The sequence below is a fragment of the Vibrio harveyi NBRC 15634 = ATCC 14126 = KCTC 12724 genome (assembly GCF_001591145.1).
Classification (GTDB): domain Bacteria; phylum Pseudomonadota; class Gammaproteobacteria; order Enterobacterales; family Vibrionaceae; genus Vibrio; species Vibrio harveyi.
On record NZ_BCUF01000009.1, the window covers coordinates 57,360 to 141,841 of the forward strand.

The 84,482-nt window shown below is 44.9% G+C and carries 76 protein-coding genes and 1 tRNA gene; 26 read left to right on the top strand and 51 right to left on the bottom strand.

The window, feature by feature from the left end; genetic code table 11:
- Positions 1-9 precede the first annotated feature (9 nt).
- Entirely contained in the window at positions 10-327 is a 318-nt protein-coding gene (locus VHA02S_RS06985) for a DnaJ family domain-containing protein (RefSeq protein ID WP_009696887.1), read from the bottom strand.
- A 23-nt stretch (positions 328-350) separates the two neighbouring features.
- Positions 351-995: a TetR/AcrR family transcriptional regulator gene (locus VHA02S_RS06990; RefSeq protein ID WP_080640359.1), complete on the bottom strand. Its 645-nt coding sequence runs from the start codon at positions 993-995 to the stop codon at positions 351-353.
- A gap of 158 nt (positions 996-1,153) precedes the next feature.
- Between VHA02S_RS06990 and VHA02S_RS06995 the strand changes: the two genes are divergently transcribed.
- Positions 1,154-1,336 (top strand): hypothetical protein, encoded by a 183-nt coding sequence (locus VHA02S_RS06995; RefSeq protein ID WP_005445428.1) that lies wholly within the window; start codon positions 1,154-1,156, stop codon positions 1,334-1,336.
- Between the two features lie 69 nt (positions 1,337-1,405).
- Here the strand turns inward: VHA02S_RS06995 and VHA02S_RS07000 are convergent, their stop codons facing one another.
- From VHA02S_RS07000 to VHA02S_RS07025, 6 genes are all read right to left on the bottom strand, one after another.
- The gene (locus tag VHA02S_RS07000; RefSeq protein ID WP_038898183.1) at positions 1,406-5,527 is read right to left on the bottom strand and encodes a zinc-dependent metalloprotease; all 4,122 of its coding nucleotides are present in this window, start codon (positions 5,525-5,527) and stop codon (positions 1,406-1,408) included.
- Positions 5,528-5,558: 31 nt separating this feature from the next.
- On the bottom strand, positions 5,559-6,425 hold the full coding sequence (locus VHA02S_RS07005; RefSeq protein WP_038898182.1) for a membrane protein: 867 nt from the start codon (positions 6,423-6,425) through the stop codon (positions 5,559-5,561).
- A 1,037-nt stretch (positions 6,426-7,462) separates the two neighbouring features.
- Entirely contained in the window at positions 7,463-7,696 is a 234-nt protein-coding gene (locus VHA02S_RS07010; protein WP_005445432.1) for a hypothetical protein, read from the bottom strand.
- A gap of 39 nt (positions 7,697-7,735) precedes the next feature.
- A complete protein-coding gene (locus VHA02S_RS07015) occupies positions 7,736-8,554 on the bottom strand; it encodes a hypothetical protein (protein ID WP_038898180.1) in 819 nt (272 codons plus the stop codon).
- 121 nt (positions 8,555-8,675) lie between these two features.
- Complete coding sequence (locus VHA02S_RS07020; RefSeq protein ID WP_005445435.1) at positions 8,676-9,230, bottom strand: sugar O-acetyltransferase; 555 nt, start codon at positions 9,228-9,230, stop codon at positions 8,676-8,678.
- A 113-nt stretch (positions 9,231-9,343) separates the two neighbouring features.
- Positions 9,344-9,742 carry an OsmC family protein gene (locus tag VHA02S_RS07025; protein ID WP_009696881.1) on the bottom strand — a complete coding sequence of 133 codons (399 nt, stop codon included), beginning with the start codon at positions 9,740-9,742 and terminating at the stop codon, positions 9,344-9,346.
- Positions 9,743-9,927: 185 nt separating this feature from the next.
- Here VHA02S_RS07025 and msrB point away from each other — a divergent pair, with 185 nt between their 5' ends.
- Together msrB and VHA02S_RS25230 are read left to right on the top strand one after the other, a co-directional pair.
- Positions 9,928-11,070 (top strand): peptide-methionine (R)-S-oxide reductase MsrB, encoded by a 1,143-nt coding sequence (msrB, locus tag VHA02S_RS07030; protein WP_009696880.1) that lies wholly within the window; start codon positions 9,928-9,930, stop codon positions 11,068-11,070.
- Between the two features lie 41 nt (positions 11,071-11,111).
- On the top strand, positions 11,112-11,258 hold the full coding sequence (locus tag VHA02S_RS25230) for a DUF2256 domain-containing protein (RefSeq protein WP_005453360.1): 147 nt from the start codon (positions 11,112-11,114) through the stop codon (positions 11,256-11,258).
- Positions 11,259-11,307: 49 nt separating this feature from the next.
- Here VHA02S_RS25230 and VHA02S_RS07035 read toward each other — a convergent pair whose 3' ends face one another.
- Genes VHA02S_RS07035 through VHA02S_RS07045 form a run of 3 tightly spaced genes read right to left on the bottom strand, consistent with a single transcriptional unit; the run spans position 11,308 to position 14,911 of the window.
- The gene (locus VHA02S_RS07035) at positions 11,308-12,015 is read right to left on the bottom strand and encodes an SDR family oxidoreductase (protein ID WP_029789591.1); all 708 of its coding nucleotides are present in this window, start codon (positions 12,013-12,015) and stop codon (positions 11,308-11,310) included.
- Positions 12,015-13,559, bottom strand: coding sequence for a cryptochrome/photolyase family protein (locus VHA02S_RS07040; protein ID WP_038898218.1), 1,545 nt, complete (start codon positions 13,557-13,559; stop codon positions 12,015-12,017). The genes VHA02S_RS07035 and VHA02S_RS07040 overlap by 1 nt, the downstream gene beginning before the upstream one ends.
- Positions 13,559-14,911 carry a DASH family cryptochrome gene (locus tag VHA02S_RS07045; RefSeq protein ID WP_038898179.1) on the bottom strand — a complete coding sequence of 451 codons (1,353 nt, stop codon included), beginning with the start codon at positions 14,909-14,911 and terminating at the stop codon, positions 13,559-13,561. The genes VHA02S_RS07040 and VHA02S_RS07045 overlap by 1 nt, the downstream gene beginning before the upstream one ends.
- Positions 14,912-15,209: 298 nt before the next feature.
- Between VHA02S_RS07045 and gefA the strand changes: the two genes are divergently transcribed.
- Entirely contained in the window at positions 15,210-16,223 is a 1,014-nt protein-coding gene (gene gefA / locus VHA02S_RS07050) for a diguanylate cyclase GefA (protein ID WP_005453351.1), read from the top strand.
- Between the two features lie 124 nt (positions 16,224-16,347).
- Here gefA and VHA02S_RS07055 read toward each other — a convergent pair whose 3' ends face one another.
- Positions 16,348-16,926: an aldolase/citrate lyase/malate synthase family protein gene (locus tag VHA02S_RS07055; protein ID WP_009696876.1), complete on the bottom strand. Its 579-nt coding sequence runs from the start codon at positions 16,924-16,926 to the stop codon at positions 16,348-16,350.
- 174 nt (positions 16,927-17,100) lie between these two features.
- Between VHA02S_RS07055 and VHA02S_RS07060 the strand changes: the two genes are divergently transcribed.
- The gene (locus VHA02S_RS07060) at positions 17,101-18,657 is read left to right on the top strand and encodes a DUF3612 domain-containing protein (RefSeq protein ID WP_009696875.1); all 1,557 of its coding nucleotides are present in this window, start codon (positions 17,101-17,103) and stop codon (positions 18,655-18,657) included.
- 378 nt (positions 18,658-19,035) lie between these two features.
- On the opposite strand, the gene VHA02S_RS07065 is transcribed toward VHA02S_RS07060, so the two are convergent.
- Entirely contained in the window at positions 19,036-20,394 is a 1,359-nt protein-coding gene (locus VHA02S_RS07065) for a diguanylate cyclase (protein ID WP_005453344.1), read from the bottom strand.
- A gap of 139 nt (positions 20,395-20,533) precedes the next feature.
- On the opposite strand from VHA02S_RS07065, the gene VHA02S_RS07070 reads away from it, so the two are divergent.
- Positions 20,534-21,142: an alpha-ketoglutarate-dependent dioxygenase AlkB family protein gene (locus tag VHA02S_RS07070; RefSeq protein ID WP_029789595.1), complete on the top strand. Its 609-nt coding sequence runs from the start codon at positions 20,534-20,536 to the stop codon at positions 21,140-21,142.
- Positions 21,143-21,211: 69 nt separating this feature from the next.
- Positions 21,212-22,297, top strand: coding sequence for a DUF3541 domain-containing protein (locus tag VHA02S_RS07075; protein ID WP_038898178.1), 1,086 nt, complete (start codon positions 21,212-21,214; stop codon positions 22,295-22,297).
- A gap of 39 nt (positions 22,298-22,336) precedes the next feature.
- Here the strand turns inward: VHA02S_RS07075 and VHA02S_RS07080 are convergent, their stop codons facing one another.
- From VHA02S_RS07080 to VHA02S_RS07090, 3 genes are all read right to left on the bottom strand, one after another.
- The gene (locus VHA02S_RS07080; RefSeq protein ID WP_029789597.1) at positions 22,337-23,134 is read right to left on the bottom strand and encodes a helix-turn-helix domain-containing protein; all 798 of its coding nucleotides are present in this window, start codon (positions 23,132-23,134) and stop codon (positions 22,337-22,339) included.
- A gap of 101 nt (positions 23,135-23,235) precedes the next feature.
- Complete coding sequence (locus VHA02S_RS07085; RefSeq protein WP_038898177.1) at positions 23,236-24,510, bottom strand: GlgC family sugar phosphate nucleotidyltransferase; 1,275 nt, start codon at positions 24,508-24,510, stop codon at positions 23,236-23,238.
- 208 nt (positions 24,511-24,718) lie between these two features.
- A complete protein-coding gene (locus VHA02S_RS07090) occupies positions 24,719-25,927 on the bottom strand; it encodes a NupC/NupG family nucleoside CNT transporter (protein WP_005432553.1) in 1,209 nt (402 codons plus the stop codon).
- Positions 25,928-26,488: 561 nt separating this feature from the next.
- On the opposite strand from VHA02S_RS07090, the gene VHA02S_RS07095 reads away from it, so the two are divergent.
- Positions 26,489-26,572: transfer RNA gene (locus tag VHA02S_RS07095), tRNA-Leu, on the top strand.
- A gap of 29 nt (positions 26,573-26,601) precedes the next feature.
- The gene (locus VHA02S_RS07100; protein ID WP_009703776.1) at positions 26,602-27,213 is read left to right on the top strand and encodes a DUF2913 family protein; all 612 of its coding nucleotides are present in this window, start codon (positions 26,602-26,604) and stop codon (positions 27,211-27,213) included.
- A 97-nt stretch (positions 27,214-27,310) separates the two neighbouring features.
- Here VHA02S_RS07100 and VHA02S_RS07105 read toward each other — a convergent pair whose 3' ends face one another.
- Together VHA02S_RS07105 and VHA02S_RS07110 are read right to left on the bottom strand one after the other, a co-directional pair.
- On the bottom strand, positions 27,311-28,711 hold the full coding sequence (locus VHA02S_RS07105; protein ID WP_038899449.1) for a tryptophanase: 1,401 nt from the start codon (positions 28,709-28,711) through the stop codon (positions 27,311-27,313).
- A gap of 296 nt (positions 28,712-29,007) precedes the next feature.
- Entirely contained in the window at positions 29,008-30,252 is a 1,245-nt protein-coding gene (locus VHA02S_RS07110) for an NADH:ubiquinone reductase (Na(+)-transporting) subunit B (RefSeq protein WP_038899450.1), read from the bottom strand.
- A 169-nt stretch (positions 30,253-30,421) separates the two neighbouring features.
- Between VHA02S_RS07110 and VHA02S_RS07115 the strand changes: the two genes are divergently transcribed.
- Positions 30,422-30,829 (top strand): cystatin, encoded by a 408-nt coding sequence (locus VHA02S_RS07115; RefSeq protein ID WP_038899451.1) that lies wholly within the window; start codon positions 30,422-30,424, stop codon positions 30,827-30,829.
- A 30-nt stretch (positions 30,830-30,859) separates the two neighbouring features.
- On the opposite strand, the gene VHA02S_RS07120 is transcribed toward VHA02S_RS07115, so the two are convergent.
- The 5 genes from VHA02S_RS07120 to VHA02S_RS07140 all read right to left on the bottom strand — a co-directional run bounded on the left by VHA02S_RS07120 (position 30,860) and on the right by VHA02S_RS07140 (position 36,485).
- On the bottom strand, positions 30,860-31,342 hold the full coding sequence (locus VHA02S_RS07120) for a hypothetical protein (protein ID WP_038899452.1): 483 nt from the start codon (positions 31,340-31,342) through the stop codon (positions 30,860-30,862).
- Entirely contained in the window at positions 31,339-31,872 is a 534-nt protein-coding gene (locus tag VHA02S_RS07125; RefSeq protein ID WP_038899453.1) for a GrpB family protein, read from the bottom strand. The genes VHA02S_RS07120 and VHA02S_RS07125 overlap by 4 nt, the downstream gene beginning before the upstream one ends.
- 149 nt (positions 31,873-32,021) lie before the next feature.
- Positions 32,022-33,254 carry an L-2-hydroxyglutarate dehydrogenase gene (gene lhgD / locus VHA02S_RS07130; protein ID WP_038899454.1) on the bottom strand — a complete coding sequence of 411 codons (1,233 nt, stop codon included), beginning with the start codon at positions 33,252-33,254 and terminating at the stop codon, positions 32,022-32,024.
- Positions 33,255-33,262: 8 nt separating this feature from the next.
- Entirely contained in the window at positions 33,263-35,386 is a 2,124-nt protein-coding gene (locus VHA02S_RS07135) for a TRAP transporter permease (protein WP_038899455.1), read from the bottom strand.
- A gap of 88 nt (positions 35,387-35,474) precedes the next feature.
- Entirely contained in the window at positions 35,475-36,485 is a 1,011-nt protein-coding gene (locus tag VHA02S_RS07140) for a TAXI family TRAP transporter solute-binding subunit (protein ID WP_038899456.1), read from the bottom strand.
- 836 nt (positions 36,486-37,321) lie between these two features.
- Between VHA02S_RS07140 and brnQ the strand changes: the two genes are divergently transcribed.
- Positions 37,322-38,632: a branched-chain amino acid transport system II carrier protein gene (gene brnQ / locus VHA02S_RS07150; RefSeq protein WP_005453319.1), complete on the top strand. Its 1,311-nt coding sequence runs from the start codon at positions 37,322-37,324 to the stop codon at positions 38,630-38,632.
- A 64-nt stretch (positions 38,633-38,696) separates the two neighbouring features.
- Here the strand turns inward: brnQ and VHA02S_RS07155 are convergent, their stop codons facing one another.
- Positions 38,697-40,046 (bottom strand): sigma-54-dependent transcriptional regulator, encoded by a 1,350-nt coding sequence (locus tag VHA02S_RS07155; RefSeq protein ID WP_038899457.1) that lies wholly within the window; start codon positions 40,044-40,046, stop codon positions 38,697-38,699.
- 172 nt (positions 40,047-40,218) lie between these two features.
- On the opposite strand from VHA02S_RS07155, the gene VHA02S_RS07160 reads away from it, so the two are divergent.
- Both VHA02S_RS07160 and VHA02S_RS07165 read left to right on the top strand, forming a co-directional pair.
- Complete coding sequence (locus tag VHA02S_RS07160) at positions 40,219-42,279, top strand: sensor histidine kinase (protein ID WP_038899458.1); 2,061 nt, start codon at positions 40,219-40,221, stop codon at positions 42,277-42,279.
- 146 nt (positions 42,280-42,425) lie between these two features.
- A complete protein-coding gene (locus tag VHA02S_RS07165) occupies positions 42,426-43,817 on the top strand; it encodes a glycoside hydrolase family 1 protein (RefSeq protein WP_038899459.1) in 1,392 nt (463 codons plus the stop codon).
- Positions 43,818-43,920: 103 nt separating this feature from the next.
- Here the strand turns inward: VHA02S_RS07165 and VHA02S_RS07170 are convergent, their stop codons facing one another.
- Positions 43,921-45,957 carry a PhoX family protein gene (locus VHA02S_RS07170; protein WP_038899460.1) on the bottom strand — a complete coding sequence of 679 codons (2,037 nt, stop codon included), beginning with the start codon at positions 45,955-45,957 and terminating at the stop codon, positions 43,921-43,923.
- Between the two features lie 255 nt (positions 45,958-46,212).
- Between VHA02S_RS07170 and VHA02S_RS07175 the strand changes: the two genes are divergently transcribed.
- Positions 46,213-46,551 (top strand): YggL 50S ribosome-binding family protein, encoded by a 339-nt coding sequence (locus VHA02S_RS07175; protein ID WP_005453308.1) that lies wholly within the window; start codon positions 46,213-46,215, stop codon positions 46,549-46,551.
- Between the two features lie 706 nt (positions 46,552-47,257).
- On the opposite strand, the gene VHA02S_RS07180 is transcribed toward VHA02S_RS07175, so the two are convergent.
- Positions 47,258-48,124, bottom strand: coding sequence for an AraC family transcriptional regulator (locus VHA02S_RS07180; RefSeq protein ID WP_009703629.1), 867 nt, complete (start codon positions 48,122-48,124; stop codon positions 47,258-47,260).
- Between the two features lie 166 nt (positions 48,125-48,290).
- On the opposite strand from VHA02S_RS07180, the gene VHA02S_RS07185 reads away from it, so the two are divergent.
- Together VHA02S_RS07185 and VHA02S_RS07190 are read left to right on the top strand one after the other, a co-directional pair.
- Entirely contained in the window at positions 48,291-48,536 is a 246-nt protein-coding gene (locus VHA02S_RS07185) for a hypothetical protein (RefSeq protein WP_005453301.1), read from the top strand.
- Positions 48,537-49,079: 543 nt separating this feature from the next.
- On the top strand, positions 49,080-49,982 hold the full coding sequence (locus VHA02S_RS07190) for a LysR family transcriptional regulator (RefSeq protein ID WP_009696858.1): 903 nt from the start codon (positions 49,080-49,082) through the stop codon (positions 49,980-49,982).
- Here VHA02S_RS07190 and VHA02S_RS07195 read toward each other — a convergent pair.
- The gene (locus tag VHA02S_RS07195; RefSeq protein ID WP_172461348.1) at positions 49,947-50,294 is read right to left on the bottom strand and encodes a DUF5329 family protein; all 348 of its coding nucleotides are present in this window, start codon (positions 50,292-50,294) and stop codon (positions 49,947-49,949) included. The genes VHA02S_RS07190 and VHA02S_RS07195 overlap by 36 nt on opposite strands.
- Positions 50,295-50,404: 110 nt before the next feature.
- Positions 50,405-51,418, bottom strand: coding sequence for an MBL fold metallo-hydrolase (locus VHA02S_RS07200; RefSeq protein WP_038899461.1), 1,014 nt, complete (start codon positions 51,416-51,418; stop codon positions 50,405-50,407).
- A gap of 155 nt (positions 51,419-51,573) precedes the next feature.
- On the opposite strand from VHA02S_RS07200, the gene VHA02S_RS07205 reads away from it, so the two are divergent.
- From VHA02S_RS07205 to VHA02S_RS07220, 3 genes are all read left to right on the top strand, one after another.
- Positions 51,574-52,188 carry a TetR/AcrR family transcriptional regulator gene (locus VHA02S_RS07205; RefSeq protein ID WP_005453294.1) on the top strand — a complete coding sequence of 205 codons (615 nt, stop codon included), beginning with the start codon at positions 51,574-51,576 and terminating at the stop codon, positions 52,186-52,188.
- Between the two features lie 323 nt (positions 52,189-52,511).
- The gene (gene rimK / locus VHA02S_RS07215; RefSeq protein WP_005453290.1) at positions 52,512-53,417 is read left to right on the top strand and encodes a 30S ribosomal protein S6--L-glutamate ligase; all 906 of its coding nucleotides are present in this window, start codon (positions 52,512-52,514) and stop codon (positions 53,415-53,417) included.
- 63 nt (positions 53,418-53,480) lie between these two features.
- Positions 53,481-53,909, top strand: a complete 429-nt coding sequence (locus VHA02S_RS07220; RefSeq protein WP_005432588.1) for an ATP-dependent zinc protease family protein — start codon at positions 53,481-53,483, stop codon at positions 53,907-53,909.
- A gap of 59 nt (positions 53,910-53,968) precedes the next feature.
- Here the strand turns inward: VHA02S_RS07220 and VHA02S_RS07225 are convergent, their stop codons facing one another.
- Entirely contained in the window at positions 53,969-54,727 is a 759-nt protein-coding gene (locus VHA02S_RS07225; RefSeq protein WP_005453288.1) for an MBL fold metallo-hydrolase, read from the bottom strand.
- A gap of 336 nt (positions 54,728-55,063) precedes the next feature.
- Here VHA02S_RS07225 and speA point away from each other — a divergent pair, with 336 nt between their 5' ends.
- From speA to VHA02S_RS07245, 4 genes are all read left to right on the top strand, one after another.
- Positions 55,064-56,974: an arginine decarboxylase gene (gene speA, locus VHA02S_RS07230; RefSeq protein ID WP_009696853.1), complete on the top strand. Its 1,911-nt coding sequence runs from the start codon at positions 55,064-55,066 to the stop codon at positions 56,972-56,974.
- Position 56,975: 1 nt separating this feature from the next.
- Positions 56,976-57,896: an agmatinase gene (speB, locus tag VHA02S_RS07235; RefSeq protein WP_038899462.1), complete on the top strand. Its 921-nt coding sequence runs from the start codon at positions 56,976-56,978 to the stop codon at positions 57,894-57,896.
- Positions 57,897-58,158: 262 nt separating this feature from the next.
- Entirely contained in the window at positions 58,159-59,364 is a 1,206-nt protein-coding gene (gene emrD / locus VHA02S_RS07240) for a multidrug efflux MFS transporter EmrD (RefSeq protein WP_009705122.1), read from the top strand.
- A gap of 253 nt (positions 59,365-59,617) precedes the next feature.
- The gene (locus tag VHA02S_RS07245; RefSeq protein WP_029789610.1) at positions 59,618-61,783 is read left to right on the top strand and encodes a S9 family peptidase; all 2,166 of its coding nucleotides are present in this window, start codon (positions 59,618-59,620) and stop codon (positions 61,781-61,783) included.
- 178 nt (positions 61,784-61,961) lie between these two features.
- On the opposite strand, the gene VHA02S_RS07250 is transcribed toward VHA02S_RS07245, so the two are convergent.
- The 21 genes from VHA02S_RS07250 to VHA02S_RS07350 form a co-directional block, all read right to left on the bottom strand.
- On the bottom strand, positions 61,962-62,972 hold the full coding sequence (locus VHA02S_RS07250; RefSeq protein WP_005453282.1) for a porin: 1,011 nt from the start codon (positions 62,970-62,972) through the stop codon (positions 61,962-61,964).
- A 213-nt stretch (positions 62,973-63,185) separates the two neighbouring features.
- Complete coding sequence (locus VHA02S_RS07255) at positions 63,186-64,055, bottom strand: metal ABC transporter solute-binding protein, Zn/Mn family (RefSeq protein WP_017817369.1); 870 nt, start codon at positions 64,053-64,055, stop codon at positions 63,186-63,188.
- A 16-nt stretch (positions 64,056-64,071) separates the two neighbouring features.
- Complete coding sequence (locus VHA02S_RS07260) at positions 64,072-64,947, bottom strand: metal ABC transporter permease (protein WP_005453280.1); 876 nt, start codon at positions 64,945-64,947, stop codon at positions 64,072-64,074.
- Positions 64,947-65,672: a metal ABC transporter ATP-binding protein gene (locus VHA02S_RS07265; protein WP_029789612.1), complete on the bottom strand. Its 726-nt coding sequence runs from the start codon at positions 65,670-65,672 to the stop codon at positions 64,947-64,949. Before VHA02S_RS07265 ends, VHA02S_RS07260 begins: the two co-directional genes overlap by 1 nt.
- Complete coding sequence (locus VHA02S_RS07270; protein WP_005453278.1) at positions 65,672-66,595, bottom strand: metal ABC transporter solute-binding protein, Zn/Mn family; 924 nt, start codon at positions 66,593-66,595, stop codon at positions 65,672-65,674. The genes VHA02S_RS07265 and VHA02S_RS07270 overlap by 1 nt, the downstream gene beginning before the upstream one ends.
- A 24-nt stretch (positions 66,596-66,619) precedes the next feature.
- Positions 66,620-67,171 carry a DUF6162 family protein gene (locus VHA02S_RS07275; RefSeq protein ID WP_038899463.1) on the bottom strand — a complete coding sequence of 184 codons (552 nt, stop codon included), beginning with the start codon at positions 67,169-67,171 and terminating at the stop codon, positions 66,620-66,622.
- Positions 67,168-67,488: a hypothetical protein gene (locus tag VHA02S_RS07280; RefSeq protein WP_005453276.1), complete on the bottom strand. Its 321-nt coding sequence runs from the start codon at positions 67,486-67,488 to the stop codon at positions 67,168-67,170. Before VHA02S_RS07280 ends, VHA02S_RS07275 begins: the two co-directional genes overlap by 4 nt.
- A gap of 44 nt (positions 67,489-67,532) precedes the next feature.
- Positions 67,533-68,363, bottom strand: a complete 831-nt coding sequence (locus VHA02S_RS07285; protein WP_005453274.1) for a DUF4198 domain-containing protein — start codon at positions 68,361-68,363, stop codon at positions 67,533-67,535.
- A 16-nt stretch (positions 68,364-68,379) separates the two neighbouring features.
- Complete coding sequence (locus tag VHA02S_RS07290) at positions 68,380-68,919, bottom strand: DUF2271 domain-containing protein (RefSeq protein ID WP_009696846.1); 540 nt, start codon at positions 68,917-68,919, stop codon at positions 68,380-68,382.
- Between the two features lie 25 nt (positions 68,920-68,944).
- A complete protein-coding gene (locus tag VHA02S_RS07295; RefSeq protein ID WP_038899464.1) occupies positions 68,945-69,574 on the bottom strand; it encodes a PepSY-associated TM helix domain-containing protein in 630 nt (209 codons plus the stop codon).
- A gap of 135 nt (positions 69,575-69,709) precedes the next feature.
- Positions 69,710-70,555, bottom strand: coding sequence for a CPBP family intramembrane glutamic endopeptidase (locus VHA02S_RS07300; protein ID WP_005453268.1), 846 nt, complete (start codon positions 70,553-70,555; stop codon positions 69,710-69,712).
- Between the two features lie 212 nt (positions 70,556-70,767).
- Positions 70,768-71,940: a tetratricopeptide repeat protein gene (locus tag VHA02S_RS07305; protein ID WP_038899465.1), complete on the bottom strand. Its 1,173-nt coding sequence runs from the start codon at positions 71,938-71,940 to the stop codon at positions 70,768-70,770.
- Positions 71,937-72,557, bottom strand: a complete 621-nt coding sequence (locus VHA02S_RS07310) for an energy transducer TonB (RefSeq protein WP_005453264.1) — start codon at positions 72,555-72,557, stop codon at positions 71,937-71,939. Before VHA02S_RS07310 ends, VHA02S_RS07305 begins: the two co-directional genes overlap by 4 nt.
- Positions 72,557-72,961, bottom strand: a complete 405-nt coding sequence (locus VHA02S_RS07315) for an ExbD/TolR family protein (RefSeq protein ID WP_005453262.1) — start codon at positions 72,959-72,961, stop codon at positions 72,557-72,559. The genes VHA02S_RS07310 and VHA02S_RS07315 overlap by 1 nt, the downstream gene beginning before the upstream one ends.
- Positions 72,958-73,512 carry a MotA/TolQ/ExbB proton channel family protein gene (locus tag VHA02S_RS07320; protein ID WP_038899466.1) on the bottom strand — a complete coding sequence of 185 codons (555 nt, stop codon included), beginning with the start codon at positions 73,510-73,512 and terminating at the stop codon, positions 72,958-72,960. Before VHA02S_RS07320 ends, VHA02S_RS07315 begins: the two co-directional genes overlap by 4 nt.
- A complete protein-coding gene (locus VHA02S_RS07325; protein ID WP_009696843.1) occupies positions 73,512-74,879 on the bottom strand; it encodes a MotA/TolQ/ExbB proton channel family protein in 1,368 nt (455 codons plus the stop codon). The genes VHA02S_RS07320 and VHA02S_RS07325 overlap by 1 nt, the downstream gene beginning before the upstream one ends.
- On the bottom strand, positions 74,880-75,647 hold the full coding sequence (locus VHA02S_RS07330; RefSeq protein ID WP_038899467.1) for a DUF3450 domain-containing protein: 768 nt from the start codon (positions 75,645-75,647) through the stop codon (positions 74,880-74,882).
- A 75-nt stretch (positions 75,648-75,722) separates the two neighbouring features.
- Positions 75,723-77,807 carry a TonB-dependent siderophore receptor gene (locus VHA02S_RS07335; RefSeq protein WP_038899468.1) on the bottom strand — a complete coding sequence of 695 codons (2,085 nt, stop codon included), beginning with the start codon at positions 77,805-77,807 and terminating at the stop codon, positions 75,723-75,725.
- A gap of 196 nt (positions 77,808-78,003) precedes the next feature.
- Positions 78,004-79,377 carry a sensor histidine kinase gene (locus tag VHA02S_RS07340; protein WP_038899469.1) on the bottom strand — a complete coding sequence of 458 codons (1,374 nt, stop codon included), beginning with the start codon at positions 79,375-79,377 and terminating at the stop codon, positions 78,004-78,006.
- The gene (locus VHA02S_RS07345) at positions 79,377-80,042 is read right to left on the bottom strand and encodes a response regulator transcription factor (protein ID WP_005453247.1); all 666 of its coding nucleotides are present in this window, start codon (positions 80,040-80,042) and stop codon (positions 79,377-79,379) included. The genes VHA02S_RS07340 and VHA02S_RS07345 overlap by 1 nt, the downstream gene beginning before the upstream one ends.
- A 161-nt stretch (positions 80,043-80,203) precedes the next feature.
- Entirely contained in the window at positions 80,204-81,157 is a 954-nt protein-coding gene (locus VHA02S_RS07350; protein ID WP_038899470.1) for a lactate/malate family dehydrogenase, read from the bottom strand.
- Between the two features lie 271 nt (positions 81,158-81,428).
- Here VHA02S_RS07350 and VHA02S_RS07355 point away from each other — a divergent pair, with 271 nt between their 5' ends.
- Positions 81,429-82,145, top strand: coding sequence for a glycerophosphodiester phosphodiesterase family protein (locus VHA02S_RS07355; protein ID WP_038899471.1), 717 nt, complete (start codon positions 81,429-81,431; stop codon positions 82,143-82,145).
- 20 nt (positions 82,146-82,165) lie between these two features.
- Here VHA02S_RS07355 and VHA02S_RS07360 read toward each other — a convergent pair whose 3' ends face one another.
- Positions 82,166-82,648, bottom strand: coding sequence for a L,D-transpeptidase family protein (locus VHA02S_RS07360; RefSeq protein ID WP_005453241.1), 483 nt, complete (start codon positions 82,646-82,648; stop codon positions 82,166-82,168).
- A gap of 176 nt (positions 82,649-82,824) precedes the next feature.
- Here VHA02S_RS07360 and VHA02S_RS07365 point away from each other — a divergent pair, with 176 nt between their 5' ends.
- Both VHA02S_RS07365 and VHA02S_RS07370 read left to right on the top strand, forming a co-directional pair.
- Positions 82,825-83,820: a 2-hydroxyacid dehydrogenase gene (locus VHA02S_RS07365; protein ID WP_017817374.1), complete on the top strand. Its 996-nt coding sequence runs from the start codon at positions 82,825-82,827 to the stop codon at positions 83,818-83,820.
- Positions 83,821-83,904: 84 nt separating this feature from the next.
- The gene (locus VHA02S_RS07370) at positions 83,905-84,261 is read left to right on the top strand and encodes a YibL family ribosome-associated protein (protein ID WP_005530256.1); all 357 of its coding nucleotides are present in this window, start codon (positions 83,905-83,907) and stop codon (positions 84,259-84,261) included.
- The last annotated feature ends 221 nt before the right edge of the window (positions 84,262-84,482 follow it).

The window sequence follows — 84,482 nt, forward strand, 5'->3', positions numbered from 1 at the left end:
TTGCTGAGATCAGTTATTAGCCTCAATCAGAAGATCTTTCTTCAACTTAAGCGCCATAATTTCCTTTCTCAGCACTTCTTTCGTTTCAGGATCTTCTGAGCTTTCGAATTCTTTCTGCTTCTTCTCGATAAGTTGCATCATTTGCACCGCTGGCGGTAGGCAGTTTGCGTCTTTAAGAATCTTCATACCCATTCGGTGCTCTGCGGGTGTTTTAAAATAGTCTTCAAGGTCGAGCTTTTTACCTCTGTAAGGGTTGTCTTTCAGCTCGCCTGTTTTTTCAGCATTGCGAATCCAACCACCGATCGCGTTATCAATGTATGACGACATATCCACCTCTCGAGTAATGCGTTCTATTTGTAAACAGCTTTGAGACCTTCGATCGTGATTCGAATACCATCATCGAAGTACTTGTCATAGTCCACGGGCTTAGCTTGACTCATTAACCACGCAAAATGAGGCAGTTGCTCGGCGTCCAATTCAGGAAAAGATTGAGGTTTATTGCGTGCAGCTTGTTCTTGATGCTCAACGATGTCCGTTACTCGCGTATAAACACTCGCAAACGCCATAAAACCAACTTCTGCTTCAAATTTGGCCTCTCTGAAGATACCTAAAATATCATTGACGATGATGCTTGAAGCCGGCGTGAAACTTTGGCTATGGCGAATAAACGCGACCGAACCCGGAATAGACATAAGTGCTTGTCTAAAGTTTTTCGCAAACGTGTAAAGGTATGCTTCCCAGTCTTTCTCTTGGGGCAATTCGACTTTCCCTAGTACATAGTCGCAACATAAATCGACCAACGCTTCTTTAGAGCCAACATGTCGGTACAGTGCCGTCGCGCTGACCCCCAATTGTTTGCCCAGCGCATGCATGCTTACATTTTCTAACCCTAGGTTTAAGGCACACTCAACCACGTCTTTTCTAGAAATTTGCGCAGGACGCCCTTTACTGCTTTTTTCGCTCATCATCGTCTCAAAATAAATAGTTAACACCATTAAGTTAATACCATTAACTTAAACTGTCAATACTGCGATTTATTCAAAACGACGTACCACCTTATTTGGTTAATCTAATGTTTCATTTTTAACAGGTGCGCAACCGCTGTAGGAGCGCTAACTTAAGTAGCACGTCAACCACACCGGAGCGTGAAGCTATGAAAGTACTGATTCAATACACCCAAGCGGGTAAATATCGTGACCAAGCGTGGGAATCACTGACGCTAAAAGCAAAAGGCGAGATTCAAGCCGTGACGCCTTCTTATGCCGCTCAGCTTATTGAGCAAAACAAAGCGACGCTTGTAATGACCGAAGACGAACAAGTGATCTTCCATTCTTAATCTAATAGCGACTGACACTAAAAAGGCCTGCGTTTCTGCAGGCCTTTGTTTTTATTAGTTGAGGTTTAATTACTCAAAATCACTCGCTTCTGGCAGACGATCTAGCATTTCATAGTACTCACCGGCTACCGTACCGATGTCACCACGAATGTACGCTTGGATTAGATTCAGATCTTTCAGCCATAGATCTTTGTCTGCATCCGCAGACGCGACATAGCCAGCATACACATTATCAACTGCAAACATCATGTCTTTTGTGTAGTTGTTATAAATCAGAGCCATTGCGTCAGTGTAAGCTTCAAATACTTTTGTCGTCTTATGTGCTTTGCCACCTTTATAACTTAATGTTCCTGCAACTGAATCCATCACAAGATCACCTGAAGTCAGGTTGGCTCTCACAAAGTTACCGAATGAAGTGCTAAACGTCAGCACACCTGCTGCAATGTCTGCATCAATGGTAGTTTTCATTGCATTTACCATTGGAGCATCCAGTAGCAATACCGCATCGTGGTATGCAGGAAGAATCGATGTACGGAATGGTCCCCATGCCTTTTCAATGTCCGAAGCAATCTTGCTTAGTTGTGCCGAATCGTAGTTATCCAAGTAGTTTTTCAGATCGTAGCCTTCGCTGGTAACTAGCTGATTTGCGTAATCATAAGCCAGTTTGTTGGCTTTCGTTGCCACAAACTTCTTACCATCAATTACAAACTCTACTTTGTCACCTGCAATAATACCGTAGCGATCTTGTTGTTTAGTGAATGCATCAAACTGCGCTTTACCACGAGCCTTAACTTTGTAATCGTCAGACTGCATTTGGCTAACGCCCATTTCAAGGATCACATCACCGATACGTTCACGACTGACTGCGTCAATGCCCAAGAATCGATAAATACCACGTGGCATTGGAGGTAAGGACTCCATTTGTTCAGTAAGGTGTAAGTTCACCGTGGTACCTTTTAGGTTGGTGTATGGCTTACCCTCTTTATCTACCAGCGCGACAGGCGTGCTTAACGCATCATTTGCCACAATGTTGCCCATGATATCTTCATATTCAGCTTGAACACCTGGTAGGTCCAACAACGAAGCAAAGCTCACTTCATCGGTGTAGCGGTTAGAGAATCGACGTGCCAAGAAATAGCTCGCAAGCGCTTTGTCTGGCCAGTAACCCAACACTGACACGGCATTTGACCAAGGGTAATCAGGGTCAAAGCTGCCAATAGAGTTCAAGAAGCGTCCGTTTTGTGTCTCTGCAACCGCCTTGTAACCTTCATCGGCATCTTCAATGAAACGCGCCGCTAACTCATCAAAACAATTTGCTGCCGACAAATCGTAATCCGCCGGAATTTGGTGTGAGTTATTATCCAGCAATTTACCAAACGAAATCACTTTTTGATTGCCTGACGCATTTTCAATCACACATTGGTGCTCTGGTGTACGCAAAACATCAAGGAAGAACGCTGCTGATTTCTTCGCACCATTAGCGTAGTCACAGAACCATGAGTTATCTGCTTTGCCTTCACTACAGTATTGAGGGTTTGATGCTAGGCGCAGCAAGAAATCGCCCGGCTTATCTGTACTAGCGGTATAACCTAAGTTGGTGTACAAGTTATCGATGCGTTCTAGATCTTCCACCTTGTCACGAATCGAGTTCATCTCAGAATAACGGCGTAATAGGTAACCTATGTAATCTGTGGAGTACAACCCTGTCGTTCCGTAAAGCTGCAAATTGCGGCGGTCATAACTATCAAGGTAGTTTTGCCATTCATAAGAGACAATTTCTTCTAAGTTTGTCCCTTCATCAAAACGGTTACAGTCGCTGTTTAGTGAGACGTTACCATCAGTACAGAAGTCATATGACTTACGCTCAATCTCATTGACTTTATCAAGATAATAGAGCACACCGTAACGCGTCTTCGCCTTAAGTTCCGAGTCATCAGACAGTGCTGCAGTGTCAAATCGGCTAAAGTCACAGTTGTACAGAGATTTGCCACTGTCTGTGCCCGTTAACTTCTTAACTTCAGAACACACCATGAGTGCATCATTCTCAGCGTTATCACCAAATCTGTAGGCGAAGCTTTGCTGATAGTCTTGCAGTTCTTTTAGGTAGCTGTTGTATGCTGCTTTCGCTTCATCGCCAGCGTCGTCTGCTGGCTTCGCTACAGGTGTTGGAGCTGAGCCCGAAGATGCTTGAACGGTTTCAACTTTACGACCATAACCGAACTTAAACGCTGCAATATCGTACAGACCCCATGTTGGTGTTTCATCCAACATACTCGGCGCGTAGTCCATGGTTGAGCTGTACGCAGGAATATTATTCAAGCCCAGTTGATGTGCTTGCTCTAGCGTGTAGTAGTTTGATTTGTCATTCGAACCTTTAAAGTTATGACGTAAACCTAAGTTATGACCAAGCTCATGAACCAGCGTATTACTGTAAGTCGCTACAGTAATCGCATCTGCCGTTTTAACCTGCAGATCTTTTGGTAGATGTTTCCAACGCTTAAGCTCTCGAGAGACTTCTTTGCCAGCATCATCTAGCTTGATTTCGAAGTAACGGTCGTCATCCAGTTTCAAGTTATCAAGCATGGCTTTGCTGGTTGAAGAAACCCACGATGCTTCGATTGGGTAAACATTGTGCTCCGCCCAGAAAGATAAACGGTTTTCTTCTGTTGCGACCACCTTTTCAAAATCTAACTCATCGCTGAAGGTTTTCTTTAGCTCCGTTGGCGCTTTAGTCGCTGCTTTGCTTGTGGTCATTTCTTCTTTTGACACAAGAGGCGCAGGAATACTTTCGTCCGCTTCCAGCTTCGCGATTGCCGCCATAGTTGAGAGCGACTCAATTCTCTCTGAAACTTCTGATGTTGTTGTCGCGGAGCTTGTCGTTGGTAACGGATCGAGACCGTCTAAGTCCAATTGATTACGGTTGTAGAATCGGGCTAGGTTATCCCAGTAATAAGGAACCCCAGTTCTTGCCACACCAGCGTATTGGTTTACGTGACCTTTGATGATCTCACCCGTCATTGGGTTAGCAACGGAAGGACCATAACCTAACAAGCCGTTCGCCAGCGGCTCATCCACCAAGTTGATCACGTTGTAACGCAAATCACCCGGGTGTATACCTGCACCTTTGGTTTTGTTTACGATTTCAATTTCTGGCTTGCCAGAATCCGCACCAAATAATTTAAGTGCTTGGTTCATCTTATCGATGGATTCAAGCGTCGCATCTAAGAAGATTTTGTTTTTCTCTTCAAAGAAGTTATCGGTCAGATAATACTTGATTGAATCTTGATCAGGGTTGAAACGGTTCAGGTACACCACATCACGATCATACTTGTTTGTGATAGGGTTAAGCTGCTTTGTCTCAGAGACAAAGAAACCAATGTCATTCTCGTCACCAATAGGATATAGAACCGGTTGGTAGTCTTTGGTTGCCACCACACTCTCGTGCATTAGAGAGTAATAAAAACGAGATTTAAACGCGCCATCGACCAGCATGTCGTCAAGACCCGCTTTGGTATCTTCGTTGATGTAGGCTGACATGTTATCCAAGTCAATGCGGAACGAGCGCTCAAGTTCGAAGTTTAACGTGCCCTTCTCTGGATCAAAATCCCATGAGATTACGCGCGGCGAACCAATTTCGGTTAGCCCATCCGTGATCCCATACAGATCTTCCATATTGAATTCGGCGATCTCAAGATCTTCCGGACGCGGAGTAAAGTGGGTCTTACTCTTGTAGTTTAGACTCGCATCCTCGTTAGTTTCTTCTTTGTTCGTACAGTCACCGTGACCATCTTCTTTACAGCGGTATGCTGCAAAGTCACCAGGAATAGTCAGAACATGTGCAAAGTTAACATCGTCATCATCGGCAACGAACTTCTCCTCGCCACAATAGTTGTTCGCGTCTTTGGTCAGATGTGCGTCTGGGTAGTTTTTGTCGTAATTACGAACTTCCAGACCTTCTTTACTGAAACACAGCTCAACATAACGAGGCGAACCTTGTAAAAATGGGAATTGGTTTAGCGCGAATCTTGGTGCTGCACCAGTTGTTGGTACGTAGAACCAACGACCGTCTTTTAGGTCTTTAACCGCGATTTCTTTTGCATCTCTTTCGACATAGTCATAAGCCTGATCGTCAGCACCACAACCGGCAAGTCCGGCAGTGATCGCTGACACCAGAGTTAATTTTTTAAACATGGTTTGGATATCCTTAATTTTTGTTATTTTCCTAGAAGGAGTAAGCAACAGAGGCGATGTATGACGCTTTCTCTTGGTCAAGCAGGTCGATATTGCCCAGCGTTCCTCGTTCCGCATCTTGATAGAAGCCGGTAGAGGATGCTGCCAACGTTAGTGACCAGTTCTTGTTGAATTTGTAGGTTCCGTATAAGGCACCTTCATACTGCCAACTGCTCCGTCGAGTCCCTTGATAACTGATGGTGTTACCACCTAAAGCCGTGATGCCCAGAGAGAACGAATCCCAAGACTTTTCAGCGACAGAAAACAGTGAATAGGTCCACTCTGTGAGTGAGCGACCGCCATTCGTTTTGTACTTGTGGAAGTTCTTTTTGAGTCGCGGCGCGATAGAAAAATCAACGCTCCACAAAGAAAAAGAGACCGGTACGGCTAAACGAAAAGCTGTTTGTAGCTCATCGTTTCGCGAGTCTTCTGAGGTAGGTATGGTGAACTGACCTGCAACAGCAATTTTTCCCGTTTCACCAAAGCGATACAGGTTCGAGTATTGCAAGCCCAGTACTGAATCCGTTGCGTAAGTTCCAACTTCATCTTCTAGAGCGCGGTAGCCACCGGCAGAAAAGAAAGCTTTGATGTCTTTTGAAATCGCGTAGTTGAGATCCCCGCCCCAAGAAAAGTTGCGAACGGAGCGATAGTCGTCTTTGTCGTAAATATTTGTATCGTAAGAGAGGTAAACGGACCCACTTAGTTTACAAACTATACATGACGACTCTCCTTCATTTTGGGTAGATTCGATCCCGCTGCTATCAGCTACGTTGGTTTCTTCTGCGAGTAACGGCATTGAAAACAGCGTACCTAACAGCATCGCAAGCGGGGTCATCGTCCACTTAGTTGTGTGCTGCATGTTTTTAAACTTCCATGAAAATTAAGTTCATTAGAACAAACTTAAAGACAAACAGATTATTGGAATGACATTCTAAATAAGTAACAATCAGACCAATAAACCTATCAACCATAAGATTTCTCGTATGGTTAAATCCTTATTCTATTTTTGATAGATCTATTTTTAGTTATTTGTGCTATTTGAAATTTATAACTCGCGATAAGTCAACGTTGTTACAATATAACGATTCCATTTTTTAAAATTGCACAATCATATAAAGCAATCGTTGTCGTCATTACTAAAAAGACAACAATACCGATCTTTATCAACAACTTACAAAAACAAGCTTTGAAAGAGACAGAAATGAGAAATACATGTTAATAGAACAGATACATTTATGAGAACATCATTCTGTTATAACAATCCTTGTTATGTCATTTTGGTAGGCTAATTATTTAATCTTATAACTGAAGAATACTAATAAGAGAAATCATCAAAACCATCCGTTGTTAATAATGAATTTCGCATTTAAAACAAAAGATGGAAATAATATCAAATTCGAGTTTTCTAATATATTGACGTAACCCAAGAGTAGTTTGAATAGAAAGTCACCCATTAAGGTCAATAAAAATTACACAAACATTCACAAAATGAATAATTAAAGGCAGAGAACTCTAATTACAACACAAATGGGCTGCATATCTGTGAATTTATATTCATTTAACGATTTTTTATAAATTTGCATTTTATGTGACAAAAATCACAACAATGTGAAACAAAAGACACAAATGTCAATAAACTTAAGCATCAATTATCTCATCAACTCTCAAAAATGAAGGGAAGCTTAAGGTTGTCTTTCTCTGTTCTTCTTACAATAAAGTTTGAATTATTTATCAACAATAGCAGTAGGTTAGCGCCGGCAGTCTCTCATAAAAAACTGAGTAGCAGGCATGGAAAGACGTTAAGAGTAAAAGCACTAACTCAATAAATTTCGGGTTTGAATATTCAGCGAATCAAAACGCACACTTATGCTCTGGGTAAGCTGCCAAGGCGACAGCTTAATCTTGAATGGTTTTGTTACCACAATTTTCACAGATCAAATGACGAGAAAAATCGTCCATCGAAGCTAAAAAAGCACCGAAGACAGCACTTTTGAGAAACCCAGTAATGAACTCTTTCTTCCCGCGGTTTTTATCACCCTCAAAAGCACTTTTCTTTCTAACTAAAACCACAACGTGGTGCGTTTCCACTCCACATTTAGGACACAGAAACACTTCTGTCTTTCTTGACATATTAGCCTCCTAGGTAGGTATTTCTTAGCAACGTAACGATTACCATGACCGTGCATCAACTTTGGCTCGCAATGCTCGAGCATACTCGGTTAACAGCCTTGCATTGTCTGCGCTTTCAGCGTCTCCACAAACTCGACCTTGATAGGTAATATTGGGGCTGGAATAGATAGGTACTATGTTCTTTTCGTAGCTCATGATGGTTCCAGAGTCACCACATAATGCAGCATGAGCATACCGCTTGATCTGTAACTGGTTATCCTCAGCTGTCATGGATTCAAGTGTTCTACCTTGAACTTGAGATGATAGCGTTTCTAAATCATGTTGTGCCCATGCTAAGTGCCCTAGTTCATGCTCCAAAGCTAGTGGACCAGCTCGTACATCGGAAACCACGAAGTTAGGAAATAAATCACCCCATGTTTCTGCTATTTTGTACTCAAAATCAAAGTAACTGCTGTCCTCACTTAACACCAACACGACATAAAAATTTGGTTCCTGATACGCACGTTCCAACAAACTGCTGTGTTGCAGGTTGAGTTCGTAATGTGAAGACAACATATCTTCAGGTTTAGCGTTGTGAGCATCAAAGAACTCATAACCAGCACTCTTACGAATCATAGGAACACATGAGTTTGCGAGAATAAGATTCGAAAGGGCTAAATCCTCGTCGATTCGCTCTTCCAAGGCTTCTATGCTGAAGTCATTGAGAATTGAATAGTCAAATACGAATTGAACCCAAGTCTCCACTTTTTCTTCGTCAGCGCATTGCGAAAGTACGAGCTTTTGAGAGTCAAAATAGAGCAAAGCACTTACGAACGCCGTCCCCACAATTAAGCAAATACTTACAACTTTCAGCTTCATACATTCTTCTTATGAATTTCATAGACAACAAAAATAAGTACATGAAATGTATAAATTAATGAAATTGATATGTAAATAAGCGCTTATTGATTATGAGAATAAGCACCATGAGTAAGTGTGGTTACTCGTCCTCGTTTAGACGACGAATCAATTTGGCTGGCGTTCCACCATATAAACAATCTGGCGGCACATCACAATTCACCACTGAGTTGGCAGCAATCACAGAACGAGCGCCAATGGTTACGCCTTGGTTGATGACTGAGTTCCCACCAATCCAAACGCTATCTTCAATCGTGATTGGTTTACAAAACGTTTCCCATTTTAGTCGGCTACGGTAATCCAGCGAGTGAGATGCAGTGTAAAGCTGAACACTTGGTCCAATAAGCACATGATTACCAATGGTGATTTTAGCGCCATCAAGCATCACGACATTCATATTGATAAAGGTCTCTTCACCGATTTCAATCGTTTTACCAAACTCACAATGGAACGGCGCACGGATGATGCTCATCCCAACCTTGCCAAATAGGTTCTTTTGCAGTGCATCACGTTGGGATTCATCGGTGTTGCCATTGAATGCCATCAACGCATGAGTTGCGTGGGTTCGAATCGCATCAATTTCTTTGTCTGCGCCATCGAATACTTGGCCTGACATCATTTTCTCTAGTTCGGTCACAGGATCTTTCCTACAGCTTTTAACGTAGCTAGGTTAATGCAAAAGAGGAATAAAAAAAGAGAAAAGCACGCGCTTTTCTCTTTCCTATTTTATTTAAGTGGCACTAGGGTCGGTTACACGATTTCCCAGCTGTGAGTCATCTCTACGCCCTTACCGAGCATCAGGCACACGGAACAGTATTTCTCTAACGAATCAGCAGCAACTTTCGCTACGATTTCTGGATCTAAGGCTTCACCCGACACTTCAAAATGAATGTTCACTTGAGTAAAAATACGCGGTGCCGTTTCACGACGTTCGGTTGTGAGCTTCGCATTAACAGAAGCCACTTTCTGACCTGCTGACTTCAATCCATCAACCACATCAACAGAACTACAACCACCAGCAGCCATCAATACCATCTCCATTGGGCTTGGTGCAGTCGCACCGCCATTGCCATCCATCACAACGGAGTGACCAGATTGAGACTGACCTAGGAATTTAAAGTCTTCGACCCATTTTACTTCTGCTTGCATGGTTTCCCTCATTATTACTTCTGTCTCATCGGCAACCTATCACCAATGAGCGTTTGTTTGGTGCCATTACTGTAGCCCTCCGGTATAAAAGGGCAAAGAATTTTTCACTATTGTTGCAATTTTTTAGCTCTAACTTCTGTCTCCTTACGTAACATTCATTGAGAAAAATGACGTTTGAGGAAGTTATGAAGAAAGTATCTAAGCTATTGGTGGGATTCTCATTCACACTCCCTGTACTGTTCATCTTATTAAGTAAAACAGGCACTGCCGATACCATGGATAAGGTGAACGCATCTGGCAAAACCGACATTGCTACTTTGGCTGGCGGCTGTTTCTGGTGTACTGAATCAGATTTAGAACAATTACCGGGTGTGTTGGACGTCGTATCTGGTTATTCAGGTGGTGATTTAGCAAATCCGACCTACCGACAAGTCTCTTCTGGCAAATCTGGTCATATAGAAGTGATTGAAGTGAAGTACGACCCAAGCATTGTTAACTACGAGCAAGTTTTGGATTACTTCTTCCGCCATATCGACCCGACTGACGACAAAGGCTCATTCGTCGACCGTGGTCCCCAATACCGTCCTGCGATCTTCTACCATAATGCGGAGCAAAAACAGATTGCTGAGCAATTTATGATGGAAATCGACAAGGCGATGATTTATCCGAAGCCACTTAAAACGGAGCTTATTGAGTTTGAAAAGTTCTACCCTGCGGAGTCTTACCATCAGGATTACTACAAAAAGAGTGCCCTGAAATACAAATATTACCGCTACGCGTCAGGTCGAGATAAATACCTAGATGAAGTGTTTGGTGAGGATCGTAAAGACAACCCAAAAACACTACGCGAGCTTATCAACGAAAAAGATCTGATGACAAAACTGAAGGTCTATGAAAAACCGTCTGATAAAGAGATCAAAGCGAAGTTGACTGATCTGCAGTACTACGTAACACAAGAAGAAGGCACAGAGCGTCCCTTTAACAACGAGTACTGGGATAACAAAGAAGCGGGCATCTATGTGGATATTGTCACTGGTGAGCCACTGTTTTCATCGACGGATAAATACAAATCAGGTACAGGTTGGCCAAGCTTTACTAGACCAATCAATCCAGGTTACATCGTTGAGAAGACCGACTTTAAATTGGTTTATCCACGAACAGAGATTCGCAGCAAGTTTGGCGATTCGCATATTGGTCATGTTTTCAAAGACGGACCAAAACCAACAGGGTTACGTTACTGCATGAACTCAGCAGCCATGAAGTTTGTACCAGTAAGCGAAATGGCAAACCTAGGTTACGACGATTATCTGTACCTATTTGATAACTAAACTCGCTTAAGACAACGAATTAGGAGTGAACATTCAGAACGATGAAAGGTTTTAAATCCAACCTTCCCATAAAAGTCTGTCCAGTCTGTGAGCGCCCATTTTCTTGGAGAAAGAAGTGGGCGCGAAATTGGGATGAAATCGTTTATTGCTCTGAGCGTTGCCGAAGAAGAAAATCAACGAAGACGTAGGTCACTCCGAACCTCTCTAGTGCGTATTTTGCCCCAGTAAGTACAATCTTTACCAAGGCAGTAATGCGCCATCATAAGCCCAAAATGCCCCGCTATCTTGCGGGGTTGCTTTTTCTATTAACCCCAACAAATCCTTTGCCACTCGCTCTGGCGTGAACAGTTTTCCTTCTGGCACATTGGTTTGAAAAGGCGCAGACAACGCCGTATCGGTGGTTCCCGGATGGAGCGCGAGTACCGTGCCATGCTTGAGCATTCTTTGCCACTCAATTGACATGGTTTTGAGGAACATATTCAACGCGGCTTTTGAGGCTCGATAGCTATACCAACCGCCCAATTGGTTATCGTTAATACTGCCAACTTTAGCAGAAACAGTCGCAAACTTAGGCTGTGTGCTGCGTTTGAGCTTAGGTGTAAAGTACTTCGCCAGCAGTAAACTGGGCAAGGTGTTTACCATTATCGTTTGCTGGAAAAAGTCTGCGTCGAGAGAACTCAAATTCTTCTCCGGACCTTTCTCTTGGGAGTGCAACATACCCACGCAGTTCACCAACCAATCAACATGCTCGATGTACTCACTGAGCGCTTTCACCTCCTCATCTTGTGTCACATCCACTTGATGCCAAATAACATTGGGATGATGCCAGTTGGGGTGTTGCCTACGATAGGTCGCGTGAACACGAGCTTGAGGAAAATGTTCCGCCGCGCACGCAACCATGGCAAATCCAATTCCGCCATTCCCACCTACGATCAATATTTCCATTACAAGGTCTCCAAATTTTCCATGTAGTGCTCCGCGGTTTCAAGGATAGCTTGTCGTTGCTGTGGTTCCATATTGTCCCAAGAGCGGAAAATCATCCCGATACGAGGATTGGTCGCCAATCGCTTGTCATGCTTGTTCATAAAACGCCAATACAAGCTGTTGAATGGGCATGAACCTTCACCACTGCGTGCTTTGTTGTCGTAATGGCAGCCCTTACAGTAGTCGCTCATTTTATTAATGTAAGAACCACTAGCTGCATAAGGTTTAGTGCCGACAATACCTCCATCAGCAAACAGCGCCATACCACGTGTGTTTGGCATCTCTACCCACTCGATCGCGTCAACGTATATACCGAGATACCATTCATCCACTTGGGATGGATCGATCTCAGTTAGCAAACAGAAATTACCAGTGACCATTAAACGTTGGATATGGTGCGCATAGGCGTAGTCAAGGGACTGACCAATCGCATTACGCATGCACGCCATTTTTGTTTCGCCATTCCAGAAGAAATCAGGCAGTTTTCTGCTCGCTTCCAGTTCGTTCTTTTTCGGGTAATGAGGCATGTTCGCCCAGTACACTCCGCGGATGTACTCTCGCCAACCTAAAATCTGGCGAATAAAACCCTCAACCTGAGAAATATTAATGTCTGGGTTTGAATGGAATGCCTTGAGTGACGCATCAATGACTTCTTGCGGGTGCAGTTGTTTGCTGTTGAGAGAAAACGAAATCCGACTGTGATACAAACTCCATTTAGCGTCGTGTTGCCCAGTCATCGCGTCTTGAAAACGACCAAAAAGAGGCAAGCAAACTTGGCAAAAATGAGCAAGTAGAGACAAGCTTTGAGCACGGTTAATCGGCCACAATAAATCCCCTTCAAAGTGCCCTATCGTTTTAATTCCATGACGTGTTAATCGCGCTTGTATTTCACTGACATCGGTACTAAACATTAAAGGTTGTGGCAACTGCTCAATATCTTTAGTTTTGAGTTTGTTGCGATTATTCGCATCATAGTTCCACTTCCCCCCAACAGGTTTGCCATCTTGCATTAAGATGTTGAAACGCTTGCGCATGCGGCGATAAAAGTGCTCCATCATGATGTGTTTGCCTTGCGGGAACTGCTCTTCGATCTCTTCAAACGGCAACAAAAAGTGCTCTGAATCAACGCAACGCGTTACTACGCCATTGAGCTTAAGTTTGGCAAGTTGTTCCAATAATCGGTATTCATCAGGGCGTTGATATTCAAACTTGCTTGCACCAACTTCGCTGACAAAATGCTGGAGAAGTTGCTCAAGATCCCCAAAAGATTGGGTATCATCCAACGTAAGATGCAAGACTTGATGGCCTTCGCTCTGACGCTCTTTCGCAAACTTTTCCATTGCAGAAAAGAACGCACATACTTTTTGAATGTGATGCGTCACATACGTGCTCTCTTGCTTTAACTCTGCAATCAAATAGAGAACGTGGTCATCAGGTTGCTGAAACCAAGTATGTTCGCAATTGAGTTGATCACCCAAGATCAACCGAACGGTATCAAACTGCATCATGATTTCTCCGTAGAAGACGCATTGCCATGACTTTCCATCGCAATCGGCCAATCAACCATGTCCACATTATCCAAACGTGAACCATCACAATGCCCATCCCACTTATCAATAAACTCATGGTTGGGGTCGTACATTTGCGTCTGCTTTTCAAGATTGAATTGCCTTGAACCACGAGGGTCCGCACCAACGCCTGCGAGGTATTGCCAATTTCCCCAATTTGAAGCCACATCGTAATCAATTAATTGAGACTCAAAATATGCAGCGCCATAGCGCCAATCTAGCCCTAGTTCATGTACAAGGCAGCTCGCGACCAGTTGTCTGCCACGATTCGACATGTACCCAGTTTCATTGAGTTGATGCATACACGCATTAACGAGCGAGAATGGCGTCTCGCCTTTTTTCCATTGTTGGAAACGATGGGCGTAAAAGCTGGTCAATGGCGTTTGATTGCGAATCCCACCAAAATGAAACAGCTGCCGACCATATTGTCGCGCATACCAATAAAAGTACTCACGCCACAGCAATTCAAAGTAAATCCAATACGTCGAATCATTAGCACCATAATCCGCTTCATAACGCTTTAACATGTCCACGATCCTTTTCGCCGAAACACAACCATGTGCTAACCACGGGGAGAATTTAGTGGAATAATCCATGCCATCTAAACCGTTGCGTGTCTGTTTGTATTCACTCGCAAGCGGCGAATCAAAATACCGACGACAATGCTCAAGCCCCGCATGCTCTCCCCCAGCAAATGGCATTGGCTTTAAGTCGCGAGTTAAGCTCAATGTTGGTAAAGAGAGACCTTTGGGTAGTGGTGGAAGTGTGGAGACTCTGCCGATAGGTTGCGAAATAGATAACTTTTCTACTTGCTTACGAAACTGGGTAAAGGTATCAGGTAGCGCATTGAGACTGAACGGGAGGTCAGCCAACCTAAATAAACTTCGCACTTCGTGCTGAACAACCGTTACGTGGCGTTCCTCCGCCTTAATTTCTTCGATGACATTTTGCTCGTCGCAACCCGGCATAGCATCAACGTAAAGCCTTGTAACACCAAGATTTTTGAAGGCATGTTTTAATGCTTGGTAAGGATGCAAGTCGACAACAAGCAAACGTTGTTCAAGTGCATTTAAAGACAGATTGAGGCAGTGTAATGACTCATCTAAAAACTGTCTTTTTGGCTGACCAAACTCGGATGTTTGAGCATAGTGCGCCAAAAATGGTGAAACCTTGGGGTAACAGTAAAGACAGATAAGAAAATCCACTTCTTCTGCAGCTTTGGTCAGATTTGGGTTGTCATGCAGTCGCAAATCATTGGTAAACCAATACAGTCCTATTGTTTTGTTCAAACGAAGCTCCTTTTGGCACTTTTCTGTTATGCGCATGCCAGATTCTACGAACCTTAGTTGGTCAAGATCAGCACTTCGTTTACATTGCTCAAAACTCCATCACTCAAACTTTTATGGTAAACAGAATGTTACGAAGGATTTTATGAAATTTTAAAATCAAGACTAATATTCATGAAACCATTTGATTATTTGCTCATATTTTTTAAGAAAACCAAGCAAAAATGACAAAAAATAAAGCGATATTGTTTTATATCCGTTACCCTTAGCTTAATTCCATTTTGCTTGTAACACTGCAGAAATGACCGACGAATTTAAGAAATCAACCGCGAACCTAAAAAAAGCGGTACCACTGATGATAAAAAACCACGTAGCGGCAACACCAGCCAACTACGCACTGTGGTACACCTACGTAGACAAAACTATCCCAGAGCTGAATCAAGAATTAGATATGGTTCTTGAGAACTATGACGTCTGCCCACCAGCAATGCATAAGCAGCTCTATAACAGCTATGTTGCGAGTAAAGCAGAAACCAGCTTAGAAGAACTCAAAACAAATGTAGAAGTGCTTTTGGGCGAAGTCTCTAGCTCGATGACTGACACGATTACCGACACCTCCTCCTTCTCCGACATGGTGGATAAGAGCTTTAACAAACTAGAAAAAGTTGAAGACAATAGCCTCAGCATCGAAGAAGTGATGAATGTAGTGCGTCAGCTTGTTGCTGAGTCTCGTGAAATACGCCACTCGACGAAGTTCCTAAATAGCCAACTCACAACGGCTAGCGAAGAGATCTCTCGCCTTAAGAATCAGCTAGCAGAAGTGCAGAAAGACGCCTTGTTCGATGGCTTATCCAACCTGTATAACCGTCGCGCTTTCGATAACGACCTGCAAATGCTGATCGATAACAACCAAGCAATGACGCTGATCATGTTGGATATTGACCACTTCAAAGCATTCAATGACAACTACGGTCACCTATTCGGAGATACCGTGATCAAAGCTATTGCTCGTCGACTGCAACAAAGTTGTCGTGACGGCATCAGTGCTTATCGCTTTGGTGGTGAAGAGTTTGCCCTTATCGTACCAAACAAGTCACTGCGAATCGGTCGACAATACGCTGATACGCTTCGTCGAATGATTGAAAAGCTGCGTGTTCGTGACAAACGTTCAGGGAGCCAAGTACAAAGCATCACCGCCTCTTTTGGTGTTGCAGAATTTGAAGTTGGTGACACGCTCGATAGCATCGTAAACAAAGCTGATAAACAATTGTATGAAGCGAAACAACTCGGTCGTAACCGCGTAATGCCGCTTTAACACAGTCAAAACGAACAGGCGAAAGCCATTCAAACTGGCTGAAAATATAAACAAAACCCCAAGCAAGTGCTTGGGGTTTTGTCTTTCTTGGGCTGGCTCGTTATTCTCTGTACTTCTTAGCTCATTAATCAATGCTATAGCAGTAGCTTAAGAAGTAATCGTCGCCATTTTTCGCGGTGTACTCTTTGTCTTCACTGCACGCCATTGGCTTTCCTTTCTTATCGCCTTTGATTAAGCTGATCCAATGACGCATCGCGGTCGGTGCATTACCAATTAGCTCAGGGCTAAAGGTCGTACGCGTTTCCAGTTGGATGTCGTCAATGTCCATCAACTCCACACAACCCGTGCCTTTGTGACAACCGAACATTACTTCAACGTGACTGCCTGATTCATCTTTGAATAGGATCGATTTTGGATCTTCTTTCTCTCCTGTGTACGCCACAAAATGCTTTGGACTTTTCAGACCACTGTGTGTGCCGTCCTTGAAGTACGCCATTACGTGTCTGTAGTCGATCACGTAGCTTGATACATCTTGGTGTGACCCACTCTCCAATGGGAACATACGGTCCAGTAGTTGCTTCGCCTTAACTTGCTTCTCGCTCTGCTGCTCAGCACTTACCGCCTCGACGGCAAATACGGCTTCAGCGATAAATGGGCGTTCTTGTTGTTGGATGTCTTTTTTATCGAAGTTCAGCATATTCATCGTCGTTTCCTCGCACTTAAACACTCTTCCTAGAGTAAAAACTTAAAACCTCTGTTTAAGTTTCAGGCAAATCTGTGAAGTTGATGGTTAATTTCCTTGCCTGCTCATTATGTAGACTAGCGAAATATTGACTACAATTTCACAACAAAAATTTTACAATGTGAATTTTACAAAATGTCTGTGTCAAAAAGTCTTATCCGCCAATCTCACTTCTTAGGAACGAAAATTCGTAACCTAAGGAAGAACAACCATTTAACGATGGAAGATTTGTCTGCGCGTTGCGTTAGGATTAATCCTGAATACGCTCCGTCAGTTTCTTACTTATCCATGATCGAACGTGGAAAACGCGTTCCGAGCATTGATATGTTGGAAGTGATTGCCGAAGTTTTCCAAAAAGAACCCGCTTGGTTTTTAGACGATGAACCAGAGCTAGAAGCCATTACCCCCAACAAAGGTAATCGTGGTGGCATCAACGGAATGGCGCTCGAACCAAGCTTTTTATTCTCTAACGACATCCTACAAATCGCGATACCGGAAATGCTCTCTCAAACCGGCATCACGGGGCGTCAGTTCGCTCATCTCTTGATTCGAGCGCATCAAGAGAACCACCAAAACCACTTCCCGGACTTAGAACGAGCGGCAGAAGAGGTTGGCTTAAAACGTCTTAATCTTTCGGTAGAGGATCTGATTGATATTGCGAAAAGCATGGGATTAGATATTCGCTGGGTAGACCGCGCGCCACAAGATGTGATTGATGAACTCGGTGTGAGTGCCAAGCAGTTGATCACCTCGTTTATGGAAGCACCAGGGACCATCTACCTCAACAAGCGCATGCGAGACTACCCGACTCGATTGAAGTACGACTTAGCGGTATACATTGGGCACCGAGTGCTGCACAGCAGTGACGGCATGAATAACGTGTTGTCGATTGGTCACCAGAACAACTGGGAACAAAGCGGTTCACAGGTTTCTAACTCTGAACTCAACTCACAAGATATTTTACAAGCGTGGCGCGATTTCGAGTCGAGTTTCTTTGCTGGGGCGTTGTTGTGTCCGAAAGTGCCATTTCGTCAGTTACTTGACCGCTCTGGCTATGAAATTGATGTTCACAAAAAAGCGGGCGTCTCGCCTTCTGTCGCGATGCGCCGCATGACGGTAGTGTCGCCATACCCACACTGGCATTACTTTGATGCCTATGGTCCGGGCAAACTGAAAGCCGTATATCGCGGTAATGGTATCCCTCTGCCTTGGGGAAACATGCGTAAAGTCAATGACCCTTGTCAGCACTGGGCGGTATTCCGCCGCTTATCACAACCGCTGGACACCAGCTCGGCGCAAATTTCGATTCTTAACGTCGGTAACGAACCTCGCATCTATTGCTGTGAATCGGTCAACGTATTTGACCCTGCAGGTAATAATCGCGTTCTGTGTGCAGGTATTGACCTCAATCCAGCGATTTCAGCCCAAGGTGGTGATGCGATTGCGATTGCTGAAGAGTTGAAATCACTGTGTGTGTCTTCCGGTGGTAGTACTGTGATTCCACAGCACATCAAGAAAGATCTCACAACGATTGCCAAAATTCTCAACATCAATTGGATCGAACGAGGGATTCAAACTCAAGCAAGATTGATTTGTTCAAGAGGAGCAGTGTGTCCAAGGCAACCAAGTTGTTATAACAAGTGTGGCGAATCAGATGATTCGGGCGATGAGAGGCAAATTATTGAACTCTAAAAAGAAAAAACGCCAATCACAATGAGGTGATTGGCGGTATATACTTGTGAACAATGTGTATTCACTAACAACGTCAGTTGGCTAGGTGACCCTCGGCTTAATAAGGGTCACTCTGTATAAAGCACGATGCGTGCCAACTTTTAAAACTGCGTTTTTTCTTCGATCTTGATGCATATTGATGATTTATTAACCACACATTTTGCAAATCGCATTTGCAAAATGCAAACAACTGCAAAATATGCCACAACATGCATTGCTACTAATCCCTTTGTCAGCAATGTCCTTTCTTAGTGATAAGAACGGCTTAAATGAAAAAGCCTCGCTAAGTGTGCGAGGCTTTCCGTTTAAATGTTTTAAGCGGGTGCTATACCATTCGTTTTAGCCGCCATAGTGTTTCTGTTGATACATTCGCTCGTCGGCGATTTTCATCATTTGCTGAGATGAAATCATTTCAGGGTCAAACATCGCGTAACCCATGCTGGTTCGCAGGTATATCAATTCTTCTTCATAGATCACCGGCGTTGAACACAAGGCAAACCTCAGTTTTTTCAACAACGCTTGAATGTTTTCTTCAGTCTTAGGGTTATGCACGATGATAAGAAACTCGTCGCCCCCCATTCGCGCCACAATATCTGATCGGCGCAATGTGCTTTTGATTCTTTCTGCACACGCCACCAACACCTTGTCCCCTGCGTCATGCCCATAGGTATCGTTAATATGCTTAAAATGATCGAGGTCGATGTTAACCAAGGCAAAGCTATAACGCTTTTTATAGCGCTTGGCGATCTCAAACTGCTGTTGATAAGACTTCATAAAGTAACGACGATTTGGCAGCTGAGTAAGCTCATCATGCAATGCACGGCTGTCCGCTACAATGTATAGGCGATAAATAACAATGAGCGCAATGCTCAAAGCAAGCACGATCGGATAGCCAACTAAACGCGCCATTTGTAATACATACCAAGGCACTTGTTGTTCTAACTCACCATTGGAGTACACCGCCAGACTCCAGCCACCATATGGGAAGAACACTTGCTCTTTGGCATAAATGTCCTCTTCTCTTCCCGGATTGCCAAAGATAACATCACCTAGCTCACCGCCACTGTCGTAGCCACGCATCGTCATTTGATATTGGTAAGAAAAATCAATGACACCCGTTTCTCTCAACAAACCATTGAAATCGATCACCGCACTAATAACGCCCCAATAGTCTTTATTAGTCGGAGGATCGCGGAACACAGGAACGCGCACAATCAACCCTTTACCGCCTTGTACAAGCTCGACAGGACCGGCGATAAATATCTCTTCAATGTCTTTGGCTTTTTGTACCTGAACCCATTGAGTAGGCACGCTACGATAATCAAGACCAATCACACGTTCATTGCCCTTTCGAGGGTATATATAACCGACGACATCATTTTCTGCGATGCCAATAACAGTAATGTGATTACTTTTGCTTAAGATACGATTTGCCGCCAAATTCAGCTTGTGTGTTTCGCTGTTCGGCAGCAATGTGATAAGCGTAGCGAGAGTACTGGCTTTATATATATCAGCCATCAGTTCCGCTTCCAAATTGGAACGGAGCATAGAAAGTTGTTCTTTGGCCTCAACTTGAACTCGCTCTCGGTGCAGACTGAGCTGATTTTGGTGTAATAGCTCAATAACTCCAACGCACAGGGCAAAAAAAGTGAGGAAGAACAATGCAAAGTAACCTTGCTTCTTCGGTGAGTACCGCATCTGTTCCCCACTAACTCATGGCAAACCAAGAGTTTTCTTTATTTATTGTTAAAATACTTATTTACTAAAAGAATAACCAATAGCCATCGTAAAGGTAATAAATATTTGTTCATTTTATAAAAGAGAAAGGTAAAGTGAGATGCAGGTACAAGGCGATTTATTCAAAAGCTCATTTTGGCAAGAAGTAGCACAAGGCAAGATCTACCATGATCCTCACTTTCTGAGTCATTCAGAAGCCGACCATTACTTTTCCCAATTGCGAACAACCCTACCTTGGCAACAAGAAAGCATCATGATGTTTGGTCGCTCAGTTCTACAACCTCGTTTGCAAGCATGGCACGGCGATGCAGCGTACACCTACTCCGGGCTCACAATGGTACCTCACCCTTGGACCACAGAACTTAGTGATCTCAAAGGACGCTGCGAAACCATTGCAGACGTTTCGTTCAACTCAGTATTGGCAAACCTGTATCGCAATGGACAAGATTCAATGGGCTGGCACCAAGACAACGAACCAGAATTGGGAAGAAACCCGATTATTGCGTCGATTAATTTGGGGGAAACTCGTCGGTTTGTGCTAAGGAATTTACATTGTAAAACCCAAATAGAGTATGAACTCAGCCATGGTTCACTGCTTATCATGGCAGGTGAGCTTCAGCACCATTGGAAGCATGCTGTCCCAAAAACTGCAAAAACCAAAGGAGAACGCATCAACCTAACGTTCCGCCATATCGTGACTAACTATTGACTGAGCCATTACATACCGATAAAGCATTGATGGTAGGTTTGAATTCTGGCTTTCTAACGGAATGTGTATATGCGTATCAAACCTCTCAGCTTAGCCGTGTTGCTCTCATGCTCACTGGTTTTTCAGGCGCAAGCCTCTCAAGAGTCTCCAGCTTTGACCTATTCACAATCTGCTCAGTTGATCAAAAGTACCTATGAGTCACAGCTCTATACCTTACCAGCGTTTCGAGAAGGGCATTTCGGTCTTCGTATGTACCGCCAAACTTTGGATGATAAATACTTACCTGCGGTATGGACTGACATGGCGCAAGTTGCCAGCCGTTTAAATCGCTTTGCCAGCGATGTCACCACACCAGAACAGATTTTTCTGTATTCAGAGGAACGTTTAGCCAGCTACCATGACGACGAAGACGAGCGCGGGCAGCGCCGTTATACCGTTACCAAACATCAACCAGAATACTTGTATTTAGGTGTTGATTTACTTGGCGCAATGGCACGAGCCGATGAGTATGGTTTAAAACACAAGCAAGACAAAACGCTGAGAAGCATACTAAAACGTTATGACTTTGCTCGTTACGCCACTGACCCCGCCATGATTGAGGCTTGGGCAGCTCAGTTGGCGAATCAGGTTTATTGGTTGCGTCAACTCGGCGAGCAAGATGTCGTTAAAGCGTTTACAGATGCATTCCGAAGCACCTACCCAGATAGCCTAGATAAGAAGCTCTCACCGCAACAATACGGCAATAAGCTCTACGGCATGACACACATCATTTTTGGAGATTCTCAGTACTACCAAAAACAGGTTAACGAAGCCGATCATCAATGGATCTATGACTACTTTCGCGACAACATAGACACCATCATTCTCCGTTCAAAAGAAGATGTGATTGCTGAAGTCGGCATTACTTTCTTGTTGGCTGGTTTGGATAACGATCCGGTTGTTGAAAAAACACGTCAAGCGATTCAAAGCGCCCTTAATACTGAGCAAGGCATGATCCCTTCTGTGGATGGTGAGTTCGACCTAACTTATGGTGAACACCGTAATGTCCTCGCGATCATGCTGTTAGATTGGCAAGGAGTGCATCAAGCACCGACGGTAAAAAACCAACCACAAGCGTTTAGTTCAGTACCATACGGATTGGTACCCAAGTCGTAATCGACCTTACTGAATCTAGTTTGAGATCAGGAAGCAGAGCTAAACACTCTGCTTCTTAAGCATTTGCTCGTAGCGAACCAAGCGAAAATCTTGAAATCCTTGCATCACGCTCCGGATCATTGGGTTCTCAAAAAATTGCCGGCTGGTTCCTGTGTAGAAAGTGATGCAATGACTTGAACAACATCGTTCTAAAAAACAATCTTCCATAAACTGATTCAAGCTATGATCCCGAATCGGGAAAAACACCATCAAATCTTTACTAATTTCAGCAATATGATTGAGTAATTGAGTTCGAATTGACTTGGTCAAAAATACAACGCTGACCAAGTAAATGGCGTTATTCTTCTGTTCATACACCACATGTCCAATCAGCATTCTTTGGTAATAGAAACAGTAGATTTTAGGTTGATGAAGCTCAAGCTCATTCAGAGTTTCGACAAGCTCGTTCCCATTCAAACGTTGATGGGAATCCATAACTAATGATCTATCTTCTCCTTCCAATTTATCCAAAGATACGTGACTGGTATGCGTGATCTCATACTCGTACACCGTACTTAAATTTTGGAAGTTGACCGGATGTTGGAGTGCTTTCTTAACACTCTTCAGCTCTTGAGTATCGTAGTGATATGGTTGCTGAAAGAAATGTGCGATCCCGAGACGTCGCAGTAATGTCGGCTCTATTTTCCTCCTCTCCCACTGGCTCAGCGTTGCTTGATTCAAGCTAGAGAATACACGGTGTGAAGAAGAAAGCAGCTCCGCCAAACTGTCTTGTGAGTATTTATATTTCTTTCTAAAGTGCTTCAATGCATCAGCAAATTGAAGTCGGTCGAACTGCATTTTTTCTCCTAGCCAAACGCCGTTAGTTTCGAAAATATGTATATTTACACACCAAATCTTGATTCTGTACGTCAATCACAATTCAACTCAAAATACCCGTATTACACGACGTTATCTGTAACGCCTTCGGGGTAATTCGCATGCAGTGGAGAAGCTTCTTGTTCAAAACCAACGCAACTGCCCCTCGGAATCACGACTAATCCACCATCCGTAATGTGAAAACGTTCTTTGTCTCTCTCCGGCTTTTCCCCAATCACGGTACCCGGAGCAATCTGAACATCTTCTTCAATGATAGTACGTGTAATGCGACTATTTTCTCCAATTTTGCACCGTCCCATTAATACGGACTCGTGCAGAATACTGTTTTTACCCAGCTCACAATCCACACCAATGACTGAGCGAATTGAACACGCCCCCTCAATATGGCAACCAGAAGCAATATAGCTGTCCTTAACGCGGACTTTGATCCCTTCAATATCGCAATATTGGCTTGGTCGTTGCGATTCAATTTGTCGGCTCAGCAACGCACTGGTAGATGGTTTGCTAGTATCACTTTGTTCCGCCAGCATCATCATTTGTAGTCGCCAATAATCATCAATGTTATTGACGTTGTGCCAGTACATAGGCGCTTGCTTTGCGTCAATATCGCCGAGGTCAAACAACACGGTTTTTACTCTACGCGCAAGCAGTGCAACGATGTCCTTGGTCAAATCATGCTGACCATCCAGCTTCTTGGCATTATTAAACAAACCTTTGACCAACACGGGGCGCTGAAAGAGGTAATTTTCCGTTAATATCATGGCAAAGCCTGGTTTGTTTGGAATTTCTGCTGGAATTGGGGGCTGGTGTTGAATATCAATGACTTGACGGTGTTCATCTAACTCAACGACATGATACTGAGACGCTTGTGCGACAGGAACCTGAGCCACAACTAACGTGAGTTCGGCATTTTGGATTTGATGGTAGTGCAGCAAAGAAGAAATGTAATTGCGATGGATTTGCTCACCACCGACCAGCAAGACATGTTCATCGGAGGGTCGATTGATGACATCTAAATGCTGCAATAAAACATCAGTCCAATTCTGTTGCAGCTTAGGCAATAACTTAGCTTGAGAATAAATGGGTTCGAGCACTTCGATTCTCGATTTGTAGTGCTGCCATGCATGCTTAAGGTGAGCAACTAACGGTGCGCAATAAAAACGACTGAGGACAAGATTACGCTTTATTCCTGCTTGAATGAGGTTGGTTAGCGAAAAATCAATTAAACGGTGAGAACCTACGAAAGGTGTGATGGATTTACAGCATGTTTGAGTGAGTGGACCTAGCCCTGTCCAACCTTTATCGGTTAATACTACCGATACGACTTTTGACGTCACGTACGACTTCCTTATTCTATTAATAAATTAGAAAGTAAATGCAAACCGTACGCAAGCACTATTCAATCCTGATGTGAATTTACTCAATAATTAATATTGTCGAGCAATAGCCTACCTAATATTTAACCTAGCTCTCATTCAAATAATTTATAAAATAAAACCCGCCGAAGTGGCGGGTTTTGAATGGCTTTTTATGTGGAGGCGTTCCTTATAACGAGATAAAGATACCTGCTAAACACGCACTCATTAAGTTCGCTAATGTACCAGCCGCTACCGCTTTCAGACCCATGTTCGCTACGTCTTTACGACGTTCTGGAGCCATCACACCGATAGAGCCAAGTTGAATTGCAATAGAACCGATGTTCGCGAAACCACACAGCGCAAACGTGATGATCACTTGTGTGTGTTCAGTCAGCGTTGCTTTATGTTGTACGAAGTCGATGAATGCGACAAATTCGTTCATTACGATTTTCTGACCGATGTAAGAACCTGCCGCTAATACTTCGTGACCCGGAACGCCGATTAACCAAGCGAGAGGGGCAAATAGGTAGCCAAAGATCGCTTGTAGCGTGATGCCCGCAAAGCCGAACATTTCGCCTAGGTTTTCCAGACCCGTGTTCACCATTGCAATCACACTCACAAATGCGATCAGCATCGTACCTACCGCAACCGCAACTTTCATACCGCCCATCGCGCCGCTTGCTAGCGCGTCGATCACGTTGCTCTCTTCAGACTTATCCAATTCGATGTTGTTGTAATCGCTTGGCGTTTGACGCTCTGGCACAATGATTTTTGCCATCAACAGGCTACCTGGAGCAGCCATGAAGCTCGCTGCGATTAGGTATTTCAGCTCTACACCTAGACCTGCGTAACCACCTAGTACACTACCTGCGACTGACGCCATACCACCAGCCATTACCGCGAACAGTTCTGAACGAGTCATGTTTTGCAAGAAAGGACGGATAAGAAGTGGCGATTCGCCTTGAGAGAGGAAGATGTTACCTGTTGCAACAAGAGATTCTGCTTTGCTGGTCCCCAAGAACTTTTGGATGGCACCACCGATAAATTGAATCACTTTTTGCATGATACCCAAGTAGTAAAGGGCAGAGATAAGAGCGCTGAAGAAGATGATGATAGGAAGAACGCGAACCGCGAAGATGAAACCAGTAGAAGCGAGGTCACCGAAGAGGAACTTGATGCCTTCATCGGCAAAACTCAATAACCCAGCGACACCATTGCTCAAACTGGCTAACGCCGCTTGTCCCCAAGGGAAGTAGAGCACCAAGGCTGCGAAACCCATTTGAAGCAGCAATGCTCGAGACACGGTTTTCCAATTGATTGAAGAACGGCTCTCTGACAGCAGGAACGCACAACCTAATAGTGCAACAATACCAAATAGACTAAATAGAACACTCATGAATCGGACCTACTGAACGTTGAAAAAGAAAGGAATGCCAAAAGCATTGGCAGAAGAAAGGGACAACGCATCGAGTGACAACGCACTCGTAGATCCAAATTGAAGGAAGAACGGATAGTTCGACATCTTATTTTTACCTTATACAAGCAATTGAACGTAGCTGGTCCGGTCCGTGGGGTCATTCACTGCTGGAGAGCTCTCGACTCTTCCTGCTCCATGTGACGGCTTGTATGGGTAAGGGTCCTGAACAACGAACCCTAATTCCCGCTTAAACGGGTCGCAAGTATAGCCAACAAAAAGAGATATTCATCACATTTATTTACGCAAACGTTCAAGCGTTCATAATTTAAGCAAAGATGCTATTTTGTGGTCATACTTGTAGGGAAAATAGGGGTATTAGGAGGGTTACGAATAGTGAAATCACCAAAAATGAACAATAAATGTCCAATCGAACACCAAAGACCAAAAATGAGCAATTTTGCTCTCGCCAATCTATGGATTTTGGATATACAATTTGGAACGCTTCATTTCGAAGCCTCTGTGTATTCAGAGCATCATGATGCCGAGATGGTGAAATTGGTAGACACGCTAGCATGAGGTGCTAGTGCCTTAGGTGTGAGGGTTCGAGTCCCTCTCTCGGCACCATTCCTTTCTTTCAAAGAATTTAGAGTGTAATGCAAAGTTCTAAACAGGCAAAACAGTCCGCTGACGCTAATCAATTACTTAGCGAGCTTGCGGTGCACGCCTTATTACACCTGCACTTCAAAATCCACGCATCATCGCGAATTCTTCCTCTTAAAGAACGTAACGACCTACTGCAAAAATGGCTTAAGCCTAAGCTCAAAAGTAATCGCTACAAACTGATTAAAAAGCCATTAAAGTCTCTGACTCAACAGGCAAAAGGGGAAAATGGCAATCTAGAAGCTTTACTTGAACGTTGTGTAGGTGCCGATAAACCTAGTAACCCACAACCTCACCTCGATAGCTACCTACTGCTGATCAACGAAGTCGAAAAGAAATTAGGTACGACGGTTCTGCTTTCTCGTCCTGAAGATGTCGATTTATCCCACGACCAACATGGTTGTTTGCTATGTGTTCTGTCTGATAACTTAAACCAACACTTCGACGATAATAACGCCTTAATCGCACCTATTTCGATGCTTTTCCGTGGACCTATGAGTCAACGTTCTCTGTTCCTAGGTAGTATTTATGCCAGCAATACCTTCAATTACGAAGTGCTGTACCAAGACGAGCAGTTTGTGCGAATCACGCTGGATTTAGCATAACTCGACACCCAGATGAGTTAAAAAAGCCGCGAAGTTCGCGGCTTTTTGCTTAATTAACGTTTATCAATCTCTGACGTATCGACAACCCGAAGAGTTCTCAATCCAGTTCGCGGAAACGAGCCGTAAAGTGGCGAAGTACTGGAGGTTCGTATTCAAACGTCAATCCTTTTAGTTCATCAGCACGATTCTTCAACTCAATGATCGCATCGGCGATGTAATCCATGTGATCGTTGGTGTAGACACGACGTGGAATGGTCAAACGCATCAACTCAAGTTCCGACGCTTTCTGTTTACCCGTTTCCGGATCTCGACCAAGCAACAGTGAGCCAATCTCTACCGCACGAATGCCTGCCTCTAAATACAAGGCATTACACAGTACCTGTGCAGGGAATTGATCCGCGGGGATATGCGGTAAGATCTTCGCCGCATCAACGAAGACAGCATGACCACCTGTTGGGTATTGAATTGGAATACCCCCTTCGCGTAGACGTTCACCCAAATATTGTACTTGGCTAATACGGTAGTGAAGATAGTCTTCATCCGCACCTTCATACAACCCGCGAGCCAAGGCTTCCATATCACGACCCGCCATACCACCGTAAGTGACAAAGCCTTCCATCGGTACACATCGTGTTTGAACCGCTTGGAAAAGCTCTTGATGATCGCGAATACAACACATACCACCAATGTTCACCATCGGGTCTTTCTTCGCAGACATAGTGAGCATGTCGCCGTATTGGTACATCTCGCGAATGATTTCGAGAATCGATTTGTTCTCATAACCCGCTTCACGCTGCTTGATAAAGTAAGCGTTCTCACAGTAACGAGCCGAATCAATCACCACAGGGATGTCGTACTTGGTTGCGATTTCGTACACGCTGCGCATATTTTCCATCGACACAGGCTGACCACCAGAGCTGTTACACGTTACCGTCGTGATGATCGCACAGATATTGTTAGAACCGTGTTCTTCAATCGTTGCCACCAGCTTATTGAGGTCAAAATTACCCTTCCAGTCGTATGGTGTGGTGGTATCAAACGCTTCTTCCGTCACCACGTTAATCGCTTTACCGCCATTGAGTTCAATGTGACCCGCAGTGGTATCGAAGTGGTAATTCGAGATAAATACGGGCGTTTCACCACCGCGAACCTGACGCATACGCTCAATCAAAGCTGGGAATAGAATTTGCTCCGCCCCGCGACCTTGGTGCGCTGGCACAGTAAGCTTGTAACCAAAGAAATGCTCCACCGCATCGCACAAGTTGTAATAGTTACGACTGCCAGCATAGGACTCATCGCCCATCATGATGCCTGCCCACTGATTGTCACTCATAGCACCAGTGCCAGAGTCGGTCAGCAGATCGATGTAGACATCATCACTACGAAGAAGAAATGGGTTGAAGCCCGCTTTTTTAAGGGCAACTTCTCGGTCAGCCAAGGTCGTCATTTTGATTGGCTCTACCATTTTGATACGGAACGGTTCCGGGATACGTTTCATTGTTAATTTCCTTATACGCACGACCCTACGCACTTAAGCGTAAGATTAAAAACAAACTGATAAATTGCTTTTCAATGCGGGAGCATTGAGGAAATTAACGTGCAGAAATTTTGCTAAGAAGAGACAAGCAGTAGTCTAGGTTGTACCAGAACGACAGCACCAAACGGCTATCGAGAATATCCTTAATTCTCATCGTCTTCGTCCTCCTGATAAAAAGAAAAGCCAGAAACCCCATGTCTCTGACCTTTTCAATATAGTGCAGTTTTCAACCAAATTTCAGTGAAGCTTACCTCATTTTACGAAGGTCTCACCCTTTTCATTCTGCGTTTGATGTTGTTCTCTTTGACCATGTAGTCGAACAAAGGAGCAAACAAGTTGGCAAACAGAATCGCTAACATAATGCCTTCCGGATAGGCGGGGTTGAGTACACGGATAAATATCGTCATCACACCAATCAAGATACCGTAAGCCCACTTACCACCGTTAGTGAACGCAGCGGATACTGGGTCTGTCGCCATAAAGAAGGTACCAAACGCAACACCACCAATCACAAAGTGCCAGTAAAACGGCATAGAGAACATAGGATTAGTATTCGAGCCAATCGCATTAAGCAGTAGCGACGTCACAGCTAAACCCGCAAAGACCCCAGCAACAATTCGCCACGAAGCGATCTTCATAAAGATCAGCACCAAACCTGTGAGCGCAATCAACAAGGTCGAGACTTCCCCCATTGAACCCGGAAGGTTACCAACAAATGCGTCCATCCATGAGATTGGTTGTCCCGTCATGTTGTTCGTCAAAGCACTTTGACCACCTTCATACCATTGGCTCAGCGGTGTAGCGCCAGAGTAACCATCTGCCGCAACCCAAACAGCGCCGCCAGACATGTTAGCGGGATAAGCAAAGTACAAGAATGCGCGACCAGCCAATGCTGGGTTTAGGAAGTTACGCCCCGTACCGCCAAAGATTTCTTTCGCCACTACGATGCCAAAAGTGATACCCAACGCGGCTTGCCACAATGGGATGGTAGGCGGGAGAATTAAAGCAAAAAGAATAGAACTGACAAAAAAACCTTCATTCACTTCATGTTTACGAACGATAGCAAACAGCACCTCCCAGAACCCACCAACCACAAACACTGTCGCGTAGACAGGCAGAAAGTACGTAGCGCCGACAAGCATTTTACTTGCCCAACCTGCTTGGCTTGCGACTTCTACCGAGCCCCAAACCCAGCTTAGCCCCCAAGAGGCATCAATGGCTTGCTGCGCTGCCACTTGGTCAAGGACATAGAGCAAAGCGTCGCTGGATTGTTGCCCTATGTTGTACATACCCCAGAACATCGCAGGGAAAACGGCTAGCCACACCATGATCATGATGCGCTTTAAATCGATGCTGTCTCGAACATGGGTAACGCCATGATTCACTTTACCCGGCGTATAAAAAAGGGTTTCAACAGCTTCGAAGAGTGGGTAGAACTTGTGATACTGGCCTCCTGGTTCAAACTTTGGTGAGACCTTTTCAAAATAATGCTTCAGACTCATAACGTCTCCTCCTCTAAAGAGTGTTACGAATAGCCATCGAAAGACGATCGTTTTTAACTCTTTCATCTTTCCGATACGTATCTATGAGCTGTTACGGAATGCCTCGTGATTATGTAAACCGTGAAAGTCGTGCTTATACTCAATCAATAACAAAACAACGGAGTGAATTATGAAGTTAAGGATGATGTGGACGGCTGTTTTGGTGTTATCTGCCCTGCCATTTGCAACCAGCACATTTGCAGTCGACAAACAAATGTCACCAGCTTTGAAGAAGAAAATGCAAGCCATCTGCAGCTCACAAGGTGGTGTACCAGGTGGTTGGCAGATTGCGAAAGTTACACCAGATGCGGAGCGCTCACTCAGTATGATTCTGCATCAAATGAACGCGACGGATAAGCTAAAACAAATCAATGATGTGAGAACTCAAGTCGTTGGCGGCATACACTACGCGATGGAGTTTGAACTCAAAGACGGGCAAGTGTGGAATGCGATTGTGTTGCACAGCGCCCGCGGCGATTACATGATCGAAAGACACGCCAAGAAGGGCGAACTTTGCCCTAAAGAAGGCGAGTCATAAAGGCTCTCCAAATACAGCAAAGGCGACAGTTTAGTCGCCTTTGTTCTTTTCTGGTTTAGCAACAGCTTCAAACGTTCGTGTAAACTGATAACTCATAATCTGAGGTCGAATCAAATCGCATGCTAAATCAGAAGCATCATGCTTGGTAATTGGTAAATGTTCCGATAGAACCTCTTTGGACTCTTTATCAACCGTTTGAAAAGATTCAACAATTCTTAGAGGAACGTGAAACTGATGGTCTCTTACGAGAAAGAAATAGTATTGGAGATGTTCGCCATACGTCGCTGCGTTGTTAATCTCGCTACCAATTTTCACCGCTTCAACACGGCGGCCTTCACAATCAAATTTAAACACATTGGTAATTTCTGCTTCCATAGAGCCTGGGACATAGACCACATAGTCAACACTGAGATCATGACTAACTAATACATAACTCTCGTCGCGCTCGTGCAGTTGATACGCAAAAGAATAAAATGCACTACAAAGCAAAATGAGCCCCAGCGGTGTCCTCATTCGGTCTTCCACTCATTTATGACTTTACGTACGAGACTCGTCTTAGCATCGGTATATTTTTCGATGGTCATTTCAGAGTGCTCCACCAAAGAAAGCTTCAGAGATAAGTACTCACATCTAAGCTCAGCACTTTCATTTAATCTATCTCGAAATTGAATCCAGTCTCGCCACAACTGCCCTCGATACTGAGTAAGGTGCAGACAGTGTGTTTTGACTTGATAAGAATCATCGGTGAATTTCGCAAAGACAATTTCTTCTGGCTTTTCCACTTTCAAACGCAGAAAACCCACACTTTTAAGGGCATCGATCAGTTTTGGAGAAACATGAGGAAAGTGCTCAATACCTAGCACCATATCGAGAATAGGTTTGGCTGGCATATCCAAAATGGCAGTACTGCCAATATGCTCGATTCTAGTTGGCGCAATCTCTGTCACTAACACCAGTTCAGAGCGGCAACGTGCAAACTCCTGTCGCCATGCAGGGTCATGTTTAACGACGTCTACTTTGTGATTAGCTAAGCCTAATTTCATCCATCCCTCTCCTGATAAACCCGAGTATCATAAGAAGGAAGTTACCCAACCACCAAAGTAAAAGCCAAACTTCCGGCACACCCGACACTAATAACCTAACAAACAAAGTCATTATTTTTCTGATGTACTTCTAGTTTGGCTTTTTACTGTTAAACCGTCTCGGTTTTCGCCTCTATCTTTTCATTCACTTTATCGCAAATGTACTCCCCAATGGGCATTGCAGATGTCGCGGCGGGAGAGGGTGCGTTGCAAACGTGTAGGCTTCTTGCACTCTCGGCAAACAAAAAGTCATGAACCAAAGTGCCATCGGATAACACTGCTTGCGCACGAATACCCGCAGGATATGGTTTGAGATCGTCGACCTTGATGCTTGGGCAATATTTGTTGACCAACTTGAGGTAGCCCGGCTTCCACCACGAGTTCTTAAACTCATCCAGTCCGGTTTTTAGATGCTTTTGTGTCACCTTCCAGAAACCGGAGAAACTGAGCATTTGCATGGTATCTTGCAGGCTAAAGTTAACCTTGTCGTACCCTTCTCGCTTCCAGCCTTGCACCGCATTTGGACCGACGGTCACACTGCCATCAATCATGCGAGTTAGGTGGACACCCAAGAATGGCAAGTCAGGGTCGGGAATTGGGTAAATAAGATGATTCACCACTTGGTCGTGTTTGCTATCTAAACGGTAGTATTCGCCACGATAAGGGATGATTTGGAAATCGGTCGGAATAGACATCATCTTAGTCATGCGATCCGCCATCAAGCCGCTGCAGGTGACCAAGAATTTGGCATTGAGCTGCATGGTTTGCCCGTCTGAAATGCAGGTCAGTTGGACTTCTTCATCCTTCTCTTCGGCAGCCACCACTTTGGTTCTCAAGCTAATTTGCCCGCCGAGCTTTTGGAACTCTTCCGCCATCTGCTCAGTGACCAAACGATAATCGACAATACTGGTAGTTTTGACATAAATCGCGCCTAAGCCAGTGATGTTTGGCTCAGCCAGCTTGAGTTGAATTTCATCGAGTAGCTTTACGTCGATGCCGTTGACATGACAGCGCTCATAGAGGGCATTCATGCGTTCGACTTCTTGCTCATTGGTCGCAACCAGTAACTTGCCACAGTTCTCCACCGGAATATCGTGCTCGGCACAGAACGAAATGGTTCGCTCTACCCCACGCTTACAAAAATCCGCTTTTAAGCTGCCCGGAGCGTAGTACACCCCGGCATGAATCACGCCGCTATTGTGTCCGGTTTGGTGCTTGGCAAAACCGGACTCTTTCTCAACCAATAAAATGGATTTGTCTGGATGACGTTGCTGCAGTTGCCATGCTGTCGACACACCAACGATACCGCCACCAACAATGATGTAGTCATAGACTGATTTCATACGACCTCTTATAAAACCGATAGTTGAGATTGTTGCAATTTGAACTTGCGACCACTGTAAATGAACACCGCGACAAATACCGCACAGCTTGCCACACGAACCAACATTGGGATGTCGTGCCAAACCAGCAATGTACCCACCACTACCAACAAGAGACGCGTCAGAATATTTAGAGGACCTTCCAAGTAACCTTCAATCGCACCAATCAATGCATAGGTACCGATGATGGCGAAGAAGCCCACGGTAATTACCGATGTTACATCCCAACTTACTAAGCCTGTGTAAGCAATCAGCAACGGTACAAGATACAAACCTTTAGCAATTTTCCATGCCATCAAACCGGTACGCATTGGCGGTGTTTTAGCAATGGTTGCCGCAGCAAATGCGGTCAAACACACTGGAGGAGTAACATTACTGTCTTGCGATAGCCAGAAGATGATGAGGTGAGCAGCCAGCAGTGCTAAACCTACTGCTTCCATACCCAGACTTTGCTCTAGTAGGGTTTCCATAAAGTCCGCAGGCACTAACGCCACCATTTCTTTCGCGGTTTCCAACGCCATTGGTGCATTAAGCAGTTCCAGCTTTTCTGGCGCCGCCAACATAAAGATGGCTTTTGCTTGTTCAGGCAGTTGACCCGACACCATCAATTCAAGCAATTGGTTTTCCGCAATCAACTTGTAAAGCGCAGGGGCAGACAATGTACCCAATACAATATACGCCGCTGTCACGGGTAACCCCATGCCCAATACCAGAGAAGCGAGCGCAATCAGAACGATCATGATGAACAAGTCACCATTCGCCCAACCGTCGATCATCAATGAGAACGTATTACCAATGCCCGTGGTGCTGATCACGTTGACCACCAAACCTATACCTACCAGCAATACGGCGGTTGTCGCCATGTTTTTCGCACCTTGTGAAAGTGCTTCGATGATCGCTTTTGGTCCCATCTTATGATCTTTCGAAAACCAAGAAGCCACCACCACTGAAATGATCGACAAGCCCGCAGCGTAAGTCGGCGTAAAGCCTTGAACCAACAAAGTGACCAATACCGCCAGTGGAATAAGGTTGTGCCATCCGCTGATCACTACTTTTAGTAGAGACTCATCACTGGTCGTGATCTTTTGAACGCCGCTGCGTTTGGCTTCAATACGCACAAAGAACGCAACAGACAAGAAATAGATAAGAGCAGGAATGAAAGAAACCGCAATGATATCAACATAAGGAATTTGCGTGTAAGACGCCATGATGAAAGCACCCGCGCCCATCACTGGTGGCATCAACTGACCACCTGTTGACGCTGCAGCTTCAACACCCGCCGCAAAGCGCGAAGGGAAACCCGCTTTTTGCATTAAAGGAATACTGATAACACCGGTTGAAACCGTATTTGCCACACTAGAGCCAGATACTGAGCCCATCAAACCAGAGCCAATCACTGCGATAAAACCGGGACCACCAATAATTTTGCCAGCCGCAGCTCGTGCCACATTGATGATGTAATCACCGACACCAGAGCGAACGAGAAACGCCCCAAACAGAATGAACATGAATACGAAAGTCCAACTGATGCGCGAGATAGAGCCAAACATGCCCTCAGAAGAATAGAAGCTGCGGTAGAGCAAGGTTTCCATGCTCAAACCCGGGAAGTGGAAAATACCTGTCGCCCACTTACCCCAAAGCACAACGTAGCTTAAACACACCACAATCAGCACAGGAATAAACCAACCCATGGTGCGTCGGATCAGCTCAATAACAATCAGGATTGCCATGATGGCGAAGACCCAATCGCTGGTCACGAACTTAACACCGCGTTCATATAGCGCATCTTCGGCATAGGGAATGTAGAGCAAACACGCGACCGCGCCTATAGCAATCAACACATCGATGCCGAGTGCAACCTTACTCTGCTTGAGAGAGATATGAGCCGGATACCAAAGCGCACAAATCACCGCAAAGCCAGCAAAGTGGGTCGCGGAAATCCATAACTCTGGTAACGTCGATAAGGTATTAAACCAAATGTGCAAAGCAGACAACACCACGCCAAACACAGTGATTGTAGTGGTTACCCACGGAAAATCAGTGCGCGTGGGCAGCTCAAACTTCTGCAATTCCTTTTCTATTGAGTCGCTCATCTCATACTCCAAGCTCTGGCGGCTTTTTCCATCTTAGAAATCGATAGGGATAAAATGCCCCGAGCCGAAACTCGAGGCGAAGTTGGCGTTATTTCGCCATTAGGTCTGATGGGATTTCGATGCCCATTTCTTTGTAGTAACGCGCTGCGCCTGGGTGAAGAGGCACTGGCAAACCAGCAATCGCTTTCTCAATCGCCATTGCTTTTGTTGCTTTGTGGATGCCTTGTAGGAAAGGCAGGTTCTCGTAGATCGCTTTGGTTAGCTGGTAAACGTCTTCTTCCGAGATATCTTCACGAACTGCCAAGAAGTTTGGCTGTGCAATGGTGGTGATCGGCTTATCTAGACCCGGATAAGTGTTCGCTGGGATCTCGTACTTCGTCCATAGGTTATAACTGCCATTCGCCTCTTTGATTTGCTCGTCAGTAAACGAAAGAATCGAAATGTCTTTACCCAGCGCAGCAAAAGCTTGAGTAACCGCACCAACAGGTACACCTGCAGGCGTGTTCATGCCGTCAATGGTACCGTTTTGAAGTGCGCTCGCGCTGCCGCCGTAGCCCATGTAAGCAAGATTGAATTTATCAGGGTCTACCTTCAGACCTTTCATGATTTGGCGACCCGAGTTCTCAGTACCAGAGTTCTTCTTACCGATAGAGAACTTCTTGCCATCTAGGTTGTTCAGGTCAGTCACCGTGCCAGTTTTTGCTAAGTCAGAGCGAACAATAAAGTGCTCAACGTTTTGCCACAGCATAGAGACTGAACGCAGCTGCTCTTGGCGACCGCTTTTCTCATAAGGACCTTCACCAGACCAAGCCCACGCACCATAAAGACCTTGTAGAATCGCGAACTGTGCTTCGTTTTCGTTCAGCAGTTTGACGTTTTCACCAGAGCCCGCAGAGCTGATTGCAGAAAGGGAGAAGTGGTGCTTTGGTGCCAATTTCACTTTGCTTAACGTCGCCAACGCTACGCCCACAGGGTAGTAAGTACCACCTGTCGATGCCGTTGCAAGAATGTAACTACGATCTTCTGCCGCAGCGTTAGCAGCAATACCAAAAGAAGTCACAGTGACAGCCAAAGCTTTTACCAGCTTATTCATTTTCATTATTACTCTCCGTGTAGTCGTTTCACGATTGGGGATTTACATCATGTTAAATCTTTATTAACAACAAATTCCCTAAGGCAATTGAAATGCCAACTTTTAAGTCATTGTATTTATTGACATAAGTACAGAAAGACATCAAAAATGAGCAAAATTATGCTGATTTGATAGCAAAGCGATGAGCAAAATCTTGCTTATTCAAGAGGAGAAGGTTGCACGCCTAGATCGCAAAAGGTTAATAAAATGTGATCAAGACAAAATAAATGCACGATTGGCTGATAAGCAATATTTTGCCGACGTGATTTTGGATTGGACTACAACTAATGAGCGTCTTAACAATAAGAATAAAAAGCGCATCATTCTAAACTGCTCACTTTACCAGCGGAGGTTTATAGCCTAAACGACTACAAATAGCACAAAAATACAGCAAAACAATCCATGTTAATGAAATGAAAAGTCATTTATTCTAATCTTGAGTTTAAAAACCAGTTCGATCCACCAGTTAAGAAACAAACATTGACCGTATCAACTTATTTTCTACTTCGGGGTTGTGCCAATAGCCTCATGTTCGTTAGGGTAACTACACACCAAGGCAAACGTATTCCTTGGTGCTTTTTTGTCACTAAGGATCACTCATGTCAGCAACTGCGCAATCACAATTCGCTTTAAAACGCCCATCTGGCGTTGCTGCTGCGATCCTCCTGCTCTCTCTGGAACTGATTCAGAGCTGACAGGCTATATCTAAACTTTCTGTCAGCTTGAGAAGAAGCTGACGGGAACACCACATACTCCTCCCATTCCTTTCAGTTTCTTCCAAGCGAAACATAAGAGGAATAACAATGTTAAGCGCACGCAATATCGCCGCTTTGGGCTTCATGACTTTCGCCATGTACTTAGGCGCGGGTAACCTGATCTTCCCTCCATTTTTGGGTTACCAAGCAGGTGAAAACTTTCTGAGCGGGATGTCTGGCTTCCTCTTAACGGGCGTAGGTCTGCCTGCAATGGCACTGGTGATGGTCGCTATCGTAAACGGTTCAGACAAATTAACCGCCGCCCTACCTAAACCTTTGGCGACCAGTTTTTGGGTAATGGTATTTATCGTGATTGGTCCTGCATTCGTAATACCACGTGCGATTACCGTGGCTTACCAATTTAGCTTTGCACCAATGTTTGGTGATGCCGCTTTGGTACCTTTCACAATTGCTTTCTGTGTTATCACCATTTTGTTTGCGCTATACCCGGGCAAATTAGTCGACAACCTAGGCAAGATCTTAACCCCGGCATTGATGGCTATTTTAGTGATCATGTCTGTAACCGCTCTGGTTTATCCAGCCGGCGAGCTTACTACTGCAACGGGACCATATGTATCTGGCGCATTTGCTGAAGGCTTAACCCAAGGCTACATGACCATGGACGCGCTAGGTTCTATCGGTTTTGGTTGGATCATCTTCCGAGCGATTCGCAGCATGGGTGTGGATTGTCCGAAAGCCACCGCAAAATACACGCTAATTGCAGCTTTGATGTACGCCGTTGCCATGGCATTTGTTTACATCTCATTGGCTTACATTGGTTCGACAAGCTCATACTTGGGTTCTGAGTTCAGTAATGGCGGCGACATCTTAACGGCATTCACCTTCAGCCACTTCGGCGCATTTGGTTCACTATTACTTGGTGCCGTGATGGTATTAGCGTGTTTGACTACGGCTATCGGCGTAACCACAGCAGGCAGTGAGTTTTACGACAACACTTTCAGCAAAGTGAACTACAAAGGCTGCGTTATCACGACTATGGTGTTGGCAGGTTTGATCGCCAACGTAGGTCTGGAGCAACTATTGGCTATCACATTGCCAGCGGTTGTGGCGCTTCACCCAGTAGCGATTGCATTGATGATCATGGCACCAGTGCGCAACAAGATGTCGCAAATCATGGTCGTCGCGACGGCGTTCACTGCTCTAACGTTTGGCTGTGTTGATGCGCTGCACATCCTAGGTTACATGCCAGAAGCCGCAAACCAATGGTTAGACAGCAACATGCCGCTGTACCACTACTTTGCAAGCTGGATTGTTCCGACGATTGTCATGGTGATTGTGGGGGTCGTCTTTACCCGCAAGGCAAACCAACAACACACCGAGTTGGCAAACCAAGCCTAGATTGGCAAGTACCTTAACAAATAAGTACTTCAACAAAAAACGGCTTCCTCAGAAGCCGTTTTTTCTATGTATAGTCAGAGCGATTTAAACCAAACTTCTGCATCTTTTGGTTGAGGGTTCGGCGCGGTAAATCTAGCTCGACCATCACATCCGTAATTCGTCCTTGATGTCGAACTAGCGAGTCATGCAGCACTTTACGTTCAAAGTTGTGTAGCTGAATCGCCAATGGAACGCCTGCTTGTGTCTCTTCGGTTGTAGAAGATGGTCGACTGGAGAGAATTTCCATCACGGAGACGGTTTCATCCAGTGCAAAACGCATCGCGACATTCCTCAGCTCACGCACGTTACCGGGCCAAGCGTAAGCAAGAATGGCTTTTCTATCGGCTTCACTCAGCGGACGACTCCCTGGATTACTTTTCAGAGCAAAGTGTTCGAACAAGATCAACGCGTCTTCTTCTCGCTCACGTAGTGGTGGCAAATAGATCTGCGCCACATTGAGGCGGTAGTACAAATCCTGACGAAACTCGCCATGATCATTGAGATCTTCTTTCGCAGCGGCGATCACTCTCAAATCAACCGAGATCTGCTGATTACCCCCAACGCGCTCAACCGTATGTTCCTGTAATGAACGTAAGACTTTCACCTGCATCGACAGTGGCATACTCTCGATTTCATCAAAGAATAAGGTGCCTTTATCCGCGTATTCCAATTTACCAATGCGCTTTTTACCCGCCCCGGTAAATGCCCCTGCTTCGTGCCCAAACAGCTCACTTTCAAACAGGTTCTCAGGAATAGCACCACAGTTGATTGGCACAAAATGATGGGGGCTGCGTTGGCTTTCATTGTGCAAACTGGTCGCTACCAGCTCTTTACCACAACCTGTTTCACCGTAAATAATCACGTTAGTATCAATGCGTGCTAACTTGGCAACTTGTTCTCTAAGCTGTTGCATCACTCGGCTTCGCCCAATCAGCACTTCTTCTAAGCCGCTAACGCTAGATAGATACTCTTGGCGATCTTGAGTAGACGTTTGTGCGCGATAGCTCTCTACCGCTTCGGTCACTCGTTGGGATAAGCGCTCAGGTTGAAAAGGTTTCTCGATAAAATCGAACGCACCGTTTTGTAATGCGCCTACCGCCATATCAACGTCACCATGTCCGGTGATCAAGATAATCGGCGTTGGAATGTGATTGGCAATCAGGCTTTCTAGTATCGACAAACCATCGGTGTCCGGCAGGCGAACATCACTGACAATCGCATCAAATTCTTGGCTAAGAATGGCGGCTTTGCCCTCCTCCCCCAAACTGAACGCGGTCACGTCGAACCCCGCCAGTTGCAGCCATTGACTGGTAGCTTGGCGAACAATGTCATCGTCTTCGATAAGTGCAATTTTAGGGGAGTCGTTAAAAGCCATACGTTACTGCCATAGGGTGAAAAAGAAATCGCTCTTTGTTAACGGTAGCAAAAACCACTGAGGAGAAAAGGAGCTAGATCTCACTTCTTGCTTACAAGTCTTTAACATCCAACCAGTTAGGCGCACTCTTTAATGACTGTCGATGAGAACGCACTAGCTGAATGGAGTCAGTATGCAGCGCAAAAGGAATGGCAAAACATGGCTTGTGGTCGCAATTGCGGCAGTGCTGATGTTGTCTTGCTATAGCGCCAGTAGAGAGGTCGCCCGTCAGTGGTTGAGCGTGCAAACTCAAACCGAAGCTCAACAAAAACTGCTCGACTATATTGGTGAAGTTCGCCGTGCACTTAAACGCTTCTACCATCTGCCTTACCTTGTTACCAACAATCCAGAAACCATCGCGTTTGTGAAAGGAAACCGAACTTATTACGAGCCATTGCAAACCCAGCTGACTCAACTCGATAAAGCTGCCAATACAGAAGGGTGGTTAATCCTGTCTAACTCTGGCGAAGTATTGGTATCGAGTTTGATCGAAGAGCGCTTTAGCCTGTCTGACCGAAAAGCCATTGTGGAACAAATTCACAATCAAGGCGGCGGTGTTTCCTTGGTGAACAAAACCAAAGGTTCGAGCCCGTTGTATTATCTTGCTGCCCCTATCTACGACGGTCTGGATATCGCAGGCATTGTGGTGGTGCAAATCAACCTCAGCCTGTTGACCGAACAGACCATTACTAGCCAAGACATCATTACGTTGCAAAATCGCCAACAACGCTTTTTCCTATCGAGTAGCTCGCTTTATAACGCTGACTGGTTTAACGAACCGAGAAACACCGTTCAGTTAGAAACGAAACGCTTGTACGACAACACCAATATCAGTGTGTGGACGCTCAACCAACAACGTTATTTTGCGCACACCGTTAAATTGGATGATTTGAATTGGTACGTAAGCTACCTCACCCCTTCTAAGCCGATTCAACAAACCATAAACGTGATTGGTTGGAGCGTAGCTGCGCTGCTCTTATTGGTTGTATTACTCGTCATCATTGGTCTACAACGTCGCCAAAAGCACATCAACCAACAGCGAATTCAAGCCCTGTTGGAAGAGTCCCAACGCCGCTTGAAACAGATGATCAATAAGACCCACGTAGGTTTGCTATTGATTGATGAACAAGGACAACTGTTCGATCTCAACCCAATGGCAAAGCGCTTGTTCTGTTTGCCAGAAAGCGTCAATCGACACGCTTTTGCTTGGGAATTATTCGACGCAGGTAATCCCAATTCCACCACACTTAAGTTACTAAAGGACTTGCCTAAACATAAAGAGCTCGCAGAGATCAGCACGGTTGAAACCATTGCCAGACGCAGTGACGGTAGCGTCTTCCCTGTACTGTTCTCGCTGACCAGTTTCCCTTGGCATGGTGAGCAGTATTTCCTTGCAACAATCATCGACATCACTAAGCGGAAAAAAGCTGAGCAATCGCTGCAACAAGTAAACCAAGAGCTGGCGCAGCGGGTAGAAGAGCGTACTCAAGCGCTAAAAGAAGCGCAAAGCCAGTTGATTGAATCGAGCAAAATGGCCGCTTTGGGTCGCATGTCGAGCGCGATCACTCATGAACTCAATCAGCCACTAACAGGCTTGCGTACCCTGCTCACCACAAACGAACTGTTGGCAGAACGTGGCGAAACGGAGATGATGAAAGCCAACAATGTTTTGGTACAGAAGCTGATTGATCGCATGGCAAGCATGACCAGTCAGCTAAAGACGTTCGCCTACAACAAACCAGAAAGCTTACAGGCAATTTCTCTCACCTCTGCACTCGAAGATACTTTGCGAGTGTACCAATCCCAATTAGAGAACGTGGACGTACGTGTGCGCGTTCCTCATGACTTACCTAACATCATGGGTGAAGAACAACGGCTTCTGCAGGTCCTTGGCAACCTTGTGTCGAATGCATTGGATGCAATGGACCAAACCGCCAATCCACAGCTGAATTTGATCGTCACCCCAACCGACAATCAAGTAGAGCTCACGGTAAGTGATAATGGCTGCGGCGTCTCGGATAAAATGCTTGAATCCATGTTCGAACCATTCCAAACCTCAAAGAAAATTGGTAAGGGATTAGGACTGGGATTAGCGATCACCGCTAATAATATGCGCGATATGAACGGGCAAATTATCGTGAATAAAAATGAACAAAATGGGCTGATTTTCACTTTATTGTTCAAGTCAGCGTGATTTTGGATCGATTACAAAACCACCGTTAGAACTAAGCATCCCCGTCGTTTGAGAAAAACACGATCTCGATACAAGAATCCCTCCTTGACCTACACTATTCTCGAACACAGAAAACATACACTTCAAAACGATAAAGAGTGAGAAACATGATTAAGTTTCCTGAACATTTTCTTTGGGGCGGTGCTATTGCTGCAAACCAAGTAGAAGGGTCGTACAACCTTGGGGGTAAAGGGTTATCGACATCAGACATGCTGCCAAACGGTATTTTGAGTCCGCATCAAACCCGTGAAGAACGTACGCCGGGTATCAAAGACGTGGCGATCGACTTCTACAATCGCTACCCAGAAGACATTGCGCTATTTAAAGAGATGGGCTTTAACTGTCTGCGTCTGTCTTTGGCATGGAGCCGAATCTTTCCGAACGGTGACGAGCTAGAACCTAACGAAGAAGGTTTAGCGTTCTATGATAAAATTTTTGAGGAACTGGCGAAGCACGACATCCAACCTTTCGTGACCTTATCTCACTACGAAATGCCTTACGCACTGGTTGAAAATTACGGCGGTTGGGGTGATCGCCGCGTCATCGAATTCTTCGAACGTTATGCTAGCACCGTGCTGGAACGCTACAAAGACAAAGTGAAGCTGTGGTTAACGTTCAACGAAATCAACATGTCACTGCACGCACCATTTACTGGTGTTGGTTTGCAAGAAGACGCCAGTGAACAAGAGATTTACCAAGCGATTCACCACCAGCTAGTCGCAAACGCAAAAGCGGTAAAACTGTGTCAGCAAATCGTACCAAACGGCAAGATTGGTAACATGCTGCTTGGCGCAATCAACTACCCATATACCTGTAATCCTGATGACGTGCTTGCTGCAATGCATGAAAACAACAAGTGGTTGTTCTTCGGTGATGTACAAACACGTGGTCAATACCCTGGCTACATGAAGCGTTACTTCCGTGAAAATGGCATTGAAATTCAGATGGAAGCAGGCGATTTAGAAGAGATCGCATCAGCAAGTGTCGATTTCATCTCATTCAGCTACTACGCAAGTGGCTGTGCAAGTGCGGATCCAAAACAGAAAGAAGTGGGTAACATCGTCGATAGCGTACCAAACCCATATCTTGAAAAGAGCCAATGGGGTTGGTTGATCGATCCAAAAGGCCTGCGCGTTCTGCTGAACTTCCTTCACGATCGCTACCAAAAGCCACTGTTCGTCGTAGAAAACGGATTAGGTGCACGTGATGAAATCGATGAAAACGGTGAGATTCAAGATGATTACCGCATCGCTTACTTGAACGACCATCTTGTACAAGCACATGAAGCGATTCTGGATGGCGTTGAGCTGATGGGCTTCACCAGTTGGGGACCCATCGATTTGGTCGCGAACTCAACCGCTGAAATGAGCAAACGTTACGGTTACATCTACGTTGATCGCCACAACGATGGTCAAGGTACATTAGAACGTAAACGTAAGAAGAGCTTCTTCTGGTATCAAGATGTGATTCGCACTGCGGGCGGCTCACTGAAAAACTAAGCTTATTATCTAGATACAAAGTGCATGTTTATTTAGATATAAAACAGCAAAGCCCTGCAAACGCAGGGCTTTTCTTATTCCCAATTTCAATTCAGTCACATGACTAAACGCCAATTTCACCACCGTCTTCACGGCGAATAACCACCGTTGCGGCACGTGGGCGCAGTTTCATACCCGCAGGTGTTTCTTCCGCGGCATTGTCGCTGTAAGGCCAGTTACCCGGATGCTGAATGTTCACGAACAAGGACTTGTAATCTGGGCTAATGGTAAAGCCCGTCACTTCACAGCCGTTAGGGCCAACAAAGAAACGCTTCAGCTCAGCTTGGTTTTCTGCACCAATCACCTCTTGCGTACCGTTTTCATCCGTCAGTTTTGAAGGTACGACAGCAAGCATTTGGTCATTGGTGTAAGACGTCACTTCATCTGCGCCGTTATCCGTTTGAATCCACAGGATGCCACGAGGATCAAACGCCAATCCATCTGGGCTCGCAAATTGATTCAGTTCTGTCAGGCTGGAACGGTTAGTGTCCGCATCGCCGTTAGCAGGAGCTCCAAACACGAAGATATCCCAAATAAAGTCTGTCGCCGCTTCCCCTTCATCCCAACGGATTACGTGACCAAACTTGTTGTTCAAACGTGGGTTCGCAGGGTTGGTCTCATCCGTACGTTTGGTGTTATTCGTCAGCGTTAGATAAACCGAGCCTGTGAATGGGTCAACAGTACACCACTCAGGGCGGTCCATTGGCGTCGCACCGACAAGATCCGCCGCACCTGCTGTGTTAAGAATAATTTCAGCCAACGAGTTAAAGTTGTCTGCCAATGTGCCACCAGAGACTGTCGCGCTGTCTAGTGTCAGTGGTAACCAAGTACCAGAACTGTCTTCATTAAAGCGCGCCACATATAGTGTGCCTTCATCCATGTACTTATCGCCAGTGACCAAACGGTTTGTCGGATTTGCATCTGCTGGGTCCCATGCTGCTGCCGACTCAAATTTGTATAAGTACTCGAAGCGAGAATCATGACCTGAGTAAAACACCACAGGTTTGCCTTCTTCAAGTTTACCGAACGTACAGCCTTCATGGCGGAAACGACCTAGTGCAGTACGCTTCTTCGCACGCGAGTTTTGCGTGTATGGGTCGATTTCAACAATGTAACCATGACCATTCGCTTCGTTACGGTAATCGTCCAATGCGCTTGCTCCGGTTGGTTCAACGTTAAATCGTGTAAACTCATCCAAACGCTCTTCAGCATTACCAGCCAACGTTTCCCAAAGATAACGAGTTCGCTCATCATCAACACCAATACGATCTTGTTCTTCAGTACGAACACCAGCATTAACGAAATAGCCCGGCCAGTTTTCTTCACACGTTAGGTAAGTGCCCCAAGGCGTAAAACCATTACCGCAGTTGTTTAATGTGCCACGTGCTTGGCTACCATCTTGCGAAAAGCGCGTAACAGTCAGGTCTGTATTTGCCACGGGGCCCGAGAGATCCATCACTGTCGCACCAGTATAACGGCGGTTTAGTGGATCGGTATCAACCAGTTTCCACATGTTGTCTTCAAGCTGAACGCGAACCACAGAGACACCGTGGGCGTTAATTTCTTTACGTACTTCATCGACGATAGTGCGCACACCACCCACAACAGTAGGACCACTTGGGTGCAATGCTGAGGTATCAATGTATTCATGGTTAATACACAGTAATCCATCGGTGTCACTGTCGTTTAGTGAGAAGAAATGCATACCGTCATGGTGCATACCAAGCGCATTAAGCTGATCGGCACTCGTGTTGCTGCCATCGTCTTTCCAAGCATTACCTTGTGCATTTAAAGGCGTCCCCCAAGGCACCAACACTTGTGCGACGTAACCTTGCGGAATCGAAACAGCATCTGTCAGTGAGCCAGGAATCGAATCAAAATTGAGGACTGCACTTGAAACGCCAGAGCCGTTCCCCGCCGAAGTGCCCGAGCTAGAGGAGTTGCACCCAGAGAGACCAAATGCACCAAAAGCGGTCATTGCACCGACCCCCAAACCACCTTTCAGGATACTGCGTCGAGATAGGCTCGCTTCCAGTACTTCTTCAAAAGGCTTGTTATTACTCTGGTTGTAACGCGTCGTGTCGAAGGTTTCCTTACTCATGGTGTTGCTTTCCCAGTGTTAGGTTGAATTATAGGTTTGTATACCCAAGTGACTTCAAGATGCAGGATTCAGAGCGTTGTCATTGAGCGAGAGGAAGTTTGGAAGAGAAAAGTGACAGAACTAGTCTATCTTTATGAACTTTGTGTTTAGAAAATGTTATAAAACACACATCTATTCTATGTACTCCCGATTTTGCTTGGGCTAAGCCAGATTTGGGGGTATAAGGTGTACTCAAATCATCCACGAGAGATAATCATGAAACTAGATAAAATCGATAACAAAAATCGTCGTCTGCGTAAAAAGCTATTCCTAGGTGAATTCGCAATCCTAGGTTTTGAAATCAGCTGTGAAACAGACATCAACGACTTCGACCGTTACGATGCATTCGTAGATGAGTTTATCGACTACATTGATGGTCTAGATCTGTGCTTCGGCGGCGGCGGTCTAGAACTGTTTGAAGGTTTCCTATGTTCAACTGAGCGCTACGGCAGCGCGACAGAAGAACAAAAAGCACAAGTTGTCGCTTGGCTAGAAGCTCGCCCAGAAGTAAGCAGCGCGAAAGCGGGCGAACTGGTTGACGCAAACTACCTGTAATTGCAGAGTCACTCTGTAATAAACAGAGTTGAGCAAGTAATGAGAAAGCTGGTCCTCGGACTGGCTTTTTTGCGTTTAGAAGCCGTGAATTTCTGAAGTACTGAGAACCGGAAGCGCGAACCGCTTTGATGGCTTGGAACCGTTAGTCTTTGGGAGTATTTTGGTATTTGGGGATACGTAGATATCTGGAAAATATGGTGAGCGAGAAATAATGGCAGTTTTAGATAATTTTAGAGCTGGCATTTTATGGAAGCTTATCCGTCCATTGCCAGCTCAGTGTCACGAGTGTGGTTAACTATGCTTTTTTGCTAGCGTCAGTTTTTGTGTCTTTCCAGTATTGGATACGTACACGATGCAACTGTGCTTTTCTCATCTTTTTCATAGCAATCTCCCTCATCTATATAGGTAGCGCTCATCATGAGCTTATTGTCTAAGGTTGTTTTCCCCTCCAATCTATCGGGGAACGAATAAATTAACCGTGATTGATTTCACAACATAATGACAAAACACGCCATGTTGCAGTCAATTTTTGAACAGTTCGACTGTGTTTTATCGTATGGCAAAGGTTAACCTATCCACTGAATATGACAGATTAATGGCAATCAAGTTCCCTATTCCATCTGTCATTGAATCTTAATAATGATTCTCGAATAGCCTAGCAATTAATATACCAGTTACGCATAACGATACCACGCATGTGCTCAAGCTAAGGTTGGATTCGCTGCTGGTAATGTTGTCGGTAGTCTCGCGGAGTCAGCCCCTTGTAGGTTTTAAAATGGCGATTAAACAAAGCTTGATTGCGATACCCTACTCGCTCAAACACAATGCCAATGGGCAACTCAGTTGATTGCAGCAAGTCGGCGGCATGGTTAATACGCAGTTTCATCAAGCGTTGGCTAAAGGGTTCTTTAAAGTGCTTTTTAAACAGACGAGTCACCGCACTTTCACTCAGCGATAAATCATTAGCGAGATCGGCAAGTGTTATCTTGCGAGCGAAGTGTTGTTCTAGATACGCGCTCACCTTAGCAACACGCTCTCTTTCTTGTTGCTCATGTTCGCTCATCGAGAGATAAGAATGTGTCATCAGTGTTTTGGCTGCTTCATCATGCGCAAGTAACGAAAGTACATGAATAAAGCGAGCTAGTTGCTCCATCGCAGGTACTTTCATCAACTCATGAAGAAGCCCCACAACTTGTTGAGCAGTTCGCTCAGAGAACACTACTCCTTTATTTGCTGCCTTGAGCAACGGATCGAGCTTGCGCAGTTCCGTGCAATAAAACATCAGATTGGCAATCCACTCACGCTTAAACCAAATTACATGGGTTTCACAGTTATTTTCTACCAACGTGGAATGAATAGAATGAGGAACACCCGGCGCAATCAATAACATTTGATTGTGGGTCACTTCCAACTCGTGATGACCAATGTGCAGAGTTCCAGAAAAGTGTCGATGAATGACCAACTCGTACACATCATCATGAAAATGGAAGTCATACTCCTTTTTAGGCTCATCAATACGACGATAGCGCCAAGAAAAGCCAGGTCTCTGCGGTACTTTTTCGATGTGCGCCATTTGTCACTCCACAAGATAGTATTGTTATACGCGCAAATAATATCAGTATTACCGACACATTCTTTACTACGCCTCAATAGTATTGATATTGAGCGGTATACTATCAACTTAACTCTGTCACGTTCCTTATCCTTGCGTTGAAAAGAAGGCTAACCAAGGAGCTGTTATGAGTAATTTCAAAACTAAGCTGCGTCAGATCATGCAGAAAACTCGTGATGAATGGGCAATATTTGCAGTAAAAGAGATGGGAATTTCATCCGACACTGTCGCTAAATCTTATGGCTACAACTCGAGTTGTGATCTTGAGCAAACTCTTAAACAAGACGAAAAAGACACCGATTCGTACATTCGCTCGACACCTTGTGCGAGATCTCTCACAAGCGATGTAAGTAAAAAGACCATTTTTGACTAAGAACAAATCAACCAATAAACCTAACTAATTGAAAATTATTAATTATCCTTTTTTAAGCAATATTCGCTGCCAAAGTTTTTTTACCTAGCTGATTGAGAGTAATCAGCAAAACAACAATACTAAACATGTCGACAGGATGTTGGCGGGAACAGGAAAAAAGCCTAAAGGATTGGGTATCTTCAGGATGAAGATTTGGTAGCTTAGGATGAGTTATCAGCAAGGATGTAGTTAAGCTCTAGGATAGAGTTCGCCCGTCAGGATGATAGGCAAGAATGGACACCGCTAGGAAGGCGATGAACAAGGAACTCGGTTAAAGGACTTAGCCACAATCAAGGATAGATGCAGGGAGCACCTATTAGTAGCCGGATTGCTGCGAAAAAGAATAAGCCCCGTCTGGGAAACCAGGCGGGGTTTTATTTTGCCCGTCATTTATGCTCCTCTCTACGTTCGGTCTTGCATCATGCTATTATTTCAGCAATTTCTTTAGCAGATTCATTCTCTGATAGACGCTTTCTTTAATAAACATCGAGCAAACGACGCCCTATGCTGAATCCAGTTTGGTTACACACATTCAAAACACTAGTTGAAGTCGGTCACTTTACGCAGACGGCGGAAAAGCTTTATATGACTCAACCCGGTGTCAGCCAGCACATTAAAAAGCTGGAGCAAGCTTGTCAGCATCCATTGATTAAGCGCGAGAACAAAAGCTTTGAACTTACGGAGCAAGGGCGCATGGTGTATGCCTACGCGCTAGAACTTGAAGAAAAAGAAAAAAGCCTACTAGAAGATTTGAGCTTTGATGATCCACATGCTGGATACTGCAAACTCGCATGCTCTGGTGCGCTTGCCTTGATGCTGTTTGATCCGCTCCTTGAAAAACAGAAACAACATAAAGGCTTATCGATTCACCTAGAAGCTGCACCCAACCAATCTATTCTTAATGGCGTTGCTGAGGGTCGAATTGATATGGGCATCGTAACCTACTCACCAAATAAAAGCGTGTTCCAAAGCGAACAAATTGGTCGAGAGACTTTATGTTTGATCTTACCTAAATCCTACCGAGGAAAAACGCTCACACCGGAGTTACTGAAAAGCTGTGGCGTGATTGGTCACCCAGATGCTGAACATTACATGACGCTATTTTTCGATCAATGTGCCGAACCCTTACTAAAAGAGATCAAAGTCAGCGACATGCCGTTATCCGGGTACGTCAACCAGTTAAGCCAGATCTTACTGCCAGTGAGTAAAGGACTCGGCTTTACCGTTTTACCGCGCAGTGCGGTGGAGAGCTTTGCATTAAGAGAAGAGTTATATGTCGCCGAATTAAAGCAACCGGTATATGAAGATTTATTTTTGGTTAGAAAACGCAGCCGCACATTGCCACTGCGCTACCAAACCATCAAGCAGGTCTTATTGAATGTGATCGGTACTGCTGTTCATCAATGATGTCAGCCATTCTTCACTAGTAATACGCTTATCTTGGCAATCCACCCAATATGGCTTGCCAGATAACCAACTCTTTGACGCCACCTCTTTTATAAACACATCCACAGAATCAACGTCATCTTTGGCATAATCCCATTTGTTGCGCATGTGTTCTGCCGCCTCGCGATTGGTATACGCCTTGCCGTTACGGATAAAGGTGCAAGAGGATTGCTCAACTCGTTTCATCAACGTCGAGATATCTTCCTCTACCTCTGCTAATGCAAAGGTAGGCAGAATACTTAATGTAAGTAGCAACGACCACTTTGCTTTCATCATAGCTTTATCCTTATCCCTGACCACGTAACTAATAGTAAGTAACTAATACCAAGTAACTACTAATAAGTGACTTAACTATTCTGGTGTTTGGCTGTTTAGTTCAGCCATTATTGCCACCATGCCTTAGCAGGCTGAGGCTCCGCAATCGCCAAACGTTGACCAATCTCAGGGCTCACTAACGTTACACCGCGCTCTTCACTAATGTCTAACGCGCGTTGCATCGGTTCATTCCAATCATGCATCGACAGATCAAACGTACTGTTGTGAATCGGCATCATCACTTTGCCCTGCACATCGATGTGTGCTTGAACACTTTGCTCTGGGAACATGTGAATATCTGACCAAAGGTCATTGTATGCGCCCGTTTCAATCATTGTGAAATCGAATGGACCGTACCTTTCACCAATCTCTTTAAAGCCATTGAAGTAACCTGAGTCACCACTGAAGAACACTTTGTGTTGCTGTGCATTAATAACCCAACTGCCCCACAGTGTCGTATCACGGTCTGTCAAACCTCGACCAGAGAAATGCTGAGTCGGAGTCAGTGTATATTCAATGCCGTCGACAGAATGTGACTCCCACCAATCTAGCTCGATCACTTTCTCCTTAGGCACGCCCCAGTTCACCAGTAATTGCCCCACTTTCAAAGGCACCAAGAAAGTTCCAACCTTGTCACCAAGCTCTTTAATCGAGGCTTTATCTAGATGATCGTAATGGTCATGGCTGATCACCACGACATCGATACTTGGCAAATCTTGCAAAGTGATTGGTGTTTGGTGGAAACGCTTTGGTCCTGCCCATTGGACAGGAGATGCTCGGTCACTAAAGACAGGATCGGTCATCACCAACTTACCATCAAGCTTCATCAACACGCTCGAATGACCAAGACGGTATATGACATCATCTTGTTCTTCTAGTAGTTGTGTCGCAGTCATCGCATGCACTGGAATTTCAATTGTTGGGGTTGGATTCGCACGCTCAGTTGTGAAATAAGCTTTCATGATACCGAACATATCGCCCAAACTGCTTTTGTATTCCAACTCGGTGTTTGCAAATTTGTCCGGGTATGTTGGCGCTTTTTCAGTATCAACATTAGAACAAGAAATCATTGATGTACCCATCGCGAACGCTCCTACTGTGGCTAGCAAAGTTTTTTTCATAAAAAGTAAACCCGAACAAAAGTAAACTACACGGTGCAGTTTACATTCAAATTATCAAAAGTAAACTACTTAGTGTAAAATAGATCCAGAAATGATCTTCCTAACTTAACAAGTTTATGAATGTAAAAAGAAAAAGTCGTAGCGAGACCAAAAGAGAAGCGATTCTCTGCGCGGCGAAACAAGCGTTTCAAGAATTTGGGGTGCAAAACACCAGCATGGATAAGCTGTCTTCAATCGCTCAAGTATCAAAGCGAACCGTCTATAATCACTTCCCTTCTAAAGAGGCGATCGTGACCGAGTTGCTGACGGAGCTTTGGCGCTCATCAATGATGGACAGCGATATTGAACGTTTACCCACACTGCCGCTGAAACAGCAATTGATTGAATTGCTCTACAGTGAGATCGTCGTCGTGACGGAACCTAACTATATTGAATTAGCAAAAGTCGCGTTTGGACACTTTTTGTTTAAGCCGGAAGATCTCAAAGAACAAGCTGAACGCATGTCAAAACAAGAAACCGCGTTACATCGTTGGCTCACCGAACATGCCCAAAACGGCGCGCTTAAGATCGAAGATGTGGATGTGGCAAGCATTCAGCTACATAACTTACTTAAAGGCAGTGCATTCTGGCCACAGTTAATGGGGATGCGTGCTTCTTTAACAGAGGAAGAGTCCAGAGCGCTAGCCACCCAAACGGCTGAACTCTTCTTAAGTCACTATAAAAACAACTAAAGTAAAGCGGTCAAATAGCCGCTTTTTTTAGTTTTCTCACATCGAAAAATGATGAATTTTTGACTCAATTTTCTTTTTCTCGCCCTTGACAGTCGCACACAGCAAGGCGCGAGAGTTCGATAAATTATTTTTGTCGTATCGACGATATTTTTTCGTTTTCATCTCATGAGAAAACGCCCTAAGGTGCGCACCTCTGACGACGTGGTTGTCCAACCACAATTCTAAATCGTTGAAGCGAGTGGATTCTGTCACATCAATTAAACCCACTCACTATACTCTATATTTATATTTTTAATTTGGTACTGACTTACTAAGGAATTGCCATGCGTATTGCTATTCTTTCTCGTAATGAGAATCTATATTCAACCATGCGCCTAAAGCAGGCGGGTGAAGAGCGCGGACATCAAGTTGATGTGATCGATACTCTGCACTGTTATATGGATATTACGAGTAACAACCCTAAGATTCGTTACATGGGTGAAGAATTGCCAAAGTATGACGCGGTTATTCCTCGCATTGGTGCATCTATCACTTTCTACGGAACTGCGGTTGTACGTCAGTTTGAAATGATGGGCACATTCTGTGTGAACGAGTCAGTAGCAATCAGCCGCTCTCGTGACAAGCTACGCTCTATGCAGTTGCTATCACGCAAAGGTATTGGTCTGCCTCGTACTGGTTTTGCTCACCACCCTGATAACATTCAAGACGTGATCAAAAACGTTGGTGGCGCACCATTGGTTATCAAGCTACTTGAAGGCACTCAAGGTATCGGTGTTGTACTTGCTGAAACAACGAAAGCGGCAGAAAGCGTTATCGAAGCATTCATGGGTCTAAAAGCGAACATCATGGTGCAAGAGTTCATTGAAGAAGCAAATGGTGCGGATATCCGCTGCTTCGTTGTAGGTAACAAGGTTATCGCAGCAATGAAACGTCAAGCAAAAGAAGGTGAGTTCCGCTCTAACCTTCACCGCGGAGGTTCTGCTCAGCTAGTGAAACTAACCAAAGAAGAGCGTGCAACCGCAATCAACGCAGCGAAAGTCATGGGTCTAAACCTATGTGGTGTTGATATTCTTCAATCGAAAAACGGTCCTGTTGTGATGGAAGTGAACTCTTCTCCAGGTCTTGAAGGTATCGAAACTGCAACAGATAAAGACGTTGCAGGTATGATCTTCGACTTCATCGAGAAGAACGCAAAACCAAACGCTAACCGTACTCGCGGTAAAGGCTGATAATTGTTTGAGTGGGAGCCTATAGACTAGGCTCTCTTTATCACTCATCGCTAGGATGACACTATGAATCAGAAAATGATCATTGGGAACGCCGAAGCAATTTGCTTACCTGAGTTAGGGATTACTCACCTTGAAGCGCGTATTGATACAGGCGCACAGACTTCTTCTCTGCACGTAGATAATCTAGAGTGCACTGAGCAAGACGGTCAGTCATACGTAGAATTCGATCTACACCCAGATGTTTACCACTTAGAACAAGTGGTTCGCTGTAAAGCTCCACTGAAGGCGAACCGCAAGGTGAAATCATCAAACGGAACGTTCGAACACCGCTGCGTGATCACAACGATGCTACGCATGGGCGACCAAGAGTGGCCTATCGACATCACGCTGACTAACCGTGAAAAGATGACCTACATGATGTTGCTAGGTCGTCAGGGTATGGCAGACAAAGTTCTGGTAGACCCGAGCCAATCTCACTTATTGGCTCCATAATCCCCGTAGCTTCAGATGAGCGAACTCCGTGGTCGCTCATCTGGCTCTTCTGTACTTTTCTAGCTGTCCTTTTCGCCATTCTCCTCTTTCATATTCTTACTTCTCAGTACAGAGCGCATTAACCCTTTAAGTTTTATCTTCGTCACTCGCCAATGCGTAATGGGTCTAACCGGCGCGGTATTGATGATGTGTTGATAAGCATCTTCATCAAACTCAACTTCACCACCATGTGCGGCCAATAAACAACTCGGGTTCATCTCAAAAACTCGCTTTAACGACCGACGATATTGGTTGGGATGAAATATAGGAAACGGCGCAATCAAATGACTTTTTACCTGCACCATTAAATCCGCGACATAAAGCACATCCTGCTCAGCATGAAAAACCGATAAGTCTCTATCAGTATGTCCGGGGGTTTCCAATATTTGCCAATCAGAAAATCCAGGTACGGCGTCACCATCCACCAGCTCAATATCTGGTCTTAGTTTTCGCGAATACCATAGATTCCGCTTTGGTTTACGCATTCGATTCGCCATCCAACGCGCCAAAATCAAATCGGTCAAATGCATCAACCAACCATCAAAGCCGCCATACCAATGAGTGTCTCGTTTCGCAGCTAAGATCTGGCACCCCGTAAGCTCTCGCAACTTGTGCGCAGCCCCCGCATGGTCAGGATGCATATGCGTGACCACCACCATTTTTAAGTCGGTGAACGAACGATTAAGCTGATGCTCAATAAAATCTTTGAGGTGTGGAATATCGGCTCGACTGGCGCCATCAAGCAACATTAACTTGTCTGGATACTCGGCGAGATACATGGTTTGGATGTATCCCTGAATTCTATGCAGCTGCAAAACATATCCTTGTTTTGTTGGGTCTTTATTCTTGTTTTTCTGCGACCAAATCCTTACTGGTCAGACCAACTATAACAGCAGAATGGACACTCTGTTAAATAAATGTTTACACCGCGACTCGACAACAGTTGTTAATCGAAAGAACAAATTTTAATCATTAGACTCTGATTGGGTTTTATCCGTTAATGCGCGCACACGGAGTTCGTGTCAGGGTATGAGGTTAGCGCCTCATGATTTGCTTTTTTGTATTTCCTCCTCCTATTTCAGCGAGGGTTTAAATACATTTTTGTGAGAATCGAGTTGGAAAAAGCAACTAAATTAGACCGCATCCGCGCGGACTACAACGTTCACTACTGGAGCCAAGGCTTCTACGGAATTGATGACCAAGGCGAGGTTTACGTATCTCCTCGTAGTGACCGTGCACACCAAATCCCTTTCAGTGCGATTGTAAAAGAGCTAGAAGCTAAGCAGTTGAACCTGCCTGTGCTAGTGCGCTTCCCGCAAATCGTGCACCAACGCGTGCATGGCATTTGCCAAGCTTTCAACCAAGCAATTGAAGAATACCAATATCCAAACAAATACCTGTTGGTGTACCCAATTAAAGTAAACCAACAGCGTGAAGTGGTTGATGAAATCTTAGCGAGCCAAGCGCAGCTAGAAAATAAACAGCTGGGTCTAGAGGCAGGCAGCAAGCCAGAACTATTGGCGGTACTGGCATTGGCTCAACAAGGCAGCTCCGTGATCGTGTGTAATGGCTACAAAGACCGTGAATATGTGCGTCTAGCACTGATCGGTGAAAAGCTAGGTCACAAAGTATTTATCGTACTAGAGAAGCTATCTGAGCTTGATCTAGTACTTGAAGAAGCGAAAAGCTTGGGTGTAACTCCACGTCTTGGCTTGCGTATCCGCCTTGCATCTCAAGGTGCAGGTAAGTGGCAAGCAAGCGGCGGTGAGAAATCGAAGTTTGGTCTATCGGCATCACAAGTATTGAGCGTGATTGATCGTCTAAAACACGAAGACAAGCTGGATACCATGCAATTGGTTCACTTTCACCTTGGCTCACAGATGGCAAACATCCGTGACGTACGCAATGGTGTGAATGAATCCGCACGTTTCTACTGTGAATTACGTGCCATGGGTGCAAACATTGATTACTTCGATGTTGGCGGCGGTTTAGCAGTAGACTACGACGGCACACGCAGCCAATCTTCGAACTCGATGAACTACGGTCTTGCAGAATATGCGCGTAACATCGTGAATACAGTCGGTGATGTCTGTCAGCACTACGACCAACCGATGCCAGTGATCATCTCTGAATCGGGTCGTTCTCTAACCGCTCATCACGCTGTGTTGATTTCTAACGTCATTGGTACTGAAACATACCAGCCGGAAGAAGTATTCGAACCTGCAGAAGATGCACCAATCTTGCTACAAAACATGTGGCGTAGTTGGGAAAACCTGCAGGATGGTACCGATGCACGTGCATTAATTGAAATTTACAATGATACCCAAAGCGATTTGGCCGAGGTTCACTCGCAATTCGCTACTGGCGTACTGAACCTTGAGCAACGTGCGTGGGCAGAACAACTGTCTCTGCGTATTTACTTCGAGCTAAGTCGTCAAATGAGTACCAAGAACCGTTTCCACCGTCCTATTTTGGATGAGTTGAGCGAACGTCTTGCGGACAAGTTCTTCGTGAACTTCTCTCTTTTCCAATCCCTACCAGACGCATGGGGTATTGATCAGGTATTCCCTGTTTTACCGCTTTCTGGTCTTGGTGATGTGGAAGAGCGTCGTGCGGTGATGTTGGACATCACTTGTGACTCCGATGGCGCGATTGATCACTATGTTGATGGTCAAGGCATTGAGAGCACGCTACCAGTACCAGCATGGAGCAACGACAAACCGTACCTAATGGGCTTCTTCCTAGTAGGCGCATACCAAGAGATCCTTGGTGACATGCACAACCTATTTGGTGATACCCACAGTGCAGTAGTCAATGTTGATGAAGACGGTCAATTCGAGATCAGCTACATCAACGAAGGTGATAGCGTAGAAGACATGATGCGCTACGTTCACATCGACGTAGATGCGATTCGTGACAATTACAAACAATTGGTTTCAGAACGAGTTGAAACCAGTGAACAAGAACAAATCCTAGCTGAACTGGAACAAGGTTTGGCAGGCTACACCTATTTAGAGGACTTCTGATATGAATGATTTGTTTACGAAAACCGATTATTCGCTTTACTCCAACTCTATGTCGTTTCTACGTCGACCGTACATCAAAAATCCAGTATCGGCAGACGCAGACGTTGTGGTGCTAGGGGTTCCTCTGGACATGGCGACTTCTGGTCGTCCTGGTGCGCGTATGGGACCAGATGCGATCCGTCGTGCGTCAGTAAACCTTGCTTGGGAAGGCAAGAAGTTCCCTTGGGACTTCAACGTATTTGATAAATTGAAAGTGATCGACGCAGGTGACCTTGTATTCGATTGTGGTGACGCGGAAGATTTCACTTACCGTCTAGAAGCGGCAACAAGTGAGATTCTAAAGAGCGGTAAGACAATGCTAGGCTTGGGTGGTGACCACTTCATCACGCTACCGATCCTACGTGCTTACGCAAAACACCATGGTCAAATGGCATTGATTCACTTCGATGCGCACACTGACACTTACGCAAATGGCAGTTCTTACGACCACGGAACTATGTTCTACCATGCGCCAAAAGAAGGTCTGATTTCTGCGAAGAACTCAGTTCAAATTGGTATTCGTACTGAATATGACCAACAAGATCATGGCTTCAATGTCATCAACGCGATGCAAGCAAACGACATGTCGGTAGAAGAGATACTGGCAGAGATTCGTCGCACGGTTGCGGATAAGCCTGTGTATGTCACTTTTGACATCGACTGTCTGGATCCGGCGTTTGCACCGGGTACAGGTACACCAGTTTGTGGCGGCCTGAACTCAGATAAAATTCTGAAGATCATCCGTGGTTTCGTTGGCATGAACATCGTAGGTATGGACGTGGTGGAAGTCTCACCTCCTTACGACCACAGCGATGTAACGGCCTTGGCTGGCGCAACTATCGCACTTGAGTTGCTTTACGCCTATGCTTCAGGTCGCGAATAACGAAAGTTGTTCTAAATGAGCGCAGTATTTCAAGGGGAGCTTCGGCTCCCTTTTTCGTTTTCAACACTCAACAAAAATAGATTAGATTTTCTAATCCAAATCATAGATTTTTATCTTGCTCAACTTCACACTTTTTGATTGCTAAGTCCGCACTCAAGCTCTAATATCTCGCGCCTAGATTCCCTAATTACTTTGTTTATTTGGCTCTCCTATATGGAGCGCTAAGGCTTTTTACGTCTTAAATTTCTGGAGAGATACGCAAATGTCCGCCTCGTTTCCATTAGCGAAACTTACCTTTTTAATCGCAATTCTGACTGCCGTAGGTCAAATGACTCAAACGATGTACGTGCCTTCTATCGGTCATATGGCGGGTGAGTTCTTGGTATCAGCGTCTTCACTTCAAGCTGTGATGGCGTGTTACCTGATCCCTTACGGTCTATCGCAGTTTGTATACGGCACGCTGTCCGATCGCCTTGGTCGTAAGCCAATCATTATTGCGGGTTTGATCATCTACATTCTCGGAACTTTGGTAGCGCTGTTTGCTCATGAGTACGAATGGTTTCTAGCAGGCAGCTTCATCCAAGGTTTGGGTATTGGCTGTGGCGGAGCTATGTCTCGTACACTGACTCGTGACTGCTTTGAGGGCGCTGAACTGCACCGCGCAAACAGCTTGATCAGTATGTGTGTGATTTTTTCGCCATTGATCGCGCCAGTATTGGGCGGTTATCTAACCGAAGCATTCGGCTGGCGATCTAGCTACCTATTCCTTGCGTTATTCGGTATTGCCGTTGTGATCACCATGATGACAAGCATGATGGAAACCTTGCCTAAAGAGCGCCGCAAACATGAATCTGTTGCGAAGAGCTACAAGTTCGTACTATCAGACAAACGCTTCCAAGGCTTCTTATTGGTATTGGTTGCCACGTTTGCAGGCGTTGCAGTATTTGAAGCAGCAGCAGGTGTGTTGTTGGGTGGTGTACTTGGCTTGCCAGCAACCACGGTCAGCTTGCTATTTGTCTTGCCGATACCGGGTTACTTAGTCGGCGCTGGTCTATCGAGCTATATTGCACAACGCCGTTCTGAACGCCGTGCTTTGAATGTTGGTCTAGTGGCTATCTTAGTTGGCTCAGCAGTGGTATTGATTCCGGGTCTGTTTGGTCTAACAACGGCGTTGACTCTGATTGGCGGTGCAACCATTTACTTCTTGGGTGCAGGCATTTTGTTCCCAGCGGCAACTACCGGCGCACTTTCACCATTCCCATACCACGCAGGCACTGGCGGTGCCATTTTGGGTGGTATGCAAAACCTAGGCGCAGGCATCGCAACGCTATTGGCTTCCTTCTTCCCAGCGCAAGACCAAATGCCACTTGGCTGTCTGATGATGGCAATGTCGATCATCGCCATGCTTGGTCTACGTTGGGTTAATCGCAAGCACGACCATTCAAACGAAATGCCATTGGCAATTTAAAACCTGCCTCTCATCACTCAAAGGGGACATGCTGAAAAGTGTGTCCCTTTTTTGTTGTACGCATCTTCCCCTCCAGTTCTCATCCACCAGCATTTACATTTAACATCCCTGTAAATCTTTGCTAAAAAGAACAGTTGCTTACACAAATTTATAGATTTGCCATTCAACATTCATTGGAAGAAACCTGTGCTTTAACTCTTAAATAAAAGAATGGCGATACAACAAGAGTAAGGTACACAATAAGGACACACAGATGCGTTTCACTTTAACTACGTTGGCCGTATCGGTCGCGCTTGTCGCCGGATGCAGCAATCAAGGAATACCAACCATGAACCATTACTCTCAATCTCAACTCGTTGCTCAACAAACTCAAGCACCTGTTGCTAAAAAAGTGCCACATGCAATGACGATTCATGGTGACACCCGAATCGATAACTACTATTGGATGCGCGATGATGAGCGCCAAGACCCAGAGATTTTGCAACATCTTGAGCAAGAAAATCAGTATGCAGAAACCGTTCTAAAACATACTGAAGCACTACAAGAGCAATTATTCGAAGAGATCAAAGGTCGTATTGCGAAAGACGATAACTCAGTACCAGTACGTCGAGGTAACTACTTCTATTCAAATGAAGTAACAGGCGATAACGAATACGAAGTGCACATGCGTGCGAAAGACTTTGCAGGCAAAGACAAGCAAGTCATCCTAGATGTAAATGAACTGGCGAAAGAGCACGAGTTCTTTAGCACTGGAGGCTTATATGTGAGCCCAAATGAGAACTTGCTGGCTTACGGTGAAGATACGTTAAGCCGTCGTGTTTATACCATCAAAATCAAAGATCTTAATACCGGCGAATATCTACAAGATGAAATTGAAGGTGCGTCGAGTGCTATCGCATGGCAAAACGACAACAAGGCTTTCTATTACATCAAGAAAGATCCACAAACACTGCTTGGTTATCAAGTATACCGCCACGTACTAGGCACTCCGCAAAAGAGCGATGAACTGATTTACGAAGAAACCGACAGTGCTTACTACACTTACTTGAGTAAAAGTAAAGATGACGAGCAAGTGTACATTTGGCACTCAAGCACCGAAACGAGTGGTGTATCAGTCATTGACGCCAACAATCCAAACGCAAAAGCTGAAGCTTTCTACCCACGAGAAACAGGCATTGAGTACAGCATCGCTAAATTAGGTGATTGGTACTACATCTACACAAACTATCAAGCAGTAAACTTCCGTTTAATGAAAGTCAAAGCAGAAGAGATGCATGATCGTTCTAAATGGGTCGATGTCGTCCCAGCAGACGACAATACTCAACTTGTCGATTTCGACTTATTTGATGACCACCTTGTGTACGAGCAACGTGCGAATGGTCTATCAACAGTTAAAATCCGCCAGCTATCAACGGGCAAAGAGTTCCCACTTGAATTTAACGACAGCGCGTTTGCTGCTTATCTAACAGGCAACTATGAACTCGATAATTCTAAAGTTCGTATCTACTACAGCAGCCTAACCACACCTGGTACTTACTATGATTTCGACCTGAATACGGGTGAATCTGAAATAATGAAGCAAACACCGGTGCTAGGCGATTTCGATGCGGATAACTATCAATCAGAGCGCATCATGGTAACCGCTCGTGATGGAAAGCAAGTGCCAGTATCATTGGTTTATCGTAAGGACCTGTTTAAGAAAGACGGGACCAATCCAATCTACCAGTACGGCTACGGCTCTTACGGATCAACAATTGAACCAACGTTCCGTTCAACCCGCCTCAGCTTACTTGACCGCGGATTTGTGTACGCTATCGCTCACATTCGCGGCTCAGAAATGCTTGGACGCCCTTGGTATGAAGATGGCAAAAAGCTCACTAAGCAAAATACCTTTAATGACTTTATTGACGTAACAAAAGGGCTTGTTGAAGAAGGCTACGGCGCAAAAGACAAAGTGTTTGCGGTTGGTGGCTCTGCCGGTGGTCTATTAATGGGTGCGATCATTAATCAAGCACCGGATCTCTACCGTGGTATTGGCGCGCATGTTCCCTTTGTTGATGTCGTAACGACCATGTTGGATGAGTCTATTCCTCTAACGACCAACGAATACGATGAATGGGGTAATCCGAATGATAAAACGTACTACGACTACATGCTGAGCTACTCGCCGTACGACAATGTGAAGGCTCAGAATTACCCGAACATGCTAGTGACGACGGGTTTGCATGACTCACAAGTTCAATACTTTGAACCGATGAAGTGGGTAGCAAAACTCCGCGAGATGAAGACCGATGACAATGTCTTGCTATTCAAAACGGATATGGAAGCTGGTCACGGTGGTGCGTCAGGTCGATTCAAGCGATTAAAAGAAGACGCACTAGAGTACGCTTTCTTCCTTGATCTTTTAGAGACAAAGTAAACCTGGCGTCCTAAAAAGTGTTACACCCATTTTTATAACAGGGGTTATCCACTAAAAAATGCCCGCATTGTGCGGGCATTTTTGTTGACTCTCAGTCTATTTGAAGAAAAACGCCTATTCACAGCGAATAGGCGTCAACACAATAAATGTGTTTAGGCAGTAGAAACTGTCCTATTGATTAGAAGTAGTAACGAGCACCGATTGTCCAGTAGTCGTTCTCTTCCACGTTGTAGTCATTTCCGAGGTCAAATTCATAAGCAGCAAAGGTATAGAATGAAGGCGTAACTGCGTACTCAGCTTGTAACGCTGCTTCACTGTATAGAGTCTTGCTGTCTTTATCATTTTCTACCGCTTCGTAGTTCACACTGAACGTCCAATCATTCACCCCGTAGGCTAATAGACCTTCAAGTTGTACCGTTTCTTGATAAAGAACAGAAGTTGCTGCGCCTGGGAATTTGTAATCAAAGAAATAATCATTCATACCATATACGATTGCCGCATACAGACCTGAACCGTACTTACCGTAGTTAGCAGAGAAGACATGAGATGTCGCTGATTCTGATTTAGAACCGATGTCACGGTCACCGCCACTGTATACGTAACCAAGACCAAATCCGGCAAGGCTTGTGCTCACTGCAATCTGACCACGAGCATCGTATTCATCATGTTCGCCTTGCCAGCCAAGACCGAGGTTAAATCCAAAGCCTTCACCGAACTCAAAACCTTTACGGTAGCTCAGCATTCGCTCAGCACGAGCGGAACCTAAATTATATTGGTCTGCATACAAGAAGTCGTTGGCAAACGCGATTGGTAAATCCGCAACACCAGCTACATCGTAATATGGTGACCATTGTGTACCCGCTACCACGCGACCAAACTGTTCATGCGTTGCACCAATGTAGCCCAAACGTGTGTTGAACGAGCTCGCGCCCCCGTCCAGTAATTTGATAGACCATTCACCCTTGGCATCAACTGTCACGCCATTACCAATGTCTTGTTTGCCGCCCACATTGATACGAGGAGATACGTCATGAATGCGAACATCTTCCTCAAAGTACTCACCAACACCCACTGAAACGTGGCCGCCGATAGAAAGAGATGTGCCTTCGCTATTGTAAACTTCAGCTGCGAAAGCCTGAGAACCACATGCTAGTGCCGCCACTGCAACGGCTAGAGTTTTCATTTTCATTTTTAACATCCATATAGTTGTTTATACCGGTTCGTTACGACAGCAAGACAAAAATTTTCAACACAACGAACACATACAACGTAGTAATGAAACATAAATGAAACAAATAAATTATATGCAACCAATCCAATTAATCGCTCAAAATTTGATCAAAACCACATAAAAAAAGGGAACTTTTCAGTCCCCTTCATAATTTTTGTGGTGTTTTTCGTGTTACAACTGCCAGCGCGCGAGTGGTTTCTCAGTTTTTATTCCTTTACTCCCCCAACGATCAATGACGTCAATTTGCAGTATGCGATCTGATGAAATAATCGATTGTAGCTGTTTTGAGGGTCTTTTATCTGTAATTAGCCACAGAGTTTTATCTTCTTCAAACTGAGCTTTTAAAGACAGTTTCTCTGCTTCTGACCATTCCAGTTCAGGCTTGAATTGACGATCAACAACGAACAGTTGGTTTCCAGACGCAAAATCCTCTAATGATTCCCCTAGCAAGACCACTGAATCAATCTCTTTCGCAAAGATAACGTCCTGTTGTTGATTAATCAGCTCACGTACTTCTAACATCAACGCTTGCTGGTTCTTTTCTATTTGAGCTTGATATTGAGGATAAACCTTTTGTAGATCCTCACCCACGATCGCAGCCATTCGAATTAAGTTAGTAGGATTCATCCACGCATACTTAGATGTATCACCATTGTCTAACGTCAGTGCCGCAACGCCCGGTGCTCTTGGAGATATCGCCTGAGACGCGTCAATCTCAATCAAGCGAATGTTCCCCTGACGAGCATAAACAAAAGTTGGGTCTTGATGCCAAATAGCACCCAACGTAATCGCAACGGTCGCCTCCTGCCCGGCTTTAATGGCTTGTTGTTGACCTTTACTTGCAAACCAGTTCACCAAACGTTCAACGCCATATCGCTTAGGTGGCAAGTAACTGGTTTCAATGCCTGTGCCTTGCATCAGTTGCTCAGACAACATGTAAGTCACAGGCGTGCTGGTAATAATATCTTTGCCATAAGAGAACGGTGCAAATGTACTCGTCAAAACCAAGCCCATTGTTATGATTTGTTTTTTCATCTTCATAATTGGTTATCCAGATTTAAGCTTTTCGCACAATGCGGTAGATCGTTGCCGTTAGGAAAAACGCAGCAGAGACAATAATAATTGAGGCGCCAGACGGTACCGGCAATTCAAGTTCCATTGGCAAAACGGTTCCAACCAAGCAGGCAACGGTAGCCAATAAGGATGAAAGCAAAACAAAACTGCCCATTCGCTTAGTGAGCAAGCGTGCCGTTGCCCCCGGAATAAGCAGTAACGCTCCAACCAAAACCGCACCGATAATCTTCACTGCTGCGATTGTCACGAGCGTAATCATCATGACGAACAGGTAGTCATAAAAGCTGGTGTTGAATCCACGAACACGCGCGATGTCAGGGCTAATGCAAGTCAGTAAGATTCTGTTGAAGGTCGGAATCAGTAACAATAGAATGATCAAACAGCTCACCGCAAGAATCGTTATGTCTCTGTCTGTCACCGTCAGGATCGAGCCAAACAAAACGTTCTCTAACATATGAATATTGATCTTTCGTGCCACATACATCAGCAGGGCAGCACCTACTGCCAAAGCAAGAGCGAGGAACACACCCACGAGTGTATCGTAGGGAACGTTGGTTCGATTTCGCACGAAATGCAGCAATAGCGCGAAAATCATGCAGAAGCTGAATAACCCGATAAATGGATTTTCCGGTGGTTCACCAAGTAGCACACCGATCGCTATACCAGTCAGCGCTGCGTGACCAACGGCTTCAGAAAAGAACGCCAAACGCTTCGCGATGACCAAGGTGCCCAAACCGCCCAATAACGGACCAAGAATTAGCGCTGCAACAATTGCGTTAACCATAAACGCATAAGCGAAGCTGTCACTGAGCCACCCGGCTTCTACTCCGTTGAGGGCAAATTGTCTTAACCAATCCATTACGCCGCCTCCACTTTTGCCGTGTAGTGCTTAAACAGAGACTCAATACGCTCAGGACTCAATACTTCTGAGTGATGCCCCGAAGCGACGATTTGACGATTGACAACATGCACCTGCGCATCCAAACGGCGCACCGCTGTTACGTCATGATGGACAGCAAGAACGGTTTTACCTTCTGCTACCACTTCATGAATCAAACCTTCTAGATAACGTACCCCTTGCTCATCCATACCCGTTGTCGGTTCATCTAGAACAAGTAAGCTTGGATTATCGAGTAGAGCTTGGGCGAAGAGAACACGCTGTTGCTCACCGCCAGATAGTTGTCCCATACGACGATCACTTCTTGTTGCCATACCAACACGCTCTAATTGAGCTAGCGCCTGTTGAGCTTGCTTGGTTTTACGGCGCCAAAACAGAGGCACACGCGTTTGGTTAAGCAGTACAAAATCCATGACCGTCAAAGGTAAGCTGGCTTCAAACATGGCTTTTTGTGGTACGTAACCTATTTTTCCGGCTTGCTCAGCCTCCACCCAATGCACCGAGATGTCACCCGAAAATGGTGTAAGTCCTAAAACCGAACGTAACAATGACGTTTTGCCACCACCGTTTGGTCCCATAATCACATGGCATTGACCCGCTTCAAAACAAGTCTGAATGTCTTGCAGAATAAGGTTGTCCCCGTACTGCAAGCAGACTTTATCAAGAGAAATCGAAGGACCTCGCATTAGGCTTTCTCCTGCTCATGCTTGCTTGCAACAAACTTCATCGCCTCTATTAAGGTTGCTACGTTGTCGCGCATCTCCACCTCGACTTTGTCGGCTTCGTATTCGCCGTGCGTCATGTGAGAAAAGCGATATAGCTTCACGCCCGTCGCTTCTTCGATCGTATCAACAAAACGATTTGGCATATTCAGCTCGTAAAATAGAACATCAATACCAGATTGGCGGATCTTCTCGATGGTTTCCTGTAGCTGACTAGCGCTTGGCTCTACGCCATGAGCAGGTTCGATTACCGCGGCTACATCGACGCCAAACTCTTGTAGAATGTATCCATAAGCATTGTGCGTTGTTGCGACCTTCATACCTGCTGTATCTAGCTGCCCTAGAGACAACATCGCATCACGCTTTAAAAGGCGAAACGTTTTTGCGTACTTTCGCGCATTTTTTCGATAAAAAGCTGCGTTTTCTGGGTCAAGTTTGCTCAACTCACTGGCAATGGTGTAAACCTTTTGAATCGTGGTGGATAGTCCAACAAAGGTATGTGGATTCACTGCACCTTTACCAACGGATTGCCCCATAGCGGGCAATAGTGGAACTTCCTTATTTGCCTCAATCACCACCAGATCGTCGCGCTGCGCAGCTTGAATAACTTTCAGAGCAAAATCATCATGCCCAATACCATTGACGACAATCACATCCATCTGATTCAATCTTTTAAGATCATTGGGTTGGGGCAAATAGTTATGAGGATTGAACCCTGCATCGACCAAAGGAATGATCTCGGCTTTATCACCGACCACCGCTTTTACATAGCTGTAGTAAGGTTGCAAAGTGATACCAATGTTGAGCGTTTCGGCAAAACTTGAAGCGGAAGCGACCAGTAAAGCACTAGCCGTTAGAATTCGACGTAAGAGAGAGCGTGTCTTCATAGTTGTTATCATGTTGGTTATTGCTTAATGCTTATGAGGGCTTGCAGGAGAAGAAGGCGTTAACACGATTTGTTGCCAACCACTTAGCTTTCGTTGACTTTGCTGAGTTAAGCCCTCGATATCGATAGAAACAGCCGTAGAAAACCAGATATCAGCATGCTCGTGACGGCTATCAAGTAGCATCGAAGCTGAACCTTCATCGTCCTGTCTCAAGCCAAGATAAAGTCCTGCATCCAACATCTGCCATTGATGAGAACCTTTGCGCTGCCAACTTTGGTCTTTAACAAATGGAGCGAGCCAAAACGTTTCGAGTTCACTGACTTCAGGCCACTCACCCTCATCAATGTGGAGATCTCGAATTTCCTCATGAGCAAGTTTAAGCTCTGCAACCATTGCCAACTCTTCTTGCCCAAGGTCAGTCATCAACACTTGATGCTCGAGTGCTTCTGCGTGCTCAACTTCGGTTTGATGATAGGGCAATAAGGCGGCAGACACCGCAAGAATGCCGGCGATGGTTAATGCCACCCATTTACCTTCGCGACTGCCATTATCCGGTCGAATTTTCTGAGTGATCATTTCTCTTTCAACTCAACCACATCAACTTCTACTGGGTTTTCATGCCCTGCGTCGAAAACAAGATAAAAATCCATTTGAGGATGAGTGAACTCAGCGATAGAGCGCTTGTCTGTGGTTACTTTGGCAATCAAGTTGTCATCGTAATCGTACATTTCAACGTCATAGTCCACTGCGGTAGAACCATCGGAGTAACCTGCTTCACAGATGACTTTGTCTTGTTCTAAATGGCAGCTCATTAATGGAAAGTGCGCCGCAGCTTGAAAGGACAGTAAGCCGCCCGAAAGAGCGGAAGCGATAAGAATAGAGCTGTTTTTCATGGTGTATCCAAAATGGCTCAGTGGGGCACTGAGCCTAAACTTGATTAATTTAATTGCGTTTCGAACGTTAGGTGAACATTCACACTGGCTTTATCTGCGAGAGGATCGTTTTTCAGCTCACCTTTGTAGTTGGCTTTCATCAAATAGCGACCAGCCACCTCTGGAGTAAACGTAATTTTGCCTTCTTTATCACTCACGACATCCATTTGTTCTTGGTGGTTTCGGTAAAGGGTACCTTCACGAGTAATTTCGGCTGTGACACCTTGTTGAGGCTCACCATTAAAGAAGAATTGGAAAGTCACCGCTTCGCCTTCAATGATGTCTGATGGGTGAGTGATCGGTTTCATCTCTAGCAGCTTGCCTTCAATTTCCAGCGCTTTTTCTGTCGGCATCCCCACCGTCACGTAACTTTCCGCTCGGGTATAGCTCAGTTGCGTAACAACATCACGTGCTTTTTCTGGAATAACACTTGCGCGATCAGCTTTACTTGCTCGAGCCCACTTAACTGTGTCGCGGCGACCCGCTTTGTATTGGGTGTAGTAGCTTGGTTGGTTGTTGATCGCGACCTTGTGTGTGCCTTCTTCTTCAAAGTAGAAATCAAACATCGAACGACGTTTACCACGAACAACAAAGTTCGGACGCTCCGAACGACCATCCGGCATGATCACAAATGCTTGATCGCTGCCCGCTGGTTTATCAAAAACAAACGTACCGTGAGAGGCAGTCACATCAAACGTCAGCCAATCACCACCTTCTTTTGATACTGTAAAGTGAGAAGGCAAAACCCAACGAGGGTGCGCTTGTGCTGTTGTTGCAGCTGCTAGCCCCATCGCCATTACACTTGCTAGTGCCACCGCTTTCATTTTGGTTTTCATCGTTATTCCTTCTCTATTACTTAACTTGGTAGTTGACGGTAATCATGCCCGTCTCTTGGGTTGGTTTGATTTGATAACGAACTTCGCTGTCCGCTAGTTGCATCTTTTGTCGCAAATAATTCCGTCCACCGTGCTCGCGTACCACTTCAACATGCAACGTGTAAGTACCTTGTTCGAGTCGCAGACCTTCATCATTGGTGCCATCCCAAATAAAACGGTATTGACCAGCGGGACGAGTAGCAGACGTCACGGCGTCCACTAATTCGCGATCATAACGACCCACCTTTCGCCACCAGCTTCGAAGATCTTTTAGCCATTCATCTTTACCAACCCATAACTGGATGGTTTTTACCGGCTTGCGCTTATCATCTTCAATCCATACTGCAACATAAGGACGGGCGTACATTGATGTATCAATTTTTGGCAACTCAAATTCAAAATCGACTTTGGCACGATCAGGCAAGGGGGCAGCAAAAAGCGAAAGAGGCATCAGCGCAGCAATAAGTGTTAGTTTGCTTAATGAGTTGCGACGCAAAAATCGGTCTGTGTTTAACATAGGGGAATTCTCTGAATAGAGGCTGTTATGGCACAGCAACAAAATAAATAACGAGCGACAGCAAGGTGCCAACAGCCATCCACTGCATCGACGTTCTTAAAGTCTTTTTCTTTGGTAGTAGCAAACACACTCCGGTTAGAACAAAGAACACCATCAATAATGCAGTGATATCAATGAACCACTTCCAAGCATCGCCACTATTGCGACCTTTGTGCAGATCATTCAGTAGCGCGACAATGCCGTAATTCGTTGTTTCAACTTCAGCCTCTCCCGTGGTCATATCGACAAAAACGGTAGCGTTATAACCCGGACCTTTAAAATCCAAAGAAAGCTCGCCAATCACTAACTCTCCATCTTCGATTTCGGTATAAACATCCAAAGCCGACGGAGTGCCGCGCAAATGGGTTTCTTGAGTTAGGAAGTTCAATAGAGCCGAACGATTGGGTTGGAAGCTGCCTTCAGTTGCAAAAAGTTGCTTTGAAGGGATCGTGAGTGTGTGTTGTTGAATGATTGGCTCACTGCGCTCAAACAATGCTGGTCTGTTCAAGGTGATGCCCGTTAAGGCAAAGAACAAGGTCACCAATAAAAGAGCCATGGAAACGTAAATGTGCAGACGGCGAGCCCAAGTTTGGACGCCTTTGCTTTTGAGCAACATAAAAAAACAATCATCACCAATAAATGAGGGCTTAATTTAGGTGATAATCATTCTTATTGGCATTTAATTTACATTGTTTACGTTTGATAGAATAGAAAGGCTCCCCACATGGAGGCAAGAGCCTATAGGAAAATCTTATCGAGCTAAGATTGGGTAAGTAAAGAAAATCAAGTGACAGAAGTTAAACACAAAATGGGCTAATACAGCACACCATAGGCGCCCAGTGAAGTGGAAAACAAGACCGTACCCTATCCCTGCAAGTCCAGCAAATACCATCAACAATGGACCGCCTGCAAAATGAGCTAAACCAAACAAAATGCTTGCCACCACCAAACCCAATCGCCAATCAAAACGACGAGATAATGACTGCTGGATAAACCCGCGGAATAAAGCCTCTTCTGCAACACAAGTTAATACGAGGTTATTCAAAGCAAACAGCCACCACCATGACGGCAAATTAAACTCCGGTTTTAGAGCACCAAGCATAACGGCAACTGGCAATAGTGAAAGCAGGGGTATCATCACCAGCAGCGCAGGCTTTATTCTTATTTTTGACTCACCGCCAAGCAGCATAGGATAAGCAAGAAGGAGAGCAAAGAAGGCAAGTGGCTTGTCCAGATTAAGATACATTGAGAATGGCGCACTCTGTGGTCCCGCGGATACCTTGTCGAGAACTTGCAGATTATTAAAGCCAGGGATCAAATGGACAAAAAGCATCACACACCAAAGGACGACAATCCCCCACCCTAGGTAGTAAATAGGTTTCATCTTTGGATTCAATGCCAGCATCGGCAACCGGTATGAGACTCCAAGAACAACCAACGAACTGATCAGCGCGATGAGCTCAATTCGATCAAAAACAAATGCACCTAGCAGTGTAAGTCCAAGCAATGCGAAGGCTGCCCTTTGTTGCCGAGCAAATGCCGCGCCAATTGCTAATACAAGCGGTAGCCAAATCAAAATGGCAGAATCAAGAATCATGTATTTATCCTTATAAAAACTGACGGTCCAGTCTTAGTGCTGGGTAGTTGTAATATAACCTTGTCCCCAAGTAACCTCGAGATATTTGCTGCAACGAGAATGACTTAGTTTGTAGACGCAGCAGCGATTAAAAGAAATCGAACCTGCTCACTTCTATAAAAACAAAAAGACCCGAGATCTGACTCGGGTCTTTCGATGCTATGAAATACGCATTAACTATTCTGGCTTGCTTTGGCTTTGCGCAATTGCGTTAGGTACTTCACCCAACTCTCAGCTTGAGTCGAAGGCTTAATTTCATTGGCACGTTTCGCATTTGCAAGCGCATCCTCAAAGCGTTTCAACTTGTAGTAAGCTCGGGCTTTCACCAGCGCCACATCAGCCTTACGACCAGTCACTTTATCCAACGTCGCTAACGCTTCTTTGTAATGACCTTCTTGCACTAATAACTGGGACAAGTTCCAGTTATATTTTCTGTCCAATTGAGCCGCAACATGCCAACTCTCAATCGATTTGTCCCACTCTTTTGCTATTTGCCAATATGTCGCTTGCTGCGCTTTTAACTTGCTGTCTGAGTTGATGTCTTTCACCTCTTCTAGCACCAAAGCTGCGCGCTCTGGAATACCACGCGCACCATATAACTGAGCAAGAAGTCGTAAATCATCTTGACTAAGTGCGACACCCTTTAGTTTTGCAAGCGCCAATGCATCAAGAGCGCGTTTGTTATCATCAACAAGAAGATAGAGCGCAGCTAGCTGACGCCACCACTCCACACGCTCAGGTTCAATCGCAATCAAACGCTTAATCGTACCGATGGCTGGCTTCCATTTTTGCAGCTCAAGTTCGGCTGACAACTTGATAGACAAAGGACCAATTTCATCTGGCTGACCAAACTTTTCATAGCGCCCCATCGCAGACAAGACTTTGTTCCATTGACTCAACTGGTAGTGAGACTGAGCGATACGCAACCAAATCTCATATGCCTTCTGAGTTTCAGGAACAGATTTACTTAAGTCGTAGTAGTGAGGTAATGCCTTTGAAAATTGCTGCTCGTTAAGCAACATATCCGCTAACATCTTGCGCGTTTGCCAAGCTTGATCATCGTCTAAGAGACCGCTATTAACCGCAATCTCTAGCTGCTTGATAGCCGACTTCACTTGCTCATTTTGCCAGTACAAAATCCCAAGCATACGCGCGACAAATGCACGATCATAACCGCGCGATAACTCTAATGCTTCAAGCGTTGAAATAGCTTCTTGCAACTTTTCGTCTTGAACCAAATTATGCGCACGTTGAACACGAGTCGCGGTGTATTGACTCAGTTCATTGGCAGTCGTCGTAAAAGCGCATAGGCTCAATACTGCACCGATTAAGAATTTCTTCATCATTTGGCTAAATTGAACTCCACTTTTCGGGTTTGCCCGTACTGCTCAATTGAGACACCGTTTTCAACCTTCGGCTGATACTTCGACTTCTTCAATGCTCGAATCGCTTCTTTCTCAAACATACGTTTTGGCTTGGCATCAAGCACTTCGATATCCTTTGGACGCCCCGCAGCATCAATAGTAAAACGTAGCATCACGTAACCTTCGATTTTGCGTTTCAGTGCCTTACTTGGATAGCGTGGCTCTGGGCTATACAAAGGGATCGCTTGCTGATTACCCATAGTGCCTTTCAAGTTTGGAGCACTAATAGCAATACCATCAAGAGAAGTGTTCAAGCCCAATGCACTGATTGGCGTCACTTGACTCATCGGCTCAACTTGCGTTTGAGCCTGAGACAAATCCATCGGCTCTGGCGCTTTTGGTGGCTCTGGCTGTTCAGGAACCGAGCGTTGACGACGCTGAACATCCGCATCATTCTCGATCATAACCATATCAAAGCGCACCGCTTCAGAGGGCTTTGGTGCTCGCTGATTGCCTTTATCGACCATCCACGCCATAAAGCTAAACAAGCTCACCGCAATCAAAACTGACACGGGTAGCGCGAGTAATAGCCTTTTCATTAAGGTTTCTCCGCCGCCAAAGCAATGTTCTTCACACCAGCGCCTTTCGCGGCATCCATGACTTTCACAACTGTGCCATTGTAAGCATGCTCATCCGCTTGAATTACAAGCGCTGCGTCTGGTTGCTCCAGCAGTAAGTGCTCAATGGTGGCTTCAACACGCTCAATATCCACTAAACGTTTATCGATGTAGACATCATTTGCTGCCGTCACGGCGATAAAGATGCCTGCGTCTTTTTGACTGACCACATTGGAAGCTTGTGGGCGATTAACTTCTACACCTGACTCACGTACAAATGAGCTAGTCACAATGAAGAAGATCAACATGATGAATACGATATCCAGCATCGAGGTTAAATCGATCTGGGCTTCATCTTGTTGATTTGGTCTACGTCCGAGTCTCACTTCTGACTCCTTAAAGATTGTTCTAACTGGAGGGCTTTGCGTTCACACACTTTGCTTAAACGAGCATGTACAAACATACCTGCAAGTGCTGCAACCATACCTGCCATTGTAGGTAGTGTTGCAAGTGAAATACCGGAAGCCATCAATTTCGGATTGCTACTGCCTTGTGTCGCCATCACGTCAAAAACCGTGATCATGCCCGTTACCGTGCCTAACAAACCTAGCATTGGGCAAATTGCAACCAACACTTTGATGGTTGATAGGTTTTGGCGCAGTTCAATTTGTGCCTTTGCAATCCATCCTTCGCGGATTTGATGCGCGTACCAAGAGTAGTGGTCTGCTCTTGCTAGCCACTGTTCACAAAGCTGTCTCTTCACCTTCGGAAATTCCGTTGTCAGATAAAGAACACGCTCCATAACCAGCAGCCAGCATACCGCTACAACGGCAGCCAGCCACCATAGGATCTGCCCACCTTGCTGCATAAAGCTCGCCAAGGTCGAGGCCCAATCCTCACTGACCAAACCCAATGTGTTGAGTAGGATCTGCTCCATTACGCTGCGTTCTCCGCTACCGTGTTAGAGGCATTTTTACCCTTTGGCATATCACGTTCAGCTTGCTCTGCCACAAGACCAATACCTTGTTTTTCTAAAATATTGCGAATGTTCTCTGCTTGAGAGCTCAATACGTTATGAGCAAGAAGCAATGGCATCGCAGCCACAAGACCAAGGACAGTTGTCACAAGTGCCATTGAGATACCACCCGCCATGACTTTTGGATCGCCATTACCAAACTGAGTGATAACTTGGAAAGTTTCGATCATACCCGTTACCGTACCAAGCAGACCCAGCATAGGTGCTAGCGCGGCAAGCAGCTTAAGCATCGATAAGCCTTTCTCAAGGTGAGTTTGTTCATCAACTACCGCTTCCAATAGACGCAACTCTAACGCTTCAACACTACGGTGCTTATCCTTTTGGTATACCGCTAGAATTCGACCTAGAGGGTTATCCTCTGGTTGAGTTGGGCTCTTAAGTTGTTTCGCGATCTTTTGACGAGCGATGATCAATGACACACCACGAACCAGCGCGATGATCAAGCCAATAGCGAGTAAACCAAGGATGATCTTACCCACCACGCCACCTGCGTTTAGGCGATCTGCCATGGTTGGAGAATTTGCTAACTGGTCAAGGAGAATGCCACGCGATGGGTCAATCACGAGTGAGTCAATGTCTCCTGAGCTTAATGTGCTTGCCGTAGGACCGTTTTCAGGCTGACGCAGATAATTCACCGCATCACCACGCTGACCATTCCACTTCACATAGCCTGCGTTGTCCAACAACGCCATTGAGCCTAGACGGACACCATCAACATTTTGCTCACGGCCCTCACCATCCAACAAGGTGAATGACACATTCGCCATCTCACCACTTGCTTTGACTTGCTCTTCCATACTGCGCCACATTGCACGCAGTTGAGGTAATGTCGGCAGTGATTTCGCTGCAACGATATCATCAATGTTTTTTTGGTATGAGTTAGCGTCGACACCTGTTACAGAGTACTTAAGCTCCGACTCCAATTCTTTTGCATTTTGACGAACTACGCCAAAAAGCTCACCTAAGCTGCCTGTTTCTAGGCGAAGTTTCTCTTCAAGTTGGGCAAGCTGCGATTCGTTTTCGCTGAACGTAACACTCAGGGTGTCCGCTTCTGCTTGCAACGCTGCACGCTCGGCAACAAGCTGGTTTTTCATCGCTTGCAACTCTTGCTGCGTTTTCTTAAAACCAGATTCACGAGCCACATTGTGCGACTGCTGTTGACGATTTTCTTGTTGTGCTTTCTGCAATAATGCGTCACTAGCGAATGTTGTGTGAGGTAGAAGAGCAGCAGAAGAAATCAGCGCAACCGATAGCCATTTTTTCATCATTTATTTGCCCTCCGCTACGTTAAGAGACACTGGCAGAGTAAGCATACTCGGTGCAATCTGTTTGTTCGCCATCGCAAACGCTTTGTCTAGTTCCGCTTTTTGCTCAGTGCCCACTGCTTGCCATTCTTTTTGTTGCTGTGACCAGCTCCAGAAGTGCTCACCTGATAAGCTACGTGCAACCAATGAAACACGACCTAGGTAAAGGATATCGGCTTCGACTTGATCATTACTATCTAATGCTATCTTGCCTTGGTAAACACCAATCTTAGAGCCATAGTCCATCTCAATTTGGTACGCCTCAAGAATACGGCGGAACTTCTCAGCATCTGCGACGTCTGCGCGAGTCATCATTGCATCCAGCTTTGCAATACGCTCTTCACGTTGTGCCTTGCGGATCGGTTTATCATTAGCGACGATACTCTTAAGACCATCAAGCATGTGGTACATCAGTGGCACGACACCTTGGCGAGTCTGAGCGATTTGTTCGATTTGCTCATTCAGACTAGCCACTTCTTCGTTTTGACTGTCTACCAAACTAGATAGGTGATCACGATAAATCTTCAAGTTGCCAACTTCTTCTTGTAACTGCTCTATTTCAGCCTCAAGAGTCAAAGATTTCTCTGCACTTACATCAATACGCTTCTGGCTAACAGCCGATGCTTGATTGGTTTTACTCTGCACTGCTTGTGCATCGTTAAGATTTTCCGCTTGAACGGGAATCAAAACCGATGAGATCAACAGAGCGATACTTGATTTCATTAGATTCATACGAGTTATATTTTCTGTTTTCTAAAAACGACTAAAGGGGAAGACCAATCTTCCCCTTTAAAAATCATATTGTTATCAGTACTTGAACTGAATTGTTGCCATGTAGTTTCGACCTTCGCCTATCACTACATTTGTTGCACCATCATAGTTGTCCGGGTTCGTACTACCGCCACCTGCTAGGTAGTCAGTATCAAACACGTTTTCAACATTGAATCGGGCCACAATATCTAAGTTCTCATCATACTTGTGTGTGTACGCCACGCCCATATCAACACGCGCATACCCATCTTTCTTAAACGTGTTCGCTGCGTCACCGTAGCGCTCACCCTCATAAATCACGCCCAAGTTTACATTCGTATTGTCTTGGACCTTGTAGCTAGACCAGACGCTTGCAGAAAGCTCAGGCACATCAGCTGGGCGATTGCCTTTTAGTTTTGCACTTTCTGTAATCTCTGCATCTAGGTACATTGCAGAAGCAGTTAACGAAAGCTTATCTGTAACAAACCCTTGCGCTAAGATTTCAGCGCCTCGGTGCACTTGCTCACCATCTTGAGTAGCAATCTGTTTTTTTGAGTCGTTAGGATCGACGATATCTAATCGTACATTTTCTAATGTGATGTCAAACAGCGCACCGGTTAAGAATAAACGCTCATCAAACAGTTCCCACTTAGTACCCACTTCATAAGAAATACCACGCTCAGCCTCTAGTTCTTCTCCATCATTGGTAAAGTCAGAGTCAGCCACAGCACCTTGTGGCATGAAGCTTTCAGAGTACTGAACATAGATTGAACCATTACTCGCAGGATGAAAGATAACGCCTAGCTTTGGTGATACTTGGCTCTCAGTTAATGTATCGCTGCGCTTTTCATCGTAGCGAACACCTGCAAGTACCTGCCAGTAATCGTTAATTGTCATCATATTTTGCGCGTAGATACCCCATGTATCATGCTCGCTAGTCGGCCATTTTTTCGAGCTACGATACCCTGGCTTTGGCACCGTTTGACCCGGCTTGACACTAGACTCTTGGTGGAATGCCATAAAGCGGTCATAACTGTAATCTAGGTAGTTTGCACCAATTAAAAGTGTGTTATCAGTATCAAGCAAAGAGAAGTCAGTCGTAACGTCTACATACGCAGTATCAAACACCCAATTGTCTGAACGATCATTCCCTTTGTGCTTAATCACATTTTTTTCTTCATAGTCATCAAACTTAGGGTAAGACTCCACATCAAAACGCTTGAAATCTTGACGGTTGTATCCTGCTTTGACGTTTACGTTATCCGCGACTTGCGCATTAATATCGATACCGTAGTTTTCTACATCGTTATCAATCTTCGACCATTGCGCATCCCAAATATACTTGTCTCCAAGCACAGGCTTACCGTCTACAATGTAAGCACCAGAATCCACACTGCCTTCATCTTTAGTCCTGTCATAATGAGCAGAAACCATCACGTTTTCGGTAATGTCGTATTCAACAACCAGACCACCGACAACTCGGTCAGTTTGTGGCTCTGTGCCATCACCATACTTACGCCAAGAGCCGTAACTCTCTTTTGCAAGAATTGCGCGCGCACGCAATGTCTCTTCTTCATTCAGTGCACCACTCACATCTAAAACAGTGCGTGAGTGATCGTTTGAACCAATATCTTGGCTCAAGCTAACTTGTGTTTCTGTTGTTGGCTTCTTAGAAACCATGTTCACAAGACCACCTGGCTCAGATTTGCCGTAAAGTAGACCTGATGGACCTTTAAGTATCTCTACACGCTCTAAAAGCTCAATTGGCTGACGGTAGTGTGACCAGTGCTGACGACCATCACGTAAAAAGCCGTCAGAACTGCTAAGTTCAAAACCGCGCAATGAGAAACGCTCACGGTTACGACTCGTACCACCGGCACTAACACTCGCGTCATTTTTTAGCACTTCACCTAACGTGCTTGCACGCTGCTCATCAATAACCGCTTCATCAATCACAGCAACTTGTCCTGGGGTCTCCAGTTGCGTCATTTCCATACGCATTGCTGTTGTATTGGTATCAGCTTTGTAACCAAACTCGCGACCTTCAACAACAAGGTGCTCATCCGCTTTTTGAACTTCCGCCACTGCAGGTGCTGCTAACACCGCCCCAATCACTAACGCCAGTTGGCTTTTAGAAAACATGCACATTCACTCCAAAATGTTGGGTTACACATAGGTGCTATGTGATTCCCTTCTACTTATTTTGCGAGAGAATATAAGTGATAACCATTACCATTTGCATTAAATTTACATTCTTTGCATTCGTAAACTTTTGTAAAGGGCATGAGAGTAATACTTTGTTCGAACGTGATCTAAATCACGAATAGCCGCGAGCGATCTATTGCCTAAACAACAATGTTACACTCAACCCACCATCCACTCGGTTTGTGGCGATGGCTTTTCCTCCCATCATTCGCATCGATTCTTTTACTATTGCGAGCCCAAGACCATAGCCACCAAGCTTTTTGTCTCTGGAAGCATCCAATCGAGTAAATGGGTCAAAGATGTCGGATAATTTATCCTGTGGAATACCCGGACCATTATCAGCAATGGTCACAGCTAAGTAGTGGTGCTTATCGGTGGATTTATTTGTTAAGCACACATTAATCTGCGCAGAGTCGCCCGCATACTTGATCGCGTTACCAATCAAGTTGTTCAAACAGCGCACGACTAAAGTGTCGTCACACTGGGCTTTTGTCCTTGTCGCGTCCGATTTAAAAGTAAGAGTTTGTTGAGCTTTTAGGTCGATCTTGCAACGCTCAACCTGAGGAGCAAGCAGAACTTCTAAGTCGCTACGTTTCATCTCAGTATCGTAGCGAGCGTTCTCCAAACGGCTGATTTCGAGTATCTCACCAATCAAGTGATTAAGTTCATTTGCTTCTTCTTCCATGCGAGTGACAAGGCTTTGCTCATTCTCACCCACACGCTTTCGCAACAGATGTAACACCAAGTTCTGTCGCGCCAATGGTGTACGAAGTTCATGTGAAACATCACGTATTAATCGACGCTGTTTCTCAGCCAAAGAGTGGATTTCCTTGGTCATATGATCGAAGTCTTGCGCCAGTTCATTAAATTCTCGTGTGTTTGATTTCAGCTCATCAACCACACTGACAGTAAAATCACCATTTGATAGCCTCTTACTCGCCTCACGAAGTCGGTCTAAAGGTTGCTGTAAGTTCCTTGCCATTAATAGAGAAAACAGCGCCAGAATGACCGCTGCAATCACAACTTTCAGTATCGAAAAGTAGAGAATAAAGTCATGAGCTGGGTGTAAACGATGAGGCAGTTGGATGACCAAACTGTTGTTGCCCACAAGAGGAATACTGAAAATTGGGCGACTAACTCTGCCTTCTAGTTGTTCATCTAAACGTCTTTTAAACTTAAGTTTGAACTCAAAATGAGGGTGCATCAAGCGATGGGTAAGTGGGTGTTGATTTTCGTCTAACACGAATAAGTAAAAGTGTTGCGCATTCGCCCAATCCGCAAGCTCATCCATATCTCCGTCTTCGATCAAAACATTGGCTTGATGCGCTAAGTCCAACATTTCTGCTTTTACGCTCGCTGGTACTTTTAGCATTGCTTTTACTAAGGCTTGCTCAGCGACAGCTTGTACAGCAAGGATACTGATGACGATCGCCGTCATGTAAGTAAATAGCTTAAAAGCCAGACTATCTCGACGCTTGGCTATATAGGATGGGCACACAAATTTCATTAATTCGTCACAGCCTCTAGGTAGCTATAACCTTTTCCACGAAACGTTTTAATGTGCTGTTTGGACAATCCCGCTTCCACCAATTTACGACGAATATTACTGATGTGCATGTCTAAGTTGCGATCAAACGGACTTAGCTCTTTCTTCAAAACCTCGGTTTGCAATTCGGCTTTAGAAATCACAACGCCTTGGTTTTTTACCAAATAGCAAAGTAACTCTGCTTCAGTACCTGTCAGCGGCAAACTGTTCAGCTGATCACTGATACTTTGTACTGTGCAGCACATAGCTTGTCTTTGACGTTCTAATCCTACGCGACGAAGAATTGCTTTAATGCGCATCAACAACTCAGGTACATTAAAGGGCTTGCCGATGTACTGATCTGCGCCTGCTTGGTAGCCATCTAGCATCGAGTTCTCATCATTTAATGCCGTTAGCATGAGGATCGGCGTCGCGAAACGTTGACAGATACGACGCGCAACTTGCATACCATTTAGATTTGGTAGCATGACATCGAGAAGAACAAGATCAACCGGCGTCTTCTCCATGTATTGCAAAGCGCTTTCCCCACAATGGACAGATGAAACGGTGTAACCCTCTTCTTGTAACACCGCCTCCAATAATTCACACAACGGAACATCGTCATCTACGATAAGAACTCGGGACATTACCAATACCAACTCAAATAAAAATGGTTCGCATTCTATTACTCATTTGCAGATTAAACAACCATAGATTCTAAGGTTTCTGTACGAAAACTGGACATAAAAAAAGCCCATTTTTCAGTCAGCTTTTATCGCAAGAAATGCTGATTTTTTAATTACTTAAATCAACACTTTAAACCTGTTACTTTGGCGACATCTTCAACGATGCCTCGTAAGTTGATACTAATCGAATGAAGTGTATCTAGCTCTTCTTGTGTAAATGGATGAGTGAGTACTGACTCTGCACCTTTCTTGCCAACAACAGTAGGCAAACTCAATACCACGCCATTAACACCATATTGACCCGTCATCATGGTCCCTACAGGCAAAACTGATCGTTCATTGATCTTGATTGCCTGAATAATACGAAACACACTTGCAGCGATCCCATGAACGGTATTTTGTTTACGACGGAAAATCTCATACCCAGCTTGCTTCACAGCTTCGAGCAATTCTTCTGCATCGATACGCTCTACATTATTGGCATCGCAATAGAAATCTGCAGGTTGTCCTGCAATTGAAATCAAACTCTTTGGCGTAAAACAATTGCTACCATGCTCACCGAGAACATAACCAAAGATGTTCTTCGGGTCCAAATCCACGCGATTGGCAACAATGCTCATCAAGCGCGCAGTATCGATCACGCAGCCACTACTGATCACTTTGCTATTCTCAAAGCCTGTATTGGTTGCAATAAAGTGCGCGACAATATCACAAGGGTTAGATACAACAATGAGGGTTGCATTTGGAGCTACTCGTTCGACTTTACGTGCAATCTCAACACCTATCTTGGCATTGATTTCTGCAATATCAATTCGCGTCTGACCTTGCTTAATCTGCGCTCCCGCAGTGATTACGACAATATCAGCGCCGAGAAGATCGAGATAGTCGTCAGTAGGAATGATGTGAGTGTTTTTCGAGAAGGTCAGTGCAGTGGTATGACGGAAATCGAAGACTTCCCCTTCAGCACGCTCTAAGTTTTGGTCCAATAGAACCAACTCACTTACACTGCCCATGGTCAGTAAGTAATTACATACTCCAACACCAACGGCACCTGCGCCAATTACACCAATTTTCATACTTCTCTCCCTGATAATAAAAGTTATGCCCTCACTTTGCGTTCCCACTAAAAACTTGGGCAGTAAGAGCATAAAAGTCCAATCACTTTATGTTACCCAGAATACCTACCTAAGCTAGCCTTTCTCGACTTAATGACGTTTAAATGATGGAAATTTCTTCTTTATATATGCATCAATAACCATCATTTAATCACTTCATACATTTAAACTCTATTGCAGGTACAAAAAAGGAGTACAATTCTTTGCAGTTTCTAATTGAGAATAGACGTATATGACAACGCTATTGATTGGTCACCGAGGCGTGGCAGGCAAGTACCCAGAAAACACCAAAGTCAGTATTCAAGCCGCTATAGATTTGGGTCTTGATTGGGTTGAAGTTGATGTACAACCCACCAAAGACAATGTACTAGTGGTATGTCATGATCACACAGTAAACCGCTGCAGCAACGGCAAAGGTCGTGTTGATCAAATGACTTTAGCTGAGCTAAAAACGTTAGATTTTGGTGGTTGGCTCAGTACAGAGTTCAGCAATGAATCGATCATGACGCTGTCAGAGTTGCTGGGGCTCGCTGCGAAAAACAACCTAAATCTTAATATCGAAGTTAAAGTTGACCACCATTCAGCAGAGGATGTCGCGAAGATAGTCGCTAAAACCCTTTCTGAAGGACCATTGACCAAAGAATTTATCCTTTTGTCGAGCTTTAGTCACGACGTGATAAGAGCACTATACAAGCACTGTGAAGGCTACAGATTGGGGGTGCTAAGTGAGCTCTTTACCCGTAAAGACGGGCTACTGTTAGAAGAAGTCAACGCATACAGTTGCAACCTCAATATTAACTGGGTTCGTTCCCGTCAAATTAAGAAGCTGCAGCAAGCCGGATATAAGGTAATGTGCTATACAGTGAATAACCCAAACAAGTTGAAACACTTGCCGGCGCTAGATGGCATCTTCAGCGATCATCCAAGCCGCTTTATGTCTCAAGAATAGGGTTGAAACTAGTCGCTCCATTACCACTCAATGGTGATTGGCGTTCCCATTTTAACTAGCTTTATAAACTCATCCATCTCTTCATTGGTGATGGCGATACACCCATTGGTCCAATCAAAGCTCTGGATAAACTGAGGGGACTGTGTCTCGCCATTTTTGAGGCCATGAATCTTGATCTCTCCGCCCGGAGAGACACCTCTTCGGTGCGCTTCCAAGCGATCAATTACATCTGGATAACTGATGTGGACAGAGCGATAGAAAGCAGAATCGTTAATCACATAATCTAGAGTGTAATCACCTTCTGGAGTCCTGTTATCCCCTTCTTCCTGCTTGTGCCCTTTCGGATTAGCCCCTAACGCAATCCGATATTCTTTAACCACTTCGCCATTGTCCATTAGGTACATTCTGCGTTTTGATTTGTCTACTTTGACCAAGTCCACAGCAGCCTGTGTAAAAGGAACAAAAGAACAACACAAGATTAAAGACAACCATTTTACTGACATCGCCAGAACGCCTAACTCACCCATTCTAAGGGAACACAAAAAAGAGCAACCATGCTAGTCACAAGGTAATACTAAAGCAAACTTAATATGTGCAAATTTCACTACTCATTATGACTAACTTGGATTACTTTATAAGGAGATTACTTTATAAATTCAGCACAAATAGAGAGGGTATTATGCTCAACATTGCTTTTTTCAGTGCGAAATCCTACGACGAAGCGTCTTTCAATAAAATTAAAAACCATCGAGACTTCGAATTTCACTACCATGATTTTAGATTAACTTCAAAAACCGCAAAAATGGCTCAGGGCTGTGAAGTCGTATGTGCGTTTGTAAATGATGATTTATCCGCACCAGTACTTAAACAGCTTTCTCTTGGTGGGACCAGATTAATCGCGATGCGATGCGCAGGCTTCGACAAAGTCGATTTAGAAGCAGCAAAGGAGCTTGGACTTCAAGTAGTGCGCGTCCCGGCTTATTCCCCAGAAGCTGTCGCTGAGCATACTGTCGGTATGATGATGTGTTTAAATCGACGCTTACACAAAGCCTACCAGCGCACGCGTGATGCAAACTTCAACCTGGAAGGCTTGGTTGGCTTCAACTTCCATGGCAAAACCGTTGGCATTGTGGGTACAGGCAAGATTGGCATTGCAACCATGCGTATCTTTAAAGGTTTAGGCATGGAGCTGCTCTGCTACGACCCATATGAAAACCCTCTAGCATTGGAAATGGGCGCTCGCTACTGCTCTCTTGAAGAGATCTATGCGAACGCAGATGTCATTTCGCTACACTGTCCAATGAGCGAAGAGAACTATCATTTATTGAATGAGAAGGCATTCTCGCAGATGAAAGATGGTGTGATGATCATTAATACCAGCCGTGGTGAACTGCTTGATTCTGTCGCCGCAATTGAAGCACTGAAACAAGGCAAAATTGGCGCACTAGGTTTAGATGTTTACGACAACGAAAAAGACCTATTCTTCCAAGACAAGTCAAACGACGTCATTGTTGATGACGTGTTCCGTCGTCTATCCGCGTGTCACAACGTGTTGTTCACTGGACACCAAGCCTTCCTGACTCACGAAGCACTAAACAACATTGCCTCAGTGACTTTAAATAACGTGGATGCTTTCTTTGCTGGCAACGCGTCAGGTAATGAACTGATCAACTAAATCAATAGATCGAGCAGTATAGTAGAGCGTTGAATTTCAGCTATGCTATACTCCTCGACCATTAAAAATTTGAGTCCAATTACCATGAGCATAAAAACCGATATTCAAAAGCTGCACAACCGTTTAGATACTTGCCAACGCAAACTGGATGCGGCACGTTCTCGTGGTGATCATGAAATGATTACTAAGTTCACGAATGAAGTTGACGATCTAACGAAGAAACTTAACCAACTTAAGCACAAGCAAACATACGAACTTAACAAAGAGCGTAAGAGCCTGCTTGATATGCCATTTTCTCGTGAAATCACAAAAGCTGAGCAAGCAGACATTGGTAAGCTTAAGAAGCGTGTTCGTGGTCTAGTTATCGTTCACCCATTAACAAAAGTGGGTAAAGAATTGCGCCTAGACGTAATGACAGGTTTTGCTCCGAAAGAGTTCTAATCACTCTTTTAAACAACAGATATTAAAAAGCCCAAGCTGCTTAGCTTGGGCTTTTTTGTGCCTAAAATTCATAAAGTTAAGCTTAGAAAAATCACCATTATAGATATTGAGTGACACTGCAACCTGTTCGTTTTCAAATTCTCATAGTGGCAAAGCTTTAGCTAATTTCCAAATACTAAAAACGACAAAAGCCCCGCTATTTCTAGCGAGGCTTCTTAATA

What these genes read in the sequence shown, in the direction of transcription:
- VHA02S_RS06985 (WP_009696887.1), bottom strand. Translation starts at nt 327, where the DNA reads ATGTCGTCATACATTGATAACGCGATCGGTGGTTGGATTCGCAATGCT.
- VHA02S_RS06990 (WP_080640359.1), bottom strand. Translation starts at nt 995, where the DNA reads ATGGTGTTAACTATTTATTTTGAGACGATGATGAGCGAAAAAAGCAGT.
- VHA02S_RS06995 (WP_005445428.1), top strand. Translation starts at nt 1,154, where the DNA reads ATGAAAGTACTGATTCAATACACCCAAGCGGGTAAATATCGTGACCAA.
- VHA02S_RS07000 (WP_038898183.1), bottom strand. Translation starts at nt 5,527, where the DNA reads ATGTTTAAAAAATTAACTCTGGTGTCAGCGATCACTGCCGGACTTGCC.
- VHA02S_RS07005 (WP_038898182.1), bottom strand. Translation starts at nt 6,425, where the DNA reads ATGCAGCACACAACTAAGTGGACGATGACCCCGCTTGCGATGCTGTTA.
- VHA02S_RS07010 (WP_005445432.1), bottom strand. Translation starts at nt 7,696, where the DNA reads ATGTCAAGAAAGACAGAAGTGTTTCTGTGTCCTAAATGTGGAGTGGAA.
- VHA02S_RS07015 (WP_038898180.1), bottom strand. Translation starts at nt 8,554, where the DNA reads ATGAAGCTGAAAGTTGTAAGTATTTGCTTAATTGTGGGGACGGCGTTC.
- VHA02S_RS07025 (WP_009696881.1), bottom strand. Translation starts at nt 9,742, where the DNA reads ATGCAAGCAGAAGTAAAATGGGTCGAAGACTTTAAATTCCTAGGTCAG.
- msrB (WP_009696880.1), top strand. Translation starts at nt 9,928, where the DNA reads ATGAAGAAAGTATCTAAGCTATTGGTGGGATTCTCATTCACACTCCCT.
- VHA02S_RS25230 (WP_005453360.1), top strand. Translation starts at nt 11,112, where the DNA reads ATGAAAGGTTTTAAATCCAACCTTCCCATAAAAGTCTGTCCAGTCTGT.
- VHA02S_RS07035 (WP_029789591.1), bottom strand. Translation starts at nt 12,015, where the DNA reads ATGGAAATATTGATCGTAGGTGGGAATGGCGGAATTGGATTTGCCATG.
- VHA02S_RS07040 (WP_038898218.1), bottom strand. Translation starts at nt 13,559, where the DNA reads ATGCAGTTTGATACCGTTCGGTTGATCTTGGGTGATCAACTCAATTGC.
- gefA (WP_005453351.1), top strand. Translation starts at nt 15,210, where the DNA reads ATGACCGACGAATTTAAGAAATCAACCGCGAACCTAAAAAAAGCGGTA.
- VHA02S_RS07055 (WP_009696876.1), bottom strand. Translation starts at nt 16,926, where the DNA reads ATGAATATGCTGAACTTCGATAAAAAAGACATCCAACAACAAGAACGC.
- VHA02S_RS07060 (WP_009696875.1), top strand. Translation starts at nt 17,101, where the DNA reads ATGTCTGTGTCAAAAAGTCTTATCCGCCAATCTCACTTCTTAGGAACG.
- VHA02S_RS07065 (WP_005453344.1), bottom strand. Translation starts at nt 20,394, where the DNA reads ATGCGGTACTCACCGAAGAAGCAAGGTTACTTTGCATTGTTCTTCCTC.
- VHA02S_RS07070 (WP_029789595.1), top strand. Translation starts at nt 20,534, where the DNA reads ATGCAGGTACAAGGCGATTTATTCAAAAGCTCATTTTGGCAAGAAGTA.
- VHA02S_RS07075 (WP_038898178.1), top strand. Translation starts at nt 21,212, where the DNA reads ATGCGTATCAAACCTCTCAGCTTAGCCGTGTTGCTCTCATGCTCACTG.
- VHA02S_RS07080 (WP_029789597.1), bottom strand. Translation starts at nt 23,134, where the DNA reads ATGCAGTTCGACCGACTTCAATTTGCTGATGCATTGAAGCACTTTAGA.
- VHA02S_RS07090 (WP_005432553.1), bottom strand. Translation starts at nt 25,927, where the DNA reads ATGAGTGTTCTATTTAGTCTATTTGGTATTGTTGCACTATTAGGTTGT.
- VHA02S_RS07100 (WP_009703776.1), top strand. Translation starts at nt 26,602, where the DNA reads ATGCAAAGTTCTAAACAGGCAAAACAGTCCGCTGACGCTAATCAATTA.
- VHA02S_RS07105 (WP_038899449.1), bottom strand. Translation starts at nt 28,711, where the DNA reads ATGAAACGTATCCCGGAACCGTTCCGTATCAAAATGGTAGAGCCAATC.
- VHA02S_RS07110 (WP_038899450.1), bottom strand. Translation starts at nt 30,252, where the DNA reads ATGAGTCTGAAGCATTATTTTGAAAAGGTCTCACCAAAGTTTGAACCA.
- VHA02S_RS07115 (WP_038899451.1), top strand. Translation starts at nt 30,422, where the DNA reads ATGAAGTTAAGGATGATGTGGACGGCTGTTTTGGTGTTATCTGCCCTG.
- VHA02S_RS07120 (WP_038899452.1), bottom strand. Translation starts at nt 31,342, where the DNA reads ATGAGGACACCGCTGGGGCTCATTTTGCTTTGTAGTGCATTTTATTCT.
- VHA02S_RS07125 (WP_038899453.1), bottom strand. Translation starts at nt 31,872, where the DNA reads ATGAAATTAGGCTTAGCTAATCACAAAGTAGACGTCGTTAAACATGAC.
- lhgD (WP_038899454.1), bottom strand. Translation starts at nt 33,254, where the DNA reads ATGAAATCAGTCTATGACTACATCATTGTTGGTGGCGGTATCGTTGGT.
- VHA02S_RS07135 (WP_038899455.1), bottom strand. Translation starts at nt 35,386, where the DNA reads ATGAGCGACTCAATAGAAAAGGAATTGCAGAAGTTTGAGCTGCCCACG.
- VHA02S_RS07140 (WP_038899456.1), bottom strand. Translation starts at nt 36,485, where the DNA reads ATGAAAATGAATAAGCTGGTAAAAGCTTTGGCTGTCACTGTGACTTCT.
- brnQ (WP_005453319.1), top strand. Translation starts at nt 37,322, where the DNA reads ATGTTAAGCGCACGCAATATCGCCGCTTTGGGCTTCATGACTTTCGCC.
- VHA02S_RS07155 (WP_038899457.1), bottom strand. Translation starts at nt 40,046, where the DNA reads ATGGCTTTTAACGACTCCCCTAAAATTGCACTTATCGAAGACGATGAC.
- VHA02S_RS07160 (WP_038899458.1), top strand. Translation starts at nt 40,219, where the DNA reads ATGCAGCGCAAAAGGAATGGCAAAACATGGCTTGTGGTCGCAATTGCG.
- VHA02S_RS07165 (WP_038899459.1), top strand. Translation starts at nt 42,426, where the DNA reads ATGATTAAGTTTCCTGAACATTTTCTTTGGGGCGGTGCTATTGCTGCA.
- VHA02S_RS07170 (WP_038899460.1), bottom strand. Translation starts at nt 45,957, where the DNA reads ATGAGTAAGGAAACCTTCGACACGACGCGTTACAACCAGAGTAATAAC.
- VHA02S_RS07175 (WP_005453308.1), top strand. Translation starts at nt 46,213, where the DNA reads ATGAAACTAGATAAAATCGATAACAAAAATCGTCGTCTGCGTAAAAAG.
- VHA02S_RS07180 (WP_009703629.1), bottom strand. Translation starts at nt 48,124, where the DNA reads ATGGCGCACATCGAAAAAGTACCGCAGAGACCTGGCTTTTCTTGGCGC.
- VHA02S_RS07185 (WP_005453301.1), top strand. Translation starts at nt 48,291, where the DNA reads ATGAGTAATTTCAAAACTAAGCTGCGTCAGATCATGCAGAAAACTCGT.
- VHA02S_RS07190 (WP_009696858.1), top strand. Translation starts at nt 49,080, where the DNA reads ATGCTGAATCCAGTTTGGTTACACACATTCAAAACACTAGTTGAAGTC.
- VHA02S_RS07195 (WP_172461348.1), bottom strand. Translation starts at nt 50,294, where the DNA reads ATGAAAGCAAAGTGGTCGTTGCTACTTACATTAAGTATTCTGCCTACC.
- VHA02S_RS07200 (WP_038899461.1), bottom strand. Translation starts at nt 51,418, where the DNA reads ATGGGTACATCAATGATTTCTTGTTCTAATGTTGATACTGAAAAAGCG.
- VHA02S_RS07205 (WP_005453294.1), top strand. Translation starts at nt 51,574, where the DNA reads ATGAATGTAAAAAGAAAAAGTCGTAGCGAGACCAAAAGAGAAGCGATT.
- rimK (WP_005453290.1), top strand. Translation starts at nt 52,512, where the DNA reads ATGCGTATTGCTATTCTTTCTCGTAATGAGAATCTATATTCAACCATG.
- VHA02S_RS07220 (WP_005432588.1), top strand. Translation starts at nt 53,481, where the DNA reads ATGAATCAGAAAATGATCATTGGGAACGCCGAAGCAATTTGCTTACCT.
- VHA02S_RS07225 (WP_005453288.1), bottom strand. Translation starts at nt 54,727, where the DNA reads ATGTATCTCGCCGAGTATCCAGACAAGTTAATGTTGCTTGATGGCGCC.
- speB (WP_038899462.1), top strand. Translation starts at nt 56,976, where the DNA reads ATGAATGATTTGTTTACGAAAACCGATTATTCGCTTTACTCCAACTCT.
- emrD (WP_009705122.1), top strand. Translation starts at nt 58,159, where the DNA reads ATGTCCGCCTCGTTTCCATTAGCGAAACTTACCTTTTTAATCGCAATT.
- VHA02S_RS07245 (WP_029789610.1), top strand. Translation starts at nt 59,618, where the DNA reads ATGCGTTTCACTTTAACTACGTTGGCCGTATCGGTCGCGCTTGTCGCC.
- VHA02S_RS07250 (WP_005453282.1), bottom strand. Translation starts at nt 62,972, where the DNA reads ATGAAAATGAAAACTCTAGCCGTTGCAGTGGCGGCACTAGCATGTGGT.
- VHA02S_RS07255 (WP_017817369.1), bottom strand. Translation starts at nt 64,055, where the DNA reads ATGAAGATGAAAAAACAAATCATAACAATGGGCTTGGTTTTGACGAGT.
- VHA02S_RS07260 (WP_005453280.1), bottom strand. Translation starts at nt 64,947, where the DNA reads ATGGATTGGTTAAGACAATTTGCCCTCAACGGAGTAGAAGCCGGGTGG.
- VHA02S_RS07265 (WP_029789612.1), bottom strand. Translation starts at nt 65,672, where the DNA reads ATGCGAGGTCCTTCGATTTCTCTTGATAAAGTCTGCTTGCAGTACGGG.
- VHA02S_RS07270 (WP_005453278.1), bottom strand. Translation starts at nt 66,595, where the DNA reads ATGAAGACACGCTCTCTCTTACGTCGAATTCTAACGGCTAGTGCTTTA.
- VHA02S_RS07275 (WP_038899463.1), bottom strand. Translation starts at nt 67,171, where the DNA reads ATGATCACTCAGAAAATTCGACCGGATAATGGCAGTCGCGAAGGTAAA.
- VHA02S_RS07280 (WP_005453276.1), bottom strand. Translation starts at nt 67,488, where the DNA reads ATGAAAAACAGCTCTATTCTTATCGCTTCCGCTCTTTCGGGCGGCTTA.
- VHA02S_RS07285 (WP_005453274.1), bottom strand. Translation starts at nt 68,363, where the DNA reads ATGAAAACCAAAATGAAAGCGGTGGCACTAGCAAGTGTAATGGCGATG.
- VHA02S_RS07290 (WP_009696846.1), bottom strand. Translation starts at nt 68,919, where the DNA reads ATGTTAAACACAGACCGATTTTTGCGTCGCAACTCATTAAGCAAACTA.
- VHA02S_RS07295 (WP_038899464.1), bottom strand. Translation starts at nt 69,574, where the DNA reads ATGTTGCTCAAAAGCAAAGGCGTCCAAACTTGGGCTCGCCGTCTGCAC.
- VHA02S_RS07300 (WP_005453268.1), bottom strand. Translation starts at nt 70,555, where the DNA reads ATGATTCTTGATTCTGCCATTTTGATTTGGCTACCGCTTGTATTAGCA.
- VHA02S_RS07305 (WP_038899465.1), bottom strand. Translation starts at nt 71,940, where the DNA reads ATGATGAAGAAATTCTTAATCGGTGCAGTATTGAGCCTATGCGCTTTT.
- VHA02S_RS07310 (WP_005453264.1), bottom strand. Translation starts at nt 72,557, where the DNA reads ATGAAAAGGCTATTACTCGCGCTACCCGTGTCAGTTTTGATTGCGGTG.
- VHA02S_RS07320 (WP_038899466.1), bottom strand. Translation starts at nt 73,512, where the DNA reads ATGGAGCAGATCCTACTCAACACATTGGGTTTGGTCAGTGAGGATTGG.
- VHA02S_RS07325 (WP_009696843.1), bottom strand. Translation starts at nt 74,879, where the DNA reads ATGATGAAAAAATGGCTATCGGTTGCGCTGATTTCTTCTGCTGCTCTT.
- VHA02S_RS07330 (WP_038899467.1), bottom strand. Translation starts at nt 75,647, where the DNA reads ATGAATCTAATGAAATCAAGTATCGCTCTGTTGATCTCATCGGTTTTG.
- VHA02S_RS07335 (WP_038899468.1), bottom strand. Translation starts at nt 77,807, where the DNA reads ATGTTTTCTAAAAGCCAACTGGCGTTAGTGATTGGGGCGGTGTTAGCA.
- VHA02S_RS07340 (WP_038899469.1), bottom strand. Translation starts at nt 79,377, where the DNA reads ATGAAATTTGTGTGCCCATCCTATATAGCCAAGCGTCGAGATAGTCTG.
- VHA02S_RS07345 (WP_005453247.1), bottom strand. Translation starts at nt 80,042, where the DNA reads ATGTCCCGAGTTCTTATCGTAGATGACGATGTTCCGTTGTGTGAATTA.
- VHA02S_RS07350 (WP_038899470.1), bottom strand. Translation starts at nt 81,157, where the DNA reads ATGAAAATTGGTGTAATTGGCGCAGGTGCCGTTGGTGTTGGAGTATGT.
- VHA02S_RS07355 (WP_038899471.1), top strand. Translation starts at nt 81,429, where the DNA reads ATGACAACGCTATTGATTGGTCACCGAGGCGTGGCAGGCAAGTACCCA.
- VHA02S_RS07360 (WP_005453241.1), bottom strand. Translation starts at nt 82,648, where the DNA reads ATGTCAGTAAAATGGTTGTCTTTAATCTTGTGTTGTTCTTTTGTTCCT.
- VHA02S_RS07365 (WP_017817374.1), top strand. Translation starts at nt 82,825, where the DNA reads ATGCTCAACATTGCTTTTTTCAGTGCGAAATCCTACGACGAAGCGTCT.
- VHA02S_RS07370 (WP_005530256.1), top strand. Translation starts at nt 83,905, where the DNA reads ATGAGCATAAAAACCGATATTCAAAAGCTGCACAACCGTTTAGATACT.